General features: G+C 71.2%; 106 protein-coding genes, 1 pseudogene and 1 riboswitch (1 of these 108 only partly in view). Of the genes and pseudogenes, 53 read left to right on the forward strand and 54 right to left on the reverse strand.

The window, feature by feature from the left end; translation table 11 throughout:
* Window positions 1–164: 164 nt before the first annotated feature.
* From ABZS54_RS01830 to ABZS54_RS01850, 5 genes are all read left to right on the forward strand, one after another.
* Window positions 165–1604 (forward strand): PLP-dependent aminotransferase family protein, encoded by a 1440-nt coding sequence (locus ABZS54_RS01830; RefSeq protein WP_355529653.1) that lies wholly within the window; start codon window positions 165–167, stop codon window positions 1602–1604.
* 372 nt (window positions 1605–1976) lie between these two features.
* Window positions 1977–2897 carry a branched-chain amino acid transaminase gene (locus tag ABZS54_RS01835; protein ID WP_355529656.1) on the forward strand — a complete coding sequence of 307 codons (921 nt, stop codon included), beginning with the start codon at window positions 1977–1979 and terminating at the stop codon, window positions 2895–2897.
* A 126-nt stretch (window positions 2898–3023) separates the two neighbouring features.
* The gene (locus ABZS54_RS01840; protein ID WP_355529659.1) at window positions 3024–3284 is read left to right on the forward strand and encodes a hypothetical protein; all 261 of its coding nucleotides are present in this window, start codon (window positions 3024–3026) and stop codon (window positions 3282–3284) included.
* Window positions 3285–3739: 455 nt separating this feature from the next.
* Window positions 3740–5473: an ABC transporter ATP-binding protein gene (locus ABZS54_RS01845; RefSeq protein ID WP_355529662.1), complete on the forward strand. Its 1734-nt coding sequence runs from the start codon at window positions 3740–3742 to the stop codon at window positions 5471–5473.
* 101 nt (window positions 5474–5574) lie between these two features.
* Window positions 5575–7368, forward strand: coding sequence for an ABC transporter ATP-binding protein (locus ABZS54_RS01850; protein ID WP_355529976.1), 1794 nt, complete (start codon window positions 5575–5577; stop codon window positions 7366–7368).
* A gap of 58 nt (window positions 7369–7426) precedes the next feature.
* On the opposite strand, the gene ABZS54_RS01855 is transcribed toward ABZS54_RS01850, so the two are convergent.
* Window positions 7427–7645 (reverse strand): hypothetical protein, encoded by a 219-nt coding sequence (locus tag ABZS54_RS01855; RefSeq protein WP_355529665.1) that lies wholly within the window; start codon window positions 7643–7645, stop codon window positions 7427–7429.
* Here ABZS54_RS01855 and ABZS54_RS01860 point away from each other — a divergent pair.
* Entirely contained in the window at window positions 7631–8884 is a 1254-nt protein-coding gene (locus tag ABZS54_RS01860) for a pyridoxal-phosphate dependent enzyme (protein WP_355529668.1), read from the forward strand. The genes ABZS54_RS01855 and ABZS54_RS01860 overlap by 15 nt on opposite strands.
* 89 nt (window positions 8885–8973) lie before the next feature.
* On the opposite strand, the gene ABZS54_RS01865 is transcribed toward ABZS54_RS01860, so the two are convergent.
* Complete coding sequence (locus ABZS54_RS01865; protein WP_355529979.1) at window positions 8974–9375, reverse strand: TIGR03618 family F420-dependent PPOX class oxidoreductase; 402 nt, start codon at window positions 9373–9375, stop codon at window positions 8974–8976.
* A 141-nt stretch (window positions 9376–9516) separates the two neighbouring features.
* The gene (locus ABZS54_RS01870) at window positions 9517–10344 is read right to left on the reverse strand and encodes an isocitrate lyase/phosphoenolpyruvate mutase family protein (RefSeq protein WP_355529671.1); all 828 of its coding nucleotides are present in this window, start codon (window positions 10342–10344) and stop codon (window positions 9517–9519) included.
* 232 nt (window positions 10345–10576) lie between these two features.
* Here ABZS54_RS01870 and ABZS54_RS01875 point away from each other — a divergent pair, with 232 nt between their 5' ends.
* Window positions 10577–12094 carry an AMP-binding protein gene (locus ABZS54_RS01875; RefSeq protein WP_355529673.1) on the forward strand — a complete coding sequence of 506 codons (1518 nt, stop codon included), beginning with the start codon at window positions 10577–10579 and terminating at the stop codon, window positions 12092–12094.
* A gap of 63 nt (window positions 12095–12157) precedes the next feature.
* Here ABZS54_RS01875 and ABZS54_RS01880 read toward each other — a convergent pair whose 3' ends face one another.
* Complete coding sequence (locus ABZS54_RS01880; RefSeq protein ID WP_355529676.1) at window positions 12158–12874, reverse strand: ArsR family transcriptional regulator; 717 nt, start codon at window positions 12872–12874, stop codon at window positions 12158–12160.
* A 124-nt stretch (window positions 12875–12998) separates the two neighbouring features.
* Window positions 12999–13607, reverse strand: a complete 609-nt coding sequence (locus ABZS54_RS01885) for a superoxide dismutase (protein WP_020549884.1) — start codon at window positions 13605–13607, stop codon at window positions 12999–13001.
* 137 nt (window positions 13608–13744) lie between these two features.
* Here ABZS54_RS01885 and ABZS54_RS01890 point away from each other — a divergent pair, with 137 nt between their 5' ends.
* The 4 genes from ABZS54_RS01890 to ABZS54_RS01905 all read left to right on the forward strand — a co-directional run bounded on the left by ABZS54_RS01890 (window position 13745) and on the right by ABZS54_RS01905 (window position 16475).
* Window positions 13745–14797 (forward strand): questin oxidase family protein, encoded by a 1053-nt coding sequence (locus tag ABZS54_RS01890; protein WP_355529679.1) that lies wholly within the window; start codon window positions 13745–13747, stop codon window positions 14795–14797.
* 136 nt (window positions 14798–14933) lie between these two features.
* Window positions 14934–15209 carry a hypothetical protein gene (locus ABZS54_RS01895; RefSeq protein ID WP_355529682.1) on the forward strand — a complete coding sequence of 92 codons (276 nt, stop codon included), beginning with the start codon at window positions 14934–14936 and terminating at the stop codon, window positions 15207–15209.
* Window positions 15210–15285: 76 nt separating this feature from the next.
* Entirely contained in the window at window positions 15286–15762 is a 477-nt protein-coding gene (locus ABZS54_RS01900) for a nuclear transport factor 2 family protein (protein ID WP_355529685.1), read from the forward strand.
* A 68-nt stretch (window positions 15763–15830) separates the two neighbouring features.
* Window positions 15831–16475 carry a uridine kinase gene (locus ABZS54_RS01905; RefSeq protein ID WP_355529688.1) on the forward strand — a complete coding sequence of 215 codons (645 nt, stop codon included), beginning with the start codon at window positions 15831–15833 and terminating at the stop codon, window positions 16473–16475.
* Window positions 16476–16509: 34 nt separating this feature from the next.
* Here ABZS54_RS01905 and ABZS54_RS01910 read toward each other — a convergent pair whose 3' ends face one another.
* Entirely contained in the window at window positions 16510–17343 is an 834-nt protein-coding gene (locus ABZS54_RS01910; RefSeq protein ID WP_355529691.1) for an aldo/keto reductase, read from the reverse strand.
* 47 nt (window positions 17344–17390) lie between these two features.
* Window positions 17391–18662, reverse strand: coding sequence for an MFS transporter (locus ABZS54_RS01915; protein WP_355529694.1), 1272 nt, complete (start codon window positions 18660–18662; stop codon window positions 17391–17393).
* A gap of 148 nt (window positions 18663–18810) precedes the next feature.
* Here ABZS54_RS01915 and ABZS54_RS01920 point away from each other — a divergent pair, with 148 nt between their 5' ends.
* A complete protein-coding gene (locus ABZS54_RS01920; RefSeq protein ID WP_355529697.1) occupies window positions 18811–19275 on the forward strand; it encodes a MarR family transcriptional regulator in 465 nt (154 codons plus the stop codon).
* Window positions 19276–19409: 134 nt separating this feature from the next.
* Here ABZS54_RS01920 and ABZS54_RS01925 read toward each other — a convergent pair whose 3' ends face one another.
* Both ABZS54_RS01925 and ABZS54_RS01930 read right to left on the reverse strand, forming a co-directional pair.
* On the reverse strand, window positions 19410–20459 hold the full coding sequence (locus ABZS54_RS01925; protein WP_355529700.1) for a lactonase family protein: 1050 nt from the start codon (window positions 20457–20459) through the stop codon (window positions 19410–19412).
* A gap of 191 nt (window positions 20460–20650) precedes the next feature.
* Window positions 20651–21307 (reverse strand): helix-turn-helix domain-containing protein, encoded by a 657-nt coding sequence (locus tag ABZS54_RS01930; protein WP_355529703.1) that lies wholly within the window; start codon window positions 21305–21307, stop codon window positions 20651–20653.
* 79 nt (window positions 21308–21386) lie between these two features.
* Between ABZS54_RS01930 and ABZS54_RS01935 the strand changes: the two genes are divergently transcribed.
* On the forward strand, window positions 21387–22172 hold the full coding sequence (locus tag ABZS54_RS01935) for an ATP-binding cassette domain-containing protein (RefSeq protein ID WP_355529706.1): 786 nt from the start codon (window positions 21387–21389) through the stop codon (window positions 22170–22172).
* A 109-nt stretch (window positions 22173–22281) separates the two neighbouring features.
* Entirely contained in the window at window positions 22282–23022 is a 741-nt protein-coding gene (locus ABZS54_RS01940) for an ABC transporter permease (protein WP_355529709.1), read from the forward strand.
* 52 nt (window positions 23023–23074) lie between these two features.
* On the opposite strand, the gene ABZS54_RS01945 is transcribed toward ABZS54_RS01940, so the two are convergent.
* The gene (locus ABZS54_RS01945; protein ID WP_355529712.1) at window positions 23075–24052 is read right to left on the reverse strand and encodes a YafY family protein; all 978 of its coding nucleotides are present in this window, start codon (window positions 24050–24052) and stop codon (window positions 23075–23077) included.
* Window positions 24053–24174: 122 nt separating this feature from the next.
* Here ABZS54_RS01945 and ABZS54_RS01950 point away from each other — a divergent pair, with 122 nt between their 5' ends.
* Together ABZS54_RS01950 and ABZS54_RS01955 are read left to right on the forward strand one after the other, a co-directional pair.
* On the forward strand, window positions 24175–24597 hold the full coding sequence (locus ABZS54_RS01950) for an SRPBCC domain-containing protein (protein ID WP_355529715.1): 423 nt from the start codon (window positions 24175–24177) through the stop codon (window positions 24595–24597).
* 153 nt (window positions 24598–24750) lie between these two features.
* Window positions 24751–25005: a hypothetical protein gene (locus ABZS54_RS01955; RefSeq protein WP_355529717.1), complete on the forward strand. Its 255-nt coding sequence runs from the start codon at window positions 24751–24753 to the stop codon at window positions 25003–25005.
* Between the two features lie 268 nt (window positions 25006–25273).
* Here ABZS54_RS01955 and ABZS54_RS01960 read toward each other — a convergent pair whose 3' ends face one another.
* Complete coding sequence (locus tag ABZS54_RS01960; protein WP_355529720.1) at window positions 25274–26008, reverse strand: DedA family protein; 735 nt, start codon at window positions 26006–26008, stop codon at window positions 25274–25276.
* 206 nt (window positions 26009–26214) lie between these two features.
* Between ABZS54_RS01960 and ABZS54_RS01965 the strand changes: the two genes are divergently transcribed.
* Window positions 26215–26685, forward strand: a complete 471-nt coding sequence (locus ABZS54_RS01965) for a GNAT family N-acetyltransferase (RefSeq protein ID WP_355529723.1) — start codon at window positions 26215–26217, stop codon at window positions 26683–26685.
* A 196-nt stretch (window positions 26686–26881) separates the two neighbouring features.
* On the opposite strand, the gene ABZS54_RS01970 is transcribed toward ABZS54_RS01965, so the two are convergent.
* A complete protein-coding gene (locus ABZS54_RS01970) occupies window positions 26882–27286 on the reverse strand; it encodes a PPOX class F420-dependent oxidoreductase (RefSeq protein WP_355529726.1) in 405 nt (134 codons plus the stop codon).
* Between the two features lie 113 nt (window positions 27287–27399).
* Here ABZS54_RS01970 and ABZS54_RS01975 point away from each other — a divergent pair, with 113 nt between their 5' ends.
* Window positions 27400–27930, forward strand: a complete 531-nt coding sequence (locus ABZS54_RS01975; protein ID WP_355529729.1) for a GNAT family N-acetyltransferase — start codon at window positions 27400–27402, stop codon at window positions 27928–27930.
* Here the strand turns inward: ABZS54_RS01975 and ABZS54_RS01980 are convergent.
* Complete coding sequence (locus tag ABZS54_RS01980; protein WP_355529732.1) at window positions 27899–28570, reverse strand: SDR family oxidoreductase; 672 nt, start codon at window positions 28568–28570, stop codon at window positions 27899–27901. The genes ABZS54_RS01975 and ABZS54_RS01980 overlap by 32 nt on opposite strands.
* A gap of 189 nt (window positions 28571–28759) precedes the next feature.
* Between ABZS54_RS01980 and ABZS54_RS01985 the strand changes: the two genes are divergently transcribed.
* Window positions 28760–29020 (forward strand): hypothetical protein, encoded by a 261-nt coding sequence (locus tag ABZS54_RS01985; protein WP_355529735.1) that lies wholly within the window; start codon window positions 28760–28762, stop codon window positions 29018–29020.
* A 215-nt stretch (window positions 29021–29235) separates the two neighbouring features.
* On the forward strand, window positions 29236–30558 hold the full coding sequence (locus tag ABZS54_RS01990; RefSeq protein WP_355529738.1) for a hypothetical protein: 1323 nt from the start codon (window positions 29236–29238) through the stop codon (window positions 30556–30558).
* 532 nt (window positions 30559–31090) lie between these two features.
* On the opposite strand, the gene ABZS54_RS01995 is transcribed toward ABZS54_RS01990, so the two are convergent.
* Complete coding sequence (locus ABZS54_RS01995) at window positions 31091–31549, reverse strand: flavodoxin family protein (RefSeq protein WP_355529741.1); 459 nt, start codon at window positions 31547–31549, stop codon at window positions 31091–31093.
* A 324-nt stretch (window positions 31550–31873) separates the two neighbouring features.
* Between ABZS54_RS01995 and ABZS54_RS02000 the strand changes: the two genes are divergently transcribed.
* The 5 genes from ABZS54_RS02000 to ABZS54_RS02020 all read left to right on the forward strand — a co-directional run bounded on the left by ABZS54_RS02000 (window position 31874) and on the right by ABZS54_RS02020 (window position 37699).
* Window positions 31874–32254: a hypothetical protein gene (locus ABZS54_RS02000; protein ID WP_355529744.1), complete on the forward strand. Its 381-nt coding sequence runs from the start codon at window positions 31874–31876 to the stop codon at window positions 32252–32254.
* Between the two features lie 23 nt (window positions 32255–32277).
* Window positions 32278–32472: a DUF2304 domain-containing protein gene (locus tag ABZS54_RS02005; RefSeq protein WP_355529747.1), complete on the forward strand. Its 195-nt coding sequence runs from the start codon at window positions 32278–32280 to the stop codon at window positions 32470–32472.
* Window positions 32473–32665: 193 nt separating this feature from the next.
* Window positions 32666–34243, forward strand: coding sequence for a hypothetical protein (locus tag ABZS54_RS02010; protein WP_355529748.1), 1578 nt, complete (start codon window positions 32666–32668; stop codon window positions 34241–34243).
* A gap of 214 nt (window positions 34244–34457) precedes the next feature.
* Window positions 34458–36977: a SpoIIE family protein phosphatase gene (locus ABZS54_RS02015; protein WP_355529751.1), complete on the forward strand. Its 2520-nt coding sequence runs from the start codon at window positions 34458–34460 to the stop codon at window positions 36975–36977.
* 347 nt (window positions 36978–37324) lie between these two features.
* On the forward strand, window positions 37325–37699 hold the full coding sequence (locus tag ABZS54_RS02020) for an RNA polymerase-binding protein RbpA (RefSeq protein ID WP_355529754.1): 375 nt from the start codon (window positions 37325–37327) through the stop codon (window positions 37697–37699).
* A 140-nt stretch (window positions 37700–37839) separates the two neighbouring features.
* Here the strand turns inward: ABZS54_RS02020 and ABZS54_RS02025 are convergent, their stop codons facing one another.
* The 4 genes from ABZS54_RS02025 to ABZS54_RS02040 all read right to left on the reverse strand — a co-directional run bounded on the left by ABZS54_RS02025 (window position 37840) and on the right by ABZS54_RS02040 (window position 43297).
* Window positions 37840–38403, reverse strand: a complete 564-nt coding sequence (locus ABZS54_RS02025; protein ID WP_355529757.1) for an FxsA family protein — start codon at window positions 38401–38403, stop codon at window positions 37840–37842.
* Between the two features lie 4 nt (window positions 38404–38407).
* On the reverse strand, window positions 38408–39277 hold the full coding sequence (locus ABZS54_RS02030; protein ID WP_355529760.1) for a polyprenol monophosphomannose synthase: 870 nt from the start codon (window positions 39275–39277) through the stop codon (window positions 38408–38410).
* Window positions 39274–41034: an apolipoprotein N-acyltransferase gene (lnt, locus tag ABZS54_RS02035; RefSeq protein ID WP_355529763.1), complete on the reverse strand. Its 1761-nt coding sequence runs from the start codon at window positions 41032–41034 to the stop codon at window positions 39274–39276. Before lnt ends, ABZS54_RS02030 begins: the two co-directional genes overlap by 4 nt.
* Window positions 41035–41809: 775 nt before the next feature.
* On the reverse strand, window positions 41810–43297 hold the full coding sequence (locus tag ABZS54_RS02040; RefSeq protein WP_355529765.1) for a PLP-dependent aminotransferase family protein: 1488 nt from the start codon (window positions 43295–43297) through the stop codon (window positions 41810–41812).
* Between the two features lie 168 nt (window positions 43298–43465).
* Between ABZS54_RS02040 and ABZS54_RS02045 the strand changes: the two genes are divergently transcribed.
* The gene (locus ABZS54_RS02045; protein ID WP_355529981.1) at window positions 43466–44101 is read left to right on the forward strand and encodes a hypothetical protein; all 636 of its coding nucleotides are present in this window, start codon (window positions 43466–43468) and stop codon (window positions 44099–44101) included.
* A gap of 33 nt (window positions 44102–44134) precedes the next feature.
* Here the strand turns inward: ABZS54_RS02045 and ABZS54_RS02050 are convergent, their stop codons facing one another.
* Window positions 44135–45754 (reverse strand): amidohydrolase family protein, encoded by a 1620-nt coding sequence (locus ABZS54_RS02050; protein WP_355529768.1) that lies wholly within the window; start codon window positions 45752–45754, stop codon window positions 44135–44137.
* 149 nt (window positions 45755–45903) lie between these two features.
* The gene (locus ABZS54_RS02055) at window positions 45904–46344 is read right to left on the reverse strand and encodes an Lrp/AsnC family transcriptional regulator (RefSeq protein ID WP_355529771.1); all 441 of its coding nucleotides are present in this window, start codon (window positions 46342–46344) and stop codon (window positions 45904–45906) included.
* A 74-nt stretch (window positions 46345–46418) separates the two neighbouring features.
* Here ABZS54_RS02055 and ABZS54_RS02060 point away from each other — a divergent pair, with 74 nt between their 5' ends.
* The 6 genes from ABZS54_RS02060 (at window position 46419) to ABZS54_RS02085 (ending at window position 53093) form a co-directional block, all read left to right on the forward strand.
* Window positions 46419–47441 carry a tyrosine-type recombinase/integrase gene (locus ABZS54_RS02060; protein ID WP_355529774.1) on the forward strand — a complete coding sequence of 341 codons (1023 nt, stop codon included), beginning with the start codon at window positions 46419–46421 and terminating at the stop codon, window positions 47439–47441.
* A 205-nt stretch (window positions 47442–47646) separates the two neighbouring features.
* Window positions 47647–48756, forward strand: coding sequence for a CaiB/BaiF CoA-transferase family protein (locus ABZS54_RS02065; protein WP_355529777.1), 1110 nt, complete (start codon window positions 47647–47649; stop codon window positions 48754–48756).
* Window positions 48757–49016: 260 nt separating this feature from the next.
* Window positions 49017–49853: a DUF3050 domain-containing protein gene (locus ABZS54_RS02070; protein ID WP_355529780.1), complete on the forward strand. Its 837-nt coding sequence runs from the start codon at window positions 49017–49019 to the stop codon at window positions 49851–49853.
* A 49-nt stretch (window positions 49854–49902) separates the two neighbouring features.
* Complete coding sequence (locus ABZS54_RS02075; RefSeq protein ID WP_355529783.1) at window positions 49903–51018, forward strand: Xaa-Pro peptidase family protein; 1116 nt, start codon at window positions 49903–49905, stop codon at window positions 51016–51018.
* Between the two features lie 250 nt (window positions 51019–51268).
* The gene (locus tag ABZS54_RS02080; protein ID WP_355529786.1) at window positions 51269–52417 is read left to right on the forward strand and encodes an acyl-CoA dehydrogenase family protein; all 1149 of its coding nucleotides are present in this window, start codon (window positions 51269–51271) and stop codon (window positions 52415–52417) included.
* A 154-nt stretch (window positions 52418–52571) separates the two neighbouring features.
* Complete coding sequence (locus tag ABZS54_RS02085; RefSeq protein ID WP_355529789.1) at window positions 52572–53093, forward strand: GNAT family N-acetyltransferase; 522 nt, start codon at window positions 52572–52574, stop codon at window positions 53091–53093.
* A 31-nt stretch (window positions 53094–53124) separates the two neighbouring features.
* Here the strand turns inward: ABZS54_RS02085 and ABZS54_RS02090 are convergent, their stop codons facing one another.
* Window positions 53125–53490: a hypothetical protein gene (locus ABZS54_RS02090; RefSeq protein ID WP_355529792.1), complete on the reverse strand. Its 366-nt coding sequence runs from the start codon at window positions 53488–53490 to the stop codon at window positions 53125–53127.
* A 311-nt stretch (window positions 53491–53801) separates the two neighbouring features.
* Window positions 53802–54977 (reverse strand): helix-turn-helix domain-containing protein, encoded by a 1176-nt coding sequence (locus tag ABZS54_RS02095; protein ID WP_355529794.1) that lies wholly within the window; start codon window positions 54975–54977, stop codon window positions 53802–53804.
* Between the two features lie 683 nt (window positions 54978–55660).
* On the opposite strand from ABZS54_RS02095, the gene ABZS54_RS02100 reads away from it, so the two are divergent.
* Both ABZS54_RS02100 and ABZS54_RS02105 read left to right on the forward strand, forming a co-directional pair.
* Complete coding sequence (locus tag ABZS54_RS02100) at window positions 55661–57460, forward strand: AAA family ATPase (protein WP_355529984.1); 1800 nt, start codon at window positions 55661–55663, stop codon at window positions 57458–57460.
* Window positions 57461–57562: 102 nt separating this feature from the next.
* The gene (locus ABZS54_RS02105; RefSeq protein ID WP_355529797.1) at window positions 57563–59305 is read left to right on the forward strand and encodes a pyruvate dehydrogenase; all 1743 of its coding nucleotides are present in this window, start codon (window positions 57563–57565) and stop codon (window positions 59303–59305) included.
* 124 nt (window positions 59306–59429) lie between these two features.
* Here ABZS54_RS02105 and ABZS54_RS02110 read toward each other — a convergent pair whose 3' ends face one another.
* From ABZS54_RS02110 to ribD, 8 genes are all read right to left on the reverse strand, one after another.
* Complete coding sequence (locus ABZS54_RS02110; RefSeq protein ID WP_355529800.1) at window positions 59430–59894, reverse strand: PH domain-containing protein; 465 nt, start codon at window positions 59892–59894, stop codon at window positions 59430–59432.
* Between the two features lie 73 nt (window positions 59895–59967).
* Entirely contained in the window at window positions 59968–60831 is an 864-nt protein-coding gene (hisG, locus tag ABZS54_RS02115) for an ATP phosphoribosyltransferase (protein WP_355529803.1), read from the reverse strand.
* 85 nt (window positions 60832–60916) lie between these two features.
* A complete protein-coding gene (locus ABZS54_RS02120; protein ID WP_355529987.1) occupies window positions 60917–61189 on the reverse strand; it encodes a phosphoribosyl-ATP diphosphatase in 273 nt (90 codons plus the stop codon).
* Window positions 61190–61236: 47 nt separating this feature from the next.
* Window positions 61237–61728 carry a 6,7-dimethyl-8-ribityllumazine synthase gene (ribH, locus tag ABZS54_RS02125; protein WP_355529806.1) on the reverse strand — a complete coding sequence of 164 codons (492 nt, stop codon included), beginning with the start codon at window positions 61726–61728 and terminating at the stop codon, window positions 61237–61239.
* Window positions 61729–61913: 185 nt separating this feature from the next.
* Window positions 61914–63269 carry a bifunctional 3,4-dihydroxy-2-butanone-4-phosphate synthase/GTP cyclohydrolase II gene (locus ABZS54_RS02130; RefSeq protein ID WP_355529809.1) on the reverse strand — a complete coding sequence of 452 codons (1356 nt, stop codon included), beginning with the start codon at window positions 63267–63269 and terminating at the stop codon, window positions 61914–61916.
* Window positions 63266–63928 carry a nicotinamide mononucleotide transporter family protein gene (locus tag ABZS54_RS02135; RefSeq protein WP_355529815.1) on the reverse strand — a complete coding sequence of 221 codons (663 nt, stop codon included), beginning with the start codon at window positions 63926–63928 and terminating at the stop codon, window positions 63266–63268. Before ABZS54_RS02135 ends, ABZS54_RS02130 begins: the two co-directional genes overlap by 4 nt.
* The gene (locus ABZS54_RS02140) at window positions 63925–64551 is read right to left on the reverse strand and encodes a riboflavin synthase (protein WP_355529818.1); all 627 of its coding nucleotides are present in this window, start codon (window positions 64549–64551) and stop codon (window positions 63925–63927) included. The genes ABZS54_RS02135 and ABZS54_RS02140 overlap by 4 nt, the downstream gene beginning before the upstream one ends.
* A gap of 3 nt (window positions 64552–64554) precedes the next feature.
* On the reverse strand, window positions 64555–65673 hold the full coding sequence (gene ribD / locus ABZS54_RS02145; RefSeq protein ID WP_355529821.1) for a bifunctional diaminohydroxyphosphoribosylaminopyrimidine deaminase/5-amino-6-(5-phosphoribosylamino)uracil reductase RibD: 1119 nt from the start codon (window positions 65671–65673) through the stop codon (window positions 64555–64557).
* Between the two features lie 120 nt (window positions 65674–65793).
* A riboswitch (FMN riboswitch) is annotated at window positions 65794–65939 on the reverse strand.
* A 187-nt stretch (window positions 65940–66126) separates the two neighbouring features.
* Here ribD and rpe point away from each other — a divergent pair.
* Together rpe and ABZS54_RS02155 are read left to right on the forward strand one after the other, a co-directional pair.
* On the forward strand, window positions 66127–66801 hold the full coding sequence (gene rpe, locus ABZS54_RS02150) for a ribulose-phosphate 3-epimerase (protein WP_355529824.1): 675 nt from the start codon (window positions 66127–66129) through the stop codon (window positions 66799–66801).
* 179 nt (window positions 66802–66980) lie between these two features.
* Entirely contained in the window at window positions 66981–67217 is a 237-nt protein-coding gene (locus tag ABZS54_RS02155; RefSeq protein WP_355529827.1) for a hypothetical protein, read from the forward strand.
* Window positions 67218–67350: 133 nt separating this feature from the next.
* On the opposite strand, the gene ABZS54_RS02160 is transcribed toward ABZS54_RS02155, so the two are convergent.
* From ABZS54_RS02160 to def, 4 genes are all read right to left on the reverse strand, one after another.
* Window positions 67351–68142 (reverse strand): hypothetical protein, encoded by a 792-nt coding sequence (locus ABZS54_RS02160; protein ID WP_355529830.1) that lies wholly within the window; start codon window positions 68140–68142, stop codon window positions 67351–67353.
* Between the two features lie 180 nt (window positions 68143–68322).
* A complete protein-coding gene (locus tag ABZS54_RS02165) occupies window positions 68323–69717 on the reverse strand; it encodes a transcription antitermination factor NusB (RefSeq protein WP_355529833.1) in 1395 nt (464 codons plus the stop codon).
* Between the two features lie 5 nt (window positions 69718–69722).
* Window positions 69723–70655, reverse strand: a complete 933-nt coding sequence (gene fmt, locus ABZS54_RS02170; protein ID WP_355529836.1) for a methionyl-tRNA formyltransferase — start codon at window positions 70653–70655, stop codon at window positions 69723–69725.
* 6 nt (window positions 70656–70661) lie between these two features.
* Window positions 70662–71207 (reverse strand): peptide deformylase, encoded by a 546-nt coding sequence (gene def, locus ABZS54_RS02175; protein WP_355529839.1) that lies wholly within the window; start codon window positions 71205–71207, stop codon window positions 70662–70664.
* Between the two features lie 319 nt (window positions 71208–71526).
* On the opposite strand from def, the gene ABZS54_RS02180 reads away from it, so the two are divergent.
* Together ABZS54_RS02180 and ABZS54_RS02185 are read left to right on the forward strand one after the other, a co-directional pair.
* Window positions 71527–72135: an RNA polymerase sigma factor gene (locus ABZS54_RS02180; RefSeq protein WP_355529842.1), complete on the forward strand. Its 609-nt coding sequence runs from the start codon at window positions 71527–71529 to the stop codon at window positions 72133–72135.
* Window positions 72132–73310: a hypothetical protein gene (locus ABZS54_RS02185; RefSeq protein WP_355529845.1), complete on the forward strand. Its 1179-nt coding sequence runs from the start codon at window positions 72132–72134 to the stop codon at window positions 73308–73310. The genes ABZS54_RS02180 and ABZS54_RS02185 overlap by 4 nt, the downstream gene beginning before the upstream one ends.
* A 326-nt stretch (window positions 73311–73636) precedes the next feature.
* Here ABZS54_RS02185 and ABZS54_RS02190 read toward each other — a convergent pair whose 3' ends face one another.
* Window positions 73637–75853 (reverse strand): primosomal protein N', encoded by a 2217-nt coding sequence (locus tag ABZS54_RS02190; RefSeq protein ID WP_355529848.1) that lies wholly within the window; start codon window positions 75851–75853, stop codon window positions 73637–73639.
* A gap of 159 nt (window positions 75854–76012) precedes the next feature.
* Here ABZS54_RS02190 and ABZS54_RS02195 point away from each other — a divergent pair, with 159 nt between their 5' ends.
* Window positions 76013–76231, forward strand: coding sequence for a hypothetical protein (locus ABZS54_RS02195; RefSeq protein ID WP_355529851.1), 219 nt, complete (start codon window positions 76013–76015; stop codon window positions 76229–76231).
* A 29-nt stretch (window positions 76232–76260) separates the two neighbouring features.
* Window positions 76261–76575 carry a type II toxin-antitoxin system PemK/MazF family toxin gene (locus ABZS54_RS02200; protein WP_355529854.1) on the forward strand — a complete coding sequence of 105 codons (315 nt, stop codon included), beginning with the start codon at window positions 76261–76263 and terminating at the stop codon, window positions 76573–76575.
* A gap of 32 nt (window positions 76576–76607) precedes the next feature.
* On the opposite strand, the gene ABZS54_RS02205 is transcribed toward ABZS54_RS02200, so the two are convergent.
* Together ABZS54_RS02205 and ABZS54_RS02210 are read right to left on the reverse strand one after the other, a co-directional pair.
* Window positions 76608–78698 (reverse strand): restriction endonuclease, encoded by a 2091-nt coding sequence (locus ABZS54_RS02205; protein ID WP_355529857.1) that lies wholly within the window; start codon window positions 78696–78698, stop codon window positions 76608–76610.
* A 180-nt stretch (window positions 78699–78878) separates the two neighbouring features.
* Window positions 78879–78977 (reverse strand): annotated as a pseudogene (locus ABZS54_RS02210) (excalibur calcium-binding domain-containing protein); the annotation flags it as partial.
* 34 nt (window positions 78978–79011) lie between these two features.
* Between ABZS54_RS02210 and ABZS54_RS02215 the strand changes: the two are divergent.
* The 4 genes from ABZS54_RS02215 (at window position 79012) to ABZS54_RS02230 (ending at window position 82115) form a co-directional block, all read left to right on the forward strand.
* Window positions 79012–79542, forward strand: coding sequence for a hypothetical protein (locus ABZS54_RS02215; RefSeq protein WP_355530002.1), 531 nt, complete (start codon window positions 79012–79014; stop codon window positions 79540–79542).
* 336 nt (window positions 79543–79878) lie between these two features.
* Entirely contained in the window at window positions 79879–80835 is a 957-nt protein-coding gene (gene pip / locus ABZS54_RS02220) for a prolyl aminopeptidase (RefSeq protein WP_355529860.1), read from the forward strand.
* A 51-nt stretch (window positions 80836–80886) separates the two neighbouring features.
* The gene (locus ABZS54_RS02225) at window positions 80887–81666 is read left to right on the forward strand and encodes an alpha/beta hydrolase (RefSeq protein ID WP_355529863.1); all 780 of its coding nucleotides are present in this window, start codon (window positions 80887–80889) and stop codon (window positions 81664–81666) included.
* Window positions 81667–81740: 74 nt separating this feature from the next.
* A complete protein-coding gene (locus tag ABZS54_RS02230) occupies window positions 81741–82115 on the forward strand; it encodes a CGNR zinc finger domain-containing protein (RefSeq protein WP_355529990.1) in 375 nt (124 codons plus the stop codon).
* 110 nt (window positions 82116–82225) lie between these two features.
* On the opposite strand, the gene ABZS54_RS02235 is transcribed toward ABZS54_RS02230, so the two are convergent.
* The 4 genes from ABZS54_RS02235 to ABZS54_RS02250 form a co-directional block, all read right to left on the reverse strand.
* Window positions 82226–82732, reverse strand: coding sequence for a MarR family transcriptional regulator (locus ABZS54_RS02235; protein ID WP_355529866.1), 507 nt, complete (start codon window positions 82730–82732; stop codon window positions 82226–82228).
* Between the two features lie 71 nt (window positions 82733–82803).
* The gene (locus tag ABZS54_RS02240; RefSeq protein WP_355529869.1) at window positions 82804–83415 is read right to left on the reverse strand and encodes a cupin domain-containing protein; all 612 of its coding nucleotides are present in this window, start codon (window positions 83413–83415) and stop codon (window positions 82804–82806) included.
* Between the two features lie 73 nt (window positions 83416–83488).
* Window positions 83489–85432: a hypothetical protein gene (locus tag ABZS54_RS02245; RefSeq protein WP_355529993.1), complete on the reverse strand. Its 1944-nt coding sequence runs from the start codon at window positions 85430–85432 to the stop codon at window positions 83489–83491.
* A gap of 427 nt (window positions 85433–85859) precedes the next feature.
* Complete coding sequence (locus tag ABZS54_RS02250; protein ID WP_355529872.1) at window positions 85860–86063, reverse strand: hypothetical protein; 204 nt, start codon at window positions 86061–86063, stop codon at window positions 85860–85862.
* A 506-nt stretch (window positions 86064–86569) separates the two neighbouring features.
* Between ABZS54_RS02250 and ABZS54_RS02255 the strand changes: the two genes are divergently transcribed.
* Complete coding sequence (locus ABZS54_RS02255; RefSeq protein WP_355529875.1) at window positions 86570–87334, forward strand: ZIP family metal transporter; 765 nt, start codon at window positions 86570–86572, stop codon at window positions 87332–87334.
* A 28-nt stretch (window positions 87335–87362) separates the two neighbouring features.
* Here the strand turns inward: ABZS54_RS02255 and ABZS54_RS02260 are convergent, their stop codons facing one another.
* Window positions 87363–87770, reverse strand: a complete 408-nt coding sequence (locus ABZS54_RS02260; RefSeq protein WP_355529878.1) for a VOC family protein — start codon at window positions 87768–87770, stop codon at window positions 87363–87365.
* The gene (locus tag ABZS54_RS02265) at window positions 87767–88198 is read right to left on the reverse strand and encodes a DUF3995 domain-containing protein (RefSeq protein WP_355529880.1); all 432 of its coding nucleotides are present in this window, start codon (window positions 88196–88198) and stop codon (window positions 87767–87769) included. Before ABZS54_RS02265 ends, ABZS54_RS02260 begins: the two co-directional genes overlap by 4 nt.
* 652 nt (window positions 88199–88850) lie before the next feature.
* Here ABZS54_RS02265 and ABZS54_RS02270 point away from each other — a divergent pair.
* A complete protein-coding gene (locus ABZS54_RS02270) occupies window positions 88851–89381 on the forward strand; it encodes a hypothetical protein (RefSeq protein ID WP_355529883.1) in 531 nt (176 codons plus the stop codon).
* Between the two features lie 145 nt (window positions 89382–89526).
* On the opposite strand, the gene ABZS54_RS02275 is transcribed toward ABZS54_RS02270, so the two are convergent.
* Window positions 89527–90252 (reverse strand): TetR/AcrR family transcriptional regulator C-terminal domain-containing protein, encoded by a 726-nt coding sequence (locus tag ABZS54_RS02275; RefSeq protein WP_355529886.1) that lies wholly within the window; start codon window positions 90250–90252, stop codon window positions 89527–89529.
* Between ABZS54_RS02275 and ABZS54_RS02280 the strand changes: the two genes are divergently transcribed.
* Both ABZS54_RS02280 and ABZS54_RS02285 read left to right on the forward strand, forming a co-directional pair.
* The gene (locus tag ABZS54_RS02280; RefSeq protein WP_355529889.1) at window positions 90218–91405 is read left to right on the forward strand and encodes an NAD(P)/FAD-dependent oxidoreductase; all 1188 of its coding nucleotides are present in this window, start codon (window positions 90218–90220) and stop codon (window positions 91403–91405) included. The two genes, ABZS54_RS02275 and ABZS54_RS02280, sit on opposite strands and share 35 nt — an antisense overlap.
* 326 nt (window positions 91406–91731) lie before the next feature.
* Window positions 91732–92097, forward strand: a complete 366-nt coding sequence (locus ABZS54_RS02285; protein ID WP_355529892.1) for a YrdB family protein — start codon at window positions 91732–91734, stop codon at window positions 92095–92097.
* A gap of 101 nt (window positions 92098–92198) precedes the next feature.
* Here ABZS54_RS02285 and ABZS54_RS02290 read toward each other — a convergent pair whose 3' ends face one another.
* A complete protein-coding gene (locus ABZS54_RS02290; RefSeq protein ID WP_355529895.1) occupies window positions 92199–93119 on the reverse strand; it encodes an anti-sigma factor RsbA family regulatory protein in 921 nt (306 codons plus the stop codon).
* Window positions 93116–93457 carry an STAS domain-containing protein gene (locus ABZS54_RS02295; RefSeq protein WP_355529898.1) on the reverse strand — a complete coding sequence of 114 codons (342 nt, stop codon included), beginning with the start codon at window positions 93455–93457 and terminating at the stop codon, window positions 93116–93118. The genes ABZS54_RS02290 and ABZS54_RS02295 overlap by 4 nt, the downstream gene beginning before the upstream one ends.
* A gap of 411 nt (window positions 93458–93868) precedes the next feature.
* Between ABZS54_RS02295 and ABZS54_RS02300 the strand changes: the two genes are divergently transcribed.
* A complete protein-coding gene (locus tag ABZS54_RS02300) occupies window positions 93869–94705 on the forward strand; it encodes an undecaprenyl-diphosphate phosphatase (RefSeq protein ID WP_355529996.1) in 837 nt (278 codons plus the stop codon).
* A 165-nt stretch (window positions 94706–94870) separates the two neighbouring features.
* On the opposite strand, the gene ABZS54_RS02305 is transcribed toward ABZS54_RS02300, so the two are convergent.
* The 4 genes from ABZS54_RS02305 to ABZS54_RS02320 all read right to left on the reverse strand — a co-directional run bounded on the left by ABZS54_RS02305 (window position 94871) and on the right by ABZS54_RS02320 (window position 98345).
* A complete protein-coding gene (locus tag ABZS54_RS02305) occupies window positions 94871–95566 on the reverse strand; it encodes a hypothetical protein (protein ID WP_355529901.1) in 696 nt (231 codons plus the stop codon).
* 383 nt (window positions 95567–95949) lie between these two features.
* Window positions 95950–96303, reverse strand: coding sequence for an ATP-binding protein (locus tag ABZS54_RS02310; RefSeq protein ID WP_355529903.1), 354 nt, complete (start codon window positions 96301–96303; stop codon window positions 95950–95952).
* 606 nt (window positions 96304–96909) lie between these two features.
* Window positions 96910–97554 (reverse strand): hypothetical protein, encoded by a 645-nt coding sequence (locus ABZS54_RS02315; RefSeq protein ID WP_355529906.1) that lies wholly within the window; start codon window positions 97552–97554, stop codon window positions 96910–96912.
* Window positions 97551–98345: a hypothetical protein gene (locus ABZS54_RS02320; protein WP_355530005.1), complete on the reverse strand. Its 795-nt coding sequence runs from the start codon at window positions 98343–98345 to the stop codon at window positions 97551–97553. Before ABZS54_RS02320 ends, ABZS54_RS02315 begins: the two co-directional genes overlap by 4 nt.
* A 533-nt stretch (window positions 98346–98878) precedes the next feature.
* On the opposite strand from ABZS54_RS02320, the gene ABZS54_RS02325 reads away from it, so the two are divergent.
* The 3 genes from ABZS54_RS02325 (at window position 98879) to ABZS54_RS02335 (ending at window position 100537) form a co-directional block, all read left to right on the forward strand.
* Window positions 98879–99499: a tyrosine-protein phosphatase gene (locus ABZS54_RS02325; RefSeq protein ID WP_355529908.1), complete on the forward strand. Its 621-nt coding sequence runs from the start codon at window positions 98879–98881 to the stop codon at window positions 99497–99499.
* Entirely contained in the window at window positions 99499–99648 is a 150-nt protein-coding gene (locus ABZS54_RS02330) for a tyrosine-protein phosphatase (protein WP_355529911.1), read from the forward strand. Before ABZS54_RS02325 ends, ABZS54_RS02330 begins: the two co-directional genes overlap by 1 nt.
* 97 nt (window positions 99649–99745) lie before the next feature.
* A complete protein-coding gene (locus ABZS54_RS02335; RefSeq protein ID WP_355529914.1) occupies window positions 99746–100537 on the forward strand; it encodes a GNAT family N-acetyltransferase in 792 nt (263 codons plus the stop codon).
* Between the two features lie 236 nt (window positions 100538–100773).
* Here ABZS54_RS02335 and ABZS54_RS02340 read toward each other — a convergent pair whose 3' ends face one another.
* Window positions 100774–101358 (reverse strand): hypothetical protein, encoded by a 585-nt coding sequence (locus tag ABZS54_RS02340; RefSeq protein ID WP_355529917.1) that lies wholly within the window; start codon window positions 101356–101358, stop codon window positions 100774–100776.
* 15 nt (window positions 101359–101373) lie between these two features.
* Window positions 101374–102051: a DNA/RNA non-specific endonuclease gene (locus ABZS54_RS02345; protein WP_355529920.1), complete on the reverse strand. Its 678-nt coding sequence runs from the start codon at window positions 102049–102051 to the stop codon at window positions 101374–101376.
* Between ABZS54_RS02345 and ABZS54_RS02350 the strand changes: the two genes are divergently transcribed.
* Window positions 101941–102468 (forward strand): tyrosine-protein phosphatase, encoded by a 528-nt coding sequence (locus tag ABZS54_RS02350; RefSeq protein WP_355529923.1) that lies wholly within the window; start codon window positions 101941–101943, stop codon window positions 102466–102468. The two genes, ABZS54_RS02345 and ABZS54_RS02350, sit on opposite strands and share 111 nt — an antisense overlap.
* A gap of 266 nt (window positions 102469–102734) precedes the next feature.
* Here ABZS54_RS02350 and ABZS54_RS02355 read toward each other — a convergent pair whose 3' ends face one another.
* Window positions 102735–103250 carry an SMI1/KNR4 family protein gene (locus tag ABZS54_RS02355; RefSeq protein ID WP_355529926.1) on the reverse strand — a complete coding sequence of 172 codons (516 nt, stop codon included), beginning with the start codon at window positions 103248–103250 and terminating at the stop codon, window positions 102735–102737.
* On the reverse strand, window positions 103228–113442 hold the 3' portion of the coding sequence (locus tag ABZS54_RS02360) for a LamG-like jellyroll fold domain-containing protein (protein ID WP_355529929.1). Its footprint extends 1617 nt past the window's final position; only the last 10215 of its 11832 coding nucleotides appear in the window; its start codon lies off the right edge, out of view; the stop codon is at window positions 103228–103230. Before ABZS54_RS02360 ends, ABZS54_RS02355 begins: the two co-directional genes overlap by 23 nt.

Consider the following 113442-nt stretch of genomic DNA (forward strand, 5'->3'; position numbering starts at 1 on the left):
ACCCACCCAACCAATCCAGCCCGTCCGGCGCTTGAGGACCCCCGAGAACCACCCACCCAACCAATCCAGCCCGTCCGGCGCTTGAGGACCCCCGAGAACCACCCACCCAACCAATCCAGCCCGTCCGGCGCTTGAGGACCCCCGACCCGCCCCAACCCACGCACGTGACCACCCCCGCCCCCGACCGTGAAACCATCGTCGTCCCACACGTGTGCGTCGAGGGAGTGATCGTGGAGGTCGAGCAGTTCGCCGTCGTGGTCGGGGAGCGCATGGGGCGCCCCCGCCGCAACGAGCGCCGATCCCGCGGCGAGCGCTTGTTCGACGCACTGCGCGAACTGGTCGAGGGCGGCGACCTGCTCCCCGAGACCAGGCTGCCCTCCGAGCGCGCTCTCGCCGAGGCGCTCGGGTTCAGCCGTGGCACGGTCACCTCGGCCTACCTCTCGCTGAACCGCATCGGCCTGATCGAACGCCGCCACGGCAGCGGCTCCTACGTACGCCCGGGCGGCCGGCCGACCTTCGCGCGCTGGCTGCGCGAGGGCGCCATCGTGGTCGACCTGGCCAAGGCGGCCGTCCCCGACGCCTCGCTGCTGCCGCACACCGCGCTGCGCGTCGAGGACCTGCTCGACGCCCGTCCGCAGGACGGGTACGCGCCGGCCGGCGACCCGCGTCTGCGCGCCCTGATCGCCGCGCACGAACTGCCCGCCGGGTTCGCCGCCGACGACATCGTGGTCACGTCCGGTGCGCAGCAGGCGATCCACCTGGTCGCCGACGCGCTGCTCGGGCCCGGCGACCGGATCCTGGTCGAGCCGACCACCTATCCAGGGATGCTCGCGGCCGGTTACCGGTTCGGCGCCGAGGCGATCCCGGTCCCTGCCGATCGCCACGGCTTCGACCCGGACGCACTGCGCTCGGCGATCCGTCGGCATCGCCCCGCGTACGTGTTCTCACTGCCGGTGCACAACCCGACCGGTGCGGTGGTCTCGGCCCGGCGCGCGAAGGCGATCGCCGAGGTCGCCGCCGAGGAGGGCGCGCTGCTCGTGGAGGACCGCAGCCTCGCCGATCTCGCCGACGGCCCGGTGGCCTCGGCAGCCGAGCACCTGCCCGAAGGCACGGTGTGCCTGGGCACCCTGTCCAAAACCACGTGGGGCGGTCTGCGGCTGGGCTGGGTCGCCGCGCCGACCGCCGTACGAACCCTGCTGATCGAGGCCAAACAGCGTACCGACCTTGCCTGTTCCACCCTCGACCAGCAACTCGCCATCCACCTGCTGCGCGACCCCGACCGGGCGAAGCGGGTGCGCGAGTGGTCCGCCACGCTGGCCGACCGCCGCGATCACTTCGCCGCCGAGCTCACCGAGCACCTGCCCGAGTGGGAGTGGACGCTGCCGCGCGGCGGCCTGTCCCTGTGGGCCCGCCTGCCCGGTGTGGACGGAGAGGAATTCGTCGCCACCGCCCTGCGCCACGGCGTCTCGGTCTCCCCCGGCGCGGTCTTCGCCCCACTCCCCGACACCGCCGCCGACCGCATCCGCCTCAGCTACGCCTGGCCCGAACCGGTCCTGTCCCAGGCGGTCGAACTCCTCGTGAAGGCCTGGCGCGAGTCCCGCTGATCACCCGGCCGACTCGGCCGACTCGGCCGACTCGGCCGACTCCAGCAGACCCCACCGGACGCCGCCGCGCACCGCACGCGGCACGCCGCAGTCACACACCACCGACGAACCGCCCCCACCCTCAACTCCCCTCCCCCGCAAGCCGACCCGGCCCCGCCCACCCGCACCGCGAGCGGCGGAACACCGCCATGTCCGCATGCCGGATCGGCACTAGTGGCTCAATACCGATAGGGCTAATGTGCCAGTCGTCAAGTGGCTCATCGAGGCATTCGTCAGCGATCCACTTGTCGGCAGACCCGACCGGCGCCGCCGCAGGGCACGAGCGCACGGCCGGACGCGACCACGCACGAGCACACGAGGGCGGGAGCAGCGATGGCACTGACCGAAGCGGATTGGATCTGGATGGGCGGCGCGCTCGTGCCGTGGGCCGACGCGAAGGTGCATGTCCTCAGCCACGGACTGCACTACGGCACCGGCGTCCTGGAAGGCACCCGGGTCCACCTCACCCCGCGCGGCCCCGCGGTGTTCCGACTCGACGACCACCTGCGCCGCTTCCGCGAAAGCGCGCACATCCTGGGCTTCGAGGTGCCCTACGAGTTGCCCGCACTGCGCGCCGCGACGGTGGAACTGGTCGCCGCCAACGGGCACTCCGAGTGCTACCTGCGCCACCTCGCGCACATCGGCTACGGCGAGATGGGCCCGGCCTTCCGGCCCGAGATGGCCGTCGACGTGAGCATTGCGGGGTGGGAGTGGCGCGCCTACCTCGGCAACGAGTCGGCCGAGCGCGGCATCCGCCTCGCGACCAGTTCGTGGCGGCGCAACGACCCGAACGCGCTGCCGCCCGCGGCCAAGGCCACCGCCGGCTACCTCAACTCGGCGCTCGCCAAGACTGCGGCGCTGCGGGCCGGTTACGACGAGGCGCTGCTGCTCAACGCGGACGGCTACGTCAGCGAGTGCAGTGCGGCCAACGTCTTCGCGGTACGCGACGGCATCCTGTACACGCCGCCCGCGAGCGCCGGCGCACTGCGCGGGATCACCCAGGACACCGTGCTCACGCTGGCCGCCGATCTGGGCCTGCCGGTCCGCGTCGAGAACCTGCTCCGCTCGGACCTGTACACCGCGGACGAGGTCCTGGTCAGCGGCACCGCGGCGGGCGTGGTGCCGGTGGCCTCGCTGGACGACCGCGAGGTGGGCACCGGTTCGGTCACCCGAAAGCTGCAGGCCGCCTACACCGCGGCGGTCACCGGTACGGACGAGCGGTACGCGCACTGGCTCACCCTCGTGCACCAGTGACCGCGGGCCGAACGGGTCGCACCGACTGCGCGACACGCCCCTAATGGGCGCAATTCCCCATATTGGTGTGGTTTTCCGGATATCTGTATATACGTCCCGCATACTCACATTCAATGGGAGATGACAATGCGCATCCGTACCACGCTGATCGCCGTCGCCGGCGCCGCCCTCTTCGCCTTCGCCGGTGCCGGTACCGCTCAGGCGAGCGGTCACGACGACGGCCTCCTGGTCGGCCACCGCACCAGTTCCGGCGTCAAGTTCTCGGACTGCGACGACGACGATGACAAGGGCCACCACGGCAAGAAGGGCCACCACGGCAAGAAGGATCACCGCGGCGACGAGTTCGTGGCGTGGCACGTCAGCGAGACGTTCGTCGCGATCCACTGACGTTCGCAACCGGCACCGCGATGGCCCGCCCACCCCTCGGGGTGGGCGGGCCATCGCGCTGTGTACGGTTCCGAACGGGCCGCCGACGGCCCGCGGGCATCGGCATGTCCCGACCATCGACCTTGACCTCAAGTCGACCTGAAGTCCTACGGTTTCGACATGCCGCCCGAGCGAACGTCGACGGGCCGCCTTCGGCACCTTGGACCGCACTCGGGGAGAACCGCCATGCACATCCCTTCGACCACCGCCGGGCCGGCCCGGCACCGGCCGGGCAGTGGGCACAATCCGATCGACCGCCCCGTCGAGGGGCACTACCGTCGAGGGCAGGACCCGCCTTTGCGACGCGCCGCCCTCGGCCCGCACCCCGAACCGGCGCCCCGCACGAGGCCGCTTCCACGACCGTGTACGGCTTGTGCCCCAGGTCGGCTGTACTCCCCCGACCCGAAGAGGACCTCGTGCTGATCCGATTGCTCCGCGCACATCTGCGCCCCTACGCCAAGCCGATCGGCCTGGTGGTGCTGCTGCAACTGGTGCAGACCCTGGCCGCCCTGTACCTGCCGACCCTGAACGCCGACCTGATCAACAACGGCGTGGTCAAGGGTGACACCGGTTACATCCTGCGCGTCGGCGCCGCGATGATCGGGGTGACCCTGGTCCAGATCGTGTGCGCCGCGATCGCGGTGTACTTCGGCGCCCGGATAGCGATGGGCGTGGGCCGCGATATCCGTGCCGCCGTGTTCAACCGGGTGCAGACCTTCTCCGCGCGTGAGGTCGGCGAGTTCGGCGCCCCGTCGTTGATCACCCGCACCACAAACGACGTGCAACAGGTCCAGATACTGGCTCTGTTCGCACTCACCCTGATGGTGTCCGCACCGATCATGTGCTTCGGCGGCATCCTGATGGCGGTCAACCAGGACGTCCCGATGTCCTTGTTGTTCCTGATCATCGTGCCCGTCTTGGTCCTGGCCGTCGGCTGGATCGTGCGCGCGATGCCGCCGCTGTTCCGGGTGCTTCAGGGCCGGATCGACAACGTGAACCGGATCATGCGGGAACAGATCACCGGGATCCGGGTGATCCGCGCGTTCGGCCGGGACCGTCACGAACAGGAACGGTACGCGGACGCCAATGCCGAGATCCGCGACGTGTCGCTCTCGCTCGGCCGGCTGCTGGCCTACATGTACCCGTCGGTCCTGCTCGTGTGGGAGACCTCGGCGATCGTGATCGTGTGGATCGGCGGCCACCGGATCGGCTCCGACGCGATGGACATCGGCGCGCTGATCGCCTTCCTGAGCTACCTGATGCAGATCCTCGCGTCGGTGATGATGGCCACCTTCATGACCATGATGATCCCGCGCGCGGCGGTCTGCGCCGACCGCATCACCGAGGTCCTGGACACCCGGACCAGCCTGACCGTGTCCAAGGCCCCGGTGACCGCGCTGCACGCGCACGGCCGCCTCGAACTGCGCGACGTGAGCTTTTGCTACCCCGGCGCCGAGGAGCCGGTACTGCGCGGCATAGACCTGATCGCCCGGCCCGGCGAGACCACCGCGGTGATCGGCAGCACCGGAGCGGGCAAGACCACGTTGCTGAGCCTGATCCCGCGCCTGCTGGACGTGACCGCCGGCGCGGTCCTGGTCGGCGGCGTGGACACCCGCGAACTCGACCCCGCCCTGCTGTCGCGCACGGTGGGCCTGGTCCCGCAGAAGCCGTACCTGTTCTCCGGCACCATCGCCTCCAACCTGCGCTACGGCAATCCGGACGCCACCGACGAGGACCTGTGGCGAGCCCTGGAGACCGCGCAGGCCCGCTCGTTCGTCGAGGCGCTGCCGGAACGACTGGACGCGCCGATCGCCCAGGGCGGCGGCAACGTCTCCGGCGGCCAGCGGCAGCGCCTGGCGATCGCCCGGCTGTTGGTGGTCAAGCCGGAGATCTACCTGTTCGACGACTCGTTCTCCGCACTCGACTACTCCACCGACGCGGCGTTGCGCGCGGCACTGCTCGCGGAAACGGCGCAGGCCACCGTGGTGATCGTCGCGCAGCGCGTGGCCACCATCCGGCACGCGGATCGCATCGTGGTGCTGGACGAGGGCCGCGTGGTCGGCACCGGCACGCACGGCGAGTTGATGGCCGGCAACGACACCTACCGCGAGATCGTGCTGTCCCAGCTCACCGAGGAGGAGGCGGCGTGACCACCACCGACGAGACCACCGAATCCGGCGATCGGACCGAGGTCGCGGTCCCGGAACGTCGTCCCGGCCCGCAGGTCGGCGGTGGGCCCGCCGCGCGCATGATGGGCGGCGCGCCGACCGAGAAGTCGATGCATTTCAAGGCCTCCGGACGCCGCCTGTTGGGCATGATGGCCCCCGAACGGGCCCGCCTGTACGCGCTGCTCGTGTGCGGGATCGCCGGTGTCGGCCTCGCGGTGCTCACCCCCCGGCTGCTCGGCAAGGCCACCGACGCGATCTTCACCGGCGTCGCCGGCGGCAAGGGCATCGACTTCCACCACGTGCGGATGATCCTGCTGGCCACCTTCGCCGTGGTGGTCGGTTCGGTGTTGTTCTCCTTGGCACAGGGCCGGCTGACCGCGACCATAGTCCAGCGCACCACCTATCGGCTGCGCGAGAAGGCCGAGACCAAGTTGTCCCGGCTGCCGCTGAACTACTTCGACAAGCAGCCGCGCGGCGAGGTGCTCTCGCGCACGACCAACGACATCGACAACATCGCACAGACCCTTCAGCAGGCGATGGGTCAGATCGTGCGCTCGGTGCTGACCATCGTCGGCGTGCTGGTGATGATGTTCTGGATCTCGCCGCTGCTCGCACTCGTGGCACTGGTCAGCGTGCCGACCTCGATCCTGGTCACCATGGCGATCGGCAAGCGCGCCCAGCCGCAGTTCATCAAGCAGTGGTCGAGCACCGGAAAGCTCAACGCGCACATAGAGGAGATGTACACCGGACACGCGCTGGTCAAGGTGTTCGGTCGGCAGAAGGAATCCGCCGAAATCTTCGACAAGCACAACGAGGCGCTGTACGCGGCCGGCTTCAAGGCCCAGTTCATCTCCGGTCTGATCCAGCCCGCGATGGCCTTCGTCGGCAACCTCAACTACGTGCTCGTCGCGGTGATAGGCGGTCTGCGGGTGTCCTCGGGCGCGATGACGCTGGGCGACATCCAGGCGTTCGTCCAGTACTCGTACGAGTTCAACGGGCCCGTCACCCAGGTCGCCGCGATGTCCAATCTGCTCCAGTCCGGGGTCGCCTCGGCCGAGCGGGTCTTCGCGCTGCTCGACGCCGAGGAGCAGTCCCCCGACCCGGAACCGCCCGCCCGGATCGAGAAGGTGACCGGGCACGTCGCCTTCGAGAAGGTCTCCTTCCGGTACGACCCGGCCAAGCCGCTGATCGAGGACCTGGATCTGGAGGTGCACCCGGGCCAGACGGTCGCCATCGTCGGACCCACCGGCGCGGGCAAGACCACGCTGGTCAACCTGCTGATGCGGTTCTACGAGGTGACCGGCGGCCGGATCACCGTGGACGGTGTGGACATCGCCGGGATGGCCCGCGAGGACCTGCGCGCACCGATAGGCATGGTGCTTCAGGACACGTGGCTGATCGGCGGCACGATCGCTCAGAACATCGCGTACGGCGTCGGCGAAGTCTCGCGCGAGCGGGTGGTCGCGGCGGCCAAGGCCACCCACGCGGACCGCTTCGTGCGCACGCTGCCGGACGGATACGACACCGTGCTCGACGACGAGGCGGGCAATCTCAGCGCGGGCGAGAAGCAACTGCTCACCATTGCCCGGGCGTTCCTGACCGAGCCGCAGATCCTGGTGCTGGACGAGGCGACCAGTTCGGTGGACACCCGCACCGAGGTGCTGATCCAAAAGGCGATGAACTCGCTGCGTCGGGGCCGGACCAGCTTCGTGATCGCACACCGGTTGTCCACGATCCGGGACGCGGACGTGATCCTGGTGATGGAGTCCGGCTCGATCGTCGAACAGGGCACGCACGACACGCTGTTGACGGCCGACGGTGCCTATGCGCGGCTGTACGCCTCGCAGTTTGCCCAGCCGGCGGCGGAGATCGTGTAGTTCGACCGGGTGTGCCCCGAGGCCGCGTGCCTCGGGGCATCCGCGCGTGGGGCCGTGCTCACGTGCCGGACGCCCGCTTCGCCGCAGGCGTGGCGCCGGCGCCACGGTTGCCGGACAGGACCAGGCCGACCAGGAGTTGGCCGACGGCGGTGACCGCGAGTGCGGCCATCGGTACGGTCCAGCCGCCGGTGGCGCCGTGCATCAGGCCGAGCGCGAACGGGCCGGTCGCGGACGTCGGCCCGGGCGCATAGGCTCGACGGTCATGATCTCGGCTCACCCGTCCGACTCGTCCGACTCGTCGAGTCCGCCCGGCCGGGCGGACTCACTGGCCACGGTGCAGCGCTCGATGGGCGATCCGGCGATCACCTACCCGCTGTGGCCACCGCTGGTGTCCGGCTGCCCGCGAACCGGTACGGACGAGGTCGCCTATCCGGTCGAGGTGGACTACGCCTACGACCGGGTCGACCCCGAGCTGTTCGCGCCGACCGGGCGGGGCGCCGGATTGGCGCGCTGGGCCCCGCTGTTGCCGCCGCTGCTCGGACCCGGCCTGGGCGAGGGCGATACGCCGCTGATCGACCTGGGCGACGGGGTGTACGTCAAGGACGAGTCGCGCAACCCGACCTGGAGCCACAAGGACCGGATCAACCGCTGCACGGTCTCCGCCGCCGTCGGGGTCGGCGCAGCCGGCGTCGTGGTCTCCTCCTCCGGCAACCACGGCGCGTCGGCGGCGGCCTTCGCGGCCCGGGCCGGGCTGCCGGCCGTGGTGCTGGCATCGACGGGCGCGCCGCCGGCCGTCGAGTCGTTCCTGAACGCGTACGGCGCGACGGTGCTCTCGGTGCCGGCCGAGGCGCGCTGGGGCCTGATGCGCGAGATCGTCGACCGCCTCGGCTTCCACCCGCTGAGCAACCTCACCACCACCCACACCGGCCACGCCTTCGGCCCCGAGGGTTACAAGACCATCGCTTACGAGATCCACGCCGAACTGGGCGTACCGGCGGCGGTGTTCGTCCCGACCGGCTACGGCGAGCTGCTGTTCGGCGTCTGGAAGGGTTTCGCCGAGCTGCGCCGCCTCGGCCTGACCGACCGCACTCCGCGGATGTTCGCCTGCGAACCGGCGGCGGGCGGACCGCTGGCGAAGGCAATGCGCGAGGGCGTACCGGCCGCACGCGTCCGGGTCGGCCCCACCGCCGCATACGCGATCGACTGCCCCGTGAGCGGCTACCGCGGCGTGGTCGCGCTGCGCGCCGGCGGTGGCCGGGCGCTGCTCGTCACCGATGCCCAACTGGCAACGGCACGCGCCGAGTTGGCCGGACAGGGCCTGTGGGTGGAGACGTCCGCCGCGGCCGGCCTCGCGGGCCTGCGCGCGCACGGCCCGTGTGCCGACGGCCCGGTGGTCTGCGTCGCCACCTCCAGCGGCTTCAAGGACCTGGACACCGGCACCCGCTCCCCGGACCCGATCGACCCGACCTGGCCGGCCGTCGAGCGCCGGCTACGGGCGGCGGGGATGGTTTCCTAGCCGCCGCGCACACACCGCGGTCCCCACACTCGCCGGGCGGGGTGGTCCGACCCTCGGTGGTGGCTCTCACCGAGCGGCACACACGACCCCTATACCGTCCCCATCCGCTTGGTCACCGCGATCTCGATCACCACGCGTTCCGGGTTGACCCGCGGCTCGCGGTAGCGCTCGGTGTAGCGCCGGACCGCCTCGGCGACGGCCTCGGGGTCGCGGTTGATCGTCGCGATGCCCTCCAGCGTCGACCAGCGGCTCCCGGTGACCTGGGAGATCGCGACACGCGCTCCCGGCCCCGCCGCAAGCACGTTGCGGACCTTCTTGCTGGCCCCGTGCGAGATGACCCGGGCGATCCCGGACACCTCGTCGTACGTGGCCCCCACGGGGACCAGGTGCGGCGTCCCGTCGGGACGGTGGGTGACCAGCAGACACAGGTGTCGTTCCTGCCAGAAGGCCTGGAAATCCGGGGTGGTGGTCGGCGGAACGTGCAGCGTCATCGAGATCAGGTCTTTCACGATCGGGCCTGCCGGGGTCGCGAGACCCTTCCGGGCCCGCCGCCCAGCAGTATGACCTCCCCCGCCGCAGGCCCCCGCACCCCGGCCCGCACACCCCGCGGGCCGGCCCGTCGCCGCCGACCCTCAGTCGCCCCGATAGACCTCCGACATCGCCTGCGCCTGCGCGTACGTCGGCGCGCCGGCCGGTCCCGCAGCCTCGTCGTGCGCAACCGCCCACGCAAGGTCCACCGCGCTTTGCACCGCGACCCGGAACAACAGCGACCCCGTGCTGATCCGCCGCACACCCAGCTTCGCGAGGCGGGCGCGGGACAGGCCGGTGGGGCTGTACAGGATGTTCAGCGGCGCGTCGGTGGCGCCCACCAGGGTCTCGATCGCGGCCTCGTCCTGGATGCCCGGCACGAACACGCCGTCCGCACCCGCCGCCCGGTAGGCCCGGATCCGCCGCACCGTCTCGTCGAGCGAGGCGGTCGGGCCGCCCGCCCAGTACGTGTCCGTGCGCGCGTTGACGAACAGTGTCGGCGCGGCCGCCTTGACCGCGGCGATCACCGCGACCTGGTGGTCCGCGTCGGTCAGTGTGCCGTCGGCACGCCCGTCCTCGATGTTGACGCCGGCCACCCCGGCCCGCACCAACTCGACGCCCAACGCCGCGACGTCCTCCGGCCGCTCGGCGAAGCCGCCCTCGATGTCGATGCTGACCGGAACCGGCAGCCGCGCGATGCCCACCCCGAGGCGCACCGTCTCCTCGCGCGTCCCGCCGACCCCGTCCGGCTTGCCCGCCGCGATCGCGACCCCCAGGCTCGTCGTCCCGATCGCCGGGAACCCGCGCTCGACCAGCGCCGCAGCCGAGGCGTGGTCCCACGCGTTGGGCAGCAGCAGCGGCGCCCCGGTTTGGTGCAGGGCCCGGAATTCCGCGAAGCGATCGGCATTGACGGCCTGGTTCGTGCTGCTCATCGAGCGTGCCCTCCGTATCGACGACGACCGCGCCGAACGCGGCCGAACCCTGCCGATCCTGCCCCACCCGCCCACACCGGGCATCCGTTTTGCCGACCTGCCCGACCAAGTCGCCCAACCACACCAAAAACTCCGAATCATTGCCTTCCCGGCGAAACGGGCAGCGGGATCACCCCTTCGAGGCCGCCGCGTCCGGCTGCGGTAGCGTCCCCGCGAGAACGAGGGAGGCCCGATGCTGCTGCACGAGATCCTGGTCGACGCGGCTCGGGAGGTACCCGACCGCACCGCCCTGATCGTCCCCGCCCACACCCCGCGCAGGCCCGCCGACCCCGCTGCGGCCGAGCCCACCGTCTGGACGTTCGCCGAGTTGGCCGGCCACTCCCGCGCGCTCGCCGGCACCGTCGCGCGGCGGACCTCGCCGGGAGCCCGGGTCGGGATCCTCGCGCACAACCGGGCCGAGTACGTGGCGGCCTACTACGGCGTCCCGTGGGCCGGCCGAGTTCTGGTCCCGCTCAATCCCCGGCTGCACCCGCGCGAGTGGGCCGATCAGTTGGCCCGCTCGGGCGCGGAACTGCTGCTCGGCGACGCGGAACCGATGGCCCGGCTCGACCGACCCGAGGTCCCGTGCCTGGAGTTGGGCGAGGCCTTCGCCGAAGCCGGCGCAGGCGAGCCCGAGTTCGCCCCGGCCACCGACGAGACCGCGCTGACCTGGCTGCTGTTCACCTCGGGCACCACCGGCCGGCCCAAGGGCGTCCGGCTCACCCATCGCAGCCTGACCGCTGCGATGCGCACGTCGCTGGCATGCCGCCCGGTCGACCCCGACGCGGTCGTGCTGACCCCCTTTCCGCTCGCACACGTCGCCGGCTACCAGGTGCCGGCCCACCACCTGGCACGCCGCCCGGTGGTCGTCCTGCGCCGCTACGAGCCGGCTGAACTGGCGCACGTCATCCGCGAGTTCGACGTCACCAACCTGTCCCTCGCGCCGACCATGATCGATGCGCTGCTCGACCACGTGCACGAGGGCGACGGGCTGCGTGAGCGTATCCGCTCGATCAGTTACGGCGCCTCGCCGATCACGCCCGACCTGATCCGCCGGGTCGACCGGCTGCTCGGCTGCGCCCTGGGCCAGGGCTACGGAATGACCGAACTCTCCGGCAACGCGGTGTTCCTGAGCGCCGCCGACCACCGCCCCCAGTTGTACGCGGCGGCCGGTCGGCCCGGCCCGGGCGTCGAGATCACCATCGTCGACGACGCGGGCCGACCACTGCCCACCGGCGCCACCGGCGAGATCTCGGTCCGCTCCGAGCAGGTCGCGGACGGCTACTGGCAGATCGACACCGGCGAGTTCGCGAACGGCTGGTTCCGCACCGGCGACCTGGGCCGGTTCGACGCCGACGGCTACCTGTACGTCCTGGACCGCAAGAAGGACGTGATCATCACCGGCGGCGAGAACGTCAGCGCCCGCGAGGTGGAGGCGGTGTTGCGTACCCACCCGCACGTCCGCGACGTCGCGGTGGTCGGTGAACCGGACACCCGATGGGGCGAGCGCGTGGTGGCGGTGGTCGTCCCGGCATCGGGTCGGTCGCTCGACGCCGACGCGCTCGTCACCCTGTGCCGCGCGCACCTGGCCGGCTTCAAGGTCCCGCGCCGCGTCGTGTTCACCGACGCCCTCCCGGTCACCGGCACCGGCAAGGTCAGCAAGCCCGCCCTGCGCGAACAACTCGCGGAACGCATCCCGGCCGGCCCCTGACCAGGGGATCGGCGGCGTGTGTCAGTCGGCGGCCGTCGACCGCCACCCGGACACACCACACGCCTACCCGTCGACTTCACCCGACTCGTCTGAACCGGCAGGACCGGCGGAATCGCCCGAACCGCCGGCACCGGCGGCCACCGGCCGAATCTCATAGGCGCAGTGCGGTGCCCCCGCCACCATGTGGCTGACCCGCCGCACCTCGGTGTCCGGCAACGCCTCCCGCAGGAAGGCCAGTTCCGAGGAGCACGCGATGCCGCACCGGATCGCCACGTCGAAGATCGCGCAGTTCTGCTCGACGATCAGCCACCCGCCGCCGTCGGCCAACGGTTCCGCACCGGCCAGGTAGCCGTCCTCGTCCAGGATCGCGGCTATCGCGGCCACCCGATCGGCCAGGCCCGGCGCGGTCGTCCGGGCCCGGGCCCGTTCCAGGCGCCGCTCGCGCCGGCGGTCGAACAGCCGGTCCACGAAGCCGGGTTCCTCGGCCTGCGCGGTCTCCAGGAGGTCGCCGACCAGGTCGCCGTAGCGCCGGGGGAACAGGTTCTCCCCGGCCTCGGTCAGCCGATACACGTGCTTGGGCCGGCCCGGCCCGAGCCGAACCTGCCGATGGGTCACGTAGCCCTCGGCGACCAGCCCGGCCAGTTGCTGGCGCATGCCGCTCGCGGTCATCCCGACCGCATCGGCCAATTCCTCCGCGCGCAGTTCGCCCGAACCCTTGAGGTGCCGCAATATCTCGCGCCGGGTCTGGGGCAGCAGTGCGAACGCGTCCTGCTCGGTCATCGCTCGCCCCTCTCGTCCACCCCGAGTGCGTGCTCGTGTGCGTTCGCCGACGCCGGCGTGCCCGCCAACGCCGGACAGGGCCGCACGGGGAGCACCCGCGCGACCCTGGACCGAACGTCGTTCCTCAGGCGCCCTTGGCGGCCGCGAGGCGGGTGGCGACGTCGTCCCAGTTGAAGACGTTCCACACGGCCTTGAAGAAGTCCGCCTTGACGTTCTTGTACTGCAGGTAGAAGGCGTGCTCCCAGGCGTCGATCGCGAGCAGCGGCACGGTGCCCTGCGGGATGTTGCCCTGGTGGTCGTAGACCTGGGTGACCACGATGCGCTGCGAGAGCGGTTCCCACGCGGCGACGGACCAGCCCGAACCCTGCACGGTCATCGCAGTCTGCGTCATGTGCGCGCGGAACTGCTCGAAGCCGCCGAAGTCGACGCCGATCTGCTCGGCGAGGTCACCGGTGGGCTCGCCGTTGCCGGTCGGCCCGAGGTTGGTCCAGAACAGGCTGTGCAGCACGTGACCCGACACGTGGAAGGCCAGGTCCTTCTCCAGCTTGGAGATGGTGCCGTAGGCCTCCTTGTCGCGCGCCTCCGCGATCTGCTCGAGGGCGGTGTTGGCACCGGTCACATACGCCGCGTGGTGCTTGTCGTGGTGCAGCTCCATGATCGCGCCGCTGATGTGCGGCTCCAGGGCGGCGTAGTCGTAGGTGAGGTCGGGGAGCGTGTAGACGGTGTCGGCCACGGGAGTTCCTCCTGCGCAGTGGTTGCGGTGACGTTCTCGACCCTATGCTTCTCGGCGGAGACCAAGCAAGTTAGGCAAGACTCAACTGTCCTAACCGGAGGCCCTCGGTCCACTCGAAGCACCCGAAGGAGTTGACGATGCATCAGCAAGCCGCCGAAACCTTGGACGAAGCGTTCGAACGTCTACATCGCACCGGTTCCGAGTTCGACGACAAGTTGTCCAATCACGGGCCGATGGCCGTCGAGGCGCTCGTGCACTCGGGCCAGTGGGAAGCCGTGCCCGCTTGGCTGGACGTTTACACCCACCGGCTGGAACCGCCGACCCGTCCGACCGAACGGATCGCCCGGGACGCGTGGCGCGAGGCACTGGGCGACCGCGCCCGCGACGGGGACTGGATCCAACTGTTCACCGACGAGATCGCCGAACAGCCGTGGCGCGAGGTGCTCGCACTGTGGTGGCCACGCCTGCTCCCGGGCCTGCCCGGCGGCGCCACGCACGGCGTGATCCGGGTCGGACACGCGGTCCGCGCGCTGCTGGAGGCGGGCGAGAGCCCGGTCCGGCTCGCCGAGTTCGCGCACGCGATGGCGTATTTCGCCTCCAGCAACCAGGCACTGCCCGAACTGCCTCGGCTCGCGGGGGGCCGCACGCCATTCGACGCACTGGACGCCGTGCCGCCGCTGCCGGTAGGCGAGAAGGGCCACATCAGCCGACGGCTCGACTTCCTGGCCGGCTGGGACCGCTGGCTGACCGCGACCCTGTCGGTGCGCACGGCCGAGACCCCCGAGGAGGCGCAGTCGCTGCTCGCGGACACGGTGCACGCGGCCACCCTGCGCTACCTGAGTCGCGGACACGGGAGCGCCGTGATGAACGTGCACGGCGTGACCGCTCCCAGTGCGGTGCTGCGGGTGCTGCCCGCACTGCCGACCGAGTTGTGGATCCCCTCGTACACGGCCGCGTGGGCCACGAGCAGCGCGGTCTTCGCGGTGTACATGGCCCGCGAGGACGCGCCGGACACACCCGCCCCGGCGGCCGATCCCGGCACCGCGATGGAGAGCGCGCACGCGCACGGCGACGAGCACGTGATCAAGCTCGTGGACACCGCGACGGACGTGTACGCACGCTCCGGAGACTCGCGGGCGTTGTCCGCCGGTGTGCTCGCGGCCGGCTTGGTGCGGCCGCTGCGGGGGTGACCGGGCGGGGCGAGTCACGCGACACGCCCTCATCCGAGTGAGGTTCCCCCACTCGGAGCATCGGAATTTGTTCGCTGGTCCCGTACCGACGACCCGCACGGACACCCCGTGCGGGTCACCGACGAACGGAGATCCGATGCGCATCACCACACTCCTCGCCGCCGCGGCCACCGGCGCCCTGCTCGCACTGGCCGCGGCGGCGCCCGCGCCCGCCGACGGCCGCGCGGACACTTCGACCAGCGAAACCGGCCGGGTCGGGCAGGTCGGCGAGGACGACGTGCTCAAGGAGCTGCGGCCCGCCGTGGCGGGCATCCATCAGGGCATCTCCGGCGGCTTCGTCGAAGTCCCGCCGCCGCACGTGCAGACACCGCAGATGCCCGCGCTGCCCGACTTCCGGCGCGAGTATCGGTGAATCGGACCACGAACTCGCTCTGACGCACCGTCAGATACCTATGGATCTCGGCCGCGGACCGCACTAACGTCCGCCCATGACCGAGACATCGAAGGACCCGACAGAGCCATCGAAGGACCTCGAAAGCCGCAGGCGCACCGTCGAGAACTTCTGGCAGGGCGTGGACACCCACGACTGGGACCTGGTGGCGTCCACGCTCGCCGACGACTTCGTGCGCGTGGGGATGCGGGACAACGCCGAGGACACGTGCGAAGGCAAGGAGGCGTACCTGCGGTTCGTCTCCACCGTCACCGGCCGAATGGCGCAGCACGAACTGCGCTCGCGTTTCACCTTCCTCAGCGAGGACGGCCGGTACGCGTTCAACGAGGCGGTCGAGTCGATCCGGCCGACGCCGACGGACGACCTCCTGGTGATGCGGTTCGCGAACTACCTCGAACTGAACGACGAGGGCTTGATCGTGCGACTCGACATCTTCTGGAAGACGCCGCCGTACATGCCGCCGGACTGGATCACCGTGGACGCGACGCTGGAGCGCGAACCGCGGGGCGACTGAACGCACACGCCCGGGTCGGCCGAGAATGTAGCCATGATCGAACCCGACGGCCCCCGCCCGGCGCGCCGATGGTGAGCGCCCGACCACTCACCCCGGCCGCTCTGGTGGACGAACTGGTCGCGGCGATCACCGGCCGCGCGAGCGAACGCCGGTGGACCCGGGTCGCCGTGGACGGCGCGGACGCGGCCGAACCCGGCGCCGTCGCCGACGCGCTGGTCGCCCCGCTGCGCCTGCTGGGGCATCCGGTGTTGCGGGTGCGGGCGCGCGACTTCCTGCGGCCCGCCTCGGTGCGCCTGGAGTACGGGCACACCGACGCGGAGTCGTATCTGTGGGGCTGGCTGGACGACTCCGGGTTGCGCCGGGAGGTGCTGGAACCGCTCGGCCCGGACGGCACCGGCCGGGTGCTGCCCAGCCTGTGGGACGCCGCCCGGGACCGGGCCACCCGCGCCGCGTACACCACCCTGCCCAAGGGCGGGGTCCTGCTCCTGGACGGGCCGCTCCTGCTCGGCAAGGGGCTGCCGTTGGATCTGACCGTGCACCTGTGGTTGTCCCCGGGCGCGCTGCGCAGGCGTACGCCGGCCCGGGACGCCTGGACGCTGGAGGCGCTGACCCGCTACGCGGACGAGGTCGTGCCCGCGACCGAGGCCGATCTGCTGGTGCGCTACGACCATCCCGCGCACCCGGCACTGGTCGAGCCGGAACGCCGCAGCTGACGCCGCGTCGGGACGTACAACCGCCGGAGCGGCCTCAGTTGAGTGTGTCCGGGTCCGGGCCGATCCGCCCGCCGCGATCCAGGGCGTTGATCGCGCCCAGCTCGGCGGCGCTCAGTTCGAAGTCGAACACCTCGAAGTTCTCCCGAATCCGGGAGGGGGTGACCGACTTGGGGATCACGATGTTGCCCAGCTGGAGGTGCCAGCGCAGCACCACCTGGGCTGCCGACCGGCCGTGCGCGCGGGCCACCTCGGCGATCACCGGGTCCCCCAGCAGTTCGCCGCCCTGGCCCAGCGGGCTCCACGCCTCGGTCGCGATCGCGTGCGCGCGGTCGTAGCCGCGCACTTTGCCCTGCTGGAAGTAGGGATGCAGCTCGACCTGGTTGACCGAGGGCACCACGGCGGTGTGTTCGAGCAGCCGGATCAGGTGGTCGGGCTGGAAGTTGGACACGCCGATCGTGCGCACCCGGCCGTCCGCGAGCAGCTTTTCGAAAGCCCGCCAGGTGTCCAGGTAGCGGTCCCGGTTCGGGGTCGGCCAGTGGATCAGGTACATGTCGACGTAGTCGAGGCCGAGTTTGGCCACGCTCTCGTCGAACGCGACCAGGGTCGAGTCGTAGCCCTGTGCGGTGTTCCACAGCTTGGTCGTCACGAACAGTTCCGCGCGAGGCACCGAGGAGGCGGCCAGCGCCCGGCCGACGCCCGCCTCATTGCCGTAGGCGGCGGCGGTGTCGATGCTGCGGTAGCCCACCTCCAGCGCGGTCGCCACGGCGGTGGTCGCCTCGTCGTTGTCGACCTGGAAGACCCCGAAGCCGAGCTGCGGGATGGTGGCGCCGTTGTTCAGGGTGATGTCGGGAACGGGGGTGGAGCTCATGGCTGGGATCGTCCTTCGTCGTAGGGGTCGGGCGGGGCGGCCCGGCATCAACCGAGGAGCCGAGCGGGTTGCTCGGCGGCTCGGTCCCCGGCGCCGAAGTCGCCCTGCCCGCTCTGCCCGCTGAGCGCGGTCCGCACACCGGGCGGGTGCGCCGCCACGACGCGCGAGCGGGTCAGCGCACGCCGTTCCAGGCCGTGGGCGAGCACCGCGAGGGCCAGCGCGCCCAGCGCCAGGGCCGCACCGGCCCAGTTCGCCGACTCGTAGCCGTGGCCCGCGTCGATCACCAGGCCGCCCAGCCACGCGGCGATCGCGTTGCCGAGGTTGAACGCGCCGATGTTCACCGCGGCGGCCAGCGTCGGCGCGCCCGCGGCGTTGTCCATCACCCGCTTCTGCAAGGGCGGCACGGTGGCGAAGCCCAGCGCACCGATCAGGAACAGCGTGATCACCGACGCGGTCTTGTCGTGCGCGGTCACCGTGAACAGCGCCAACACACCCGCGAGCGCGAGCAGCGAGCCGTACAGCAGCGGCATCAGGTGCCGGTCGGCGAGCCGGCCGCCGACCGCGTTGCCGACCAGCATGCCCAGGCCGACCACCGCGAGCAGCCAGGTGACCGCACCCTCGGAGAAGCCCGCGACGTCGGTCATCATCGGCTTGACGTAGGTGAGCGCGGCGAACACGCCGCCGAAGCCGAGCACCGTCATGCCCATCGCGAGCAGCACCTGGACGTTGCGGAACACCGCGAGTTCGTGGCGCAGGCGCACGCCCTCGGGCTTGGGCTGTTCGGGCACCAGCCTGGCGATGCCCACGGCGGCCGGCACGCCGAGCGCGGCGACGATCAGGAAGGTCAGCCGCCAGCTCACCGACTGGCCGATCAGCGTGCCCAGCGGCACGCCGAGCACGTTGGCCAGGGTCAGGCCGGCGAACATCGTGGAGATCGCCGCGGCCTTCTTCTCCGGCGCGACCAGGTCGGCGGCCACCACCGAGCCGATCCCGAAGAAGGCGCCGTGGGTGAGGGAGGCGACCACGCGGCCGAGCAGGATCACGCCGAACGCCGGGGCCAGCGCGGTCAGCGCGTTCCCCAGGACGAACAGTCCCATCAGCAGGATCAGCATGCGCTTGCGCGAGACGCGGGTGCCCAGGACGGTCATCAGCGGGGCACCCAGGAGCACACCGACCGCATACCCGCTGACCAGGAGCCCGGCGGTGGTGATCGAGACTTCGAAGGTGCCCGCGACCTCGGGCAACAGGCCGAGGATGACGAACTCGGTGGTCCCGATGCCGAAGGCCCCGATGGCGAGGGCCAGCAGTGCGAGAGGCACGGAGTACCCCTTTCGAGGAGGTGGAGGACGGAGCGCACGACATGCGCCCGGGCATGGCGTGCACAAACCGCTTACAGGCGTCGACAATATTTGCACACGCTGATCGATGCAAACGCGGGCTATTTCACTTCGGAGGTATCCTGAGCGCATGGGACAACAGAGGCAGGTCATCGAACCGCCACTCGCGCAGGGCTGGTGCGCGCTCGCGGCGCTGCACAATCGCATCGACGCGCACATCGAACGTGCACTCCAGAGCGAACACGACCTGAGCGTGCGCGAGTTCTCGGTCCTGGACGTGCTGAACCGGCAGGACGGCTACCACCTGCGGATGAACGAACTCTCCGACGCGGTGGTGCTGAGCCAAAGCGCCACCACACGCCTGGTCACCCGCCTGGAGGAGCGCGGCCTACTCTCGCGCTACCTGTGCGACACCGACCGCCGGGGCATCTACACCGAGGTCACCTCGCCCGGCTGCGACCTCCTCGCCGCTGCCCGCCCCACCCACGACAAGGCCCTCCGCGAATCCCTCACAGACGCCGAACAACGCCCCGAACTCGCCCCCCTGGTCGAGGCGGTCAAATCCCTGGGCACACCCAGCCCATCCAACGTCTGAACACACCCGACCCCACCCGCAGCCACACAACATCCAGCCCGTCCGGCGCTTGAGGACACCCGAAACCCGCCCACCCCACGGGCAAACGCCGGACGAGCCGATCCAGCCCGTCCGGCGCCTGAGGACGACGACCCCTACACCAAGATGCTCGTCGGGCTCCCCGTCGAGAGCGCGACACCCAACGCCGTGAGCCGCCCCGACCCCGGATCGCACCGGAATCCGGTGACCGTGTCCCCCCGCTGATTCGCCACGTACAACACGTCTCCCACCAGCGTCAGATCCCGCGGCCAGGCCCCGCCCACCGGCACCTCCTCGACGAGGGCCAATTCCGCGCCGTCCACCGCGAGCACCGAGACGGTGTCCGGCCCCCGGTTCGCCACGTACACGAACCGCCCGTCCTCGGCCGCGACGACCCCCGACGGCGCACCCTCGCCGCCGGAAAGCACGAACGGCTTGCCCGCCACCGTGAGCGCCCCCGTGCGCGGGTCGCTGCGCAGCGGCGTGACCGTCGCGTTCAACTCCCCCGCGAGCCACGCCAGATCGTTCGGCCCGTACGCGATGTTCCGGGGCCCGGTGCCGGGCGGCAGGGTCACCTTCGGCCCCTCCGCGATCGTGCCCGCCTCGGCGTCGAAGCTGAGGTGGTACACGGTGTCCGACCCCAGGTCGCACACCACGAGCCACTCGCCGCCGGCCGCGAACGTCACCTGGTGGGCGTGCGAGGAAGCCTGTCGCTCCTTCACCGGCCCGGACCCGGTCAGCCGCACGTGCGTCGCCGCCTCGCCGAGCGTGCCGTCGTCGGCGATCGGATGCACGGTGACGCTGCCGCCGCCGTAGTTGGCCACCACCACGAACCGCCCGGTGGGATCGGCCGCGAGGTGGCAGGGCCCCGCGCCGAGCGTGGACACCTCGCCCAGCGGCACCAGCCGTTCGTCCTGCACCGAGTACGCGCCGACCGCGCCCTCGCCGCCCCGCTCGCTCACGGCGTAGAGGAAACGACCCGAGGGGTGCCGGGCCACGTACGAGGGCGAGATCGCCGGGATCACCGCGGACGGCGTGCCGAGCAGCCCGGTCTCCGGGTCCTGCCGGCACACCGTGATGCCGGTGCCGTGACCCTCCATGTCGGCCGTGTACGCACCCACGTACACGAGCGGTCCGCGTCGGTCGGAAGCATTTGGTGAGGTCACACGGTTCTCCTGTTGTCTGGCCTGAGGCGGACGACCGTCGATCGACTCTTGATCCATCGGCCGAGCATCCATCGGTCGAGCCGACGAAGCCGACCACGCAGATCATCGCGGATCGATCGCTTCGTCGCCGCCGATGTCATGCTCCTCCCCGACCCGGCCGCCTGCACACCAGTCGCCCGGCCCGGACCTGGTCACTGCCGCGCGCGGACCGCGTAGCCCAACACCTCGGCGCTCAACAGCGATTCGACCGCGTCCAGTTGCGCCAACGCGTACGCGGCCGCCGCGTCCACCCCGCTGCCGGCCGCGATTCGCCGGCCGATGCCTCGGAAGACGGCCTGCTGGATCCCGGCGAGCTGCCCGGCGATCAGCGCCGGCACCGGGTCTTCCAGCGCCGCGCCCGCCTCTTCGGCCAGGGTCGCGCCGAGCGCGTCCGCGCCCAGTTGCTGCATCCGCCACAGTCGAGCCATCAGCGCGGGCGACCCTTGCATGACATTCATGAAGCGCTCGTAGCCCTCGACCAGGCCCACGTACGGCGACCGCGCCTGGACGTCCCGGCGCAGCGCGTCCAGCACCGCGCGCGCCGCGGACTGGCCCACCGCACGCTCGCGCACGATCCGGGCCGGCCGGTCGACCACCTCGGACTCGCGGTCGAAGAACAGGTCCTCCTTGGCCGGGAAGTAGTTGTAGACGGTGTTCACGGACACCTCGGCCGCATCGGCGATCTGCGCGACGGTCACCGCGTCGAACCCGCGCTCCAGGAACAGTCCGGTCGCGATGTCCGAGATGTGCGTCCGGGTGCGGCGCTTCTTGCGCTCGCGCAGCCCTTCGGCGGGTTCCGACTCCGTCATGCGCCCATCCTAGCCTTCATGGGGTCATTTTAAATTTGGGGTCGTTGCAAAATTTTAACGACTATGTTTCGGTAGGCCCATGACACCGGTCATCCACACCACCGGGCTCGCCCGGACCTTCACGACCAAACGCGGCACCGTCGAGGCTGTCCGCGGCATCGACCTGACCGTCCCGGCGGGCGAGATCCTGGGCTTCCTGGGTCCCAACGGCGCCGGCAAGACCACCACCCTGCGGATGCTCACCACACTGCTCGCCCCCACCGGCGGCAGCGCCACCGTGGCCGGCCACGACCTCCTGCGCGACTCGGCGAGCGTGCGCACGCGGATCGGCTACGTCGCCCAGTCCGGCGGCGTCGACCCCGCCGTGTCGGTGCGCGAGGAACTGACCACCCAGGCCCGGCTGTACCGCCTGGACAAGGCGGACGCCCGGGCCCGGGCCGCCGAGTTGGCCGCCGACCTGGACCTGCTCGACCTGCTGGACCGCCCGTGCGCGGCGCTCTCCGGTGGACAGCGCCGCCGACTCGACATCGCGATGGGCCTGGTCCACCACCCCGACGTGCTCTTTTTGGACGAGCCCACCACCGGCCTGGACCCGGGCAGTCGAGTGGATCTGTGGGACCTGATCCGGCGGATCCGCGACCAATGGGGTACCACGGTCTTCCTGACCACGCACTACCTGGACGAGGCCGACGCGCTCGCGGACCGGCTCGTGGTGGTCGACCACGGCCGCGTCGTCGCCCAGGGCACGGCACACGCGCTCAAGACCGAGTACGCGGGTTCCCCGAACGCCTCGCTCCAGGACGCGTTCATCGCCATCACCGGTCGGCGCACCCCCGCGCCGAGCGAGACTCCGATCGCCGTCTGACCCGGCAGAGGTAGCCATGTCCACGCCATCCACACCGCCGACACCGTCCCCCGGGACCGTCCGGATCGCGCCGCCCGCACGACCGGTTCCGTCCGCATCCTCCGCCCTCGTGTCCGATACGTTCCTGATCTTCGGCCGCTACCTGCGCCAGACCGTGTCCGCCAGGATCGGCCTGATCTTCGGGATCATCCAGCCGCTGCTGTTCCTGATCCTGTTCGGCCCGCTCCTGCGCGATGTCCCGCTCGGCGGCGACGGCGACTCCTGGCAGATTCTGGTCCCCGGCCTGCTGGTCCAGCTCGGGCTGTTCAGCGCCGCGTTCGCCGGCTTCGGGATCCTGATCGAGAAGCAGCACGGTGTGGTGGAGCGCATGCGGGTCACTCCCGTGAGCCGACTGGCGCTGCTACTCGGGCGGGTGCTCAAGGACATCGCCCAGATGCTCGTCCAGTCCGTGGTGCTGGTCGTGGTCGGTGTGGCGTTCGGGCTGCGCGCGCCACTGCTCGGCGTGCTGATCGGATTCGGCTTCGTCGCGCTGATGACCGCCTCGCTCGCGTCCTTGTCCTACGCCCTGGCAATGCGGGTGAACAGCCCGCAGGAGTTCGCCCCGGTGGTGAACTCGGTGAACCTGCCGGTGATGCTGCTGTCCGGCATCCTGCTGCCGATGTCGCTGGCCCCGGGCTGGCTGGACGGCATCTCCCGAGGCAACCCGCTGCGCTACCAGGTACAGGCGGTGCGGTCAGCGTTCGTCGGCGACTACGGCAGCACGGTCGGTATGGGCGTGCTGGCCGCGCTCGCGTTGGCCGCGGTGTCGGTGGTGCTGGGCGTCCGCGTGTTCCGCCGCGCCGGCGCCTAGTCGGCCGGTCGTTCCCGGGCACTTCGATCCACCGCGACGGCGGCACGGGCGCTCACGCGTACCGCGCCGCCGTCGCACGCGCGGCGGTGGCCAGTTCCGCGCGCAGTTCGGGTGGGCCCAGGACCTCGACCTCCGGGCCGAGCCGCAACAGTTCCGCCACGCCCACCTCGATCGACTCGATCGGGAAGACGGCCCGGACCCGGCCGTCCGGCAGCGGCTCTCCCACACTCGCCTCGACGGTGTCCGCCACGTACGCCCCGAACAGTTGTCGGACGAACCGGCGCGCGTCCTCGCTCAGTAGCACGTCCGCGCGGATCGGACGCAACTGTTCGACGAAGTCCCGGGACCAGGTCTGCCAGTAGGCCGCGAGGTCGAAGGTCGGATCACGCTCGAACACCTCGTCGAGCACGTCCAGCTCCTCGATCCGCACCACCCGATACGTGCGGTCGCGATGCTCGCCCGCCTGCACCGTGCGGGCCACCAGGTACCACGCGCCCGCCTTGAGCACGAGGCCGTACGGCTCCAGGTCCCGGGTGACCTCACCGCCCCAGCGCCGGTAGTGCACCCGGATCCGCCGGTCGGTCCACACCGCGGCGGCGATCCTGGCCAGTTCGGGCGAGCGGTCCGCCTCGCGATGCCAGCCCGGCGCGTCCAGGTGGAAGCGCAGTTGCGCGCGGCCCACCCGCTCGCGCAGCTCGGCGGGCAGCCCCGCCTGGACCTTGAGCTGCGCGGACGCGACCACCGCGCCCAGCCCCAGCTCGGCCGCGGGCCCGGGCAGACCGGCCAGGAACAGCGCGTCCGCCTCGTCATGCGTGAGCCCGTTGATCCGCGTGCGAAAGCCCTCCATCAGCCGGTACCCGCCGGCCGGCCCACGCTCGGCGTACACCGGCACGCCCGCCGCGCCGAGCGCCTCGACGTCGCGGTAGACGGTGCGTACCGACACCTCCAACTGCTCGGCCAGTTCGGTCGCGGTGACCAAACCCCGGGTTTGCAGAGTCATCAGGATGGTCAGCAGTCGGCTCGCGCGCATGATCGCCAGTGTCGCGCATACCTGACGGGTATTGACAGGTACTCGATCGAGATCGGGCGGCGCCACGGGACCGGGCAGCGCGAGACCGGGCGACGCAAGCACTGCACCGGAAGGGTTGGACCATGAACGACACCACGGGCCGGACACAGGACGCGGGCTATCGGATCGGCGTGTCCAAGACGCTCCCGTATCCCGTCGAGCAGGTGTGGGAACTGATCACCTCCGCCGCCGGCCTGGCCCTGTGGCTGGGCGAGGACGTGGACCTGACCCCGACCCGGGGTGCGCCGTACGCCACCGCCGACGGCAGCACCGGCGAGGTGCGTGGGTGGCGCGAACCGGACCGGGTCCGGGTGACGAGCCGAGTGCCGGGTTGGGATCACGACACGACCGTGCAGGTCGCGATGAGCGCGAGCGGGCCGGGACGGACCGTGCTGCGGTTTCACCAGGAGTGGCTGGCCGACCCCGACGAGCGGGCCCGGCAACGAACCCACTGGCAGGGCGTGATGGCGGCGGTCGAGCGGGCACTGGCAGCGCCGAACGGGTGAAATGCGCCGCCGAATCGGTGCACTTCCGTTCGGGATCTTCGCATCCGTGCCATTCGTTGATCGACCATCGAGGGACGTCGGCAGGGCCCCGACCTCGGTGCCGAAGTCTCGACAAGGCAGTGGATCTCGGTACGGCAGCGAGGTCCGTCCGGAATGGAAACGGAGAACGGCGCGATGAGCGGCTTCCTCGACAAGGCCAAGAAGATGGCCGAAGACACCATGAACACCGGCAAGCAGAGGGTCGAGGAGGTCCAGGTGGGCCGGGAGGCGGCCACGCTGCTCAAGCAGTTGGGCACCGCCTATTGGCGGGAGCAGCGCAGCGGCGGCACGCACGAGGAGGTCACCCGGGCACTCGCCGCGCTGGACGAGCACGTGGCCAAGCACGGCGACGCGGCATTGCGCGACTGAACCGCCGGTCGCCGACCGACCGGCCCACGGAACGCCGGCACCACGAGGGGGCCGGGTTCCATGCCCCGCCCCGTTGCGGCGGGTTCGGTGTCCGTGCGACTCCGGGCGACACGTGTCGCACACCCGGCGTAGCCCAGCCGGGTCGGGCCGGGCCGTTCGGTACGGTTCAGCTCGGTGCGTGGCGAGACGGGGTCGGTGCGGTGCGGTGCCGGTCGCACGATCCGTCAGCGGCATTCGATCGCAAACGTCGGCAACCGATGGCGCTCGGTCAAGCGGCGCTGTCCTCACGGACCGACGCCGTCGCGCCCGCGAAATCACGCCGGGAACCCGCGGCCGCGTCCGCCGCAGGGTCCCCGAACGCCGAGGAACGGTTCTCCTCGGCCTTGCGGCGCCGACGCCGCCGCACGTAGGTGACGATGCCGGCGACGATACCGATCGCGACGATCGCGACCCCTATCCAACCGGGGACGCTCGCCGCCGACGGGTACGCGCTGCCCGCGAGCCGCCCCAGCATGATCGAGCCGGGCACCCACACCAGGATCCCGACCGCGTTCCACGGCGCGAAGCGTCGATAGGGCATGCCCGCCGCACCGGCGAGTCGGGGCAGCAGGGTCCGGGCGAAGGCGACCCACCGACCCAGCATCACGGTCACGCCACCCGCGCCGCGCCCGCGGGTGAACATCTCCTCGGCCCGTTCCCAACGGTGCTCACCCACCCGGCGCCCCAGGCGCCCGGTCCTTATGCGTTCGCTGCGGTGTCTACCCGAGAGGTAGCCCAGTGTGTCCCCGACGATCGCGGCGGTGGTCGCGATGATCAACACGGGGACCAGTGCCAGGTGACCCGTGGAGGTGAGCAGTCCGCCCAGCAGGAGTACCGGTTCGGCGGGCGCGAACACGCCCAGGAGCAGCCCGGTCTCGATGACGGCGACCAGAGCGATCACGACATAGGCGTACTGCGGTGGTAGATCTCCCAGCCGCTCCACCCACTCGTGCACGGCATCCACGTGGAACCTCCCCGTTAGGCCGCTTGCCATGTGGCCTGACAAGCATCCGCCCTCAATCCTGTCAACGGATCCTGCGCGCGACCGAATTCCCGCCTACTCCCCTGGCCGTACAAAAGTGACGTCAGTCATCCGTCCCCGGCCGGCCGGCACGCCGTGCCCGGGACCGGACGGATGGCCTCCGAAGGCCGCCCTCTACGTTGGACGCCATGAATGACATCGAAATCCGGCCGGCGGGTCGGGACGACATTGCCGCGATCGTAGGGCTTCTGGTGGACGACGTGCTCGGTTCGGGACGGGACTCGAAGGAGGACCTGACCCCGTACCTGGCGGCCTTCGAGCGCCTGGCGGCCGATCCGAACCAGGAGCTGGTCGTGATGACCAGGCCGGATGCGGCGAGCGGCAGCCGGAAGGTGATCGGCACACTCCAACTGACCATCATCCCGGGCCTGTCCCAGCGCGGTACGACCCGCGCCCTGGTGGAGGCGGTACGCATCGACAGCGCCGAGCGCGGCGGCGGCCTGGGCACGACCTTGATGCGCTGGACCATCGAACGTGCCCGCGAACGCGGCGCGAGTCTGGTCCAGCTCACGTCCAACGGCACCCGCGAGAACGCCCACCGCTTCTACCGCAACCTCGGCTTCACCGACTCCCATGTGGGCTTCAAACTCACCCTCTGAGCGCAGGGGTGGCGGGCGCGGCGGACGCCGGGCGTGTCGGGCGCAAGAAGCGCTGAGCGCAGCAGGCGGCGGGCACCGTCGGCTTCGAGCCCACCCGCCGACCGCCTCCCCATCGCTCGACCGCGCACCCACCGCGGCGCCCCGGCCGGTTCGCGCAGCCGATGGCCCGGCGGGGGCCGGCGGGGGCCGCAGGGGTCTACGGCCCCTCGCCCAGCTCCACCCGGACGCCGATCGTCCCCGCCTTCCCGCGCCGCAGTCGGCTGCCGAGCAGGGTCATCCGCCCGACGAGTCCGAACTTGCCCCGGACCAGGCCCCGGTAGCGCTCCGTACCGGCGGCGTCCAACAACGACGCGTGGCCGGGCACCGCCTCTCCGTGCGCGTTGCCGCGCACATCGCATGCGGTGACCGTGACCTTTCCGCTGTTGCGGATCCGCTTCACCTTGCCGGAGTCCCGGGCGGTCCACACACCGAGCGCGTCACCGTCGCGAAACACCCACACCGGCGTGCCCACCGCGCGCCCGTCCCGGCGGAACGTGGTCAACAGGACGTACTTGCCGGCCGCGAGCCGGTCGAGGTCCGCGGGCACCCGAGGCGAAGTCATGCGCGCGAGTCTAGAGCGCACACGCGGCGCGGACGCGGCGCGCGCGAAGCGGTCGCCAAGATCGTCCGCGGCCCGACCTGCCCGGCGTGCGGCCTCGGTGGGACGATGATCGGATGTCGCGCACATCGGAGGAAACCCGCGTCCAGGTCCGCCCTGCGACCGAGGCCGACGGTACGAGTCTTGCCGAGATCGACCACCTCACCTGGTCCCCCGACGTCACCCCGGCTCCTCACTGGGCAACGGACAAGGTCTTCTTCCGCAGCGCCGACCACGTGCGCGACACGCTCGTCGCCCACGAGGGCGATCTCGTCCTGGGCTATGTGCAGTTGGAGCGCTCGACGCTGTGCCCGGCCTCCGGACACGTGCAGATCGTCAACGGGCTCGCGGTGCACCCCGGCCACCAGGGCCGCCGGATCGGCCGGGCGCTGCTCGTGGCGGCCGAGGCCGAGGCACGCGGGCGCGGGGCCCGCCGGATCACCCTGCGGGTCCTCGGCGGCAACACTGCCGCCCGGGCCCTGTACCTGGCCGCCGGCTACCGGATCGAGGGCGTCCTGGAGGGCGAGTTCCTACTCGGCGGACGCTACGTCGACGACGTGCTGATGGCCCTGGACCTCACGGGCGAGGCTTCGCGCCCGCGTACTTGACCGCCTCGGCGACGGGCACATCGCCGCCGACCACCTCCAGGGTCTTGCCGATCGTGCCGGGCTCGGTGACCAACTCGGCCAGGATCGCCGCCACGTCGTCCCGGCGGATCGCACCACGCCCCTCGCTCTCGGACAGTGCGATCAGCCCCGTGCCGGGATCGTCGGTGAGCCGCCCCGGGCGCAGGATGGTCAGGTCGAGCGCACCGCGCGAACGCAGGTCCTCGTCGGCCTCGCCCTTGGCCTTGAGGTAGAGCGCGAAGTCCGGGTCGGTGTCGGCGGGCGGCCGGGTCGAGGCGCCCATCGAGGACACGATCACGTAGCGCCGCACGCCCGCGTCCTCGGCCGCGTCGGCCAGCAGTACCGCGCCGCCGAAGTCGACCGTCATCGTCCGCTCGCGGGTACTGTCCGGCCCCGCGCCCGCCGCGAACACCACCGCGTCGGCGCCGACCAGGTGCTCGACCACCTCTTCGACCGACGCCCGCTCCAGGTCGCACAGAACCGGCTCGGCGCCGGCCGCGACCAGCTCGTTCGCATGGTCGGGGTTGCGAATGAACCCGACCACCGTGTGTCCGCGATCGGCGAGCAACCGCTCCAGCCGAAGTGCGATCTTTCCGTGTCCACCCGCAATGACAATACGCATACATCCGACCGTAAGGTCATGAACCGGGACATCGGCCGGCGTGGCTCCGCGACACGATCAGTTTCCACTGTTCGGCTGCCGTCCGTGGGCACCGCCGTCGGGCGCCGCCGTCGGCTCCGGCCATCGCCGGCCGCCTCCGGCCACCCGCACGCCGGGGCGTCCCGGCGATCACCCCTACGGCCCCGCGCCATGACGATCACCTCGGGGCCGACCATCACCACGGACCTCGCCCACACCCGCGACCTGCTCTTCTCGTACTACAACGCGACCGCCGGCGAGACCGGCCATCCGGGCCGGCAACGCCCCGATCAACTACCGCCCTGGCTCCGCGTCGACCACGACGACCCGACCGAGTACTACGCCCATCCCGGCGCCTTCTTCACCGCGCTTTTGGACGGCCGGCACCTGCGCAACACCGAGCACGGCAGCCACAGCAGCCACACCGACTGATCGAACCGCCGCGCAGGCGCGACCGAAGCATTCGGGTCAATCGCGGCACACCGATGCGCTGCACCGACCAACCCACCCACCGTCCCCCATTTGCCGTAACCTGCCCCATCGCTTCCCCGCACGATCGGGCGGATTTCGCCCTTTGCCCTCCCTCGCGCCCCGCAGCCGTTCTATCGTCACCCCGTTCGGTGTCACCCGTACGGAAGGGGCCGGTCGTGACCCGAGGAGGCATCGGTGCGGCGCGCGTCGGCAAGGCGCTGGGGCTCGTCCCCCGTCAGGTCCGCCTCGCCGCACGAACAGGACTGCTCGCACAACACCAGGACGGAACCTTCGACGCCGACGCGGTCGCCCGCGCCGCCGCCGACCCCGGCCCCTTCCTCACCGCGCTGAGTCGCGAAGAACCGCTCACCGCCACCGAGGCCGCGCACCGGCTGGGCATCACCCGAGAGCGCTTCCGGCGGGTCGCCCAGGCCGCCGGGCTGCCGGTCGTGGATCGGGTGTGGGTGTTCCGGTACGGCCGGGATCTGGAGGTGCGCTACTACCGCACCGCCGACGTGGACACGCTGCATCCGCACATCACCGCGGATCGCGAACTGCGCGAGGCCGCCCGCCGAGTGGCCCGGTCCCTGGCCGCGACCAAGGCCGCCGCCACCCGCGCGCACAACCGCGAACGTGCGCACAACGCGCGCCGCTACCTCGCGACGCTGGCCCCCGACCGGCAGACCGACCCGGCCGACGTGATCGCCTTCGCGTGCGCCCTGGCCCGCCTGCACGGTACCGCGCCCGCGCGGCTGCGCCGGTTCATGGGCGACCCGCGTGTTCGCGACATCGCCGAGATCGGCGACCAGTGTCGCTACAAGCCGACCGAGATCACCGACCTGCTCGCCGCCGCAACGCCGCGCGCGGTCGCCGCACTACGATCCCTCGCCCGACCGCACCGGGTATGGGCGACGCTGGGCGTGCCCGCCGAGGACATCGCCCACCGCGTCCCGTCGATCGACCACCACATCAGCACCGATCTGCTGCACCAACTGGCCACCGACCCGCCGCGCTGGCTGCTGGAGCTGCACGCCGACCGCGAACTCGAACACGCCACCGCCGCGGTCACCCGCTGGCTCGACCGCGAGTGGCACGCCCAGCAGCGCCGCGCCGAGGCGGTGTGCCGCGCCGCCGAGGCGGTCATCGACCACCTCACCGACGACGCCGTGGCCGAACTCTTCGGGCTGCCGGAGGAATTGGTCCTGGACCTGCGCCCACGCAGCAACAAGTGGACCACCGCCTACGTCGAGGAACTCCTGCACACGCGCCCACTGTGGCTGCGCAGCCAGGCTCTCGCCCGCACCGAGATCGCCCGCCGGGCCACCGCCCGCGCGCGCCGCGAGACCGCCCGCACCCAACGCCGCCTCAGCTGGCGCCGCACCTGGGCCAGAGCCCTGTCCATCCCCTTGGAAGCCGTCCCCGACACGGTCGAACGCCCCACCCCCGCCGCCCTCGAAACAGCCCGAACCCACCCCCCACGCTGGGCCCGCCCCCACTGACCGAGGCACATCCGCCCGGCGGCGGGCGACCCCAAGCCGAGCGCGTGGCGTGGGTGACACGTCACCACGTTGCGCGAGCAACCCGGCACGGGGGGCGGCCGGTTGCACGTCCCGTCCGTGCGCTCCGCGACGGGATGCCCGTCCGCTACGCGGCCGCACCAACCGAATCGGCCCACACCTCGGTGCGGGAAGCGCGCCCGAGGACACCCACACCGGCGACTCGGGACCCACACCGCTCCCGATCATCACGAGGCCTGTTATCGATGCCGACAGCTCGCACACAGGGGCGGCGTACGCGAATTGGCGTGCGTCTGCGCGGAATTCGGGGTGCCACCAGGCGCCCCACCGCCACGCTCCCGCCTCGCGGACCCACGCGGCGACGGCCGCCTGCCCCGGTCGACAGCCGACCCCGGGGCCGGCGGTGTCGGTCCTGCCCGGCATCCTGTCCGTGACCGTCGTTGCTGCGACCGGTCGGGTCCGCCGCAGGGTGGTGGGCACGCGGCTCGGGCTCCCACTCGGAGACCGGGCCGCGTTACGCCTCGGGCATCAATTCGGCGGCCACGACGGCGCCCAACTCGGTGCAGGCCGCCAAGGTGTCGCGGGTGGGCGGACCGGCGATCTCCACGGGTGGGCGAACTCGACGCCATTGCAAGCCGGTCGCCACCGATTCGACGGAGCGAACCGCGCCGGTGGTGTCGCTGCCGCCGTGTACGTAGAGGCCGTAGGGGCGCCGGACCGTCTCGTGTAGGCACAGGTAGTAGGCCGAGTCGAAGAAGTGCTTCAGGCCCCCGGACATGTAGCCGAGGTTCGCGGGCGTGCCCAGCAGGTAGCCGTCCGCCTCCAAGACCTCGACCGGCGAGCAGGTGAGTGCCGCCCGGACCCGGACCTCGACGCCCTCGATCTCCGGATCGCGGGCACCCGCGAGGGTCGCCTCCAGCATCTCGGCGAGTGTGGGCGAGGGCGTGTGGTGCACGACGAGCAGGATGGCCATGGCTTCACGCTGCCAGAACCGGGCCGGTGTCGAAACGGCCCGATCCGCAGTCGCCACTCCAATGGGTGAGTTTGCCGGGAACTCGACATCGAGTGCGCCACCCCGCGGCGGAGTCCGCGACCACGAGCCGGTCCGCCGCAACCGACGCCTCCCGCCCGCGCATATGGGCGCATCGGGTCACCCATGCGAGTGGACCGTCACGGAGGAGATGGCGATTCCACCCGTTTGCTGCTTTGACACACGCGCACCATTTGTGACGATAAGAGCACTTTAGGTAATACGTCGATAGGCCAACCGGCCGGCACCTCGGGGAGAACCACCCACATGCGACTCACCCACATGCGACTACTGCCCTACCCCCGCTCCAAGTCCCCCACCGACCCCGATCCCGACCCCCGCACCGACCCGACCGACGCCGCCTCAGGCGCCGCCGCCGACCCGATCCCCATCTCCGACCATCCGCCCGCGCCCGCGCTGCCCTCCCTCGTCTCGGTGGTCCGCCGCACCCTGGCCCCCGCCACCCGCGTCGACACCGTCCGGTTCCGCACCTTTCACACCGCCTACGCGCTCGCCACGCTCCCGCTGGTGATCGCTCTCCACGCCGCCCTCTGGGCGTTGTCCACCCCCGGGCGCCTCGGCGCCACCCTCCTGGTCCTGTACGGCCTCGGCCGCATCGGGATCCTCACCGCGCACAACACACACTGAGTGCGCCGCCCGAAGGAGTACCCATGGTTCTGTCCATCTCCGGCGTCCTGCTGCTCGGCGTCATCGCCTACGTCCTCTTCCGCAAGGACGGGCTGCGACTCCCGCATGCCCTCGTCTGTTCCCTCTTCGGGTTCTACCTGGCCGGCAGCTCGATCGCCCCGCACATCACCGCGAGCGGCAACAGCATCGCCAATCTGCTCAGCGGTCTCAGCTTCTGACCGGCCACCCCGTTTCCCACCACCGCCAGGGCGTGTCCTCGATCCCCCGCCGGAAGGGCCGCGACACCACGACACCGAGACACGGTGCCGAGGGTCGCGGACCCGGCGGGCGTTCGAAGACACGCCCTGGCCCCGGTTCACCCCCCGAACCAGGTCCTCCCGCCTACCCGCACCAACCCCTCACGGAGACCGCATGTCCCCCGGCCCCAAATCCCTCGCCGCCATCGCCCGGCGCACCAAGGACGGCATCGGCAACACCCGCACCCGCGCCCACCACATCACCCACCACACCCGGGACACCTTCTCGCCCGTGTTCACCCTCGGCCGGGGTCTGAACCGGCAATTCGCGTGGACGCGCAACTGGTGGAAGAGCGCCTCGGCGGACAAGCGCAAGGCCGGTGCCGCCGGGGCCGCCGCGGTCCTGCTCGCCCTCTATTTCCTGCCGTATGCCCCGATGATCGCGCTGCTCCTGGTCCTGGCCGGCGCCGCCTGGCTCGGCCACGCGGAGAAGCAACCGGCTGCCGAGCCCGATCGCACCGACGTCAAACTCCAGGCCGTCTACAACGGCCTGGTGCCGCACTTCGCCGACGACCACGACCCCGCCCGACTGTTCCACCCCGGCGGCCCGTACCAAAACGCCTTCCGACACTGGGAACTCGACGGCGACCGGATCGTCCGCCTCGAATTGACCTACAGCCCCTACTTCACCGACGACGACCCCACCGCCCGGGCCCGGATCGAACGGGTGCTCCAGGCCAAGATCGGCCGCGGTCGTGAATACCTCTACGAGTGGGACACCGAGAACAACCACCTCACCCTCGCCGCCCTGCCCCCGCTGCCCACGGCCGTGCCCGCCCAACAGTTCGTCACCGCGCCGCGCGAGATCCTGCTCGGCATCACCGACGCCGGCAGCACCAACCGGCGCATCCCCGTGCACGTGGAAGACACCATCCGGCAACTCCCGCCCGTCATCTGGCGCACCGGCAATCGCAGCACCGACCCGCACCTGCTCGCCGTCGCCGCCCCCGGCGCGGGCAAGTCCAACCTGCTGCGCACCATCGCCCTCCAGGCCGCCCGCGACGGCGACATCGTGGTCATCGACGGCAGCGGCTCCGGCGACTACGCGTGCCTGGCCGGCCGGCACAGCATCCTGCAGATCGAGACCGGCTACCACGGTGCGCTGGAGACCCTGACCTGGCTGCGACACGAGACCGAACGCCGGATCGCCGCCGTCACCTACGCCAAGCAACACGGCACCCCGGTCCCGGACAACGCCCGTCGCCCGCTGTGGGTGATCCTCGACGAGATCACCGAACTCTCCGACCTCGCCGCCGGCCAGGGCACCACCGATCCCCAGGAACTGCTCGACCTCCCGCTGCGCCTGGGCCGCGCGGCGCACATCGGCGTGATCACCAGCGCCCGGCCCACCCACCTTGGGCGGCTGCGCCCCGCGCTGATCGCCGACACGCACACCCGGGTCGTACTGGGCCCGCTCGACCCGGAGACCACGCTCACCGTGCTGGGCACCGGCACCGGCATCTCCGGCGGCGAGGACATGCCCCCCGGTCGCGGCTACATCCGGATCGGCAACGGTCCCGTGGTGCGCATCCAGATCCCGCACACCCCCGACCCGCTGGAGGAGGACACCCCGGAGGCCGACCGCAGGCGCCTGCTCGCGCTTCTCCCCCGACACACCGACGCCCTCCCTGTCGACGTGCCCTCCATCTCGCTCGCCAAGGCGCCCGAACGCGAGCCCGAGCCCACCGGCTGAAGCCCGGCGCGCCACCGCGCGCTCCCTCTCCCGAAGGTTCCGTGACGGCCCCGCGCCGAATCCGCGAAGGCCATCCGAAGGCCCCCCGAGCAGCCACGCTCGGGGGGCCTCGACGTACGCCCGGCGCACCGGCAAATACCCAAAACGCACCACTCCGTCCGCACTCGCGCGCCATGATGGGGGCCCGCACCCCCACGGAGGACGTGGACGCCCAGTGTTCGACCTCGCCAACTTCACCGTCAGCGACATGGTCGTGTGCAGTTCCGAACTGCGCCAGGTCACCGCCGACTCGGCCACCACCGAGGACGCCGCCCGCGCGATCGTGCAGCACCTGCGCAGCACCTTCCGCGACCCGCGCACCGGGGAGCCCCAACTCGTCCTCGTCCGCCTGTTCCAGACCATGCCCTGGCGCCACCTCACCCCCGACCTGGAACAGCGCGCGCTGCGCCGGCAACCCGACCTCGTCCCACACCCCGACCTGCGCTGCCTCACCCTGTTGGCCACCATCGGCGACCAGGCCGACTGGTGCGACCGCACCCGATCACGCCACCACCAGGTGGTCGCCTTCCCGAGTGCGAACGCGGTCCGCCGGGCGCCGATGATCAGCGCCATGCTGGACCAACTCGGGGTCACCGCCGAGGAGATCGTGGCCGGGCCGCTGCCCACCGACAACGATTGGGACCGCCACGACATCCACCACATCCCGGACGCGCTCGCCGACGACGCGGTGCCGGACAAGGAGTTCATCCGGGCGAGCGGCATAAAATCCGTGGTCGGCTACGCCGGCAAGCTCCCCGACGGCGAACTGTTCACGGTGCTGATGTTCACCCGCGTACACGTCGCGGCCAAGATCGCCGAACTCTTCCGCACCGTCGCCGTATCCACCCGATTGGCCCTGCTCCCGCTCAACACCGCGCCGCTGTTCGCCGGTGGCCCCTCCCAGCACACCCCCACCACACACGTGGCCGCCGCGCGCCTGGACGCCCTCGAACAACTCCTCGCCGCGCACGAGGGCACCACCGCGCAACAGGCCCTGGTCGCCGAGGACGCCCGCGACCGGGTTCGCTCGCAGCAGGAGCAACTCGCCTACAAACAGCGCCGACTCGACCAGGAAACCCGCATCGTCGAGACCCTCTACAGCGTCGGCCAAAAGCTCACCCGCGAACTCAACCTCGAACGCCTGGTCCAAGCCGCCACCGACGCCGCCACCTCGGTGATCGCCGCCGAACACGGCATCTTCCGCTACATCGACTACGACACCGGCGGTGTCGCGGACACCCGGTACGCCGTCACCAGCCCGGATCCGACCCTGATCGACCGCCTGCCCCGGCCGCGACCCACCCTCGCCGCGCGCAGCCGACCGCAGACCACCACCGCGCCGCCGGTCACCGTGCGCCGGGGCGACCTCACCGATGACCCCGCCGCCGGCCGGCTGCTGCCCTATCGAATCAGCGCCGACGGGCAACCACCCGTACGCAGCCTGCTGACCATCCCGGTGACCACCGCCACCGGCGAGGACCTGGGCGCGTTCTCCTTCTGCCACACCCGGGCCGACGTGTTCACCGAACGCGACGAACAACTCGCCCTGGGCATCGCCGCGCAGGCCGCCACCGCGATCGAGAACGCCCGGCTGTTCCGCAGCGTCCGCGACACCGCCGTCGAACTCCAGCGCAGTTTGCTCCCGCAGGTCCCGCCCGACCTGGACGAACTCAACATCGCCTTCCGCTACCTGCCCGGCGCCAAGGGCCAGCAGGTCGGCGGCGACTGGTTCGACGTGATCCCGCTGTCCGCCGGCCGGATCGCCCTGGTGGTCGGCGACGTGATGGGCCGAGGTCTCCAAGCCGCCGCCGTGATGGGCCAACTCCGCGCCGCGGTGCGGGCGTACGCGGTGATGGACCTGCCACCCGGACAGGTGATGCGCCACCTCAACCGCCTGGTCACCGGGCTCGGTGGCGAGGACCAGATCATCACCTGCGTCTACGCCGTCTACGATCCCGGCGACGCCACCATCCACTGGTCCAACGCCGGCCATCTGCCGCCCGCCCTGATCGGCGCCGACGGCAAGGTCGAACTCCTGGAGGACGATCTCGGCGTCCCGCTCGGCCTGGACGGCACCACCTTCGACGACGCGGTGGTCGGCTTCGACACCGGCGACCAACTCCTTCTGTACACGGACGGCCTGGTCGAGTCGCACGACGCCTCGCTCACCGACCGGCTTCAGGAACTGACCGAGCACATCGACAGCACCACCGGCGGCGCCTACAACGTCGCCGATGTCGCCGACCTGCTCACCAAGACCATGCTCACCGGCCAGGAGCCCGACGACGTGGCGCTGCTGCTGGTCCGCGCCCGGCACAGCGTCGAGCGCACCGCGGGTCTGGATCTGCCGCCCACGCCGCGCTCGGCCCGCGAGGCCCGCGACTTCGTCCGCGCCACGCTGGGCCGCTGGGAGTTGACCGACCACAACGACACCACGTGCTCGGTGGTCACCGAGCTCGTCTCCAACGCGGCCGAGCACGCCCGCACGCCGATGGAACTGCGGCTGCGTCATCACCCCGGCCGGCTGATCGTCGAGGTGGTCGACCACGACGGCCGGCTGCCCAAGGAGATCGCCTCGCCCGGCCACGACGAGCGGCATCGGGGGCTGTGCATCGTGGCCGGCCTGACCACCGATTGGGGCGTGCGTCCCACGGACACCGGAAAGATCGTCTGGGCGGAGATCCGTGATCGTTGAGGCCCGCCTCGCCCTCGGCCGTCCGGACCACCCGCCACACCCACCTCACCCACACCGGGCCGATCCGTGCCGGGTCGGCGAGGCGACCCGCCTTCGCTGTGCGTGGCGACGGGCGTACCGGGCAGGCTCACGTCATCGATTCCCGAGCCGATCAGGCGAGTTTTATGCCACTTTCTCCCACCGATGTAATGAATCATCCACTTTGGGGTAGCTACCCACCGTCACGAACCCCGGCTCCTCCCCACCGACCCCTCGGTCGGGAATCTTCGGGGCCCGTCACGCGTTCTGCAGACGGACGAGACAGCAAGACCTGTCGATGTGGGTAGACAAGCCAGGAGGCACGATTCATGAGTGAGCGAGCTCTCCGCGGCACACGCCTTGGCGCCACCAGCTACGAGACCGATCGCGGTATCGATCTGGCGCCGCGTCGCACCGTGGAATACGACTGCCCCAGGGGGCACCGCTTCGAGATGCCGTTCTCCGTCGAGGCGGAGATCCCCTCGACGTGGGAGTGCCGCAGCTGCGGCGCGGTCGCGCAGTTGGTGGACGGCGCGCCGCCGGAGGAGAAGAAGAACAAGGCCACGCGCACACACTGGGACATGCTCATGGAGCGGCGTACCCGGGAAGAGCTGGAAGAGGTGCTCGCCGAGCGCCTCGCTGTACTGCGGTCGGGTGGGATCAACCTCCACCACGATCCGCGCGACAACCGCAAGAGCGCCTGAGCGAGCACCGCGCGAGCCCGCTCCGGGCGCGTGCGGATCCCGTCGACAGGTGGCACCGACGCCCGGGGCGCCGACGATCTCACGATCGTGGCGCCCCGGGCGTTGTGCCGTCTCCGGTCGTGCGGTCCGACCAGCCGCCCTCAGGGCAGCTCGCGCGGCGGCTGCGGCGGGTCGTCGTCACGGCGCACGTCCTGCGGGTCGATCACTTCGCCGCGCACGATCTTGCCGTCCGGGCGGTGGATTCGCGCCTCCTGCACCACGCCGGAGAACCGCGGGCTGTTCGCCACCTTCGCGGCCACCACCGTGCCGATCAGTCGCCGAATCAGCGGCCGGGTGAACGGCAGCACGCACAGCAGGCCCAGCACGTCGGTGATGAACCCGGGGATGATCAGCAGGATGCCGCCCAGGATGACCACGCCCGCGTCGGCGGCGGCATTGGTCACCTCCTTGCCCTGGGCCGCGAGCGCGGTCGGGTCGCTCTGGCCCTCGCGCTGCGCCTGTTCGCCGAGCGCGCGCAGCCGGGTCAGCACCCGACGGCCCTCGTAGCGGATCACCAGCGCACCCAGCGCGACACCGGCCAGGATCAGCAGGAAGGTCCGGCCCGCCCCGATGGCGACGCCGACCCGGCTGATCACGTAGATCTCGGCCAGCGGCAGCGCGATGATCGGCAGGAGCTTGGCCGCTCGGCGCAGCGGGGTGCTCACGGAATCACGTCCTCGGCGGGGTGGAGCCGGTGCTGTCGGAGCCCTCGCCACCGGGGCCGTCGGTGCTCCCCGGCCCGCCGGAGACCTCGGGGTGGGCGGCGGCGGTCTCGGGGGTGCTCTCGTTCGGATACTTGCCGACCCGGCGGCCGACGCCCCATGCGGTGACCCGCCACAGTGCCTCGGCGACGATCGAGTTGCTCATCTTGCTGTTGCCGCGCTCGCGTTCGATGAAGGTGATCGGCACCTCCAGGACCCGGTAGCCCTTGCGGATCGCCCGCCAGGCCAGGTCCACCTGGAAGCAGTAGCCCTGTGAGGCGACCTCGTCCAGGCCGATGCCGAGCAGGGTGTCCTTGCGGAAGGCCCGGAAGCCTCCGGTGACGTCGTGGATGTCGACGCCGAGCATCAGCCGCGAGTAGGTGCTGCCGCCCTTGGAGATGAGCTTGCGGTGCCCGGGCCAGTTGACCGCGCCGCCGCCGGGGACCCAGCGCGAGCCGAGCACCAGGTCCGCGTCGCGCACCGCTTCGAGCAGGCGCGGCAGTTGCTCGGGCTGGTGCGAGCCGTCGGCGTCCATCTCCACCAGGATGTCGTAGCCGCGGTCGATGCCCCAGCGGAAGCCCGCGATGTAGGCGGCGCCCAGGCCCTCCTTGCCGGCCCGGTGCATGACCTGGATGTGCGGGTCGTGCTCGGCGAGCGTGTCGGCGATGTCGCCGGTGCCGTCGGGGCTGTTGTCGTCGGCGATCAACACGTCGACATCGGGCACCGCGGCGCGCAGGCGCGCGACGATCGGCTCGATGTTCTCCGATTCGTTGTAGGTGGGGATGATGACGAGCACCTTGCCGAGATCGGCGAAGCTGGTCTGCTCGCTGTCGGTCACATCATCTCCTTGATGGCGTTGGCGTCGGCGCGGGTGTCGACGCCGGCGTCGGCGGGGGTCGGCGGGATGCCGGGGGTGGTGATCCAGGGCTTGCGGCGACGGCGGAGGATGCCGTACGCGCAGGCGAGAAGACCGACGATAGCCAGGATCCACTCGGGAGCCGAACCGAGTCGCGTGGCGAGCGTGTGGTCGTCGCGCAGCGGGACGTCCATGACCAGGGTGTCCGCGGTGAATTCGCGGGTTCGTTCGACCACTTTTCCATCCGGCATGACGATCGCGCTGATCCCGGAGGTGGCCGCGATCAGCACCGCGCGGCCGTGCTCGATCGCGCGCAGCCTGGACATCGCGAGTTGCTGCTCGGGCTGTCCGCTGCGGCCGTACGTGGCGTTGTTGGTCTGCACGACCAGGACTCGGCCGCCGTGCGTGACCGCTTCGCGGGTGACGTTGTCGTAGGCGATCTCGAAGCAGATCACGTCGCCGATCCGGGCCGGGCCCAGTTGCATGACGCCGACGGTCTTGCCGGGGTAGAAGTCGCGCGGGACGCGTTCGAGCCGGCTGATGAACTTGGTGAGCAGGTCGCGCATCGGGATGTATTCGCCGAACGGCACCGGGTGGCGCTTGGTGTACGAGGCGCCGGGGCCGGTGACCGGGTCCCACACGATGCCCTGATTCTGGATGTGTGTGGCGTCGGGTCCGGCGACCAGGACGCCGGTGAGCACGGGGACGCCGATGTCCTTGACCGCGCCGTCGATGAGCGCGTACGCGTCGCGTTCCTCGAACGGGTTCAGGTCGGAGGAGTTCTCCGGCCAGATCACCAGTTCGGGCTTCTTGACCTTGCCGGCGCGCACGTCGGCGGCCAGCTTGTGGGTCTGCCGGACGTGGTTGTCCAGGACCGCGCGCCGTTGGCCGAGAAAGTCCAGGCCGGTGCGCGGGACGTTGCCCTGGATGACCGCGATGGTCGCGGTGTCGGGGCCGGCGGCGTCGCCGCCGGTGGGTATGGGAACCGCGTAGGCGCTCGCGGGAACGGCGATCGCCAGGCCGATGGCGCCCAGGGCCAACGGAACGGCGCTGCGCGGCGTACGAGCGCTCTCGGGGGTCTCGGCGACCGATGCGTCACCCCGGCCCGCGTAGAGCCCGTACAGGCGCAGTGCGGCCCAGCCGAGCAGGGCGCCGGTGAGGGCGACGGCGAAGGTCACCCCGGGGGCGCCGGCGAGCGCTGCGATCGGGGTGAACGGCGTCGCGGTGTTGGCGAACGCCAGTCGGCCCCACGGGAAGCCGCCGAACGGCACGCGGTCGCGCACCAGTTCCTCGGCGACCCACAGGCACGCGGTCCACAGCGGCCACAGTCGCAGGCGGCCGATCAGGGTGAGCGCGGCGGCCAGCGCGGCGATGTACAGCGCCTGCACCACCGACAGCACGATCCACGCGTCCGGTCCCACCACGCGCAGCCACTTGAGCAGCCACAGCATGAACGGCAGGCCGAAGAGCAGGCCGTAGCCGAAGCCGGTGCGGGTGCGCTGCCCGTGCACCGCGATGCCGAGCGCGGTGACCGCGAGCACGCTCAGCGGCCAGATGTCGTAGGGCGGGAACGCGAGCGCGAGCAGCAGGCCGCTGACCAGTGCGGTGACCGGGCGGGCGGGGCGGCGGTAGATGCTCACGGCGGTGGCGCGCGTGCGGCGCAGACGCTGCTTGCGAGCGGGCGCCGGCGCCGTGGGCGCAATGCCCTCGGGCGCTGTGGTGCTGTCGAGCTGCGGCACCGTGGGGCCCCCTCGCTGGGTCGTTGCGGATCACTGCTGCCGCACGCGGCACGGAATTGCGCCGGTCGGGTGATGCAGTGACGTTACAACGTTCGAGGTGGGAGTTCGGTTTCGGCTCGGGCTCGGCGGTGGGGTGATGACGGCGGGAGCTCGGTCGCCCTTCGGGCCGGCCCCGGACCGGCTGGCTGTCGGTCGCGGTGGCCGTTGTCTACTGGGCGACCGGGCTCTGCCGCGGTCTCACCTTCCGGCACGGGGTGTGCTCGCGTCCGGCGGGGCGACCGCACGGGTGCCGCTCTGCCGTTCGTGGCCGCGTGGGGCGGCCTCCCGGGCGCGTGTCACGCCGGTTCCGGACCTGGCGCCCGGTGGTTGTGCCACCTGTGGCCCGGAGGCGTGCGCGTGCTCGGGGAGGGTGTTCTCCTGCCGGTCGTCCTACGGTGGACCGGGTCGAACGTACTGGGCGATGCGGGCGCGGTGTCAACATCGCACTGACCTGCACGAATACGGTATCGACGCAGGTCAGCGGCCGGGGTGGTGCGGCGCTGGTGTGGTGGTGTGCGCCCGCCGGGTGGCGCAATCGCTCCCCTAATGGGTCTCGTCGAGGCTTCCGTACCCTTGGCCGGGTCGCTCGCACGGCGATCGGGCCCGGAGCGGGCGGCGGCGATGTCGGCGTGTCGCGCGCGTTGCGGGCTTCCATGGTGTTGTACACGGATCGGGCCCACCGCGCGAGCGGGGACCCGGGGTGCGTTCACCCGTATCGGCCAGTCGGGCCACCGGTTCAGGCCAGGCAGGCCGCCCCCGAGAAGCCCGTGTAGGCGCTGGGCCGACTGCGTTCGGTCTCGCCGACGGCGGTCGCCAGCCGGCGGATCGCCTCGGTCAGTGTCGCCGGATCGTGCGCGTACGGCAGCCGCACGTGGTGCTCGAAGGTCCCGTCCGTGCCGAAGTGGGTGCCCGCCGCGATGCGCACGCCGTGACGGGCCGCGGCCTCGGCCAGCGTCAGGCTGGAGGCGCCGTCGGTGCGCACCCACAGGGACAGGCCGCCGACCGGCATCGCGAACGTCCAGTCGGGCAACCGGTCGGCGAGCGCTTCGGCGAGCGCGCCCCGGGCGGCGCGCAGCGCCGGCAGCCGGCTCTCCAGGATCGCGTCCTCGTGGTCGGTGATCAGGTGGTGGGTCACCAGTTGGTCCAGCACGGGCGCGCCGACGTCGAAGGACGCGCGGGTGGCCGCGATCCGGCGGACCAGGTCCGGGGTGGCCCGGATCCAGCCGATCCGCAGGCCGCCCCAGAAGGTCTTCGAGGTGGACCCGATGGTGACCACGTTGTTGGTCCGGTCGAATCCGGCCATCGGCAGCGGCCGGTCCGTCGGGTCGACGTCCAGGGCCAGGTCGAAGCACGTCTCGTCGACGATCAGCGTGGTCCCGGTGTTGCGGGCCAGGTCCACCAGCGTGCGGCGGATCCCGGCGTCCGCGAGGTGGCCGGTCGGGTTCTGGTAGTCCGGGATCAGGTAGGCAAGTCGGGGCGCGGCCGTGCGCAGCGTGTCCCGCCAGGTCTCCACGTCCCAGCCCGTGTCCGTCATCGGCACCGGGACGAGCCGGTTCCCGGCCTGCCGGATGGCGTCCAACACGTTGGCGTACGTGGGCGATTCCACCGCGACCCGGTCGCCGGGGCCGGCCAGGGTGCGCAGCACCAGGGTCACCGCGGCCAGCGCGCCGGGGGTGACCAGGATCTGGTCGGGCGTGGTGGGCACGCCGCGGCGGGTGTAGCGCTGGGCCAGCGTGTCGCGCAGAACCGGCAGGCCGCCGGGCAGGTAGCCGTGGCCGGTGGTGTAGGTGGGCAGCGAGTCGGTGGCGTCGGCGACCGCCTGGTGCAGGGCGCGGCCGGGGCCGGGCAGGGCCGCGACGCCGAGGTCGATCACGCCGGTGGTGGTGCTCGGGCTCAGCCCTCGGGTGGGGATCTCGGTGTGCGTGCCGGGCAGAGTGGTCCAACTGCCGGAGCCGCGCCGGCTGGTCAGGTAGCCGTCGGTGCGCAGGAGTTCGTAGGCGGCGGCGACCGTGGTGCGGCTGATGCCCAGTCGGTCGGCGAGGCCGCGTTCGGCGGGCAGGCGCGCGGTCAGCGGGATCCGACCGTCCAGGAGCAGCGCGCGGATGCGATCGGCGAGCGTGCGGTACGCCGGGCCGGTGCGCGCCGCGGACTGGGTCGTGGTGGTCCAGGGGTGCAGGAGGTCGGCGAGGCGGGTGCTGCTGACGGTCAGGTGAGGCGCGCTCATCAGTCCACTCCTGTCGAATTGGCTATGGATCCGTGATCCGGTGTCGGCGATTGTTTCACCGTTGGCTCTTTATTGGCAGTCAGGTGACGAACGAGGTGCACGGTGGCTTGGTCGTGGGTCCGGCGATTGATCCAGTTGTATGCGGGGCTCACGCTGTACGGGTTCAGCATGGCGTTGATGATCCGGGCCGATCTGGGGCTGGACCCGTGGGACGTGTTCCATCAGGGGCTCGCGGAGCGGACCGGGTGGAGCTTCGGCGTGGTGACGATCGTGGTGGGCGCCGCGGTGCTGCTGCTGTGGTGGCCGATGCGCCAGCGTCCGGGCCTGGGCACGGTGAGCAACGTATTCGTGATCGGCGTTGCCGTGGACGCCTCGCTGCGGTGGTTGCCCGCGCCGGACGCGTCGGGCCGGCAATTGGCCTTCCTGGTCTTTGGAGTGGTGCTGAACGCGGTGGCGGGCGGCGCGTACATCGGTGCGCGGCTGGGCCCGGGTCCGCGGGACGGGCTGATGACCGGGCTGGTGCGGATCACCGGGCGTTCGGTGCGGCTGATCCGTACCGGCATCGAGGTGACCGTCCTGGTGGTGGGCTTCGCCCTGGGCGGGTCGCTCGGGCTGGGCACCGTGTTGTACGCGCTGACCATCGGGCCGCTGCTGCAGGTCTTCCTGCCGCTGCTGACCGTTCCCGAGCGGCGGTCGGAGGTCGCGGCCGGCGAGCCGGATCCGGTCGCCCCGGTCGCCCCGGTCGCCCCGGCCGCTGCGGTCGTGGAACAGCCCGGGACGCTGGCCCCGGCGCCGGCCGGCTAGGGACACCCCGGAGGCCGGCGAGCGCCGCCCCGATCAGGCCTGGTCGAGGGCTCCCTCGGCCGCGTGGATCGTGGTGCCGCGCACCGCGGTGCGCACGCAGCGCGGCAGCGGCAGGTCGGGAGCCAGGTCGGGCAGCCCGGGGGTGCCCGAGCGCGGGTCGGTGGACCAGCCGGAGAGCCGGCTGTCCGGGGCCTGGACGACCAGCTCGGTGGTGTCCCACACCGCGTAGGTGGCGGGCGCGCCGGGAACCAGCACGCCGGCGTCGTCGCGACCGGTCGCCCGGTGGCCGCCTCGGGTGTGCGCGGCGAAGGCGGCACGCACGCTGATGCGTTGCTCCGGCGTGCGGTGGAAGGCGGCGGCGCGCACGGTGCCCCACGGGTCGAGCGGGGTCACCGGCGCGTCCGAGCCGAACGCGAGCGGTACACCCGCGGCGCTGAGTGCGGCCAACGGGTTCATCAGCGCGGCGCGTTCGGCGCCCAGGCGGCGTACGTACATGCCGTCCGGGCCGCCCCACGCGGCGTCGAAGGCCGGCTGTACGGAGGCGGTCAGGCCCAGTTCGGCAAATGCCGCGACGGCTTGGGCGTCGAGCAGTTCGGCGTGTTCGACGCGGTGTCGAAGCGCGCGGAAGGCCGCGCCGTGCGGGCCCTGGATCAGCGCGCGGGCGGCGGCGGTGACCGCGCCGATCGCGGCGTCGCCGATGGCGTGGAAGCCGGCCTGGACGCCGGCTCGGGTGCACGCGGCGAGGTGGGCGGCCACCTGTTCGGCCGCGAGGTGCGTCAGGCCGGTGCCGGCGGCCGGGTCGTCGATGTAGGGCGCGTGCAGGCACGCGGTGTGCGAACCGAGCGAGCCGTCGATGAACAGGTCGCCGCCGAGGCCGTGCGCGCCCAGGTCGGCGCGCATCGTGCGGGCGTGCTCGGGGTCGTCGGCGAGCGCACCCCAGTAGCCGACCACGTCCGGGCCGGCTTCGTCCCGGGCCAGCTCCAGCAGCGCCCGGAAGTCGGCCTCGCCGGCGATCTCCGGCCCGCCGCACTCGTGCACCGTGCCGATGCCCAGCGCCGCCGCCCGGGCCCGCGCGACCCGCTGCGCGGCGATCCGATCGGCCGACGTCAGCGCGGCGTTGGCGGCGGCTCGCGCCGCGTGGTGCACGTTGCCGGCCAACGGCACGTCGCCGTGCTCGCCCGGGACCAGGGCGAGCAACGCGGGCGAGCACGCGGCGGAGTGCACGTCGGTGCGGGAGAGGTAGACGGTGGCGCCGCCGGTGGCCCGGTCCAACTCGGCCGGGGTGGGCGGGCGTCCCTCCGGCCAGGCGGTGTCGTCCCAGCCGTGGCCGAGCAGCACGTGGCCCGCCCCGTACAGGCCGCGCCGCTTGGCGTGGTCCTCCAGCGCGGAGAGCGCGTAGGCCAACGACGGTGCGCCGGTCAGGTCGAGCCCGGTCAGTGCGAGGCCGGTCGCGGTGGCGTGCACGTGCGCGTCCACGAACGCGGGTGTCACCAGCGCGCCCGCGAGGTCGAGCACCGCGTCGACGGCGTCGACGTGGGCGGCGGCTCCCTCGGCGCCGATCCAGGCGATGGTGTCGTCCTCGACGACCATGGCGGTCGCGAAGGGATCGGCCGGACTGTGCACGGCGCCGTTGCGCAGGAGGAGCGTGGTCATGGCCACCAGTGTGGCCCGCCCCGACCCGACCCCCGGCCGGAGGTCACCCCTTCGGGCGGGTGACGCGCGCCGCGCCCACCCTCGCGAAGCGGCCCGGGCAGCCTTGTCCGACCGACGTCGCGCGGCGCGGCGTGGTGCGGACGCCGGGGTCAGAACCGGGGCGCGCGCGCCTCGTACGGGGTGGACAGCACCACCGTCGTGCGGGTGGACACACCCGCCTGGAGCCGGATGCGGGCCAACAGGGTCTCCAGGTCCCCCGGGGTCGGGACACGGACCTTGAGGATGTAGCTCTCGTCCCCGGCCACGCTGTGACACGCCTCCAGTTCCTCGAGGTTCGCCAGCCGCTCCGGAGCGTCGTCGGGGGCGCTGGGATCGATGGGTTTGACCGAGATGAACGCGGTCAGCGGCAGGCCGATGGCCTCGGTGTCGACCACGGCGGCATAGCCGCGGATGATGCCGCGTTGTTCGAGTCGGCGCACGCGTTGGTGTGCGGCCGAGGTGGACAGGCCGGTGGCCTTGCCCAGGTCGGTGTAGCTCATCCGCCCGTCTTGCAGGAGCAGTTTGACGATCTGTCGGTCGAGGTCCTCCACACGACGAACCTAGGGCATCGGGGCGGGGCGTGGCGTCCCGATGCCGCGTCGGAGGCCGTCGTTACAGTGCCCCCATGGCCGCCCAGGACCGTGCCCCAGCGCTCGATCAGCTCGACCGCGCCCTGTTGCGGGTGACCGCGCGGGCCGACACCTCCGCCGCGCGGGCTCGGCAACTGCGATGGGTGGTGGGCGAGTTGCGCCGCGCAATGGTCCAGGACGGGTTCCCGGTCGAGGCCCGCGCCTCGCTCGCCGCATTGTTGTCGGCCGACCCGATGCGGCGCTATCTGGACCTCGCGCGAAGCGGGCGACTGCGCACCCGCGCGGTGGCGGGGGCAGGCATCTCCACGACGGCGAGCATGCGGGTGCGGATGGACTGCCTGGAGATCCTGGCCCGCGCGGGGTCGGTGCCGGCCGAGCTCCCGGAGCGACCGGCGATGCCCGAACTCAAGCCGCCGGTGGGCGCCCGGCAACGGTCGTTGTTGCTGGACTGGCTGGCCGCGCATGCCGACAGCGGCGGCGCGGACCCGGGTCGGATCCGGCTGTTCGCGCTGATCGGCGTGGTCCTGGACACCGGCGCGCGGGTGGGCGAGTTGTGCGCGCTGCGGCTGACCGACCTGGGGTCGGACGAGCACACGGTGCGGATCGTGCGGCGCCCGCAGGCACGCTCGGTCAACCCGGCGGTCACCGAGGTGCTGCCGCTGTCCGGTCCCACCCGGGCCGCGCTGGGCCGCTGGTTGGACGTGCGCGAGGAACTGGTGCGACACGTGCAGGGATCGGTGGCCGCCGTGTGGGTGTCGGTCCGGGGCAACCACTCCGGGGTGCCGGACCAGGACGGCAACTCCCGCCGCCGGCCCGCCGGGATGCCGCTGATGCCGCGCGGACTCGCCCGGGCGTACACGCGCACGGTGGTCCGACTGAACGTGGACATGGCCGGGCGGCCGGGCTGGGAGCCGGTGCCGTATCGGCTGGAGCAGTTGCGCAGGGCGGTGGACGCCACTGATGAAACCGGGCCGAAACGACAACCGGGCCAAGCGGCCGGGGGCATCCGACCGGGCGTCTCGAACCAGGACGTGTTCCGGGTTCAAAGGACGTGGTGAGTCGGAGGCCGGGGAGCCACACGGTGGTGCGGCGGGTCGCCGAACACGCCCCGGAGCGGAGCGTCGCAGCCGATTGTGCAGATCTCGCCGCCGTGCGGACTCCGCCATTCGCGGCCGGTGGGACGCCGGTGTGCGGGACAGGCGACAGGTGGTGCTTCGTCTGCTTGACTGTGCAACGCAATTGGGCTTGGCGTGGGGAGTGGGCATGGGTGCGCTGGATGGCGTCAAGGTGGTCGAGCTGGCCGGGATCGGACCCGGGCCGTTCGTCGGGATGATGTTGGCCGACGCCGGCGCCGGCGTCATTCGGGTGGATCGACCCGGAGGCGCGACGATGCCCTCGATGGTGGTCGGGCGCGGCCGGTTGGGCACGCTGGAGGTCGACCTCAAGGACCCGGCCGTGCGGGACTCGGTACTGCGGTTGATCGCCGGCGCCGACGTGCTCGTCGAGGGGTTTCGTCCGGGCGTCGCCGAGCGCCTGGGCCTGGGACCCGACACTTGCCTGGAGCTCAACCCCGCCCTCGTCTACGCCCGGATGACCGGCTGGGGGCAGCACGGGCCGCTCGCGCCCCGGGTCGGGCACGACATCAACTACATCTCCATCTCCGGGGTGTTGCACTCCTTCGCGCGCACCGGTGAGCGTCCGGTGCCGCCGCTGAACCTGGTCGGGGACTACGGCGGCGGCGCGATGTTCTGCGCGTTCGGCATCCTGGCCGCGCTCCTGGCCGCGCGCACCTCCGGGCGCGGCCAAGTCGTCGACGCGGCGATGACCGACGGATCGGCGCTGCTCAGCGCGTTCATCCACGGCATGCGCGGGCTCGGCGGCTGGGCGGAGCAGCCCGGTGGCAACCTGCTCGACACCGGTGCGCCGTTCTACGACGTGTACACCACCGCCGACGGACGGTACCTCGCCGTCGGTGCGATCGAGCCGCAGTTCTACGCCCTGTTGTTGGCCGGACTCGGGCTTGCCGAGGAGGAGTTGCCGGCGCAGATGGACAGGGCCGGCTGGCCGGTCCTGCGCGAGCGATTCACCGCGGTGATCGCCGGCCGCACCCGGGACGAGTGGGCGGCGGTCTTCGAGCCGCTGGACGCCTGCGTGACGCCCGTGCTGACCTGGGAGGAGGCCGCCGAGCACCCGCACAACCGGGCTCGGGAGACCTTCATTCACCCCGACGGCATGCTCCAGCCCGCCCCGGCCCCGCGACTGTCCGACACCCCGTCCACCGCCGGGGACGCCGCGAACCGGATCGACGCCGCCCTCCTCGAATCCTGGGGTCTGCCCCCGGAGGAAGCCGCAAAACTGGCCCAGGATTCCTGACCGAGGAAGCCGAAGCGGTCCGCGAGGTCCCAGCCGACGACCGCCTGCCGTGAAACCGCGTTCTCGAACCGAACGCTACGGGCGATGCCGGCGGGCACCCCCCTGCCCAAGCCGGCCCGAGCGCAGCGCCAAGCGCTCCGCGCAAACGTGCAGCATGGCATGCCCGTCCGACCCGTGCCCGAAAATCCGCGACAAATGTTTCACCACGTAGCGACCTCTCTACCATCGGTAGCCGCACCTGCCGACCCACGCGAGGAACCATGGACACCACCGCACTCACCAGCCCCTCCCTCCCGCGCGCTCGCGCTGCCGATCACATCGCGCGGCTGCTCGGCGAGACCGCACCCGTGCGGCAACGCGTGCTCCGCCACACCGTCTACCGCGACCTCACCGACATCACCGCGATCCGGGTGTTCATGGAGCACCACGTGTTCGCCGTCTGGGACTTCATGTCCCTGCTCAAGAGCCTGCAACGGAACCTGACCTGCGTCGAGATCCCGTGGGTGCCGCGCGGGGACGCGGAGATCCGGCGCATGGTCAACGAGATCGTGCTCGGCGAGGAGAGCGACACCACCTCCCTGGGTCCGCTCAGCCACTTCGAGCTCTACCTCGCCGCGATGGACGCCGCCGGCGCCGACACCCGCCCGGCCCGCCGCTTCCTCGGCCTGCTCGTCGACGGGGTCCCGGTGCCCGAGGCCGTCGCCGCGTGCGGCGCACCCGCCGGCGCCGCCGCGTTCGTGACGCGTACCTGGCAGGTCGTCGAGCACGCCCCGCTGCACTGCGTCGCCGCCTCCTTCGCGCTCGGCCGCGAGGAGCTCATCCCGCGCATGTTCGACCACCTCACCGCCCTCGACGACGTGCACGAGGGCCGGCTCGCGGTGTTCGGCGAATACCTCACCCGGCACATCGAGGTGGACGGCGACGACCACGGCCCGATGGCGCTGCGCCTGCTCGCCCAGTTGTGCGCGGCCACCCCGGACCCGGCCCGCGCATGGCGGGAGAGCGCCGGCACCGTCACCGTCTCGTTGCGCGCCCGCGCCGACCTGTGGGACGCGGTCCGCACGGCGATCGACGCGACCCGTCCCGGGGCCCGCTGATCCGGTTCCGCACTGCCCGGAGCCGTGTGACGTGTCATATGTTGGGCGCGTGACCCACGACGCAGCCCTCTACCCCACAGACCGCCTCGGCCGCGCCCGGAAGGCAGCCGCCGACGCGGGACTGGACGCCCTGCTCATCTCGCCCGGCGCCGACCTGCGCTATCTCACCGGCTACGAGGCGCTTCCGCTGGAGCGCCTCACGTGCCTGGTGGTGCCCGTCGACGCCGACCCGTTCCTGGTCGTACCCGGCCTGGAGAAGCCCGCAGCCCTCGCGTCACCCGCGGGAGCGCTCGGCATCGACGTGGCCGGCTGGGCCGAGACCGACGACCCGTACACACTGATCGCCGACCGGCTGCCCGCGGGCGTGACCCGGATCGGCTTGGACAACCACATGTGGGCGGAGAAGGTGCTCGCCTTCCGCGCCGCACTGCCCGCCGCCGAACAGTCGCTCGCCGGCGACGTGTTGCGCGAGTTGCGGATGCGCAAGTCCGCCGCCGAGGTGGCCGCGCTGCGCCGGGCCGGCGCCGCGATCGACCGGGTGCACGCCCGGGTGGGTGACTGGCTCCGGGCGGGTCGCACCGAGCGCGAGGTCGGTGCGGACATCGCCGACGCGATCATCGCCGAGGGCCACGTCCGGGTGGACTTCGTGATCGTCGGCTCCGGTTCGAACGCCGCGAGTCCGCACCACGAGCTGTCCGACCGGGTGATCGAGACCGGCGACGTGGTCGTGGTCGACATCGGCGGCACCACCGCCGACGGCTACTGCTCGGACGAGACCCGCACCTACAGCATCGGCGAGCCGCCTGCGGAGTTCCGCCGCTACTACGACGTGCTGGAGCGCGCCCAGGCCGCCCAACTCGCCGCGGTGCGACCGGGGTTGACCTGCGAGGCACTCGACGCGGTCGGCCGCGACATCATCACCGAGGCGGGCTACGGCGAGTACTTCATCCACCGCACCGGCCACGGCATCGGCCTGGAGAGCCACGAGGAGCCATACATCGTCGCAGGCAACAGCCTGCCCCTGGAGCCGGGCATGGCGTTCTCGATCGAGCCCGGCATCTACATCCCCGGCACGCACGGCGCGCGGATCGAGGACATCGTGGTCTGCGCGCAGGACGCCGGCGATCCGATGAACCTGCGCCCGCACGGGTTGGTCGTGCTGTAACCCTTCGAGGCGGTCGATTCCATGCCCACCGTCCACGAACGCCGCCGGGGCCGTGATCGGCCCGGCGTCCGCGGACCGGGTGCGGGTCGGCCGCCTCGACGGGTGTCCGCGGGGCCGCGTCGGTGCCGGGCGGGCACGGGTGGGTCGCCGTACGATCGTGCGCAACGACCGGGGGGCGAACCCCACCCGGTCCGCCGCCGGTCTCCGCCGGGTCCGGCCACCCTCCGGACCGCACGGAAGGACGTCCCCGATGCCCGTCACGCGCACGCTGCCCACCGACGAGTCCCGCGCTCTGCTGGACCTCACCCGGGAGATCACCGCCCGCGAGATCGTGCCCCGGGCCGCCGCCGACGAGGCCGCCGGGCGCTTTCCGCGCGAGGTGTTCGAGACCCTCGGCGCCGCCGGGCTGTTGTCGTTGCCGTACGCCGAGGAATACGGCGGCGGCGAGCAGCCGTACGAGGTCTACCTGCAAGTGCTCGAAGAACTGGCCGCCGGGTGGCTGGCGGTCGGCCTGGGAGTGTCGGTACACACGCTCGCGTGCCATCCGCTCGCCACGTTCGGCACGCCCGAGCAGCGGGCCGCGCACCTGCCCGCGATGTTGTCCGGCGAACTGCTCGGTGCGTACTGCCTGTCCGAGCCGCACTCGGGCTCGGACGCGGCGGCGCTGAGCACCAAGGCGGTGGCCGCCGCCGACGAGTACGTGCTCACCGGGACCAAGGCGTGGATCACGCACGGCGGCGTGGCCGACTTCTACACCGTGCTGGCGCGCACCTCGCCGGACGGTTCGCGCGGGATCAGCGCGTTCTTGGTCGACGCCGGGACACCGGGCCTGGCCTCCGCCGCGCCCGAGCACAAGATGGGGATGCGCTCCTCGCCCACCGCGCAGATCCACCTGGACGGCGCCCGGGTCCCCGCACAGCGCCGGATCGGCGCCGAGGGCCAGGGCTTCCCGATCGCGCTCGCCGCGCTCGACTGCGGCCGGCTGGGCATCGCCGCGTGCGCCACCGGGGTGGCCCAGGCCGCGCTGGAGCTCGCGAGCGACTACGCCAAGAGCCGCTCGCAGTTCGGCGGCCCGATCGCCGACCAGCAGGGCATCCGCTTCATGCTCGCCGACATGGCCACCGCGATCGAGGCGGGCCGCGCGCTCTACCTGTCCGCGGCCCGACTGCGCGACGCGGGACAGCCGTTCAGCCGCCAGGCGGCGATGGCCAAGCTGTTCTGCACGGACGCGGTGATGCGGGTGACGATCGACGCGGTGCAGATCCTCGGCGGCTACGGCTACACCACCGACTTCCCGGCGGAGCGCTACCTGCGCGAGGCCAAGTGCCTGCAGATCGTCGAGGGCACCAACCAGATCCAACGCATGGTCATCGCGCGGGACCTGCTGCTGCACGGATGAGCGCGAGTCCGTGCTTCGCGGCGGGCGAAGGGCGCCGCCTCGGACGGGTCCGAGCCCCCAGACCCGGCCACTTCGCCGCATGGGCCCTCGTGGCCGCCGCTCGCCGGGCCCGACGCGAAGGAACTGCCCGAGCCCGGCGGACGTCTCATCGACCATGACGCAATCCCACCCACGCCCACGCCTGCGGCCCGCGCGGCTCGGCGACTTGGACGCGATCGTCGACCTGCACACCCGGGCCCGCACCGCCTACTACCGGACCGGGGGAGCGGCCGAGCACGAGATCGGGGACCCGGCCCAGCCGGACCCTCTTGCCCACCGCCGGGACGCGTGGCGGCGGGCGGTCGACACCGACGCCCGGACGGTGGTGTGCGCGGTGGCCGGCAAACGTGTGGTGGGCGTCGCGGCGATGGGGCACGTGGCGGGCCCGGCCGGCGAGCTGTACCAGATCCACGTGCTTCCGGGGCACTGGGGGCAGGGTGTCGGCAGCGCGTTGCACGCCGCCTTCGTGCGCTTCCTGGACCGGGAGCGGCTACCCGAGGGGCGAGTGGAGGCGTGGCGGCGCAACGAGCGCGCGATGGCCTTCTACGCCCGCCGCGGCTGGTCCCCGAGCGGTGAACACCGACCGGGGCCCGCCGGGGGCGACTATGTGCGGATGCGGTTGGCCGCAGCCGGGTGAAGTGGCGCGCGGGACGGGCCGGCCCGCCGGCTCACGCGGTGTGCGAGAACGGCTGGGCCCGCCAGTCCAGGCCCGCCGGGAGCACCGTGACCGCAGGCCGCTTCGGCGCCGGCGGCGTGCGGCCGGCGACCCGATCGACCGGGTCGCCGAACACCGTGCCCGAGCCCGGACAAGCGCGAATCCCGAACGGATCCCGCGCGCTGGGGCACACCGCGTGGTCCGGCACCACCGACGCGTCGTCGGCGCCGACCGCGACCAGCACCACGCCGCACTGCGGGCACGCCCGTCGTACGCCGGCGGGCGGATCCACATCCGGGTCGAGTTCGAACGCGTCGTCCAAGTCCTCGACGAGAACGCGCGGTCGAGTGCCTGCGGGCGCGTCTACGGCGATACTCATGGGGCTCCCCCTGTCGCCACAGCGCCGTGGTGACGGCGCGCTCCGCCGACGATAGTGCGCCCGACCGGAACGTTGCAGTACCCATCCGAGGCTGATCGGCACGATGCGGGAATCGTCCGCAATCCTCCCGCCGAGCCGAGCCCGGGCGACGCCTCGGCAGCCGAACCTCGTTTGATCACGCCCGCGGCCGGCAGGTCCTCGACCGCGTCGCCGCCTCACATCCCGAGGTGGCCGAGGTCCGCGTCGACGAAGCCGGCGGCAACGCCGTGATCGACCTCGGCACCCGACCGGGCATCGACGCCGTCGGCTCGTCAGCCGCCTTGCATCCGCACGATCTGCAGCGCGATCGTCAGGTTCAGCCGCAGATGCGGATCCTGGGTGAACGGCCCCAACAGCCGCTCCAGCTTGGTGATCCGATACCGCAACGTGTTGTAGTGCACGTAGAGCCGGCGTGCGGTCTCGGCGACATTGAGGTTCGTGTCCAGCAATGCCTGCAAGGTGTTCCGCAGGTCCGCCGCCTCCGGGTCGCGCGGGTGGGCCAACGAGCGCAACGCCTCGCGCGCGAAGAGGTCCAGCTCGCCCGGATCCGGAATCAGACTCAGCAGCCGAAAGACGCCCAGTTGATCGAAGTCCGCCACCGCGCCCGGCCCGTGGATGCGCCGGCCCGCGGCCACCGAGCGTCGGGCCTGTTCGTACGCGGCCGGCAACGCGGCCAGGGATTGCGCCGGTCGGCTGATGCCGGTGGTGAACGAGCGGATCACGGTGCCGCAGTCCGCGTGCGCCACCGCCGCGAGTTCGGCGACCAGCCGCGTGGACTGCCCGTCGTCCGGCGCGCCGAGCAGGACGACCACCTCGCGCGGATACGCCGCGACGGCCGCCTCCGGCGCCCGCGCGGCGATCACGGTGGACCAGGCCAGGGCCAGTGCCTCCTGCCCGGCCCGGATGGCCCGCGCGTCGCCGCTCGCCGCGGGCGGGTCGGCCTCGGCGACCACGACCAACAGCGGGCCGCTCGGCAGCGCGGCCCATCCGGTGAGGTCGGTGCCGCGACCGGTGAGCAGGTCGCGCATCAGATCGCTGCGGTATTTGGCGTCCGATGCGGCCCGGGCGAGCCGGCCCGCGAGCCCGACCGCGGTTTCCACGATCGGCCGCCCGGCCGGGGGCGGGATCTTCGTCGGGGCGGCAGGAACCGAGGCGGCGGGAACCGGGGCGCCGGCCGCACTTGCGGCCGAACCGGACGCCGGGCGCGGGTCCTCGGCCGCGTCCCACGCCGTCGAGGCCCCCGCCACCCGGGCTCGCGGCACCGACATCGGTTCGGGGGCGCTCGCCCCGCCGCCCACCGCCTTGCGCCGCCGTGGCGGCAGCCTGCGCAGGGCGGCTCCGGCCACCACCGCACGCGCGGTCCCGCTCCAGCCGCCACTCTTGTCACCGGGACGAAGCGGTGGTTCGCCCCCGGTTGCCGTTCCGCCCGCGTCCCCGAGGTTGCCCATCCACCGACCGTAGCGTCACGAACACGCGCACGTCAGCATCGCGGAGAGCGTGCGGGCAGTGCACACCCGGAGTGCGCGGGGCGCACGATCCCCGATTCGGCGCCCGGCCCGGGGCGATCGTGGTCCGTGCGGAGATCTCCCGATGTGACGTACTTGGCCGTTGTATCCGGATCGCCATGACTTGCGGTGCAGCGGCAGTGCCGAATCGCTCCCGGCCCCGCGTCGAAACGAGGCCTCCGGTCGTTCCCCCGCGACCGAGGGCTTCCTCGTACCGCGCCGGTCCGATCGGCGCCCACCCCTTGGCATTTCGGGCGCCGGCACACCACCGCCCGCCTCCGTGGGAGGCACCTCACCACCCCAAATGCCGTTCGCCCCTCGGATTGCCGGGCCCCGCTCGGTACGATGCGCGGGGACGAACGCGTGGCGATGCGGACACCATCCGTGACCGCCTCGCGCGAGCCGGCGTGACGGGCAGCGGAACGGGAGAGGCTCTAAGGGGCGTCGCCGATCGGGCGGAATGGACGCACCGGGATTCATCGGCAGCGGGCCGACATCCTCTCGAAGTCCCCTCGGGGACACGGGCACGCGGAGAGGACCGGCCGGGGGAAGGGGGGTCCACCGTGGGACAGACCGAACGTGGCGCACGCACCGGAAGTCCGGCCGAACTGGCCTGGTTGCGCGGCATGGACGCCTACGTCGCCGGCGAATACGGCCAAGCGGAGGTGCAGTTCCGGGCTGCGGTCGAGGCCGACCCGGGCATGGCCGACGCGTGGCTGGGGTTGCATGCGCTCAAGGTGGAGGTGGCCACCGCCGTGGTGGCCATGCACACCCATCGAGAACGCTTCGGCGAGCAACGCGCGAAATACGGCCGGCCGCTCAACTCCTGGTACTGGCTGGGCTGGTGGGTGCAACTGGTCCTGGAGACCCCGCGCGACCTGGCCCTCGCCCACGCGTCGCACTGGTTGGACGGGCGCCACTTGCCCGAGTTGGACGCGGCGCTGGCCCTGTGCCCGCCCGCCGAACAGGACGCGGCCACCCGCTTCCTCCTCGCCTGCCGGGCCTATCTGGGCAAGGACTGGCAGCAACTGCTGCGGCACACCGCGGGTTTGGACGACGACGCGCTGCTCGGCGTGGAGGCGGGCCTGTTCGCCGGCATGGCCCGAGTCCGCCTGGGTCTGTACGCCAAGGCCGAACAGGTGCTCGCCACCGCCCTGGTACGGTGCCGCTCGGAGCATCCGCAGCGCAAGGAACTGCGCTACTGGCTCGCCCGCGCGTACGAGGAGACCGGTCGCACCCCGGCCGCGCTGCCCTTGTATCGGGCCGTGCACCAGGCGGACCCCTCGTTCATGGACACCGCCGCGCGACTGTCCTCGCTGGCGGCCGGCGAACCGCTGGACGAGTACGGCGGGATGACCGCGCGCCTGGCCGGTCCCGTGGTCGGCCGGGGCCCGCTTCCGGACGTGTTGCCGCCGATACCCGCGACCGCTCCCCCACCCGCCGGTCCGCCGCCGGCCGCCGAGATCGAGCGCGAGCCGGACCCGGCCCCCGACGGCGAGGACCTCGACCCGCAGCCCGACGCGGACGCGCGGGCGGCCGGCCGGTCCGCGCCCATGCGCCCGTCCGCGGCTCCCGAGGAACTCGCGCTGGCGCTGGCCGAATTGGAGTCGATGGTCGGCCTGGAGCCGGTCAAGCGACAGGTGCGCGCGTTGTCCGCGCAGATGCGGATGGCTCGGCTGCGCGAGGTTCGGGGTTTGCCCGCGCAGGCACCCAAGCGGCACTTCGTCTTCTCCGGCCCCTCCGGCACCGGCAAGACCACCGTGGCCCGACTGCTCGGCCGGGTCTTCGCCGCGCTTGGCCTGCTGGAGAGCGACCGCCTGGTCGAGGCGCAACGCTCCGACCTGGTCGGCGAGTATCTGGGTCAGACCGCGGTCAAGACCAGCGAGTTGATCGACTCGGCGCTGGGCGGCGTGCTGTTCGTGGACGAGGCGTACGGCCTGACCAACGTGGGCTACTCCAAGGGCGACGCGTACGGCGACGAGGCGCTCCAGGTGCTGCTCAAGCGGGCCGAGGACGACCGCGACCGACTGGTGATCATCCTGGCCGGCTACCCGGAGGGCATGGACCGGCTGCTCACCTCGAATCCCGGCCTGATGTCGCGGTTCACCACCCGGGTCGAGTTCCCCTCGTACGGCGCCGAGGACCTGGCCCGGATCGCCGAGGTGATGGCGGCCGACGGCGGCGACACGTGGGACGAGGACGCGGCGGCCGAGTTGCGCAGCATCACCGGCCACGTGCGCGAGCAGGGCTGGATCGACGAGTTGGGCAACGCCCGCTTCGTCCGAACCCTGTACGAGAAGTGCTGTATGTACCGAGATGTGCGCCTGGTCGAGTTGCCGGACGGCCCGGACCTGGCCGAATTGACCACGCTGCGCCTGTCCGACCTGTTCCAGGCATACGGGGATCTCGCCGACGGCCGGGGATAGCCCGGCGGCGCACGGGTAGGGCTATCCGATCATCGCTTCTTGCCGGCGGCCGGGGCGCGGCACACGCCCGGCCGCCGGTCGAGCAGGACGAAAGGGTCTCCCGTGGCCAAGCAGAGCGTCGCCGAGCAGTTCGTGGACATCCTCGCCCAGGCGGGGGTGCGCCGGTTGTACGGCGTGGTGGGCGACAGCCTCAACCCGATCGTGGACGCCGTACGGCGCAACGCCGCGATCGATTGGGTGCATGTGCGGCACGAGGAGGTGGCCGCGTTCGCCGCGGGTGCGGAGGCGCAGTTGACCGGTCGGCTGGCCGCGTGTGCGGGCAGTTGCGGCCCGGGCAACCTGCACCTGATCAACGGCCTGTTCGACGCGCACCGCTCGCACGCGCCGGTGCTGGCGCTCGCGTCGCACATCCCCAGCGGCGAGATCGGCACCGCGTTCTTCCAGGAGACGCATCCCGAACGACTGTTCGTCGAGTGCAGCCACTACAGCGAGATGATCGGCACGCCCGAGCAGATGCCCCGGGTGCTGCAATCGGCCATCCGGCACGCGGTGGGCCTGGGCGGGGTCTCGGTGGTCACCCTCCCGGGCGATGTCGCGGACCGTCCCGCGCCGGAAGAGGCCCACCAAGTCGCGCTGCCCACATCGCTGCCGGCGGTGCGCCCCGGTGACACGGACCTGGCCACGTTGACCCGGATGATCGACGAGGCCGAGCGGATCACCCTGTTCTGCGGCGCGGGCACGGCGGGCGCGCACGAGGAGGTGATGACGTTCGCCGACCGGATCAACGCGCCGGTGGGACACGCGCTGCGCGGCAAGGAGCACATCCAGTACGAAAACCCGTTCGACGTGGGCATGTCCGGTCTGTTGGGCTACGGCGCCGCGTACGAGGCGATGCACGAGGCGGACCTGCTGATCCTGCTGGGCACCGACTTCCCGTACAACGCCTTCCTGCCGCGGAACGTGGCCACCGTGCAGGTGGACGTGCGACCGGCGCACCTGGGCAGGCGGACCGAACTCGACTTGGCGGTGTGGGGCGACGTGCGCGAGACGCTGCGTGCGCTGACCCCGATGGTGCGGGCCAAGACCGACCGCCGGTTCCTGGACCGCATGCTCGGCAAGCACGCGGACGCTCTCGAAGGGGTGGTGAAGGCGTACACCCGCAAGGTGGAGAAGCACATGCCCATCCACCCGGAGTACGTCGCCTCGATCCTGGACGAGGAGGCCGACGACGACGCGATCTTCACCGTCGACACCGGCATGTGCAACGTGTGGGCGGCGCGCTATCTGACGCCGAACGGGCGGCGCCGGGTGATCGGTTCGTTCTCGCACGGCTCGATGGCCAACGCGCTGCCACAGGCGATCGGCGCACAGTTCCTGGACCTGGACCGGCAGGTCGTGTCGATGTCCGGCGACGGCGGCTTCTCGATGCTGATGGGTGATCTGCTGACCCTGGTGCAGTCCGAATTGCCGGTGAAGATCGTGCTGTTCAACAACTCGTCGCTGGGCATGGTCGAGTTGGAGATGATGGTCGCGGGGCTGAAGCCGTTCGGGACGACGAACAAGAACCCGGACTTCGCCGCGATCGCGCGGGCGGCGGGTGCGTTCGGGGTGCGGGTGGAGAAGCCGAAGCACGTCCGCGACGCGCTGCGGGACGCGTTCGCGCACAAGGGCCCGGCGCTGGTCGACATCGTCACCGACCCCAACGCGCTGTCCATCCCGCCGAAGATCACCGCCGAGCAGATCCAGGGCTTCGCCCTGAGCGCGGGCCGCACGGTCCTCAGCGGCGGCGTGGGCCGGATGGTCCAGATGGCCCGATCGAACCTGCGCAACGTACCGAGGCCGTGAGTCGGCTCCGATCAGGGCGACCGGGCGGCCGAACGGGCTGTCGTGAAGGCACTTGCGCCCGGTCGGCGTCTGGGACCGAGCGGGCCGGAGGCCGAGGGCCGCAGGTCGGCCGGGACCCGGTCGGCTAGCGCACGTCGGGGGCGGCGCCGTACTTCTCCGCCAAGGAGCGAAGCTCACGTGCGGCCGTGATCGCCTCGGCCTTGCCGTTGGAGGTCTGGATGCCCATCACCGGCAGGGTGTCCCCATTGGACATGTCGATGTAGACCCACGGGTCGCCCTGGCGCAGGTAGACCCGGACGACCTGGGCCCACTCCAGATGGGTGGTGCGCAGCAGGTTGACCACGGTCACCCCGCCCGCCGCCGCGACCACCTTCGGCCGGCCGAGCATGATCATCGCGGCCAGACCGAGCACCCCGGTACCCGCGACGCCGAGCCGCGAGCCGAACCCCCAGCCGCCCTTCTCCGGAAGCATCACCGCCAGCACGCAGAGCCCGACCAGGATGACCGCGCCGAGCACGGCGGTGATGAGCCGACTGCGCTTCGCGTACCAGGTGCGCGGGAGGTCGGCGGCGGAAGTGGGGGCGCTCATGGCGGAACGGTTCTCCGAGGGAAGAGGGTGATCGGCCCGCCGACACACGCGGCGCCGGCGAACCGACCGGGGGTCAGAGGCGGCAGGCGTGGATGCCGGTGACCAGGATCGCGCGGGCGCCGATCTCCCACAGGTCGTCCATGATCTGCTGGGCGTTCTTGCGCGGGACCATCGCGCGCACCGCGACCCAGCCCTCGTTGTGCAGCGGGCTGACCGTGGGCGACTCCAGGCCCGGGGTCAGCGTGACCGCCGCCTCCACCCGCTCGACCCGGATGTCGTAGTCCATCATCACGTAGCTGCGCGCGACCAGGACGCCCTGGAGCCGGCGGACCAGTTGCTCCAGCGCGGGCGAGATCTCCGCGCCGGCGCGCCGGATCAACACCGCCTCCGAGCGCAGGATCGGCTCGCCGAACACCTCCAGGCCCGCCTGCGCGAGCGTGGTGCCGGTCTCCACGACGTCGGCGATCACGTCCGCGACACCCAGCTGGATCGCGGTCTCCACCGCGCCGTCCAGTTTGACCAGCGCGGCGGCCTCGATGCCGTTGTCGGCGAAGTCGCGCTCGACGATGCCGATGTAGGAGGACGCCACCCGCAGCCCGGCCAGGCCCTTCTTGCCCTGCCCGGCCAGCTCGCGCGCCAGCGTGGCGGGCGCGGCGTAGCGGAAGGTGGCCGGGGCCAGCCCCAGTTGCAGGATCTCCTCGGCCTCGGCGCCGGAGTCCATCAGCAGGTCGCGCCCGGTGATGCCGGCGTCGAGCCGGCCGGAGCCGACGTAGATGGCGATGTCGCGCGGACGCAGGAAGAAGAACTCGACGTTGTTGTCGGGGTCGGTGAGGACCAGTTCCTTGGAGTGCTTGCGCTGGCGGTAGCCGGCCTCATGGAGCATCGCCGACGCAGGCTCGGAGAGGGAACCCTTGTTGGGGACGGCGATGCGGAGCATGAAATGACCCTTCGGGAAGTGCCGAACGAGGTTGCGGGTACGGGCGGCGTCCCCGGCCCGGCCGGCGGGCCGGGGACGACGGACGTCACAGGTGAGCGTATACGTCCTCGAGCGAGATGCCGCGAGCGACCATCATCACCTGAAGGTGGTAGAGGAGCTGGGAGATCTCCTCGGCGGTGCGGTCGGCGCCCTCGTGCTCGGCGGCCATCCACACTTCGGCGGCCTCCTCGACGACCTTCTTGCCGATCGTGTGCACGCCGGCGGTGACGAGCTCGACCGTGCGCGAGCCTTCCTGGCCCGAGGCCGCCTTGGCCTGTAGCTCGTCGAAAAGCTGTTCAAACGTCTTCATGGTGCCCATCGCGTGGTTGTGGGTGGCGTGGCGCGTACGGCCTGTCGGTGCGTCGATCAGGCCGAACGCCACGGTTCGGAGAGCGTACGCAACGCCATCGCGGTCGCGACGGCCGCCTCCACCGCTTCGCGGCCCTTGTCCTCGCGCGAGCCGGACAGGCCGGCCCGGTCCAGGGCCTGCTCCTCGGTGTCGCAGGTGAGCACGCCGAAGCCGACGGGCACGCCGGTGTCCAGCGCGACCCTGGTCAGGCCGTCGGTGGCGGCCGAGCACACGTACTCGAAGTGCGGGGTGCCGCCGCGGATCACCACGCCGAGCGCGATCACCGCGTCGTAGCCGCGCCCGGCCAGCGCCTTGGCCAGCACCGGCAGTTCGAACGCGCCGGGGGCGCGGATCAGCGTGGGTTCGGTGATGCCCAGCTCGCTCAGGGCCTTGAGGGCCCCGTCCACGAGTCCGTCCATCACGGTGGTGTGCCACTGCGCGGCGACCACGCCCACGCGCAGGTCACGGCAGCCCTCGACGGTCAGTTTCGGGGCTCCTGCGCCACTCATGTCTGTCGGTGTCCTTCGGCTGGAACGGCTGGAAGCCTGGATGCGGTGATGGGGTACGGCGAATCGAGCTCTGGTGCGGTGGAGCGGGTTCGAGCGGGTCGAACCTATCGGCGCGGCGGGGACGGTGCCGCGCGCGTGTCACCGGTACGGGTGAGGCCGCCCTGGGTGTACCGGGTGGATCCGGGTCAGGCGGTGCTGACCGCGTGGCCCTTCGCGTCGACGACCTCGGCGACCTCGCCGACCGAGGGCGCGGTCACGGCCGCGTCGTCGGGGTCCAGCCAGGGCAGGTCGTGTCCCATCCGGTCGCGCTTGGTCAGCAGGTAGCGCAGGTTGTCCGCGGTCGCGTGCACCGGCAGGGCGACCCGGCCGCTGATCTCCAGGCCGTAGCCCTCCAGGCCGGCGCGCTTGGCCGGGTTGTTGGTGAGCAGCCGCATCGAGCGCACACCCAGGTCGACCAGGATCTGGGCGCCGGTGCCGTAGTCGCGGGCGTCGGCGGGCAGGCCCAGTTCCAGGTTGGCGTCCACGGTGTCGTGGCCGGCGTCCTGGAGTTGGTAGGCCTGGAGCTTGTGGATCAACCCGATGCCCCGACCCTCGTGGCCGCGCATGTACAGCACCACGCCGCGGCCCTCGGTGGTGACCCGGTCCAGCGCGGCTTCCAGCTGCGGGCCGCAGTCGCAGCGCAGCGAGCCGAACACGTCGCCGGTCAGGCACTCGGAGTGCACCCGCACCAGCACGTCCTCGCCGTCGCCGATGTCGCCGGCCACCAGGGCGATGTGCTCGACGCCGTCGGCGGTGCTGCGGTAGCCGATCGCCCGGAAGGTGCCGTGCTCGGTGGGCAGCCGGGTCTCGGCGGCCCGCTCGATGGTGCGCTCGGTGCGCCGGCGGTAGGCGATCAGGTCGGCGATGGTGACGATCTTGAGGCCGTGCTCGCGGGCGAAGGGGACCAGCTGCGGCAGTCGGGCCATCGTGCCGTCGTCGTTGACCACCTCGCAGATCACCCCGACCGGCGCGAGTCCGGCGAGTTCGGCCAGGTCCACGGCCGCCTCGGTGTGCCCGGGTCGGACCAGCACGCCGCCCTCGACCGCGCGCAGCGGGAAGATGTGGCCGGGTCGGGTCAGCTCGGTGGGCACCGTGTTCGGGTCCGCCAACAGGCGCACGGTGTGGGTGCGGTCGGCCGCCGAGATGCCGGTGTCCACGCCGTCCTTGGCGTCCACCGAGACCGAGTAGGCGGTGCCCTTGCGGTCCTCGTTGACGGCGGTCATCGGCGGCAGCTTGAGCCGGTCCAGGTCGGCGCCGCGCATCGGCACGCAGACCACGCCCGAGGAGTAGCGGATCATGAACGCCATCAGCGCCTGCGTGGCCATCTCGCCGGCGAAGATCAGGTCGCCCTCGTTCTCGCGGTCCTCGTCGTCGACGACCACGATCGCCTCGCCGGCGGCCATCGCCTTGATCGCGTCCTCGATCGTGTCGAGCACCAGTTCGTCCGGTGCCGCCTTTTGTGCCGGCACCTCGATGTCCGTGGTTTCGCTGCTGGTCTTCACGCCGTTGCCCCTTCCAGGTGCCGATCTGCCCCACGGGCAGCCCCCTTGTCCCGGTACCGCCGGGAGCGGTTCCACCAGTCGACGAGTCCGGCGACGCACATCACGAAGAAGACGCCGTAGACCAGTCCGCTGAACACCAGGCCGTGCTGCACCGCGAGCGGCACGCCCACCATGTCCACGGCGATCCACACGAGCCAGAACTCGAACAGGCCGCGGGCCTGGGCGAGCATCGCCACGACCGAGCCGACGAAGATGTACGCGTCCGGCCACGGCGCCCACGAAATGCCGGTGTGTTCGAGCAGCAGCGCGAAGCCGACTGTGCCGGCCGCCATCAGCGCGACCAGCACGATCCGCTCGGGGGCGGTCCCGAAGCGGATCTGCACCTCGCCGGCGTCGCGCCGACCTCGGGCCCAGCGCCACCAGCCGTAGCCGGCCGCGATGATGATGACGACGTTGCGCATCGCGCTGCCGCCCAGGTGCACCGAGGTGTTGGCGGCGATCAGCAACGCCGCGCCGAGGATCTGCACGGGCCAGGCCCACAGGTTGCGGCGCAGCGCGAGCCACACGGTGGCCAGCGACGCGATCTGGCCGAGCAGGTCGGACCACGGCACCGGCTTGTCGGCGACGGTGAACGCGGCGTCGTTGAGCCAGCCGATCACGATGCCCTCACCTGTGTACCGAGCCCGTGTGTGCCCAGTCGTTCGACGTATTTGGCGATGATGTCGACTTCGAGGTTGACCGGGTCGCCGACCGTCTTGACGCCCAACGTGGTCAGCGCGAGCGTGGTCGGGATCAGGCTGACGGTGAAACTCGCGTCGTGTGCCCGCACGACGGTGAGGCTGATGCCGTCCACGGTGATCGAGCCCTTGTCCACCACGTAGCGGGCCAGGTGCGCGGGCAGCGCGATCTCCACGACTTCCCACTCCTCGCCGGGCGTGCGGGCGAGGATTTCACCGGTGCCGTCGACATGACCCTGGACGAGGTGGCCGCCCAGTCGCCCGCCGAGCACCATCGGGCGCTCCAGGTTGACCCGTGCGCCCGTGGTGAGCGCGCCCAGGCTCGACTTGTCCAGGGTCTCCTGCATCACGTCCGCGGTGAAGCTCGCCTCGACCGGGTCGACCTTGTCGTCCACGACGGTCAGACACACCCCGTTGACGGCGATCGAGTCGCCGTGCCGGGCACCGGTGGTGACGACCGGGCCGCGGATGGTGATCCGCGCCGAGTCGGTCAGCCGCTCGATGGCCACGATTTCGCCGAGCTCCTCAACGATTCCGGTGAACATGCGTCAGGACTCCTTCGTTCGGCCGGCGGGTTCCGGCCGGGGGCGGGCGGTGATGCGAATGTCGGTGCCGAGGCGGGCGACGTCGTCGATGTGCAGTCGCAACATCTCGGAGATGGTGCCGATTCCGGCCGGGCCCAGGGCGGTGGGTCCGGCGCCGAGCAGGGCCGGGGCGAGATAGCCCACGACGGTGTCGATCAGGCCGGCCGCGGCGAACGCGCCGGCCAGCGTGGGGCCGCCTTCGAGCAGTACGGCGCGCACGTCGCGCGCGTACAACTCCTTCAGCAGCGCGGGCAGGTCCAGGCCGGCGTCGGCGCGGGGTACGCGCAGCACGGCGGCCTCGGGAAGGTGTGCGGCGTCCGCGTCGGGGCCGACCGCGATCAGGGTGGGCGCCGCGTCGTCCAGGACCCGGGCGTGCGCCGGAGTGCGGGCGTGCGTGTCCACGATCACCCGCAGCGGCTGCCGAGCGCCGGGCACGTCGCGCACGGCCAGGTGCGGGTCGTCGGCGAGCAGCGTGCCGGAGCCGGCCAGCACCGCGTCCACGCTCGCCCGCAGGGTGTGTACGTCGGCGCGGGAGGCGGCGGAAGTGATCCAGCGGCTGCTGCCGTCGGCGGCGGCGCTGCGGCCGTCCAGGGTGGCCGCGTACTTCCAGGTCACGTGCGGGCGGCCCAGCCGGGTCGCGATCAGCCAGGCCCGGTTGCCCGCCTCGGCCTCGGCCGCGAGCAGGCCGCCCTCGGCGTCGATGCCCGCCGCGCGCAGGACCGTTCCGCCGCCGGCCGCGGCCGGGTTCGGGTCGGCGACCGCGTAGCGCACCCGGCGGATGCCGGCGTCGATCAGGGCCTGGGTGCACGGGCCGGTGCGGCCGGTGTGCGAGCAGGGTTCGAGGGTGACGAAGGCGGTGCCGCCGCGGGCCGCGGACCCCGCCGCGCGCAGTGCCTCGACCTCGGCGTGCGGGGCGCCGGCGCGGGTGTGGAAGCCCTCGCCGACCACGGTGTCGTCCGGGCCGAGCACGACGCAGCCGACCACGGGATTGGGGCTGGTGTGGCCGAGGGCGCGGCTCGCCAGCGAGATGGCACGGCGCATCGCGGTGGTCTCGTCGACCGGCGGGACGGTGTTGCCCTGCACCTCGTGCCTCCTCGCGTTGCGACGCGGGGCACCGGGGTGCTTTCGGGCAGGACGGCACGACGAATCGACGGGCGGGGATGCCGGCGCACCGTGGGTACGCGGACATACCGCAGTCGCTCGCCGCGCGCTACCTCCCATCCGGACTTTGACCGTCGGTACCGGAATTCCACCGGTTCAGCCGGCCGTCGCTCCACGTGTGTGGGGCATCGACCGGGTCGCGGACTGTAACCGCCGGTTCGGATTTTCACCGACCCCGGAGCGCGCGTACGTGACTTTCGTACACCTCGAAGTGTGCCACGACGGCCGACAACGTTGACCTTGGCCAACCTGTGCCGTCCGTCACGGTGCGTTCGTATACCCGAACGCGACTGCGGCGTGGATGATCTGACGTATCGTCAGCTCGATGGTCGAGGCGGTGCCGAGGGACTGCCCCGGCGATGAGATTCTGTGCGCATGACCGTGCAGATCAATCCGAGCATCCTGTCCGCCGACTTCGCCCGCCTCGCCGACGAGGTCGCGCAGGTGCGCAACGCCGACTGGCTCCACGTGGATGTCATGGACAACCACTTCGTCCCGAACCTGACCATCGGCCTGCCCGTGGTCGAGAGCCTGATCAAGGCCACCGAAACACCCATCGACATGCACCTGATGATCGAGGACCCGGACCGCTGGGCGCCCGCCTACGCCGAGGCCGGCGCGGGCAGCGTGACCTTCCACGTCGAGGCCGCGACCGCCCCGATCAAGCTCGCCCGGGACCTGCGGGCCAAGGGCGCGCGGGCGTCGATGGCGCTGCGGCCGGCCACTCCGATCGAGCCGTACGAGGATCTGCTGCCGGAGCTGGACATGCTTTTGGTGATGACCGTCGAGCCGGGCTTCGGCGGCCAGAGCTTCCTGGACATCATGCTGCCGAAGATCCGCCGGACCCGGCAGTTGATCGCCAAGCACGGCCTGCAGATGTGGCTCCAGGTGGACGGCGGGGTGTCCGCGAAGACCATCGAGATGTGCGCGGAGGCCGGCGCGGACGTGTTCGTGGCCGGGTCGGCGGTCTTCGACGGCCGCGATCCCGGCGCGGCGGTGGACAGGTTGCGCGCGTTGGCGACCGGGGCCGCGGGGCGCTGCGCTCACTAGGTCGGTTCGGTTCGCCCGATCGCCCACCCGTTGCGCTGGGTGAGCAGGCTGCGGTCTCACGGGCTCGGGGTGAGCCCGATGGGCCCGTCGGGCTTCGTCACAACGAGTGAACGCCGTGGGCCTCTCGTCGTCCTCGCCGGGGCGGGAGGCCCTCAGTTCGTGGCGGACCGGATCGTCCAGTGGTCGGTTTCGTGGATCGGGCCCTCGGCCGGGAGCCTGGCCCGGATGTAGGCGGCCAACTCGGCGAGTTCGTCGTCGGTGAGCTCGAGCGGTTCCCCGCCCTGCTCGACATCGAAGCGGCCCGACGTCCCACCACCGAGGCTGTGACGGCGGCCCTGCGCGAGCGCGCACCGGCCGGGCGGACCAGGTCGCGGACCGCGCGCGCCCAGTCCTCGCCGGCGGTGCGCCGGGTGTAGGTGAGCCGGTTGGCGTCGCTGTGGAAGTCGATCGGCATGGCCGTCCTCCAGGGTCGAGGCCGAGTTCGCTTGACTCACTATCTTGATGTAAAGATACTTGATATCGAGAGGGCCTTCAAGGATCCGCGGCGGTTCACGGCTGGTTGTGGGTCCTCTCGCGGGGCTGCCCTTGACGGCAGGTGGGCGCGGATGCCCGCGATCGATCGCGGGTGGGCGCAGGCCGGCGGAGCCGCGTGCGCCGGCGCTGCCGGGCCAGGTACACGCCGACGCACAGCGTGACGCCGGCCATCGCCGCGATGTGCTCGCGGCCGGCCAGGTTCGGCTTGACCGTCACCTCGGCGACCATCAGGATCCACACGCCGGCGAACAGCATCGGCGCCCGGCGCATCATCGCGATGCACACCACCAGGCCGACCACCGCGGCCGACGGGCCGGTGTCCGGAATGTCGCCGTGCCGGGCGTCCATGCCCAACAGGTGATCCGGACCGAGGCCGATCATCACCCGCGCGGCCAGCGTGCCGCACAGCGTGGCCACGTACGCGATCGCCAGCGTGCGGCGTGCACCCACATCGAGTTCGGCCAGCCCGAACAGGATCAGCACCTGGATCAGCGCACCCCACACCGGCAGGTCCGGCGCGGGCACGAACAGCGAGACGGGCGTGCGCAGTAGCGCCAGAGGCAGCGGAATACCCGCGCTCACCCCGCCGAGCACGCGCGCCATGTCGCCGCCCCACGTGGTGCGCCACGCGAGCCAGAAGCCGAAGGTCAGCAGCACCGCGCACACGGTGAGCGGGATCGCCGACAGGCCGTGCGCACGCAGCTCGCGCACTGGGACCACGGTGAGCCTGCTCCACTCGCCGCGCACCGCTCCGCCCGTGCGGACGAGCGGGCCGGGGCGCGCGGAGCTGCGGGTGAGCGTGGACATGAGTACAGCGGCTCCTGCGGTGGTCGGCCGGCGATCGCCCTCGGATTCCTGGGACCCGAGGGGCGACCGGTGCGGCCGAGCCCGAAGTGACGACCACCCTTGCCGTTATGCCCCACTTGGCGAGGATTCAGCCGTAAATCACCCCATTCGCGCGGGTGATCGCGTTGCGCGTGCGGGTGATCAGCCCGTGCGACGAAGCAGCGCGAGGTACATCGCGTCGGTGCCGTGCAGGTGCGGCCACAACTGCACGTCCGGACCGGTGCCCAGGTGCGGCACGCCCGGGAACAGCGGTCGGGCGTCGATCAACTCGACCTCGCCCGCGCGCAGGATGTCGTCCACCACCACACGCGTCTCGGCCGGATGCGGCGAGCAGGTGACGTACGCGATCACTCCGCCGGTCCGAGCAGCGGCCACCGCGCTGCGCAGCAACGCACGTTGCAGCTCGCCCAGTTCCGGGATGTCCTCGGGCTTGCGGCGCCAGCGCGACTCGGGTCGGCGGCGCAGCGCGCCCAGCCCGCTGCAGGGCACGTCGGCGATCACCCGGTCGAAACTGCCGGGCTGCCACGCGGGTCGGGTGCCGTCGGCGGTGATCACCTGATGGTGGGTCAGGTGGCCGATCGCGTTGCGGACCAGGCGGGCACGGTGGTGCCGGCGCTCGACCGCGAGCAGCGACACGTCACGCCCGGTGGCGATCGCGGCGAGCAGGCCGGCCTTGCCGCCGGGGCCCGCGCACAGGTCCAGCCAGCGGCTCTCGGCGCCCTCGACCTCGGCATTGGCCAGCGCGGCGGCAACCAGCTGGCTGCCCTCGTCCTGGACCGCGGCTCGGCCGTCACGGATCGCCTTGATCCCGGCCGGGTCGCCCTCGGGGAGAGTGGCCGCGTACGGCGACCAGCGGCCGGGCGTGGCGCCGGCCTCGTACAGTTCGGCGAGTTCGACCCGACCCGGGCGGGCGACCAGGGAGATCACCGGGGCGATGTTGTCGGCGGCCAGCAGCGCCTCCATCGCGGCGCGGTCGTGCGGGTTGCCGCGCGCGCCCAGGGCGTCCCACAGGGCCTGCACGATCCATCGCGGGTGCGAGTGCAGGACCGCGAGGTGGCCCTCGGGGTCCTCGTCGTAGGGCGGCGCGATCTGCCGCAGCCAGGTGTCCAGGTCCTGCTTGGAGACCCGGCGCAGGATCGCGTTGACGAACTTGGCGCGGCCGTCGCCGAGCACCGCGCGGGCCAGTTCCACGGTGGCCGAGACGGCGGCGTGTACCGGTGTGCGCATGCTCAGCAGCTGGTGCACGCCGAGCGCGAGCACGTCCAGGACCGGCGGGTCGATCTCCTTGATCGGCCGGTCGGTGCAGGCCGCCACGATCCGGTCGTAGGTGCCCTGGCGGCGCAGCGTGCCGTGCACCAGTTCGGTCGCGAACGCGGCGTCGCGCGGGATGATCCGGCGTTCGCGCAGCAGCGCGGGCAGCACCAGGTTGGCGTACGCGTCGCGTTCGCCGACCGCGTGCAGGACGTCGTAGGCGGCCAGGCGCGCGGCGTCGGGACGCGGGCGGCGGTAGGGGCGTGCGGCGGGGGCGTTGGTCACGGTGCTCAGTTCGTGCCGAGGGTTTCACCGGGCTCGGGGTGTGCGCCCCGGGCCCAGTCGGTGGCGGCCATCATGCGTTTGCCCTGGGGTTGGACCTGGGTGAGTTCGATCGCGTGGCTGCCGGTACCCACTCGGACCACCTTTTTCTCCACCGCGATCTCGCCGGCGGCCAGCGCGTTGTCGCCGCCACGCAGCCGGACCGGGGCGAGCTTGAGACGCTCGCCGCGGAAGGTGGTCCACGCGCCGGGGGCGGGCGTACAGCCGCGCACCACCCGGTCCACCCGCAGGGCGGGCGCGGTGAAGTCGACGCGGGCATCCTCGACGGTCAGCTTGGGTGCGAGGGTGATTCCGTGCGGCGGCTGGGGACGGGCCTCCAGGCTGCCGTCGGCGATCCCGTCCATGGTCGCCACCAGCAGGCGCGCGCCGGACCGGGACAACCGCTCCAGCAGGTCGCCGCTGGTGTCGGTGGAGCGGATCTCGTCGGTGACCGTCCCGTAGACCGGACCCGAGTCCAGGCCCTGCTCGATCAGGAAGGTGCACGCGCCGGTGATGTCGTCGCCGGCCAGCACGGCGTGCTGCACGGGCGCCGCGCCGCGCCACGCGGGCAGCAGCGAGAAGTGCAGGTTGACCCAGCCCTGCGCGGGGATCTCCAGCGCGGCCTTGGGCAGCAGCGCGCCGTAGGCGACCACGGGGCAGCAGTCGGGGGCGATCTCGGCGAGCCGGGCCAAGAACTGCGGGTCGCGCGGCTTGGCCGGGCGCAGGATCTCGATTCCGGCCCGGGCGGCGCGTTCGGCCACCGGGCTCGCGACGAGCTTGCGACCGCGTCCGGCGGGCGCGTCCGGCCGGGTGACGACGGCGACCACCTCGTGCCGGGACTCCAGCAGGGCTTCGAGTGCGGGTACGGCGACCTCGGGGGTGCCGGCGAAGACTAGACGCATGAGGGTTTAGAGGGCCTTCCCGAAGGTGCCGTGGGGGGAGAACTTGACCTGCGGTGCGGCCTGGCCGGCCCACTCCGCCTCGCGCAGCGCGCGCAGTGCGGCCTTGCGCTGCTCGCGGTCGAGCCGGTCGATGAACAGGATGCCGTCGAGATGGTCGGTCTCGTGCTGGATGCAGCGCGAGAGCAGTTGGGTGCCCTCGATGGTGACGGGGTCGCCGTGCATGTTGAAGCCCTTGGCGACCACGCCGTACGCGCGCTTGGTGTCGTAGCGCAGGCCCGGCAGCGACAGGCAGCCCTCGGGACCGTCCTGTTCGTCCTCGGACAGGTCCAGGTCCGGATTGATCAGGTGTCCCACCTCGCCGTCCACCTGGTAGGTGAACACCCGCAGAGCAACCCCGATCTGCGGCGCGGCCAGACCGCTGCCGGGCGCGTCGCGCATCGTGTCGGTGAGGTCGGCGACCAGTCGCCGCAACTCCTTGTCGAACACGGTGACCGGGTCGGCCTTGCTCCGCAGGACGGGATCCCCGAACAGGCGGATCGGCTGGACTGGCACGGGTGTGCTCCCCCATCGGTGGTCGGGCGTGGTGCCGAGTGTCGCCGGTGCGCGGCAGCGTACCGGCGCGGTGCTGCTGCGCGGTGGTGCCGGTCGAAACCGGAGAGCGGCAAGTCTACTGAGCGGCCGGGCCTCGATCCCCGCACGCACCGGGGGACGAGGCGAGGCCGGGTGGGGCGGGTCCTGCGCGGGTCCCTCGTGGGTCGCTCGTGGGTCCGGCTCGGGTGGGGCTCGGGTCGCGAGGGATTCGGGTTGCGAGGGGTTCGGGTGGGCTTCGGGGTGGGGCAACCTCGGCGCGCGAGGCGGACACTCTCGGGATGTGACGACGGATCAGGAGCAGGAGGACGGGGATCACGTGTTGTGGTCCCGGGTCCGCACGGGGGATCGCGATGCATTCGCGGTGGTGTTCGACCGGCACGCGGGGGCGGTGTATGGGCATGTGCTGCGACGGATCGGGGACGGCGGCGAGGCCGAGGACCTGACGTCGGCGGTGTTCCTGACCGCGTGGCGGCGCCGCGCGGAGGTGACCTTCGACCGGGACAGCGCGTTGCCGTGGCTGCTGGGTACGGCCAATCGCACGCTCGCGAACCGGCGGCGCGCACTCAAGCGCTATCGGGCGCTGGCCGCGCGCGTACCGCTGCCGCGGGACATCCCCGACCACGCGGACGAGGTGGCCCGGCGGATCGACGAGGAACGCACGGCGGAGGCGTTGCGGCGCTCGGTGGCGCGGCTGCCCCGGCACGAGCGCGACGTCGTGGAGTTGTGCGTCTGGGGCGGTCTGGACCAGCAGGCGGCCGCGACCGCGCTCGGCGTCGCGCTGGGCACGGTCAAGGCGCGGATGCACCGGGCGCGGAAACGATTGGGCGGCCTGTTGGCCGAAGAGGGCGTGCACGCGGGCACGTACCGAGGCATCGAGGAGGCACGATGAGCCCGTACAGCAAGGACCGACTGCCGGGGCACGAACAACGCAGGCGTGAACTGCTCGCGATCCTGGACACCCAGGGGCCGTCCCGGAGCCGGGCCCTGGCACCGGGGATCGCGGCGGGCGCGGTGCTCGCGGTGTGTGCGGCCGGGATCCTGGTCGCGCAGCCGTGGCGCGGCCCGCAGGATCTGGCGCCGGCCGGCCCGGTGGCCGGGCAGGACCCGACACAGGGGGTGCCCAGGGAGGCGGCCAAGCCGGGGGATCCGGTGCCGTGGGACGTGGCGACCCGGACGCTGGCCTCGTGTCTGGAGCGCGGCCGTCGGGCTGCCGTTCCGCCACCGCCACCGACCGGATTCGACACCGGACGGCCGACGATTTCGCCGCCGACAGCGGGTGCGCCCGAGACGAGTGGCCCGCCGAGCGCGGGCCACGGCCTGCCGCCCGGCACTTTGCCGTACAGCGTCGACGTCCGGATGCCCGAGAGCACGCCGGAAGACCCGTCGGGCGGGCACGGCCTGCCGCCGGGATCGACCCCGACTCCCCTGCATTGGCCCACGTTCGGGGTGACCGTCGGCACCGCGGGAGGCGCCGGCGGGTCGATCGAGCCGCCCGTGGCGACTCGGCGACCGTCCGGGACTGCTACCGCGCCCGATGGACGGGTGTGGAAGGTGGGCGAGCCGGACACGGCGTTCAAGCCGTACTTCACCGCGTGGGAGGAGGACGGGAGCGGCGTACTGCGCCCGTTCGTGCTGGGCAAGGCCGGCAAACCGGACCTGGTGGTGTGCCACGGTGAGCTGACCCCGCCGGAACTGCCTGCGCCGACCGCCGCCGGCGGCATCCTCGCGGGGGAGTTCGAGGTGCGCCAGGGCCGGACCTGGACGCCGCCTACGGCCGAACCGCTCCGGATCGGCCTGATGTCCTCCATGACGTGGTGGGGCCGCACGACCGGCGCGGTGGCGCGGGTCGTGGTCGAGTTGCCCGACGGGAGCACGGTCGGGGCGGTGGTACGCAACGGCGTGTGGCTCGCGGGTGTGCCGGGCAACGACGTCGTCCCGGCTCGGATTCGGGCCTATGACGCGGCCGGCACCCTGCTCTACGAACGCGGCGCCGACCACGAATCCCTGCGCTGCGCGAATGCTCCGATGACCAAGGCATGCGGGAGCCGAACCCACTGGGGCTGAGCGCCGGCGGATGAACGGCGATTCCGACGGGGCGCCGGTTCGGTGTCGTGGCACGGCGGCGCGGCGCCAGTTCCGGCGTCGTGGCACGGCGGCGGTGGCCCACCCGTACGCGCGTGGGCTCCCAGCCGCGCGCGTACGGCGCCCGGCTGGGAGCCTCCGCCGCGACCAACCGGATGCGGCCCTCGATCCGCGCGCGTGCGGCGGGCGGATCGCATGGCCAGAGGCAGCCGCCTGCCGTGGGCATGGGCGGTCGCGCGCGTCACGACGGTCGCCCCCTGGGCCTGCGCGTGCGATGGGTCGCACTCCCGCGCCGGGTACCGCTGCGCTCAGCCGATGTCCGGCGGATCGATCCTGATCTGCACCGGATCTCCCGCGGCCCGGGCCAGGCGCAGGGTCTGGGCCGCCTTGAGGGCGTGTGCCAACTCCGCGCCGCGGCCCGGTTCGATGCGCAGCAGGACGCGTTCGTGGCGGGTGGGCGGGGCGGTCTGCCGAGCCGGTTCGCGAGTCGGCGGTGGGGGGTTGCCGAACAGGGCTCGGGTGAGTTCGGCGCGGGAGTCGACCGCCTTGGGGTCGGGTTTGACCGGCACGGGTGGCGGGGTGCGCGGAGCGGTCGGCGCGACCGGGACCGGGCCCAGCACGTCCGCCCCGTCGGGCAGCCGAAGCACCGCCAGGAAGTCGGCGATCCCGGCCGGCGGGCCGGTCACCGACGCCATCCGCGACACCGGTGGCAGGTTCAATTCGGCCCGCTCGACCAATTCGGTCAGCGCGTACCCCTGCGGGTCCCATCGCACCAGCGCCTGCACCGGGCGCAGCGTGGACTCGGCGACCACCACCAACGTGCCGCCCTCCCCCGCGGGCCGGACCAGGCTCGCCGCGTCCAGCCAGCGGCGCAGCGCCTGCTCGCCGGCGCGCAGGTCGGGTCGGGTCAGCAGGGCCCAGCCGTCCAGGAGCAGAGCCGCCGCGTAGCCGCCGGGCGCGACCGGTTCGGCGCCGGGCGTGGCAATGATCAGCGCGGGCAGGTCCGGCACGGTGGTCAGGATCGCGTCCCGCCCGGAGGTGCGCACCGGCATGGTCGGAAACGCCCGGCCGAGTTCCTCGGCGGTCCGGCGCGCACCGATCACACCGGCTCGGATGCGATCTCCGCCGCACACCCGGCAGTGCCAGTTCGGCGCCGGCCGGGTGCACCAGCCGCAGGTCAACACGCCGTTCCCGGAGGGCAGTTCGAGCGGCCCCGAGCAGTGTGCGCAGCGCGCGGGTTCGCGGCAGCGCAGGCACGAGGTGCGGACCAGGTAGCCCCGGCGCGGGACTTGGACCAGCACCGGCCCGGTCTGCAACGCCTTGCGGGCGATGTCCCACGCCAGACTGGGCAGCCGTGCGGCTCGCGCGGCCTCGTCCCGGGCCAGGTCCAGATCGCTGCCGGTGGTGCGCACCAGCGGGGCCGCGGCGCGCACCGCTGCGCGGTCGGCGTCCAGCGGCCGGGCCCACCCGGAGCGGACCAGTTGTGCGGCCTCGACCGTGGTGGCGTGCCCGCCGACGGTGAACGCGGCGTGTTCGCGCGTGGCCCGCATCGCCAGCACCTCGCGCACGTGCGGGTAGGGCGCGTTGGGGTCGGCGTGCGAGTCGTCGCCGTCGTTCCAGAGCAGGGCCAAACCCAGTTCCACCACGGGTGCGAACATCGCCGCACGGGTGCCGACCACCGCGCGCACGCTCCCGCGATTGATCGCCAGCCAGCGCCGGTAGCGCTCCTCCGGGCCCAGGCCCGAGGTCAGCGCGACGTGTCGGCCTCGGCCGAGCAGGGCGGTCAGCGCCGCGTCCACGCGCTCCACCGACTTGGCGTCCGGGACCACCGCGAGTGCGCCGCGGCCGCCCGCCAGGGTCGCGGCCATCGCCCGGGCAATCTCCTCCGGCCAGTGCGGCCCGGGCAGCGCGGTCCACACGGTGCGCGGCGATTCGCCGGCGGCGAGCTCGGCCAGGTGCGCGGCGCCCGCGGGGTAGCGCGTCCACGGCCCGGGGGCCGGCGCCGCGGGCCGGACCAGAGGCTCGCCCGACGGCTCCGCCTCGGCGCGCGCGTGCCGGGCGGGCAGGGCGATCTGGACCACGTCGGCGAGGGTGCCCGCATACCGGTCGGCGACCGCGCGGGCCAATTCGATCATCGGCGGCGCGAGCACGATCTCGGGCGAGGTGACGCTCGCCAGCGGCGCCAGCGGGCCGCCGTACGTACTGCGCTCGACCCGCTCGACGATCACGCCGTCGATCAGCCCACCGCCCTGCCGCCGACCGTCCACGACCTTGGCCCCGAACCGCACCCGCACCCGCACCCCGGGTTGCGCCTGCTCGGCCAGCTTGGCCGGCACCGAATAGTCGAACAGCCGATCCAGGTGCACGAGCCCCTTGTCCACCACGACCCGCGCCACCGGCAGCCGCTCGGCCTGCGCCTTGGGCTTGGGCTTGCGCGCCCGCGCGGCCCGCACCGCCCGCCGCGCGTCCTCGACCCCGAGCGTGAGCTGCCCGTCCTCCTCGTCGCCCACACCCGGATCGTTCATCGCCACAGCAGGCATCCTGACAGACGGGTGCGACGAATCCGCGCAGGTACCGCGGCACCCGGCGGCGCGGATCTTCCAGCATCGTCGGGCGACTCGCGAACCTTTCACATACCAATGGGTATACTTCACAGTATGACTGCAACCACCATAAAGGTTGAGATGAGCGTCCGAGACGATCTCGCTCGAGTAGCAGCGGAAGATCTCGGCGGCGTCACCTTGAACGCCGCGCTCACCCATCTGCTCACCGAGCACCGCAAGGCGGCGGTGCTCGCTGCCTACACGCGGCTGGAGGCCAACGCCTCCGCATGGACGAACTACGAGAGCGAACTCGACGAGTGGGACGGCCTGGCCGGCGACGGTCTGGGCGGTGGGCAGTGAGCCGAAAGTCCGCCCCGTGGGAGGTGTGGATGGCCGACCTGTCCCCCGTCATCGGCTCGGAGCAGTCCGGTCGACGGCCGGTCGTGGTCGTCAACTCGCCGTTCTACGCCTCCTTCCCCATCGCGATGGCGATCGTCGTGCCGTTGACCACCCAGGACCGGGGACTGCCTCATCACGTCTCGGTGTCCTCGGCACAGTCCGGTCTCCGCCGCCAGAGTTGGGCACGCACCGACGGCGTGCGGGCGGTTTCCGAACAGCGACTCACGGGACACCCTTTGGGGAGCGTCAATGACAAGGAAGCCGACGACATCCGTACCTACCTTCGCCTGATGCTGGACATCTGACCAGGCGACGCGGCGTCGGCGGCTTCCGGGGCCTACTCCACCTCGACGCCGTGCGATTCGGCGACGCCGAGGAGGCCGTTGCGGAAGCCGTTGGTGGTGGGCGAGAAGGTCCAGGTGTCGTCGCTGCGCACGAATGCACCGAGGACCATGGCGGTCTCGCCCGGGCGGCGGGTGGGTACGGGGTTGTCGCCGATGCGGCGGCCGTTCGCCTGGTCGAGGCGGGTCAGCCTGGCTCCGCGCAGCGCGGCCAGGTCGCCGCCGGGGGCGCGCTCCTGGTCGACGGCCGCGGCCAGGACCAGCCGGTCGGCCTCACGCGGCAGCATGTCCAGGTCGACCAGGAATGCGACGCCGTCGCCGATCCGGACCGCGCCCTCGGGGCTGGCCGGGTTGTTGAAGAACACGAAGTGCTCGTCGCCGAGCACCCGTCCGCGGCGGCAGACGAAGGCACACGGGTCCAGGGGTGGCGCATTGCCCGGTTCCCAGGCGAGTTGAACCAGAATCCGGCTGCCGGGCGCGGCCGCTGCGGCGCCGCCGGCGCCGGGACCGAGGCGCCCGCGCAGGCCGTGTTGGGCGAGCAGGCCGACCAGTTCGGGACCGGTGACCAGGCCCAGCGGCTTGTTCCGGATGAACTCGTGACTGCCGGGCCCGAAACCGGACGTGGTGACCAGCAAACCCTTGTTCGCGCCGTGGTGTTGCACCGTGCCGGCCAGGTCCCGCACGGCCGTGGGCGGGACCGTGTTGCGGTAGCGCTTGACCTGCACGACGATCTTGCCGCCGCGGATCGGGTCCGGATCCACCGCGACCACGTCCACCCCCTGGTCGCCGCTGCGCGCGGTGGTCTCGACCTGCATGCCCATCCGCTTGAACAGTTCGGCGATCAGGTCCTCGAACTCGATCGGGTCCATCACGAACAGGTCCGGGTCGTCGTCGCCGGGACGCGCGGGCGCCGGGGTGATGGTGGGAGCCGGCGCCGGGGTCGGCGCCGATGCGACGCTGTCCGCAAGCCGGCTCGGCCGCACCGGAGTGGGCCGGTCCGGACGGGTGGACAGGGTCCCGCTCATCGCCTCCAGGCACGCGACCGCGTCCACCCGGTCGAGGCTGATCTGCCGGAACTCCTGCGCCTGCGCGGTCACCGTGAGCAGATACGTGCGCCCGTGTCGGCCGGTCGCCGGGTTGACCGCCTGGACGAAGCCGTTGAGCACCACCGAGTCGAGGATGCCCTCGTGGTCGGCGAAGAAGACTTCGGCCAGTATCCGGATCGCGCTCTGCGCCAATACGTCGCGGTGGATCGTCCGCCGGTCGGTCGCGGTACGCGCGACCTCTTTCTCCTGGTCGTCGGTCTTCACGTAACGCACGCGGGCCACGGCCGGCACCACGTCGGTCGTCGGCAACTCGTGGTCGACCACCAACTGCCGTGCGGCGGCGTCGAAGGCCACCGTGCAATGGTCGGAAAAGCCCTCGGGCCAATCCGGCGATGCCAGCAGGACGCCCTCGAAGTAGTCCTCGATGGCCTCGGGATCGCGCGCCGCGAGCCGCCGCACGAGATCGTCGACCTGCTGGTTGCGCTGCGTGGCCAGGGCCCGCTGACCGTTCGCCCAGTCCTCGAACCGGCGGTGGTAGTCGTTGTATCGCTGCTGCCGCTCGTACTCGGCGGCCTGCGCGGACCGCAGGTCGTGGTCGTAGCGCGCCTGCGCCTGCGCCCGGTCCTGCTCGTAGCGCGACTGTGCGCCGGGCGCGAAACTGCCCAGGCCGGACGGTGCGGCCACCTGATAGCGCGCCGAGTCGGGCATCGGGATCGGTCGGGCGAGTTCACCCGGTTGGAACGGCGGGATCTCCACGGCGGTGCGCAACCGCTCGATCCGGAAACCCGGCGCGCTCAGCCGGGCCCGAAGCACGCCTTGCAGCTCGGCCACGCGGTCCTCGATCTCGGCGGTCCGGCGGGCCACTTCGGCCTCGCGGGACTGCTGATAGGCGCGCTGCGCCTCGCGGTCGGCCCGCGCGGCAGCCTTTTGCGCCTCGCGCCGGTTGCGTTCGTCGGCTCGCAATTGTTGCTGCCGCGCTCGCAACTCGGCCTCGCGTTGCCGTTGTTGTTGCCGCTGCAGCTCGGCCCATGCCCCCAGCACGCCGGTGCTCCGCCGACTCGCCACGCTATCGCCCTTCCGCCCTGCACCCGTCCGCCCCCGCGCTCGAACACATCCTGCCGTGTCGGACCGACCGACGCGAAGGCGGTCGGTGTCCTCGCCTGAACGCGGCTTCGGCCGCCGGGAGCCGTACCCGCCGCTCCCGGCGACGACCGACCCATGTCACTCGCAGCCGACTCCGTCCCCGTCGCGGTCGAGGTGTCGGCCGTAGCCGGGGTCGCCGCGGTGGATCGGCGCGGCACCCGCAGCTCGGACGGCGGCGCAGTTCTTGTAGTAGGCCGGGCCGCTGCCGCCGGTGCTGCTGCCGTCGCTCGTCGTGCCGGCGACGCCGGGGTCACCGCCGGACGTTCCGGTGCCGGACGAACCACCACCGGCCGAGGAACCACCGACCGCAGAGCCGCCGTTGCCTCCGGTTCCGCTCGCGCCGCCGCCCGAGACGGCGCCGCCCGAGCCGCTGCGGGGCGTGGGTGCCGCGCTGCTCGGCTGCGTGGTCTTCGGCGGTGCCGTGGACGGTGCCTGGGTGGTGGGCGGTGCCGAACTCGGCGGCGCCGAGCTGGGTATCGCCGTGCTCGACGGTGCGCTGCCGCTCTGCGACGGCTTGAGCCGGTCGGACTTCCCACCCCCGTCCCCGTCGCAACCGGTCAGGGTCAGCGTCAACGTCAAGGTCGCCGTGACGATCCCGGGGAGCAGGACCGACCGGGTTTTCGGCAAACGGGTAGCCGAGATGCGCATGTGCGAGTTCCCCCCTCGATATGTGCCGCCCGGGACTCTAGCCCTCATCGGGGCCACCGATCCGGGCAACCGCCGATTCGCGCACGGCCTGTGATGTTCCATGGGAGAACCGTGCGCCGGCCGGACGGATGGTTCCCGTGCCGCGAAACGGAGTTCGACTTCACCGTGCTCCGGGCCGCGGTACGGGACCTACCCGGGGCCGGACCCGCCCGGGGCCGGACCGCCGATTCGGCGACGGGCGCGGAGGCAGTCGCATTCCGCCGCGCGATCGAAGCCGGTTGGGAGGATTGGTCCGGGATGCACGCGTCGGGATCGACTCGGCTGCCGCCGACCAGGGACGGCTGGGCAACCCTCGTGATGTGCTGGGCTCTGTGTCGATTGTGTTCGTGAGGTTCACCCGAGACCGCACGACCGAGCCAGGGAGATCCCCATGCGCATGATGTATCCGGCCACCGAGCCCTACGACCGGGGCATGTCGGATGTCGGCGACGGCCAGTCGATCGCCTGGCGACGCTACGGAACCCCGGGCGGCAAACCGGCCGTCTTCCTGCACGGCGGTCCCGGCGGAGGCTGTCTGCCCGACCATGCGCGGACGTTCGACCCGGAGCGGTACGACGTCCTGCTCTTCGACCAGCGCGGCTGCGGGGAGAGCACGCCGCACGTGAGCCGGTTCGAGGTGGACCTGAGCACGAACACCACCTGGCATCTGGTCGCCGACATCGAGAAGTTGCGCGAACTGATGGGTGTGGACCGCTGGTTGGTCTTCGGCGGTTCGTGGGGCAGCACACTCGCACTGGCGTATGCGCAGACCCATCCGCAGCGGGTCACCGAGTTGGTCCTGCGCGGCATCTTCACGCTGCGGCGCCGGGAACTGGCGTGGTTCTACCAGAGCGGTGCGTCGATGTTGTTCCCGGAAGCCTGGCAGGAGTACCTCGCGCCGATCCCGGAGGCCGAACGCGATGACCTGATCGGCGCGTTCGGCCGCCGGCTCAACGACCCTGATCCCAAGGTGCGCGAGGAGGCGGCGATCGCGTGGAGTGCGTGGGAGAGCACGTTGATCGCCCTGCTGCCGAGACCCGATCTGGTGGAGTTGCACCGACAGCCGAAGTTCGCCCTGGCCTTCTCCCGGATCGAGAACCACTACGTGCGCAACGGCGGCTTCCTGGAGGAGGGCCAACTGATCCGCGACGCGGACCGACTGCGCCACATCCCCGGCGTGATCGTGCAGGGTCGCTACGACATGTGCACTCCCCCGGCGACCGCCTACGACCTGCACCGGGCCTGGCCGGAGGCCGAATTCGTGATCGTGCCGGATGCGGGCCACGCCTTCTCCGAACCGGGCATCACCCACCACCTGATCGAGGCCACGGACCGCTTCGCGCGGTGAGGGGCACGGGCCGATTCGAGGTCGGCCGCGAGGTCCCGGGAGAATGCTCGAATGAGTGCTTCTCGTGACATCCTCACGCGCCCGGCCGCCGGACCCGAACGCACGTTGCGGTACGGACCCGAGGCGGATCAGATCATCGACCTCTGGCAGCCCGCGGCCGAGCCGCGCGCGCTCGTGGTGGTCATGCACGGGGGGTATTGGCGGGCCGAGTACGACCGCATGTACACGTATTCGATGTGCGTCGCGCTGGCGGCCGAGGGCTATGCGGTCGCGAGTATCGAGTACCGCCGTGCCGGGCGGCCGGGCGGCGGCCGGCCCGGCACGTTCGAGGACGTCGCCGCCGCGCTCGATCTGTTGTGCGCGGAGGCCGATCGGCCGGTGGTCCTGCTGGGGCACTCGGCGGGCGGGCATCTGGCGGTCTGGGCGGCGCTGCGCGATCGGCTGCCGGTGGGCGGCGCGGGTCGATTGCCGGCCGCGCCGCCGGTTGCGGGGGTGGTGTCGTTGGCGGGCGTACTCGACCTGGACGCGGCCCTCGCCCTCGACCTGGACGACGGTGCGGCGGCGGAGTTCCTGGGCGAGGACCGCTCCGAGGCGGTGCTCGCGCAGACGGACCCGACGCGGTTGGCGGCGGGTGGCGTGAGCGGCCGGCCGCTGATCCTGCTGCACGGCGATGCCGACGAGCAGGTACCGCTCGCCCTGAGCCGGACCTTCGCGGCCGCGTCGGGCGCGAAGTTGCGGGAGTTGGCCGGCGTCGGCCACTTCGAGCTCGTCGACCCGCTCTCGGCGGTCTGGCCGGAGGTCGTCCGGGCGGTCGCGGAACTGGCGGGCTGACGCAGTGCGATCGGGGCGGTGCTGGTCGGTCGGAGAGCAGTGGGCCGCCCGGGCCCGCGCTACCACCGATCGAGCTGCGCGAAGCGCTGTACCGGCTCGCGTCCGCTCGGGACACGCCGGAGGGGTACGGCGCACGGGACCGCGCGACGCTGAACGGCTTCGCGGCCGGCTCGCCGGTCACGGTCGCGCTGGCCGCGGCCGGTCGGATACGGCGTAGCGGCGACATCGCCGCCGTCCTGGCCACGATCGCGCGCTCGGCGGTGACCCTGTTCGGCGGCTCGGACGCGGCCCGCGTCCGAGAATGCGAGGCGCCGACGTGCACCCGCCTCTACGTCGACTCGTCCCGCCACGGCAGCCGGCGCTGGTGCGACATGCGCGGCTGCGGAAACCGGGCCAAGGCGGCAAGCTTCCGCGCCCGCCACCGGGAGGGCCAAGCCGCCGACGCCTGACGGGGCTCGATACCCGGGCGCCACGGCCGGCCCACTGGGCGCACCCGGTGCACTCGGCGTACTCGATGCACTCGACGCACCCGGCGTACAGGGGTGGTTCGGGCGGTCGGCTACCCGGGCGTGCCCAGTGTCGAGGCAAGGATGCGCAGCGCCCGGTCGACCACGTCCCGGTCCGCTGCCTCGATCGGCCTCAGTAGGCCGTCGAGCGCGGCGATCCGCGCGCGCATCGCCGCTCGGGCACCCTCGCGACCCGCCTCGGTGAGGCAGACCAGGACCGAGCGGCCGTCCTCGGGGTTGGGCCGCCGCTCGATCAGATCCTTGCGGGCGAGCCGGTCCACGCAGTGCGTCATCCCGCCCGACGAGTACATCACCAGCGGCTGCAACTCCCGCAGCGTCAGCCCCGGCCGATCCGGTCGGGTCGCGAGCACGGCCAGCACCATGTACTCCGGCGCGGTCAGCCCCAGCGCCCCGATGCTGCGCCGGTCGAAGTCCTCCATCGCGATCATCGCCTGATGCAGCCGCACCACGAACCCGACCGAGGCCGCCTCCACGTCCGGCAGTACCGCCGACCATGCCGCCACCACGGAATCGGCGTAGTCGGCCTGTGCTTCGCTCACGTCGTACTCCCTGGCAGCCCGCGCCCGCTTGGTCTCGGCCGCCACCGTAGTATCGACGACCCGCCGCCGGCTCACAGCGTCCGGAAGTCCTCGAACGAGAATGCGGGCGAGACCACGCACGACACCAGCACTTCGCGCCCGGCGGCCGGCCGAGCCGCCTGCCACACCCCCGGCGGGACCAACACCTGCGGCTGCTCGCCCGCCTCCACGTCCGGGCCGAGCAGGATCCGGTGCGGCTCGGCCGCAGGAGTCGTACCGTCTCCGCCCAGGCGCAGTTCGAGCGGTCCGCCCCGATGCCAGAGCCACAACTCGGCCGATTCGACCACGTGCCACACGGACTCCTCGCCCGGACCGAGCAGGAAGTAGATGCCACTCGCGGTCTCGCGCGGACCCGGATATCCCGGCGGGGTCACCCTCACCCCGGTGCGCCAGGTCTCCCGATACCAACCGCCTTCGGAATGCGGCGTGAGTCCCATGATCCGGGCCAGGTCCGGCGGATCGAGCCGCCGCGGGGCGACGGGATCGCGATGGGGCGCGGGCACGGGAAGCCCGGAGGGCTCGGAGCGAGGGGCGGGTGCGGGGTCGGAGTTGGGGTCGGCGTCGGGATGGGTGCCGGGATCGGCGTCGGACGCGAGTACGGGGTCGGATGCGGATGCGGCGTCTGCGTCGGATGTGGAGGACATGCGTTGTTCCCTCGACTGGTGTGGGTTCCGGCGCCGGACGCGGCCGGAACCCACACCCTCACATGAGCAGGCGCTATCCCGCGGGTGCCGTGCACGGCGCGCCGCCGCACACGTCGACGACCCGACCGGTGGCCAGGAACTCCGCCTTCTGCCGTCGGGCAACCGGCGAGTTGCGCGGGTCCGAGTGCGGGTCCCGCCCGTACTCGGGTCCGATCGGTGGCGTATTGGTCACCGGTGGCGCGGGCGACCCGCTGTCCCAGACCACCAACGCGGACCCCCGGTACGGCTCGCGCGGCAACGGCCGAATCCCCCAATAGGGATCCCGGTCGGGGTTGCGCCCGGGCGCGATCGCCGGCTCGTGGACTCGTGCGCCGATCGTGCGCGCCTCGGTCTCGGCGGTCACCGTGGAGACCTGGTGGTCGCCGAAGGCGATCTGCATGAGCACCTGGTGGCGCGGGGTACGCGGCAACGGGCTGTGGTCCAGGCCGCTCGCGTAGCCGTTCGTCTCGCCGCGGTCCCACAACATCTGAAACAGCGACAGCACCACCTGCTGATCGAGCTTGTCCGGGAAGCCGGCGTCCAGGATCTGCCCGTACGGCCCGAAGTCGGAGCTGCGGTTGAGCAGGACGCTGTAGTTCATCCCGGTCACCCCCAGGACGCCGCGCTTGGCGTCCTGGGACACCGCGACCAGCGACCCGCCGAGAATGCCGCCCTGGCTGTTGCCGTCGTAGACCAGGCCCTTGGAAACGTCGATCAACGGCCGCCCACTGTCGGTACGAAACGCCGGGTCGGCCGCGAAACCCTGTTCGTGGATCATGTCCCGGCCGAGGAACAACGCGTTCAGGAAGCCCTGTTGGGTGCGATCCGGCACCGCATCGAAGCTGCTCGGATCGGCGAGCGCGCGGGCGACGGTAGGCAGGTCCTCGTCGGCCATGCCGATCCACTTGGTGGCGCAGAACGTGATGTCGTGCTCGGCGGCCATCGCCTTGACGTTTTTGCCGCCCACCTCGTTGTTGCTGCCGAGCAGGCCGTGTCCGTACAGCGACGCCTGCGAAGGCCGGTCGAACGCGGAGCGCGGGATCTCACAACGGAACTGCGCCGGTTGGGTGTTCCCCGGCAACTGTCGCGGCAGCCCGTCCCGGCCGAGGTTGAGCGTGGAACCGGTGGGACCGCCGGGGCGGTTCAGGTAACTGGGTACGGTGACCGTGCCGGTCACCTCGCGCGCGATCCGCGAATCCTGCTCCGGCGTCGGGTTCTTCACTCCGGTCACCACGAACTCCGGTGCCCGGTCGGCGAGTCGGTCGAACGCGTCGTCCCGCATCCGGAGCATGCCGCCGGTGAGGTTGCGCTCGCTCGCGACGGTGAAGTCCCAGGCCAGGTAGAGGCCGCGACGGTCGACGCCGGCGCGGTCGAGTCGATCCAGCACCGGGCGGAGTTGCGCCTGGCGAGCGGCCAACGGGTCGCGGCGCGGCAGGGTTCGGCCCGCGATCCTGGCGAACGTCTGAGGCGCGGCGATCACCCGGTTGTCGGCATCGCGCAGGTTGCGCAGGCCGACGACGTAGCGGTGGCCGGGGACGAAGTTCTTGGCCGGGTGTACCAGGAGCGCCTGGCGGGTCGAGTCCGTGGCGTTGGCGTCGAGTTCGGCCCAGTGAGGCCACCGTTCGCCGGTCTCGGTGTCGACGATGACGATCGGCGCGTTCCGGGCGAGCGACGCACCGACGTCGGTGACCGGCACCGCGCCGCTCCGGCCGAGGTCGATGCCGGGGATCCGGGTGATCAGCGTGGAGCCGGGCGAGAAGCCGTCGTTGCGGTTCCACGCGTCGGGCGTGGCGCCATGCGGCATCATCGCCGCCGTGAACGCGACCCGACGTCCGGTGTCGGTGCGCCGATCGGCCTGCGTGTACCAGTCGTCGGGAAACGGAAGGAGGCACGCGGCCGGGTCGATCGGATCACAACCGGGTTCACCACCGGGGTGGTTCGGGTGCGCTTCGGCAACGGGTGGAACCAGTAACGACATGAGCAGGGCGGCCACGGCGACGACGACCGCGGCCGGCAGCCGACGTCGAGGACGGTGCGCGGTTCGGCTCACTATTCCTCCAACTCCTACGACGAGCGAGGGCTGTGCAGGAATATCCACCGACATCTTGCAGCGCTTGCGTCGCGAGGGGAACGGGCAACGGAGGAGGCGAGTGGGGACCGGGCTCGGGGCTCGGGGGCTCGGGGGCTCGGGCGAGGTTCGGACCGGGCGCGGACGGGTTTCGATGGGGGACGCCCGCGTTCCCCGTCACGAGAGTTCCGTGTCGGGGAACGCGGTGGTGGGGTGGATGTCGGTTCGGGATCGGGCTGCCGGGTTGGGATTAAGCTGCGGGGCAGGTTTCTGGTTCTGGTTCTGGTTCTGGCCGGGTTTTGGCTTCGGTTCGGTTCGGTGCGGTGCTACCGGTCGGTCAGACCTTGGCGAGGTTGCCCGGGTCGACCGATACCTCGACCGTACGAGAGCCGCCGGCCAGGCCGGGCAGCGTGAAGCACACGTCCGCGCGGCCCATCGTGATGCGCACGACCACTCCCGGTGCGCCTGCCGGGACGGTCTGCTTGGTGAAGCCGCCGATCGGCTGCTTCGTCTTGACTCTGTCGCCTACGTTCACATTCATCGTTCCGTTTCTCCCCGTTGCTTGCTTGGCATGGGTTGCCCACGCGCCTCGCGGCTTTCCGGGGTCGCCGAAGTCGCGCGGCGGCGGGATGGCACGGAGTACGACTCGCCTGGGACCGGGCCATCGGCATGCATGCCGGGCGGGGTCGTAGGGGCGGCCGGCACCAGGATATGGCGGACGTACACGCCTTGGCGCCTGTATTTCGGGCCGAGGCACCTCTATTTCATTGCCGAAGTCCTGATTGTCGCCGGGTGTGGCCGGCCGGCGTACGGCGCGTGCCTGGTTGCCGGTTGCCCGACCGATGCGTGATGTCGCGATCAACTCGGCCCGATACCAACCGATTTACCGTCGGCCGCGGTGATCCCGCAGGCGCGCACGAGGCACGCGCGAGGTGCGTGTGCTCACTCGTACGGCGCAACAATCGGCGCGTTCGGACATCCGCCGGCCGACGATTGATCGATGACGTCGTCGCGAATGGAGCCTCCGGATCTCGGGCAGGCGCGGGCATGACCGCCGTACTGATCGCCGCCGGTGCCTTCTTGATGACCCTGCTCGGCGGTTGGGTGGCGCAGCGCATCGGCGACCGCCGACACCTCGTACTCGGTCTCGCCGCCGGGCTGATGCTCGGCGTGGTCGCGTTCGACCTGCTGCCCGAGGCGCTGTCCGCGGCGGGCGATCGGCTGGGCGGCGTGCCGGAGGCGTTGCTGATGTTCGTCCTCGGCTTCCTGGTCCTCCACGTGGTCGAGCGCTCGGTGGCGATCCACCGGGGACACGAGGGCGAGTACGCACCACACGCCCACCACCACGGCCCGACCGTGGGCGCGGACGGGCGGGCCAAGGGCATCGGCCTGACCGCCGCCGCCGCACTGGTGGGGCACAGCGTGATGGACGGCTTCGCGATCGGCGCGGCTTTCCAGGCCGGTACGACGGTGGGCACCACGGTGGCGATCGCGGTCGTGGCGCACGACTTCGCGGACGGCTTCAACACGTACACGGTCACCCGCATGTACGGCAACGACCGCCGCCGCGCCCTGGCCCTGCTGGGCGCGGACGCCCTCGCGCCGGTGACCGGCGCGGCCATCACGCTCGCGTTCACCATCCCGGAACACGCCCTCGGCCTCTACCTGGGCTTCTTCGCCGGCTTCCTCCTCTACCTCGCCACCGCCGACATCCTCCCCGAGGCCCACAGCCCACACCCCTCGGGCTCGACCCTGCTGTGCACGATCGCGGGGGTGGGATTCCTTTGGCTGGTGATCTCGTTGGCGCGGTAGGCGGGCGAAGCGAGGCGCGGGCCGTCGTTCAGCGCAGCATGGGGCCGGTGCGCTCGATCAGGTCCCAGCGGTTGCCGTACAGGTCTCGGAAGACCGCGACGACGCCGTACTTCTCCCGCCGAGGCGGTTCCTCGAAGATCACGCCGGCGGCGAGCATCCGGGCGTGTTCCCGAGCGAAATCGTCGGTGTACAGGAACAGTCCGACCCGCCCACCGGTCTGATCCCCCACCCGGGAGCGCTGCTCGTCGTCCACGGCCCGAGCCAGCAGAACCGCCGCCTCGTTGGGCCCCGTACCGGGCGGCGCGACCACGACCCACCGCTTGCCGTCCGCCATCGGAGTGTCCTCGCGCAGGTCGAACCCGAGGGCGCGGGTGTAGAACGCGATGGCCTCGTCGTAGTCCCGCACCACCACCGCCACCAGCCCGAGCCGGTTCATCGGCCACGCCCGCCGGCCGCGACCGCCGAGCCGGCCGCGAGGGCGAGACACAGCGGCGAGTAGGCCACCCGATCCAACCGGCGAAAGCGCGCGGAGGACGATCCCGGCGACGCGAGATCCGTCCGCCGGGCAAGGCCGAGCACACCACGCAGCCCCAGTACGCCGGCCACCCCGAACGCCCCGACCCGAGCCACCGCGGGCCGACTCCTCGGCCGTCCCGCGACCGACAGCGCCGCCGCACCCAGCGCACCCGCGGCGGCGAAGCACGCCGCCGGCCCGGGCATACGCGGCTGCCCGACCACCGCATCCGACAGCGATTCCCGATCGGGCAACGGCCACGACGACCCCAGCCCCCACGCAACATGCAGCCCGGCGAGCGCGGTCAGACTCCCGACCGATATCCGCACGGCAACGCCCTCGATGCTCATGCGCCCCAAGCTACCTTCACGCACCCACACACCCCGGGCACGGGTCGACGACGAACGGAAACCGGAACGACCCGGCACGGTCACGGTCACGGGCAGCCGGCTGACATGTCCTCCCGAGCGCATCACGCAATCTGCCCGGGCCAGGTCACGCGGCCGGGTCACGCGGCCGGGTTTCGACCGAGCCGGTCACCGGGATCGCACCCGTCGGCTGCCGACCCTCCGCCGCCGATTTCGGTCAACGTGCCCTATTCTTCGGCTACTTGACCCAACCGCACACGCACCGAGCGGGGCCCAGCTCGTCGACCGAGCCCGCCATCGTGCCACCGGGACTCACCGCCGCCACAAGGGCAGCACCACTCGACCCGCCGAAGGACAGCACCATCGGAACACTCCCGCGCCCCCGCAACCGCGCGGCCACCTCCTCGGCGACGGCATCGAGCGCCGCCCGCCCCCGCGTCGCCGGCCCACACCACCGCGGCCCGGAACAGCCCGTCGAGCGCAATGCTCTCGGACGTCGACACCCCACCCGCGCCCATCAGAACCAGGACGACGTCCGTCGTCAACGACCCCCGACAGCCTCGACGCGCTCCTTCGAATTCCGCTGTCGGCGGACCCCCTTGCCTTCCAACAACATCGGCGTAAGTTGAATTACATGATTACAACAAAGCAGGAAGCCGTACGAGGCTGGTTCACCGGGCGCCTCCCCGAGGGACTGTTCACCGCACTCGTCGACGTGACCGTCGACCGCGAGGAAATCACCGTCATCGGCCGCATCCCCGAGCCGGAACTCGCCGACGACGTCTCCGCCGACGAGCGCGACGCGGCCCGCGACGGCCGCATCGCCGAATTCCGCGAACGCACCCGCGAAGACCGCATGGCCGTGGCCCGCGAAGCCGAGCGCCGCTTCGGCCGCAAGGTCTCCTGGGGCGTCGAATGCGGCACCACCCGCGCCCTCTACACCACGGTCTCCGTACCGGTCATGACCCGCCTCCGCCAGCCCGAACGCCAAGTCCTCGACACCCTGGTCGCCGGCGGCGTCGCCCGCAGCCGCAGCGACGCCCTGGCCTGGTGCGTACGCCTCGTGCAACGCAACACCGACACCTGGCTCACCGACCTCCGCGAGTCCCTCGAAACCGTCGAACGCATCCGCACCCAAGGCCCCGACACCACCCCCACCGACTAACCCCCAGCCCCGCCCCGCCGCCGGCCCTCCCCGACAACCCACGGACCCGATCGACCATCGCGGCAGCCCCGCCCCAAGGGCATGACCGCCAAGAAGCCGTGTCGGCCTCGCCAACGACGCATCGTCCACCCCGTAGAGCAGTCGGTCACGTGCGGCGTCGGCTGCTGATGCCGTCCAAGACGGTGGTCAGGTTGTGGTTGAAGGTTTCCTCGGCATTGAGGTGGGCGCCGTCGATGACGAGCCGGGCGACGGTGGGGTACCTGCCGGTTTTCAACATGCGTGTGAGGTAGGGGCCGAGGCGGGCCTGAAAAGCGGCTTCATCGGTGCCGGTGGAACGGGCGGTGCGCCGCTCGGTGACCTCTCTGCGGACCGCTCCGATGATGAAGGCGTTGAGGGCGCCCAAAGCCCGCTGGAGATCGTCGATGCCTCGCACACCGGGGGCCTGGCTCAGCGCCGCCGCGGTCGCTTCGCCCACGGCGAGCGCGTGAGGTCCCAAGTGTGGCCTTCCGCCGAGCAGATCGGAAAACCACTCATGGTCAAGGGCGGCATCGCGGGTCGCGCGGGCGATGGCCAGTACCGTGGCGCGCCACGCGGAGTGCCGGTCCACCTCGGCGATCCGGGCATAGACGACGTCGACCATCAGGTCGAGTAGTTCGGATCTGTTGATCACATAGTCGTAGAGCCGCATTGGACCGACACCGAGTTCTTTGGCGATCTTGCGAACCGACAGGCCGTCGAGGCCGTGCGCGTCGGCAAGTCGGATCGCCGCAGCGGCGATCTTCTCGCGGCTCAACGGCACCGGCGCCGCCCGCGGCTGAGGTTCGGGCCGCTCCCAAATGGGCAGCGATTCGCTACCGTACGATGTATCCATTGATACAGTGTACGGTAGCGGGATGGAAATGCGAATTGCGATCGCCGGTGGCGGCCTTGGCGGCCTGACGCTGGCACGGATCCTGCATCGGCACGGCATCGATGCGGTGGTGTACGAGCGCGAGGCAAGCCGATCCGCGCGGCCGCAGGGCGGCGCGCTCGACCTGCACCCGGAGTCCGGACAACAGGCCCTGGCCGAGGCGGGTCTCGCCGGCCGGTTCCGGTCGAAGGCGCGGCCCGATGGCGAGGAACATCGCATCGTCGACCCGACCGGACGGACCCTGGTACACCACGAGCCGCAACCTGGCTCATTCTCCGGACGTCCCGAGATTGACCGGAGCGAACTGCGTGATCTTCTGCTCGATTCGCTCCCCGGCGACACGGTTGTCTGGGGGCACCAGCTCGTCGCGGCGACCCCGCGACCTGACGGGGGCTGGGAACTGGCGTTCCATGGCCGCCACCGAACCGACTGCGACATCCTCATCGGCGCGGACGGCGCGCGCTCAGCCGTCCGGTCGCTGCTGACCGACGTCCGACTGTCCGATGTGGCCACCTTCGTAGAGCTGAACATCGAGGACGTCGACCGGCGCCATCCCGATCTCGCCGAGCTGGTCGGCCCCGGGAACCTGTGGTGCGTCGGCGTGAACCGGATCCTGGCAGCGCAACGCCTCGGCGACGGCAGCCTGCGTGTCGGGATCTCGCTGCGCGCAGACGATCGCCCCATCGACACATACCGTAGTAAGCGCGCTCTGCTGGACATGTTCGATGGCTGGGACGCACGCCTCACCGCACTCATCGAGGCCGGCGACAGCGCGCCGACGCCGCGCCCGATCGAAACGATGCCCATCGGTACGCGCTGGTCCAGCCGGCCGGGCGTCACCCTCATCGGCGACGCCGCGCACCTCATGCCGCCGGTCGGCGAGGGCGCCAACCAGGCCATGCTCGACGCCGCCGAACTCGCCGGCCGACTCGCCGCCAACCCCGCCGACCCGGACTCGGCGATCCGGACGTACGAGGAGGTGATGTTCGCCAGGATTCACCCGATCGCCGAAATGTCCGCCCGAGTCCAGGCGATGATGCTGTCCCCAACCGCGGCGGAAGACATCATCCGCTTCTTCACGGCCCGGCCCGCCGAACCGGCACCCGCAGACTGAGAACGTCTGTGCAGTCGGTCGAGGCCGAAACGCGCGAACCCTGCCCTCCATGGACACCCGCAACTGTTCGGATCGCCGCCCGGATCGGGCGGCCCCGCTCCCGACGTGCATCCACGGTGCGGGCTCCGCCCCGGCGAAGTCCGCCAGGGTCTCGCCGGGTTCGGGCATCACGGACGTGACGTAGACCAGATGCCGCACCGCACAACGCCCCGCGATCAAGAAGAGCGCTGATCTCAAGAGAGAGCAGTGCTCTTGACTCGGAGCAGTGCACGCAGAATGATGCTCTCAGACGAGAGCGGTGCTCTCGCGGCAACGGGGAGGCTCACGTGATCGTGCTCTACTGGACCGCCATGGTGGCGCTGTTCCTGGCCGAGTTGGCCGCTACCGGAGCTACCGCCTTCTGGGGGTTCACTCTCGATGCCGGCCGGCCGATCCGGATCCTGGTCGGACTGGCCGCGCCCGCAGTCATGATGTTTCTCTGGGGTCGGTTTGCGGCCGCCAACAACGCCGACGCGCTCACGGGCCTCCCGCGGATCCTCTTCGAGGCGGCGTGGTGGGGTGCGGGCATCGCGGCGTTCGTCGCCGCGGGCCTCCTTCCCGGCGCGATCGGCGTCGCCGTCGCCCGCCTCACCGGGCTCGCCGCCCAGCGCAGCAAGGCCCACGCGCAGCGCGGTGCGCGGACCTCCGCCTGAAAATTGGTCGATGACGCCCTCGAAGCCGGACCACCAATGGCTTTCGGTTCGGGTTCGCTCAGCCCCGAGCACCCCTCATGCCCCTCGCGACGAGGCTGCCCCTACCGCGCCAGTCGCAATCGCACCGTTGTCCCCGTCGCCTTCGTGGAGCGGATTTGCACGAGGTCGCAGATCTGGTTGGCCATCCACAGTCCCCGACCGCCGTCCTGGTCGCGGGTGGGGCGGTGTCGGCCGGCGAGCGGGTCGATGATGTGGCCCGCGTCGTGGATCTCGCAGACGAATGATGCGTCCTCGATCCAGACCGCGACCGCGCCGTGGCCGCCGCCGTGCACGAGGCTGTTGCCCGCGATCTCGCTCACGGCCAGGATCGCGTGATTCGTCTGCGCCCGGGGCGCGTCGGTCATGGCGCGGCGGACCAGCGAGCGCACGGCGGCCAGTTCGCCGGAGCGAAATGCCAGGTGGTCTGCGTGTCCGGGCACCGCGGGCAGCGCCGGACCGGTCAGGGTCGCGACGAAGTCCGCTGCGGCGAGGGCTGTCCCGCCGCGCTCGACCGCACCGGTCAGCACACGTGGGTGCGAGTGCCCTACGCCGTCGATCACTTCCGGATCCAGTGCGGATACGTCGTACGGGCACAGGAGTTGCCACGCCACGTCGTCGAACGCGAGGTTGAGCAACGCCTCGTGGTGTCGGCACTCGACGATCTCCTCGGCGCTGCGGCCGGCCCAGATCGGCTCGCCGATGCCGCGGAACACGCGTGCACCGTTGTGCTCCGTCCAGTCCTGCCAGACCGGGATGATCCGGGCCGGGTTGCGGCCCACCCGCTCCATGTCGATCCAGGCCACCCGGTCGGCGTCGGCACCCAGCTCGTCGCGCAGCGCTCCGGCCCGCGGTTCGATCACCGCGACGCCTACCGCCTCGTCGGCGGCCAGACCGGCCCGGACGAAGCCGGCGGTGCGCTCGACGAAATCCTCGATGCCCGCGTAGAGCAAGGCGTCGTGCCGGAACATCGTGGCTGTCGTCATCCGGTCTTCACCTTCTCCAAAACCAGGCCTGGGACCCGGTCCCACTCGGCGAGCCGAACGAGCACGCACAGCTCCTCGGAGGCGCGGTGCAGGACCAGGCGCCTCTCGGGCTGAATCCGTATCGCGGCCTCGACCAACGTACGGACGCCGGCGATGTCGATGAACCGCAGCGACGACACGTCCACGTACAGGTCACCGGTGCCGCCCGCGCTCTGCGCGAACAGGGCCGAGCGCACGTGCACGCAGTTGTCGAGGTCGACTTCGCCGAACAGGCGCACACCCAGTGGCGGCGAGGTCCGCTCCACCCGGAGCACACCGTCCGCATAGTCGACGCCCATGCTCGTCCCTCCCCACCCGCCTGTCGTCCTGAGCAAACTACCCAACACCCACCGTCCGACACCGGTCACCCCAGCCGTCGCCGCAACCACAGCAGTGCCCCCTGCGCCTGCGCCCGCTGGAACTCGCTCATACCACCAGGATTTCGATCACACCCGGCTCCGGGCAAACGCTTATCGGATCACACGCGGCTCGCCGACGGCGCCCTCCGCTACCGCCATCACCAGCTCCCACGAGTTCACGCCCGCCCCTCCCGCAACGGAGCCGCCGGGCACGGGATTCGTACCGGCGGTTCGGCCGTTACCGTTCCGTCCAATTTCGGCCATGTGGTGTCCACCTGACGCACCGTAGACCGCCGCTACCGTGGCCGGCATGATCCGCATCCCTCTTTCGTCCCTCGGAGTCGTCCGGTGATCGGTTGGTTCGAGGCCGTTGTACTCGGCTTGGTCCAGGGGCTCACCGAGTTCCTGCCGATCTCCTCCAGCGCGCACCTGCGCATCGTGTCGGCGTTCGCCGGCTGGGAGGACCCGGGCTCGGCGTTCACCGCCGTGACCCAGATCGGGACGGAGACCGCCGTCCTGATCTACTTCCGCAAGGACATCGGCAACATCGTCACGACCTGGGTGAAGTCGCTGTACACCCCGTCCCTGCGCGGCGAACTCGACGCGCGCATGGGCTGGTACATCATCGTCGGCACCTTGCCGATCGGGGTCTTGGGCCTGGTGTTCCAGGACACCATCGAGACCACGTTCCGCGACCTGCGGCTGATCGGTACGACGCTGATCGTGTTCGGTCTGATCCTGCTGTTCGCGGACCGGATGGCGCTGAACAACCGAGGGATGGACAAGCTCAACGGCAAGGAGTCGTTGATCTACGGCTTCGCCCAGTCGCTCGCGCTGATTCCGGGCGTCTCACGCTCGGGCGGTACGGTCACGGCCGGCCTGCTGATGGGATACCGGCGCGAGGTTGCGGCACGGTACTCGTTCCTGCTGGCCATCCCGGCCGTACTGGCCTCCGGCGGCCTCGAGTTGTTCAAGATCGGCGAGGGTCCGGCACCGGCGTGGGGGCCGACGATCCTGGCCACGGTGGTTGCGTTCGTGGTCGGCTACGCGGCGATCGCGTGGTTCCTGAAGTACATCAGCACGCACAGCTTCACGGTCTTCGTCGCCTACCGCGTGGCCCTGGGCCTGGTCGTCCTGGGCCTGGTGGTCTTCGGCGCGCTGGAGCCGACGGCGGGAGCGGCCGAGTAGGTCCATCCACGTTCGGCGCCGCTCGGCCCGAACCGTACCGACACCTCGACGCCCGCGGCCGCCGCGTACCCACACGGCGGCCCCGGGCGTCGCGCCGTCACCCGGGCTCGACCATTCGGCACTCACGCGGAACGCCCTCGTCCCTCGCTCGGCACTCCTTCGCACTCACGCGTCGCCGAGCATGGCGAAGACGAAGGCCAGTCGGCGGTCGACCCATGGCACCAGGACGCGAACCGGTTGGTTTCGTCCGTCAGTGGTCATCACCAGTTCGCCGGCGGCCTTCCAGGCGAGCACGCGTGGGCGGACCGGGCCGAGCGAACCGTCGTCGCCGGAGAGCAGGGTGTCGAAGGTGAGGCTGAGCGCGGTGTCCGCCGTGTGCGCCGCCAACCTGCGCGGATCGGTCGTGGCGAAGAGGTTGCGGCCGACGATCTCGGGCCGGCCGGGTTGGTCGATCCGCCACGTGTGCTTGACCAGTCGACGGGCGGGCGGGATCCGGCGGATGGTGCCGACGGGTTCGCCGTCGGCGGCGCGGACCCGGTCGTGGCGTACGCCGTCGATCGTCTCGGCGGCGTCCACGGTGCACAGCAGGCTGCCGTCGGGCAGGTACAGCGAGCGGCGGTCGTCGCCGGTGAACGCGCACGGGGTGAAGAAGCCACCCGATCCGCCGCCGCGGAGGATGCGGATCCCGACCCGCGAAGCGGATGCGGACCTCGCGGCGGCTGCGGAAGAGGTGAGCGAGCCGTAGGTGAACGCGGTCACGCTCTGCCAGTCGGTCGGGTCTGCGGCGGGCGTCGACGCGTCCGACTCGGGCGTCGCGGCGCCCGGGGTGTCCGTCGGATCCATGAGGTGGGCGGGATCCACGCAATCAACGGGATCCGCGGGACCTACAGGATCTGCCGTGTGCGCGGTACCCGGTGCGGCCGATGTGTTCGACCCGGGCACACACGTGGCGGGCCTGCTCGAATCGGCCACCTGCTCCGGCTCCGCCGGGATTGACCCCGGTATCGGCTCCATCGGCTCCGGCAGCGGCTCCGGCACCGCCGTCGCAGTCGATTCCGCCTCCGAACGCGCCCTGCGCCTGCCGAACACCATCCGAGCCCCGTCCTCCCCCGTCACGACACGTGGATGGGCGCGGAGGCGGGCGGGTGGAGGTCGTCCGCGCCGACGCGGCCGTCCGCGCGCGATCGCGCCACCCTGCCCGTACGCCTGCGCACCCGGTACGTGTCCGACCATATCGGGAGGGCTCAGTCCTCCTCGAACCCGGCACACACCGCCTTGCGTCCGCTGCTGCGCAGTTCCACCTTGAATCGCTGGGTGAGCGCGGCGACCACGAGCAGGCCGCGGCCGGCCTCGGCGTCCTCCAGTACCTCGACGGGAGACGGCAACGAACACGGCAGGCAGTCGAGCACCTCCACCCACAGAACCCGGCCGTGCAGCGACGCGGAGACCTCGTAGTCGCCGTAGTCCCCGGCGTGTTCGACGGCGTTCGAGGCCAGCTCGGAGGTGACTCGTACCGGGTCGTCGGACTCGAAGCCGACCCGCTCGCAGAAGCGCCGCACGTGTGCGCGGGCGGCGGAGACGGTTTGCGGTTTCGACACGAGCCGTACGGTCGCGCGCGTTTTGGACACGGTGGTGGCCACGTCTCCCCCTCCAGTCGGTCGGGCTGTTGAGAGCACCGTGATCGAATACACCCTGGAAACGGGCCCGAACTGTGATTATCGGTCGCCGAACGTCCGCGATCTGGTAGGAACCGCGGCAAGATCGGTGGACCACTTGGAAGTTACCGAATCCGAGCGCCTTCCGGGCGGATCGCTTGGCAAAGAAAACCGCGAGTCGGACCGGACAACCCGCGCGTATCACGCCAACCAGCCATCCGAGCCCCTCAGTTCACCGAATCCGCAGGTCACAGCCGCCTTACCGACGACACGACGGGAGCGTGCAGTGCCGGGACGGTGGCGAAATCACGGGTCGGGTCGGGCGTGCCGGGCGGGCGTGAACAGGCGCGGGACGGCGCGTGGCCCGCGGGCCGAACGGCGCGCGGGGGGCGTGTTTTCACTGCACGGCGACGCCGGCCTCGGGTCGTCGCAGGCCGCGAGCGAGGGCGGGGTGGGGCGGGGCGGCGCGTCGGCGTCATTGCCGGCGTCGGCATCGGGGTCGGGATCCACCACACCGCACCGCACCGCGCCCACCGCACCCGCCCTCGGTCAGAACCGCACCGAGCGTTCGATCGACTCGATCTCGCCGAACCGTTCGGTGGCGCTGCTCGGCGCCGAGGACAGCATGTAGATCGGTACCGTCCCGGTGTCGATGACCGTGACCCGGAGCCGGAACGGCGCCACGTTCTTGTCCTCGGGGGTGCACTCGATGTCCATCAGCCACGCGTTGCGACCGTCGAGTCGGGCGGCCTCGCTGGAGCGGACCGAGTCCTGGGCCTTGGCCGGGTAGATCAGTTCGAGCTGGGTCCGGCCCACGGTCTCGGCCATCTCCGGCATCGAGCGCGATTTGGACACGTACGCTTTGGTGTCCACCACGCCGACCATGAACGTCCCGAGCGGGTTCTTCGGGTCGGCGGTGGGCTTGGCCGTGGGGTCGGCGGTCTTGGGGTCGACGGTGGAGGCGACGGAGGAGTACAGGCCGATCACGGCGTCCGGCGGCTTGGGATACCAGCCCTGGGGCAGCACGTACGAGATGTGCGCCTTGGGGTCGCGGATCTCGCCGGGCCGGGCCGAGTGCGGGGTCGACGGCGTCGCGGCCGGCGGCTCGGCCTTGGCGTCCTTGTCCTCGGCGGGGCCGCACGCGCCGACGGCTATCAGTGCGGCCACGGTCATCCCGAGCGCCGCGCGCCTCATTCCTCGACCTCCACGTCGCCCGCCTCGACCGCCGCGCGATACGCCGCCTCGACCTCGCTCCGCTCCGCGCCCTCGCGGTCGAGCAGGTGCGCGTACAGCAGGCGCGAGCCGTCGATGCCCGAGTCGAGCGCCCGCCGGATGTGCTCGCGCGCGTCGCCGATCCGGCCCGCGTCGAGTTCGGCGTCGCCGAGGTCGACCAGCGCGTCCTCCTGGCCCGCCGCGACCGCCCGGGTCAACCACGCGATGCCGTCCTCGACCGCGTCGCCGTTGAGCAGCAGCCGGCCTAGGTTGGCCATCGCGAACTCGTCGCCGGCCTCGGCCGCCGGGCGCAGCAGCGCCTCGGCCTCGGCGGCGCGGTCGAAGTCCTGGAGGAAGGCGGCGAAGTCGTTCGGCGCGTCGGGGTCACCGGCTTCGAGCGCGAAGACGTACCAGCGCTCGGCCGCCTCGGGCTCGTCCAACGCGTCGGCCAGCAGGTTGGCGATCGGCAGCGCCCACCGCGTCTCGCCGAGCCGATGCCGCTCGATCAGCAGGTCGACGGCGGCGTCCGGCCGACCGGTGACTTCGAGCAGTTCGCTGAGCGCGTCCACCGCCTCGGCGTCCCCCTCTGCCAACGCCTCGCGCAGGATCGCCTCCGCGGTCTCGTCACCTCCCGCGAACATCAGCTCGCCGGCCCTGCGACGAGCCTCGGGTACGCCGGCGTCGGCGGCGTCGAGGTAGAGCTTGACGGCGGCATCCATGCGCCCCTCGCGCATTGCTTGGTCGGCCTGGGCGAGGTGGTTAGTGCCGGACATGGTCCTGCTTTCGAATCGCGGAGCGTAGACCCACGAGCCTGCCACATCCCACACTGTTCCCTACGCCCGCCACGAGACGCGAGACGCGCACCGGATCGCGGATGCGGCCGCGCCGGTGCCGCCCCGCCCGCCGGGCCGCGCCCTGCTCGGAAGGGATGCGGTGCGATGTCGCCCCACCCGGTGACCCACCGGGTTTCGGTAAAGGCGTCGAGGTTGGCCTCCGGGCCGCCGAAGCGTGCGCGCGTGCTTCGATCTCCTCGGCATGCCGCTCGAACCACAGCCCGGCACGACGAGGCTCCGCAGCTCGCTCGTCCTGTGGACGGAACGTGCGCGTCTCCAGGCGATCGGCCGCGCGGCGGGGCCCAGGGCGTGTCCTTCAAGCGCCCGTGTGGGCGGCGGGGCGCAGCAGGTGTGTTCGAGGCTTTCGAGCTGCCGAATACGTCCGGGTTGTTGCTACGGATTCCCCCGCAGCGGGCGCATTCCTTCCACTGAGCGGAAGGACGTCGGCCCGATGGTCACCATAGGATCACCCGATGAACCAGCCGAACCAACGCCACGTCGAGTTCGCCCGCCTCCACAACTTCCGCGACCTGGGCGGATATCGGACCGCCGACGACCGCACGGTGCGTTGGGGCGTGCTGTATCGCTCCGACTCGCTCGGCAAGCTCGAAGGCACGGACTGGGAGACGTTCCTGGCGCTGGACATCCGTACGGTGATCGACCTGCGCTACCCGCAGGAGATCGCGTACCGGGGTCGCGTACCGATCGACGCGTCGCTCACCTACCACAACCTCAGCATCGAGCACCGGCCGTACAACCAGCCCGCCTTGGCCGAGGACGTGCCGCCCGGCCCGTACCTGGCCGCCCGGTTCGCCGAGGTCGCCGAGGACGGCGTCCGGGAGATCCGCGAGGCGCTGGCCCTGATCGCGGCGGCCGACAACGCGCCGCTGGTCTTCCACTGCGCCTCCGGCAAGGACCGCACCGGCCTGATCGCCGCGTTGGTACTGGCCCTGCTCGGGGTCGGTGACGAGGACATCGTCGCCGACTTCGCGCTGACCGAACTGGCCACGGCCCGGCTGCTCGCGACTGGCGGGCCGAGCACGCCGGCGCGCTGCCCCGCTGGCCGGGCTTCGGACGCGCACCGGCGCAGGTGATGGAGCTGTTCCTGGCGGACCTGGCGACGACATACGGCACACTGCGCACGTACGTCACCGACCACGTCGGCTTCACCGAGGCCGAGATCGAGGCACTCCGCGAGACACTCCTCGAACCCCTGCCTCCCGTAGCCCCCGACACCCCGTAGCCCCGTGGCTCCGTAGCCCCATAACCCCCGCGACCCGTCGACCGAGCGGGTCGAAAATGCCTGCCGGGGCGGCGATCCGATGTGATGAGGTGGCCGAATGAACGTGACCTCCCTGGCCTATCGCACCGACCTGATGCTGCTCACCCTCCAGGGCAGCCATGTCGAGGAGCGCGACGACTACCTGGTCGTCCGGAGCCCGGCCAACCCCACCTTCCACTGGGGCAACTTCCTCCTCCTGGCCGCGCCGCCGGCCCCCTGCACGGCCACCGCCCGGATCGACACCTTCCGCCGCGAATTCCCCGACGCGGCCCACGTCGCCCTCGGTGTCGACGGCACGACCGGCGCGGCCGGTGACCCGACCGACCTGGCCGCCGCCGGCCTGTCCGTCGAGCGCAGCACCGTCCTGACCGCATCGACGCTCCACGCACCCCCGCGGCCCAACACCACCGCGTCCTTCCGCATCGCCGAAACCGACGACGACTGGGCCCAGGCCGTCGCCCTCACCGAAGCCACCAACCCCGGCTACGACCCCGCCGCCTACCGCGAATTCGCCACCCACCGCCTCGCCGGATTCCGCGACCTCCAAGCCCGCGGCCACGGAGCCTGGTTCGGCGCCTTCGAGGACGGCCGACTCCGCGCCGGCCTGGGCCTGTTCACCGACGGCCAGGGCCTGGCCCGCTACCAGACCGTCACCACCCATCCGGCCCACCGCAACCAGGGCCTGGCCTCCACCCTGGTCCGCACCGCAGCCCAACACGCCCAGACCCACTGGTCGACCAAAACCCTGGTAATAGTCGCCGACCCCACCTACCTGGCCATCAACCTTTACCGAGCCCTCGGCTTCACCGACACCGAAACCCAGGTCCAACTCCAAGCCGACCCGGTCTGACCCGAAACCAACCTCGTGGAAACCCGCGCCCACCCGACACGACAATCGGGCAATATCCGTGCGCCCGCTTCGGAAAGACCGCCGGGCGAAGTTGCGCTCGATGTCAACCCCTGAGATATCGCACGCGGCCAACCGAGCCCCGGAGCCGAGATCCACGCACGCGAGGGCGCGCAACCTCGCCACCGTCGTCTCGACTCTCGACCGGGCGCTCGAAGCCCGCCTGCGAGGACCACGGGTCACAACATCGACCAAGGTTCCAAATCTTGTGATCTGAGAGCGTCCTCCTCTCGCCAATGAAGCGCTCTGGCCCGGGTTACATTCCGAAAATAGGCAGGAACGTTCAAAGGATTCTCCGTGTCAACCAGCAGAAGTCTGCAGAGAAACTCGACCATGCCGCACCGATAGACCTCCCAGTGGCCGTCGTCGAACCAGACGGCAATCGGCCATGCATCTGGGATGTCACCTTCAGTGGCCCAGCAGAGCAGATCCCCTCCCGACGTCCCTCCCCAGGCAACAACCGAGACCGAAGAGCTGTATGCGTGCGACTCCGCATCCCTCGTCCACACTCTGCGGGCAGCCTCCGTCGCAGCCTCGACTCCTCCCCAGGGACCCTCGGGAGAGTTGATCTCGTCCGGAATCAAGACCCCAAGCCAATCCTCGATCGTCACACCCCCGTAGACTTCCTGAAAGCGCACAAAATCTTTCGGAAACCTATTCATCAGGTCGTCCTTGACATCTCCCCGTTCGATCCTTTCGCCCGACCCGGGACGAGCAGGCATCAGCCCGAGGAGGAGCTCGAACCAGTCCCGCTCATTCGACATCGAAGACTCTTTCCGTCAAGGGGTGCCTCCAACGGGTACCGGCTTGAGATCGCCATCCAATCTATACCCGAGATTGAACGCCCATTTCCTCTTTCGATCATACATTTCATTGTAAACAATATCGTCGAATTTGAGCCCTGGACTTCCATCTCGATTTACACCTCGGGCAGTCATCTGATACCCGTACGGAACGGTCCTGCCCCCGGCATATTTAGGGGTTACCGTATAGTACACCGCCTGCTTGTCAATCGTTACCGCCTTCCTGGCCAGATCCTCGTAGTAATCCATATTTCGGGCGAGGTTCGGAGAGTTGTCCATGGAGTCCGCATTGGCTTCTCGGCTGCACGTCGACAGATTATCGAGATCCGTACCGGATCCACCCAAACCTTTCCCCAGGAGATGGCAATTGTTAATTGCATCCCACGATTTGCGACCTGTTTTCCATGCTTCCTTTTGGGCCCACTGATACCCTGGAAGCCTGATGTTTTTATCGGTTCCCGTTCCACCCTTTATCGATTCTGACGTCAGGCAGGCAGTAATTCCCACTGCGCGATCCCCGTTGGTTGCATCACGTTTCTCGTAGTGCTTCCATCCTGGGCCGCCACTCAGGCAGGATTCCTCCGTCTCGTCCCGTGCCGTTGTCAGTTGACCATCTTGACTGCCGGGGTCGATCTCAGGATTCGAGGGATTCACATTTATGTCCGCAATCGGATTGAATCCGTCTCCTCCGGTGATTGCAGTCTGGATCGAAGCAAGAACTCGCGTTCCGGCCAGGATGCCCTCGATACCGGCCTGATCGCCGCGTTGGTACTGGCCCTGCTCGGGGTCGGTGACAAGGACATCGTCGCCGACTTCGCGCTGACCGAACTGGCCACGGCCCGGCTGCTCGCCGACTGGCGGGCCGAGCACGCCGGCGCGCTGCCCCGCTGGCCGGGCTTCGGACGCGCACCGGCGCAGGTGATGGAGCTGTTCCTGGCGGACCTGGCGACGACATACGGCACACTGCGCACGTACGTCACCGACCACGTCGGCTTCACCGAGGCCGAGATCGAGGCACTCCGCGAGACACTCCTCGAACCCCTGCCTCCCGTAGCCCCCGACACCCCGTAGCCCCGTGGCTCCGTAGCCCCATAACCCCCGCGACCCGTCGACCGCGCGGGTCGAAAATGCCTGCCGGGGCGGCGATCCGATGTGATGAGGTGGCCGGATGAACGTGACCTCCCTGGCCTATCGCACCGACCTGATGCTGCTCACCCTCCAGGGCAGCCATGTTTCCTCTATCGCGCGACCCAGGTTCAAGCTCTCCGGCTCCCTCGGAGCCTTCGGGTGGAAGGAAATTACATTTCCGCACACCCGACCTGGGCCTCAAGCAGATATCACTGCACGCGGCCCACCAACTCATAGGAAGGTTCCTCCAGGACCGACTCGTGAAAGAAGTGAACATCTCCGTTCAGTGCTCCGTGCAGAAATTCCCCGAAACTCATCTGATAATCGAGCCACGTACCACCCCAGTCGACAAGAACCGACCAGTCACCGATGACCCTATGAGCCCTGGGCCTCAAAAACACCTGATTCCCGAATGGCGTATGTCCGATCGGAAATACCCCTCCTACCGCAGGAAAAATCCTGTACGGCACAAGCGACGGTTCGGTCTCTTCGTACATGAAAGAATTGGTTCTGATCTTCCACCGCAGGCTGAGACTGTCGTCCGCTTCGGGTGCTCGTGGATGAAAAAGCGTCAATGTATCACTGATCACACATGGCCCATACGCGGAGATGAATCTCTTGTAGTCGAGTGGGAGATCGACTGCGAACTCACTTTCGAAGTCCCGCCAGTCGTAATCGACGTCATGATTCAATTGCGGTTCACTAAGGACGCGAGAGAGGTCCACCGGATGTCCTTTGCGTACAGTCGTATCCACCCTGCGGGCTGTTATAAACTGTGCAGTTCAGAGCATACCCGCCGCTACCATGGGCCACCATGCGAATCCGGTCCGGCACCCCGGCATGGCGTGTCGGATCCCCATATATCGGTAGAACTCCAACCGATATCACCTGCCCTCCCGTTGCGGCATTCTGAATATCCCGCTCAAGACCTGACATATCAGGGGAATTAGCCGGATTTTGGTACCCGGCCACAAAATTACGAAGTGTGTAATTTGCACCCCCTGCATTGTCCGCGATGAGGTGAAGAGCCGCCCGGTTCCCTGCCGGCAACGTCGAATAGCCCGCCGGCTTCCACTTCGGATCCCGACGCTCAAGGCCGGTCCGCACGTCATCCCCGTCAATTATGGCTACAGCTCCGGTCGCTCGACAATCCTCATCGTTGGGGCCGAACTTTGTCATGGGCGCGTAAAAGTAACCTGCCTCCTTCGACGGGAAATCACGCTGACATTCGTTTCTGGTTCTCCGTCGATCGATATTTGCGCCGGAATCACCGAACCCCAAGCCGGTATCGATTGTCTCTTCGGGGAAGAAGGCTTTCAGCATCTCCAGGGAGTGCTCGTCCTGCGCCACCTGATCCGGATTGTATACCGGGCCGGGCTGGAGATTAGTGGTGCTCTGAAGCGTATCGAATACCCGGGAGCCGTCCAGGAGACCCTTGATGATGGCGACCAGCGGATCGACGACCGGGGTTGCCGAGGTGGGGGGGCGGTTCTTGGGGGCGGTCGGTCGGTGCGGGGGCTTCGGCTTGGGCTTCATGGGGGGCTTGCCGGAGGGGCCCTTGCCAGGGCCCTTGCCGTTACCGCCTCGGCATCCGACTACACAGCGGCTGCCCGGGCCGGCGCCCGGGCCGCCGGTCCCCGGGCCGGCGCCGGGGCCATTGCCGGGGCCGCCACTTGATCCGCAGGCGCCGTAGGTCCGGCAAGCCCAGGCGTTGAGGTCACCCGCGCGGGTGCCCGCTGCGGCTGAACTGGAGGCAGCGCTGTCGGCCGTCGTGGAGTGAGTGGCCCACCAACCCGCCAGAGTGGCGGTGCCGGTAATGGTTCCGCCGCCACTGGACCACGAGTTCCACTTGTTCTTGATCTTCGACCCGAGGCTTTGAGCGCCGGACCAGGTGTTCGACAGACCGTTGGCCAGCCCTTGCGCCAACGACTGGCACTTCGCCATGCAGGCAGCGCCGACGGCAAAAGCTCCGGCTGCTGCCCAATAGACCGCTGTGCCCTCGGCAACACAGGCGTCCCAGAAGCAGTGCCCGGTCGGGTCGGTGTTGGTCAGCGGATCCCCGCCCCCATACGCGTACCGGTTCGCGTTGCCGGAAGGGCTCGGGGCGAGGGTCCAGGTGTCGCGGGAATCGAAGCCGCCGCTTGCCGGGTCGTACCAGCGGCTGGCCATGTTGACCTGGCCGGTGGTCGGGTCGGTCCAGGCACCCTGGTAGCCGAGGCCCGGTCTGGCGCCGGTTTGGCTGGTGACCTGGCCGAAGGGGTCGTAGGTGGTGGCGGCAGTGCGGTTGAGGGTGGTGGGGTCGAGGGCCGCGGTGACGTCGCCGTGTTCGTCGGTGATGGCGAGGGTGGCGGAGGTGCCGTTGCCGGTGGCGATCAGGTCGCCGGCGGCGCCTCGGGTGAACTTGGTGGTGCCGTCGGCGACGAGGTTGTTCGTGGTGCCGTCGTACGCGAACCCGGACTGGCCGTCGCGGGTGATCATGCGGCCCTGCGCGTCGTAGCCGTAGGAGGCGCTGTCCTGGGCGAGTTGCTCGAAAGCGTCGAACTGCATCGACTTGGTCAGGCCCGGGACGGTGATCGTGGAGCGGGTGCCGCGCGGGGTGTAGGCGTAGGAGGTGTCTCCGGCGGTGAGGAGGCGGTTGCGTTCGTCGTAGGTGGCGGTCTTGGTGCCGGCGCCGGTGCGGTTGCCGGCCGCGTCCCAGGTGTAGGGCGTGACGGTGGTGCCGTCGTTCCACTGGGTGAGGCGGCCCGCCAGGTCGTAGGAGTAGGTGTTGTTGCGGCCCCCGGTCACGGACTCGTCCTTGCCGGTGACGCGACCGTCGTCGTCGTAGGTGTACGCCGTCCGCTGTTGCCGGTCTCCCGCGTCCGTGTACACGCCGTCGACGGCCAGGCGCCCGAACGGGTCGTACTCGTACTGCCGATTCGACGACGGCATCGACATGGCGCTGATGCCGTTGGGAGCCCCGGCGCTCGGGCGTTGGTACGTCTCGTTCGTCGGCCTGCCCGCCGCGTCGTATTCCCTCTCGACGCGCACGCCGGACTGCGGGTCGAGCACGCTGGCGGTCCGACCGGCGCCGTCGTAGCCGAAGACCGTGGTGCCGGCCGCGTCCGTGCGCTGAGCGAGCTGCGACTCCGCGTCCCACGTGTACTGCGAGGAGCCCGACGTGCCTGCCGACGAGAGCAGCAGGCCGCGGTCGTTGTACGTGTACGTGTTCGTGGACTTGGCCGTCACCGCACCGAAGGTTTGTGCCTTGGTCAGGCGACCGGAGCCGTCGTAGGCGAACACGCGCTTGTCGGTGGCGGCTTCGGCGCCGGTGCCGGTCTGCTCGACCAGGCGGCCCAAGTGGTCATAGGTGTTGTTCGAGCGCACGCCGCCCGGCGCCGACTGGATCGTGGCCTGGCCCACGGCGTCGTAGGTGGTCGTCCAGGTCCGGTCGGCGAGGTTCGGGTGCGCGGTCGTGGCGGGCTCGATCACGCTCTCCGGCTGATCCCACGCCGTGTGCGTGTAGATCGTGGAGTTGCCCTTGCCGTCGGTGAAGCGCGTGCGGTTGCCCATCGCGTCGTACCCGAAGGAGGAGACGATCGAGGTGCCGGCGTCGACCTTCTCGGTTTGGCGGGTCAGCCGACCGGCCGCGTCGTAGGCCAGGTCGGTACGGCCGCCGGTGGGTGTCACCGTCGAGACCTGGTTGCCGTCGGCGTCGTAGGTGTACGACGTGGTGACGCTCGTTCGTTCCTTGTAGGAGAAGTTCAGGACGGAGTCGACGCGGCCGAGCGGGCTGTACGACCAACGGGTGGACCGGAGCGTCGGATCCGCGACTCGGACCTTGCGGCCCAGACCGTCGTACTCGGCGGTCATCGTGTTTCCGAGTGGGTCTGTGGACGCGAGCGGCTCGCCTGCCACGTTGTACGAGCTCCCTGCGACCCGCCCGGTCGGCGACTTCGTCGACACCACCCGACCCGCGTCGTCGTAGGTCATCGTGGTCGTGAAGTTGTTCGCCGTCGGGAAGCGTTCGACCCGGGTGCTGGTGAGTTGGCGGCCCAGTTGGTCGTAGGTCGCCTCCGTGCGGGCGCCCTCGGGGTCGACCGCCGAGAGTTGGCGGCCGTTGGCGTCGTACGTGTAGTGCCAGGTGGCGGGCATCGGGGGTGCGTCCGCGAAGGTCTGGTTCATCAACGGACCCTGGTTGGTACCCGGGTTCGCCAACGCGCCCTGCTGGGTGGGCGCTTCGGGGGCCGTCTTCTCGACGACGTTGCCCATTCGGTCGTAGCGCATCTTGCCGGTCCGGCCGAGCGGGTCGGTCGACTCGATGGCGCGGCCGGCCTTGTCGTAGCGGACCTGCGAGGTCGCGGTGATCGGCTGGGTGGCGCCGGCAGGCGTGTACGGCGGCAGCGTGGTCGACGTGGTGCGGCCCGCGCGGTCGGTGACGCTTGTCGTCACCCGGCCGTTGGCGTCCCGGGACACGACCGGCTCGCCGAACGCGTTGTAGCCGACGGTCGTGGTCGGGCGGGTGTTGGTCGGCGCGGCGCCGCCCACCGTCACCTCGACAGTCGGGGACGCGGTGGAGACCTCGCGGCCCAGCACGTCGTACGTCTGGGTGACGGCATGTGCGCTCGGCGTGGCGCCCGCCGCGTTGCCGTTCGGCGAGACCTCCTCCAACACCAGGCCGCGCTGATCGCGCTTCCAGGTGGCGACCAGTACGTCGTCGACGCGCGGCGTGCCCGTCTCGTTGTGGGCGGTCTGGCGCAGGACCCGACCCGCCTTGTCGTACGTGAAGTCGGTGGCTTCCGGTGTGGTGATGCCCGTGCCGGTGCGCAGCGTCCGGCCGACGAAACCGGCCGGGTCGTACACCGTGGAGCTTTCCCGGCTCAGGCCCCCGGGGTCGAGGACCGTCTTGACCGGGCGGCTCTGCGCGTCGTAGGTGAAGTCGGTGATCGTCGTGCCGCCGGTGATGCTCCGCGTCACGTTGCCCGCGCCGTCGTAGCTCAGCCGCTCCAGCACGATGTCGCGGGTCGAGTCGTCGGGTTGGCGCACGCCGCGCGCGACCGTCTCGGCCTTGGTGTCGTCGTCGTAGTAGGTGTACGACGTCGTCGCACCCATCGCGTCGGTGACCGAGGCAAGTCGGCCGGCCGGGTCGTAGGCGCGCGATTCGACGACCAGGTCGCGCGGAGTGCCGGAGGGATCGCCGTCCCAACCGACCAGCACCGTCTCGGCCGGTTGCCCGCCCGGGGTGTAGGAGTAGCGGATCTCGCCGCCGACCGGGTCGGTCCTGGAGATCAGGCGCCCGAACGAGTCGTAGGCGGTGCGTGTCACCCCGCCTTCGGGGTCGGTCGCGCTCTCCGGGCGGCCCTTGGTGTCGTACGTGTAGGTGCTGGTACGGGTGGTGTCGCCGCCGGTGAGGTCGGCGGTCGACTCCTCGACCACTCGGCCGTCGACGTCGTAGACGGTGGTGCCGCGAAGCGTGTGCGTGACGCCGGTGATCTCGTTGCGTACGCCCGGCTCGGTCGCGGTCGTCGGCCGCGACGCGTAGTCGTAGGCCGTGGTCGTGGTCACGCCCGCCGGCACGCTGTCCGAGACCTCGGTGGTGGTGCTCCTGCGGCCGAGGCCGTCGTAGGTTTGACGGGTGATCAGGCCGACCGGATCGGTCGTGGCCGCCAGGTCGCCGTTGGCGTAGTAGGCGAACGTCGTTACACGGTTGCCGGGTTGCGTGGTCGAAGCGAGCAGCCCGGCCGGCACCGTGCCGCCGCCGACCGCGGCCTCGGTCCCGGTGGTGTAGGCCCGTTGCGTGGTCGAACCGTCCGGCCGGGTCTCACCGCTGGGGTGGCCGGTGGTGGTGTACGCGTACGTGGTCCTGTACGTGTTGTCGCCGACATCGGCGGAGCGTGGGTCGCGCACCGCGATCAGTTGGTCGTTGCGCGGGTCGAGCGCATTGTCCTTGTTGAGGTAGAACTCCTGGTACCCCGTCCAGCACTGGGTCGTGCTCCGGCACGTGGTGCGGGATATCTCGTTGCCGCGCGCGTCGTGGCCGCTGATCAACGAATTACCGTTGGCGTCGGTGACGGTGTGTCGGAAGCCGCCGCTGTCGTAGCCGTAGGTCGTGGTCGCGCCCTCGACGTCGGTGACACTGAGCGCCCGGCCGCGGAACGCGTCGTAGGTGCGCCGTTCCTGACGGTTGTTCGGGTCGGTGACCGTGGTCGTGGTGGTCAGCGCGGCTGCTTCGGTGGTGGTGCCGCTCGCGTAGTGGCGGGCGATCGTGTCGGCGGTGAGCGCCTGGTGGTGGATCGCGACTTCGTCGATCGCGCCCTTGAAGTAGCCGCGGACGTCGGTCGGTTTGGCGGGCCAGGCGAGGTTGTTCACCGGGCCGGCGCCGATGGTGATGTAGGGATCCACCACGACGGAGGTCGCGTCCATCGGTGCGCCGACGAGGTTTCCGTCGAGGTAGAGCTTCTGGGTCTTCCCCGGGACGTCCACGCTGAGCGCCGCGTGGTGCCAGCGGCCGTCGAGTACCGACTCCGGTGAGGTGATCGGGGCCGGGGTGCCGTTCCAAATCTCGCCGCGCAATTGGCCGTCGGTTCCGACGTAGAGCATCGGCGTGGCCGGAGTATCGGCTCCCGAATACGGCAGGTCCTGCGTGGAGTAACCCATCAACACGCCGGGACCGTCCGCCTGGAACCACAACTCCGTGGTGAACTGCGAGACGCCGGCCAGTTGGTCCTTGGGCAGTCGGATGTGCGACGAGGTGCCGTCGAAGCCGGTCGCCCGGTCGCCGGTGGCCCCGAACGCACCCACGACACCCTGACGAACGTTCCAGGAGCCGCCCGCGTCGGTGGCCGGTCCCGGTACCAGGTCGATCGGCGCCGTACCGCTGTCGCTTACCGTCAACGGCCAGTATCCCGTCGGGCCGGCCGCGAGAATCCTCCTGCGGTAGTCCGCCGCGAGGTCGTCGGCCGCTGCGGCGTGGGCGGCGATGGTAGACGCGTCCAAGGTCTTGCGGTAGACGGCGACCTCGTCGATCCGCCCCTCGAAGTACCCGGACCCGGCCGGTGCCTTCTCGTACCCCGCGGTGGCACCCGCACCGACGAAGCTGCGCAGGCTCTTCTCGTGGAACACCGCGCCACTGATCGTGCCCGCCACGACGCCGTCGAGGTAGAGCGTGTGTACGACGCCGTCGGTGGTGAGCACGACATGGTGCCATCGGTCGTCGTCGACGGACTTCTCGGTGACGATCTGCGGCAACGCCGTTCCGCTCGTCGTGAAGAACTTGCCGCGCAACTTCCCGTCGGTGTCGACGTACAGCGCAGGCGTGTAGGTCGTCTGCGATTCCCCGATGCCGGCCGACTGGTAGCCGAACAACACACCCGGCTTCGACGTTTCGAAGGACATCTCGATGGTGGCCTGGGACGAGCCGTGGATCATTCCCTGAGGCAACTCGATATAGGAATTGATGCCGTTGAACTCCGCGGAGCCTTCGTCGAAGGTGGCCCCGTAGGTGCTACCACTCGTGGCGAACGCGCGCGCCGCCCCGTTCGTGGCGCGGGCACCCTGCTGCGAGGTGACCTCCGACCCGGACGTCTCGTTCAGCCGGTAGTACGACCACGGCCCCGAGGAGGCCACCGCCGCGCGATAGGCGGGTGCGCTGTTCGGTATCACCGCGCTTCGCGCAGCGAAGTGCTCGGCCACCGCCGTCGCGTCGATCGCCCGGTCGTACACCGCCACTTCGTCCATCGACCCGTCGAAACGGCCGACGGTGCCGGGGGCTTCCGCCCAGCCGGCGACGAATCCGGCGCCCAGGTACACCCGGCTCGAACTCTCGTGGTTGATCGCGCCGTTGATGCTTCCCGCCTTGGCGCCGTCCAGGTAGAGCGACTGCACGCTGCCGTCGGCGGTCAATACCGCGTGGTGCCAGCGGCTGTCGGTGACCGCCTGGGCGGAGGTGACCGGTACCGCCCACGCGGCATCGGCTTGCATGAACTTCCCGCGCAGCTTGCCGTTGGTGTCGATGTAGAGCGCGGGGGTGTACGTGCCGCCCACCCCGGCCGGGTCGTCGATCGCATTGGACTGGTGTCCCAGCAGCACACCCGGCTTGTCGGTCTTGAACCACATCTCGATCGACAGCCGAGGCCGGGTCCGCAGCAGGTTCTGCGGCAACTCGACGTAGGACGTGCTCCCGTCGAACTCGGCCGCCGTGTCGTCGCCGCCCGCGAACGCGCCCGCCCGGCCGGGGATCACATCGTGATAGGTGCCCGCCGCGGCACTGCCGAAGGCGTTGTTCGCGCCGGTCCCACCCTGTTCGCCGAGGCGGTAGTAGGCGACCGGCGCGGACGCGGTGATCGCGCTCGCGTAGCCGGCCGAGGACGCGGTGTAGGTCGGCTGGGCCAACTTCCAGGCGCCGCCGTTGATGTCGGTGACCTGGGTGACCCGGTCGGTACGGGCGTCGTACGCGACCTCCGCGTGCGTGCGCCCGGACGGCAGCGTGACCTTGGTCAGCTGGGTGGCCGCGGCGCGTGCGGCGTAGTGCTCGGCCACGCCCGTGGCGCCCAACGGGCGTTCGTACAGCGCGACATCGTCGATCGTGCCGTTGAAGTAGGCGATGGCGGCGGGTGATTGCGGCACGCCTTGGGCGAAGCCCGCGCCGACGAGGGTGTTGCTGCCGGCCGGGTGGTAGACCTCGCCCGAAAGCGTGCCCGCGGCCTGGCCGTCCAGGTAGAGCGTCTGTGCCGTCCCGGTCGCGGACAGCACCGCGTGGTGCCACTGGTTGTCCGTGACGACACCCGCGGACGTGATCGGGTCCGGGCTGGCACCTCGGGTGAGGAAACGACCGCGCAACCTGCCGTTGGTGTCGATGTAGAGGGCGGGGTTGAACTCCCCGCCCACGCCCGCCGGGTCGTCGAGCGCGCGGGCCTGCTGACTGAACAGCACCCCGGCACCGGTCGTCTTGAACCACATCTCGACGCTGAGGAAGGTCGACTTGCCCACGATGTCGGCCGGCAGTCGCACATACGACGAGGTGCCGTTGAAACCGGCCGCCTGGTCCGGGGATCCGCCGAGCGCACCGGCCTGACCGAGCGTCACGTTGCGGTACTCGGCGCCCTCCCGCGCGGTCGTGGTGGGCACGCTGTCGGCCGCGGTGGTCGTCGGGCCCGCGTCGCCGAACCGCCAGTACGAGCGCGGGCCGGCGTCCATCACCACGGAGCGGTAGTGCGATCCGGTGGTGTAGTCGTAGCGCGTGCACGGCGCGGCCGGTCCGGTACCGCCGGGCACGGGCGGGCATACGCTGGTCAGTCGGTCGCCTTCGTAGCCGTACGTCCACACCGGACCCGGGGTCGTCGCGTCGATCGGGTTCGTGCCGGCCTGGGTGACGTGCGCGCCGGTCCAGGTGAAGCTCAGGTAGCGGCCGGAGGTGACGTCCGTGGCCCTTGCGATCCGACCGTCGGTGCCGTAGGTGATCTGCTGGGTACGCCCCGCGTAGTCGGCGACGGAGATCAGTCGGCCCGCCGCGTCGAAGACCTGCCGGGTGCCGGACTTGTCGGCGAGTTGCCAGCCGCCGCCCGATACCGCGGTGAAGGTGGCGAAGCCGCCCGACGGCGCGGCGTAACTGCCGTCCGCGTTGCGCCCGAAGCGCATCTGGCCGCCGGAGGCGAGCACGATGACGACGTTGCCGGAGCCGTCGTTGTCCGGGATCGCCCGCATGTCCCAGCGCGAGGCCCAGCCCGCGCCGAACGCGGTGTCGGTGCGCGGGTCGAGCGAGTTGTACGTACGCGCCACCGTCAGGTCGGGACCGACCGCGCTCACCGAGGCGTCGGTGGCGGCCGTCGTGTAGTTGCCGACCTGTTCGTTGAATTCCTTGCCCGCCGAGCCGGCCGCGAGGTGGCTGGTGATCGCCGGCTGCGGCACCTGGGTCGAGAACATCGCGGGTCGCGCGAACGTGCCGTCCGCACCGCCGGAATCGCCGACCGTGCCGTACCAGGCGTAGGTCTTGCCCCAGGTCAGGTTCCACTCCTTGGGCACCGTCCACGGCGAACTCGGCTGCCAATCGGAGGTGTGGCAGTCCTTGCGCGTGTTCGCGCCGTCGACCTCGCAGACCTCGAACTTGTAGCGCAGCGGCTGATTCACCGGCCAGGAGTCCCGGTCGTGCCCGGTCACGTGCAGCATCGGGGTCAGCGTCGAGAACGTGTACCCGCTCGGCGGCCAGGCCGCATCCACGGCCGGCGGGCGGTTGGGAATCGTGAACACGGCCGGGTTCGGGCGCAGCGAGGCGTCGGCGCCGTCACCGATGTAGCCGTACCAGGCGTAGGTTCCGCCCTTGGCCAGGTTCCAACTCGTGGGCACCGTAAACGAGGCCGGGGTCTGCCAGGGCGAGGATTGGCAGTTCTTGCGGTAGTCCTGCGCCTCGACCGCGCAGACCTCGAAGCGGTAGTCCAGCGAGGGCCGCGGCCAGTTGTCGGGGTCGTTGCCCGCGACGGTGAACGTCGGAGTCGTGGTGTCGGACTCGTAGCCGTTGCCGGGCGTCATCGACGTGATGACCGGCCACTTGTTGCTGGTGCCCAGGGCCATCGGCAGTGGCGGTACGCCCATTTGGGAGAACTTGGGGATGTTCGTCCCGTCCATGTCCCAGGCGAGCGTGTATGTTCCCGGGGGCAGCTTGGCGATGGTGGCGTTCAGCGTCACCGACTGACCGGGCGCCACGTCGTTGGGCAGCTGCGTCCAGGCAACGGTGCCCAGTTCGGTGCCGCTCGCGTTGAACAGCCGGTAGTGGAGCGAGTGGATCCCCTTGGTCCAACCCACGGCACCGTTGTTGGTGACGGTGACGCTCGCGATGCCGTCCTGAGTGGCCGTCACTTCACGCACGAGGTTGTTGAATTTGTACGCGGCCCGGAAGGGCGTGTAGTCGATGTCGAGCTTGACGCCGCCGTTGGGCGCGGTGTC

Source organism: Embleya sp. NPDC005575, from assembly GCF_040605455.1.
GTDB lineage: Bacteria > Actinomycetota > Actinomycetes > Streptomycetales > Streptomycetaceae > Embleya.

What these genes read in the sequence shown, in the direction of transcription:
- ABZS54_RS01835 (WP_355529656.1), top strand. Translation starts at nt 1,977, where the DNA reads ATGGCACTGACCGAAGCGGATTGGATCTGGATGGGCGGCGCGCTCGTG.
- ABZS54_RS01840 (WP_355529659.1), top strand. Translation starts at nt 3,024, where the DNA reads ATGCGCATCCGTACCACGCTGATCGCCGTCGCCGGCGCCGCCCTCTTC.
- ABZS54_RS01850 (WP_355529976.1), top strand. Translation starts at nt 5,575, where the DNA reads ATGGGCGGCGCGCCGACCGAGAAGTCGATGCATTTCAAGGCCTCCGGA.
- ABZS54_RS01860 (WP_355529668.1), top strand. Translation starts at nt 7,631, where the DNA reads ATGATCTCGGCTCACCCGTCCGACTCGTCCGACTCGTCGAGTCCGCCC.
- ABZS54_RS01865 (WP_355529979.1), bottom strand. Translation starts at nt 9,375, where the DNA reads ATGACGCTGCACGTTCCGCCGACCACCACCCCGGATTTCCAGGCCTTC.
- ABZS54_RS01870 (WP_355529671.1), bottom strand. Translation starts at nt 10,344, where the DNA reads ATGAGCAGCACGAACCAGGCCGTCAATGCCGATCGCTTCGCGGAATTC.
- ABZS54_RS01875 (WP_355529673.1), top strand. Translation starts at nt 10,577, where the DNA reads ATGCTGCTGCACGAGATCCTGGTCGACGCGGCTCGGGAGGTACCCGAC.
- ABZS54_RS01880 (WP_355529676.1), bottom strand. Translation starts at nt 12,874, where the DNA reads ATGACCGAGCAGGACGCGTTCGCACTGCTGCCCCAGACCCGGCGCGAG.
- ABZS54_RS01890 (WP_355529679.1), top strand. Translation starts at nt 13,745, where the DNA reads ATGCATCAGCAAGCCGCCGAAACCTTGGACGAAGCGTTCGAACGTCTA.
- ABZS54_RS01895 (WP_355529682.1), top strand. Translation starts at nt 14,934, where the DNA reads ATGCGCATCACCACACTCCTCGCCGCCGCGGCCACCGGCGCCCTGCTC.
- ABZS54_RS01900 (WP_355529685.1), top strand. Translation starts at nt 15,286, where the DNA reads ATGACCGAGACATCGAAGGACCCGACAGAGCCATCGAAGGACCTCGAA.
- ABZS54_RS01905 (WP_355529688.1), top strand. Translation starts at nt 15,831, where the DNA reads ATGGTGAGCGCCCGACCACTCACCCCGGCCGCTCTGGTGGACGAACTG.
- ABZS54_RS01910 (WP_355529691.1), bottom strand. Translation starts at nt 17,343, where the DNA reads ATGAGCTCCACCCCCGTTCCCGACATCACCCTGAACAACGGCGCCACC.
- ABZS54_RS01920 (WP_355529697.1), top strand. Translation starts at nt 18,811, where the DNA reads ATGGGACAACAGAGGCAGGTCATCGAACCGCCACTCGCGCAGGGCTGG.
- ABZS54_RS01930 (WP_355529703.1), bottom strand. Translation starts at nt 21,307, where the DNA reads ATGACGGAGTCGGAACCCGCCGAAGGGCTGCGCGAGCGCAAGAAGCGC.
- ABZS54_RS01935 (WP_355529706.1), top strand. Translation starts at nt 21,387, where the DNA reads ATGACACCGGTCATCCACACCACCGGGCTCGCCCGGACCTTCACGACC.
- ABZS54_RS01945 (WP_355529712.1), bottom strand. Translation starts at nt 24,052, where the DNA reads ATGCGCGCGAGCCGACTGCTGACCATCCTGATGACTCTGCAAACCCGG.
- ABZS54_RS01950 (WP_355529715.1), top strand. Translation starts at nt 24,175, where the DNA reads ATGAACGACACCACGGGCCGGACACAGGACGCGGGCTATCGGATCGGC.
- ABZS54_RS01955 (WP_355529717.1), top strand. Translation starts at nt 24,751, where the DNA reads ATGGAAACGGAGAACGGCGCGATGAGCGGCTTCCTCGACAAGGCCAAG.
- ABZS54_RS01965 (WP_355529723.1), top strand. Translation starts at nt 26,215, where the DNA reads ATGAATGACATCGAAATCCGGCCGGCGGGTCGGGACGACATTGCCGCG.
- ABZS54_RS01970 (WP_355529726.1), bottom strand. Translation starts at nt 27,286, where the DNA reads ATGACTTCGCCTCGGGTGCCCGCGGACCTCGACCGGCTCGCGGCCGGC.
- ABZS54_RS01975 (WP_355529729.1), top strand. Translation starts at nt 27,400, where the DNA reads ATGTCGCGCACATCGGAGGAAACCCGCGTCCAGGTCCGCCCTGCGACC.
- ABZS54_RS01980 (WP_355529732.1), bottom strand. Translation starts at nt 28,570, where the DNA reads ATGCGTATTGTCATTGCGGGTGGACACGGAAAGATCGCACTTCGGCTG.
- ABZS54_RS01985 (WP_355529735.1), top strand. Translation starts at nt 28,760, where the DNA reads ATGACGATCACCTCGGGGCCGACCATCACCACGGACCTCGCCCACACC.
- ABZS54_RS01995 (WP_355529741.1), bottom strand. Translation starts at nt 31,549, where the DNA reads ATGGCCATCCTGCTCGTCGTGCACCACACGCCCTCGCCCACACTCGCC.
- ABZS54_RS02000 (WP_355529744.1), top strand. Translation starts at nt 31,874, where the DNA reads ATGCGACTCACCCACATGCGACTACTGCCCTACCCCCGCTCCAAGTCC.
- ABZS54_RS02005 (WP_355529747.1), top strand. Translation starts at nt 32,278, where the DNA reads ATGGTTCTGTCCATCTCCGGCGTCCTGCTGCTCGGCGTCATCGCCTAC.
- ABZS54_RS02010 (WP_355529748.1), top strand. Translation starts at nt 32,666, where the DNA reads ATGTCCCCCGGCCCCAAATCCCTCGCCGCCATCGCCCGGCGCACCAAG.
- ABZS54_RS02020 (WP_355529754.1), top strand. Translation starts at nt 37,325, where the DNA reads ATGAGTGAGCGAGCTCTCCGCGGCACACGCCTTGGCGCCACCAGCTAC.
- ABZS54_RS02040 (WP_355529765.1), bottom strand. Translation starts at nt 43,297, where the DNA reads ATGAGCGCGCCTCACCTGACCGTCAGCAGCACCCGCCTCGCCGACCTC.
- ABZS54_RS02045 (WP_355529981.1), top strand. Translation starts at nt 43,466, where the DNA reads ATGGCGTTGATGATCCGGGCCGATCTGGGGCTGGACCCGTGGGACGTG.
- ABZS54_RS02050 (WP_355529768.1), bottom strand. Translation starts at nt 45,754, where the DNA reads ATGACCACGCTCCTCCTGCGCAACGGCGCCGTGCACAGTCCGGCCGAT.
- ABZS54_RS02060 (WP_355529774.1), top strand. Translation starts at nt 46,419, where the DNA reads ATGGCCGCCCAGGACCGTGCCCCAGCGCTCGATCAGCTCGACCGCGCC.
- ABZS54_RS02065 (WP_355529777.1), top strand. Translation starts at nt 47,647, where the DNA reads ATGGGTGCGCTGGATGGCGTCAAGGTGGTCGAGCTGGCCGGGATCGGA.
- ABZS54_RS02070 (WP_355529780.1), top strand. Translation starts at nt 49,017, where the DNA reads ATGGACACCACCGCACTCACCAGCCCCTCCCTCCCGCGCGCTCGCGCT.
- ABZS54_RS02080 (WP_355529786.1), top strand. Translation starts at nt 51,269, where the DNA reads ATGCCCGTCACGCGCACGCTGCCCACCGACGAGTCCCGCGCTCTGCTG.
- ABZS54_RS02085 (WP_355529789.1), top strand. Translation starts at nt 52,572, where the DNA reads ATGACGCAATCCCACCCACGCCCACGCCTGCGGCCCGCGCGGCTCGGC.
- ABZS54_RS02090 (WP_355529792.1), bottom strand. Translation starts at nt 53,490, where the DNA reads ATGAGTATCGCCGTAGACGCGCCCGCAGGCACTCGACCGCGCGTTCTC.
- ABZS54_RS02095 (WP_355529794.1), bottom strand. Translation starts at nt 54,977, where the DNA reads ATGGGCAACCTCGGGGACGCGGGCGGAACGGCAACCGGGGGCGAACCA.
- ABZS54_RS02100 (WP_355529984.1), top strand. Translation starts at nt 55,661, where the DNA reads ATGGACGCCTACGTCGCCGGCGAATACGGCCAAGCGGAGGTGCAGTTC.
- ABZS54_RS02110 (WP_355529800.1), bottom strand. Translation starts at nt 59,894, where the DNA reads ATGAGCGCCCCCACTTCCGCCGCCGACCTCCCGCGCACCTGGTACGCG.
- hisG (WP_355529803.1), bottom strand. Translation starts at nt 60,831, where the DNA reads ATGCTCCGCATCGCCGTCCCCAACAAGGGTTCCCTCTCCGAGCCTGCG.
- ABZS54_RS02120 (WP_355529987.1), bottom strand. Translation starts at nt 61,189, where the DNA reads ATGGGCACCATGAAGACGTTTGAACAGCTTTTCGACGAGCTACAGGCC.
- ribH (WP_355529806.1), bottom strand. Translation starts at nt 61,728, where the DNA reads ATGAGTGGCGCAGGAGCCCCGAAACTGACCGTCGAGGGCTGCCGTGAC.
- ABZS54_RS02140 (WP_355529818.1), bottom strand. Translation starts at nt 64,551, where the DNA reads ATGTTCACCGGAATCGTTGAGGAGCTCGGCGAAATCGTGGCCATCGAG.
- rpe (WP_355529824.1), top strand. Translation starts at nt 66,127, where the DNA reads ATGACCGTGCAGATCAATCCGAGCATCCTGTCCGCCGACTTCGCCCGC.
- ABZS54_RS02160 (WP_355529830.1), bottom strand. Translation starts at nt 68,142, where the DNA reads ATGTCCACGCTCACCCGCAGCTCCGCGCGCCCCGGCCCGCTCGTCCGC.
- fmt (WP_355529836.1), bottom strand. Translation starts at nt 70,655, where the DNA reads ATGCGTCTAGTCTTCGCCGGCACCCCCGAGGTCGCCGTACCCGCACTC.
- ABZS54_RS02185 (WP_355529845.1), top strand. Translation starts at nt 72,132, where the DNA reads ATGAGCCCGTACAGCAAGGACCGACTGCCGGGGCACGAACAACGCAGG.
- ABZS54_RS02190 (WP_355529848.1), bottom strand. Translation starts at nt 75,853, where the DNA reads ATGAACGATCCGGGTGTGGGCGACGAGGAGGACGGGCAGCTCACGCTC.
- ABZS54_RS02195 (WP_355529851.1), top strand. Translation starts at nt 76,013, where the DNA reads ATGAGCGTCCGAGACGATCTCGCTCGAGTAGCAGCGGAAGATCTCGGC.
- ABZS54_RS02200 (WP_355529854.1), top strand. Translation starts at nt 76,261, where the DNA reads ATGGCCGACCTGTCCCCCGTCATCGGCTCGGAGCAGTCCGGTCGACGG.
- pip (WP_355529860.1), top strand. Translation starts at nt 79,879, where the DNA reads ATGCGCATGATGTATCCGGCCACCGAGCCCTACGACCGGGGCATGTCG.
- ABZS54_RS02225 (WP_355529863.1), top strand. Translation starts at nt 80,887, where the DNA reads ATGAGTGCTTCTCGTGACATCCTCACGCGCCCGGCCGCCGGACCCGAA.
- ABZS54_RS02240 (WP_355529869.1), bottom strand. Translation starts at nt 83,415, where the DNA reads ATGTCCTCCACATCCGACGCAGACGCCGCATCCGCATCCGACCCCGTA.
- ABZS54_RS02245 (WP_355529993.1), bottom strand. Translation starts at nt 85,432, where the DNA reads ATGTCGTTACTGGTTCCACCCGTTGCCGAAGCGCACCCGAACCACCCC.
- ABZS54_RS02250 (WP_355529872.1), bottom strand. Translation starts at nt 86,063, where the DNA reads ATGAATGTGAACGTAGGCGACAGAGTCAAGACGAAGCAGCCGATCGGC.
- ABZS54_RS02255 (WP_355529875.1), top strand. Translation starts at nt 86,570, where the DNA reads ATGACCGCCGTACTGATCGCCGCCGGTGCCTTCTTGATGACCCTGCTC.
- ABZS54_RS02260 (WP_355529878.1), bottom strand. Translation starts at nt 87,770, where the DNA reads ATGAACCGGCTCGGGCTGGTGGCGGTGGTGGTGCGGGACTACGACGAG.
- ABZS54_RS02265 (WP_355529880.1), bottom strand. Translation starts at nt 88,198, where the DNA reads ATGAGCATCGAGGGCGTTGCCGTGCGGATATCGGTCGGGAGTCTGACC.
- ABZS54_RS02270 (WP_355529883.1), top strand. Translation starts at nt 88,851, where the DNA reads ATGATTACAACAAAGCAGGAAGCCGTACGAGGCTGGTTCACCGGGCGC.
- ABZS54_RS02280 (WP_355529889.1), top strand. Translation starts at nt 90,218, where the DNA reads ATGGGCAGCGATTCGCTACCGTACGATGTATCCATTGATACAGTGTAC.
- ABZS54_RS02275 (WP_355529886.1), bottom strand. Translation starts at nt 90,252, where the DNA reads ATGGATACATCGTACGGTAGCGAATCGCTGCCCATTTGGGAGCGGCCC.
- ABZS54_RS02290 (WP_355529895.1), bottom strand. Translation starts at nt 93,119, where the DNA reads ATGACGACAGCCACGATGTTCCGGCACGACGCCTTGCTCTACGCGGGC.
- ABZS54_RS02295 (WP_355529898.1), bottom strand. Translation starts at nt 93,457, where the DNA reads ATGGGCGTCGACTATGCGGACGGTGTGCTCCGGGTGGAGCGGACCTCG.
- ABZS54_RS02315 (WP_355529906.1), bottom strand. Translation starts at nt 97,554, where the DNA reads ATGAGGCGCGCGGCGCTCGGGATGACCGTGGCCGCACTGATAGCCGTC.
- ABZS54_RS02320 (WP_355530005.1), bottom strand. Translation starts at nt 98,345, where the DNA reads ATGTCCGGCACTAACCACCTCGCCCAGGCCGACCAAGCAATGCGCGAG.
- ABZS54_RS02325 (WP_355529908.1), top strand. Translation starts at nt 98,879, where the DNA reads ATGAACCAGCCGAACCAACGCCACGTCGAGTTCGCCCGCCTCCACAAC.
- ABZS54_RS02330 (WP_355529911.1), top strand. Translation starts at nt 99,499, where the DNA reads ATGGAGCTGTTCCTGGCGGACCTGGCGACGACATACGGCACACTGCGC.
- ABZS54_RS02335 (WP_355529914.1), top strand. Translation starts at nt 99,746, where the DNA reads ATGAACGTGACCTCCCTGGCCTATCGCACCGACCTGATGCTGCTCACC.
- ABZS54_RS02340 (WP_355529917.1), bottom strand. Translation starts at nt 101,358, where the DNA reads ATGTCGAATGAGCGGGACTGGTTCGAGCTCCTCCTCGGGCTGATGCCT.